We start from the raw sequence: 108,229 nt of genomic DNA, 5'->3' as shown, positions 1-108,229 counted from the left end.
GCGCCGATCGCGCGCGGCATATGCCAGGCGGACGTCACCAGCAGCCAGCGCTCGCCGGGCTTCGGCGACACCAGACCTGCGGTGAAGGCGGCATTTTCGTCGGTGGTGCGGGAAGCGGTTTCGAGCGTGACGCGTTCCGGGGCCACGCCGAAACGCTGCAGCAGCTCGCCAGCAACGGGCGCTTCGGACAGCGACTTTTCAATCAGGCTGCCGGCGCCGCCCGTGAAGACGATACGCGCCTGCGGATAGCGGCGCGCCAGCTCCAGCATCGCCGTTATCCGCTCGCCGGCCGAATTGATCTCCAGCGAGCCGCGGGCCGCGGACGAGTCCGAATCGATAGCGCCACCGAGCACGATAATGCCGTCGGGTGCACGGCCATCGTCCTGCCATTTCGGAAAACGCTCGGTCAGCGACAGCATCAGCACATTGCCAACAGGCGAATAGCCGAACAGCAGCAGCAACAGGATGCCAAAGGTCACCAGCAATGTTCCGACACGCTGGCGCTGCAGCAGCACCAGCACAATGCCGATCACGCAGATGATGGCGATCGCATTAGACGGCTCCGTGAAGAAGCCGAGCATCTTGGAGAACGTGAAAAACATGAGGCCCTTGGCTTGCCGGACGGTGTCACTGCATGAGCCATCCCGTCCACAAGATCAATGCGGCAAATGCCGGCTAGCTTGATGGATCAATCCCATTTCGGCGCGAAGCCGTAGTCAGTCAGCCGCCCCTTCGGATGCGCCAGATGCGAAATCCGCGTCATCTCAGTTTCGGACAGCATGAAATCGAACACATCGATATTCTCCGACAGACGCTCGACCTTGGAGGTGCGCGGGATCGCCACCGCGCCCTGCTGGACCAGCCAGCGCAGGCACACCTGCGCTGCGCTCTTTCCATGCGCCTTGCCGATGTCGGAAAGCGTTTCATCGCCGCGGACATTGCCCTGGGCGATGGGGCTGTAGGCGACCATGGCCAGACCATTCTGCCGGCAGGCGCCCTGCACCTTCGCCTGGTCGAGATAGGGATGATACTCGACCTGATCGCAGACCAGCGGTTCGGGACATGCGGCCACCGCCTGTTCGATCAGCGCCACGGTGAAATTCGACAGGCCGATATGTCTGGTCAGGCCCATCTGCCTGGCATGCGCCAGTGCGCCGAGCGTTTCCTCCAGCGGCACCTGCGGGTTCGGCCAGTGCAGCAAGAGCAGATCGACCTCGGTCATGCGCAGCCGCGTCAGGCTTTCCTTCACGGAGCGTTCGAGATTGTGAGGCGCGAAATGCGTAGTCCAGACCTTGGTCGTCACGAACATCTCGTCACGGCGAATGTGCGCGGCATGAATGCCCTCGCCGACATCGCGCTCGTTCTCATAGACCTGTGCGGTGTCGATGTGGCGATAGCCGAGCCGGATCGCCTGTTCGACGACACGCGCACAAATGCGGCCGCGCAGTTCCCATGTCCCGAGGCCAATGGCCGGGATGCGGGCGCCGTTTGCTTCCACGAACTGCATCATCTTCTCCTCGGACGGAGCAACGATACGAACGCCGACAGGCTTTTCCAGGACATGGCCGGCGCGTCAGCGCAGGCGATGATCCACAGTGATCGTTCAGGCGTCCGCGGCAACCGGCGCGAGCGCCGCGAACACCGTGTCCGGTGCATGTGCGATCACCGCCAGCAAGGCACGGGCTGGGCCGCGCGGCATGCGCTTGCCCTGCTCCCAATTGCGGATCGTCTCGACGGGAACGCCAAGCCGCGCGGCAAATTCCATCTGGGTCAGCTGCGCACGGCGGCGCAGATCGCGCACTTCGGCTTCGCCGGGTCGCACCGCGACCGGCTCCGGCACGACAGGCATATCGGGAACCAGCGGCACCTCGTGCCCGTCCCGCAATTCGACGATCCGTCCGTCAGCCTTCAACCGCAAGCGCATGTTCGACCTCATTGCGCGTGATGGTCGTCGATTGCAGTTAAGGAGCCGTGAAGACAAGTGAGCCGGCGATCCCGGTGTTGGCGATCGTCGGCCCCAAGAGATGCGGGATGGCCGGGCACCCTTGTTGCTGAGACCGCGTGAGACATGCTTCGGCGAGCGAGGCCGCTTTGAACCATGAGCCGCCATCCGGGCATCGATAGGCATTCGGCTCGGATATGTGATGCAGGTCGTGCGGGAGCGGGCATGGCTCGCTCCCATCCGTCGCAAAGCGCGAACGCTGCTCGCAGCCACTTCAATTCGTTGTGGTCTTGCCGCCGCGCATGGACACAAGCTTGTTTTCACGAAATCGGAGAATGAGCCAAGCGGTCTCATCGAAACCGTCTGCGAGCTTTCCCTCGTGCGAATACACGATCTGAGCAGCTTCCGACTTCGACGGCGGTCCCAACGCCGTGATTACCTCCTGACGCGACATACCTAAATGCAGCTTGCCGTCGAAGATGACGGGCGAGAATTTTTCCGGGATAATGCCGCAATCGGTCGAAGCCCCGGCGTCTTTCTCGGTGAGCTCTTCAACGATTTCCGTGACGAGATGATCCGGGCCGCCTATCTCCCCGCCGGACACGACCCACAATCGATGCTGCGCGCGCCGATAACACAGCCAATAGATACTATCTCCAGCGTCGCCTCGGTGTTGGATGGTCCCTTCGCCCAGGGCTTCGCGAACCGCGTCGAGCCGCGTCTCCTCGAAGCGGCCCGCAAATGAGCCTAGCGAAAAGCGGGTCGCCAACCTCGTTACGACTGTCGGCGGCACGCGCTCGAACGCACGTTCGTTGATTGGGGGCGGCGGTGTCTGCGCGGAGCAGTCATCCGAGGGGATCGCAAATAAAAGCAGGAGCAAGAAGAGCGACTTTCGACCATCAACTCTGTATTGGCTTACATTAGAAATTGAGCGCATCTGCAATAGCTTCTCTCGTTTAACAACGATGGTCGAACCAAATAAAATCGTGACGAAAGAGGAATACTTCAGGTTTTGTTCGAAGGGCTGTCACGTCGCTTGCAAAAACAGCGAAAGCTCTCGCGCTCTGCCCCCACATCGACGATACGCCTATGCGAGAGACAATTGAGAGTGGGACTAAGAGGTCTCAGTGCTCGTTGACCGCAGCGCCGAGCTTGATCAAGCTCAGCGCGCGGTTCGCGGTCTCGCGCAGGCGGCAGTAGTTCGCGTCGCCCCGGTACATGCCGGGCTCGACTTTGTCGAAGACCGCGCAGAAGCGATCACGCGACGCGGCGAAGGTTTTTTGCGAGTCCTTGACCGCCTTGATCTTGTCGGCGAACCCGCCGGCCTCAACCTTCTTTAGCGCCTCATTGGTTTTCTGCGTCCAAATGGCGAGTTCGCGCGCCGCGCAGGCTTTCCATTTGGCGACATCGTCATTCACGCCTTCCGCCTTTTTAATGCAGGGGTCGGCGACGAGCCCGACACACGCGCCACCGAAACCGCCGGTTTCCTCCGCGGTCTTCAGGCAAGCATTGATCACTGTAACGTCGGCGGGCGCGGTGCCCTGGGCGAAAGCTATCGATGAGAGCGGGAGGCTTGCGGCGAGCAGCGCGGCGGAAAGTTTGAGCTTCATTTGAGATCTCCGTTCGGCGCATCGAAAATATGGAACGCAATGCCACTGTAAGCAAATGAAGCCCCGCGAGCCGGTACACCGGCGGGTGGGGCGGAAGGGCCGGACGTCGAGTGGGAAAGCGAAACGAGCGGGTACGCGGCTTTCGCTACGCTCTCTTCAATCGATGCCTTTGAATATGCCTTGACCTGGCTCACGAGATTTTCAGACAATAAGTGACGCATGCAACTTTGGTCATCGAAGGCCCAGCATTGGTTCATCTGAATGTGGAATAGGAGCGCCGACATGGCGACTCTGAAGATCGCAATTCAAGTTGTACGGACGATATCTGTAGTTGGAGCGGCCACATTTTCAGTGCTCCTTATGGCTGGCAGCAGCACGGATTTGTTGGCGCTCTCGCCCTAGGCTCTGTCTGCTTCGCTTTGAGTGCCGTTGTCGCCGCAAGCCCGACCTTAGTGCTGCAATTGTTGCGTTGAGTACGCTGCTACGTTGACGGATAACGACGGCAGGACCGGTTTGGGGCACCCACCGGCTACGCCGCTGGCAACACTATGAGACTTCAAAATTGAACAAGATCGCCACGAAGACTGACGAAGGTGGCATGAAACGCTTTCTGATTTTCCCGGCTCTCTTTCCGCCTCTTGCGTTGGTCGTATTCACGGCGCCTGATGGGTTTAAGAATCTTCTCGATTGGATGGTTGAGTCCTACGCAATCGCAGTTATCCCGGCCTTGCTGCTGGCTTGGGTCGATTGGATGCTTTCTGCAAAGCCACTCCGAGTTATGGGAACGGCGGTGACGGCAGCCCTCCCTGCAGTCTTGATCATGCTTTTCATGTGGGGAGGATCAAGCGACTTATGGCCAATCTTGATGGTTGGGCTCGTCAGAGGACTACCAGCCGCGGTGTGTTCGTGGCTATCCGATGGCCGAACGTTAAGCATGAATGCGCGAGCGAACAGCTAAAGTTTAATTGGCTCTCCGACCGACTTGCGGTCGGTCGGAGATGAGAGCGAATACAGGTGTGACGCCATCGATCGCCTGCCCCGACCGGCCTAGACGATGCCCTTCGTCCTCAGCGCGGCGATCCGTTCGCCGTCGTAGCCGATGGTGGACAGGATTTCGTCCGTGTTGGAGCCGAGAAGTGGCGGCGCGTGATATTCGGTGATCGGCGTGCCCGAAAACATCAGCGGATTTCGTACGAGCGAAAGCGCCGGCTCGAAGGGATGGTTCGAGCTCACGCGCATACCGCGGGACTTCACATGAGGGTCCGCGAAAACCTGATCGAAGTCGTTGATCGGGCCGGACGGTACGCCGACCGCCTCCAGACGCTCCAGCCAGTAGGCGACGGGCTGCTTCAGGAAAAGACCGGCGAAGATGGCCATGATCTCCTTCCCATGAACGACACGGTCGTTGTTCTTCAGGAAGCGCGGATCCTTGGCCAGGTCCGGCTCTCCGAGCACTTCGCAGGTCCGCTGGAACTGGCCGTCATTGCCATTCACGAGCATCAACTCGCCATCGGTGCAACGGAAGACACCGGCAGGCATGCCGCCATTGCCCCAGGTTCCGCGCCGCGGCGGGACTTTTCCGCTGATGAGATAGGGTTGGAGCCAATGTGAAAGGGAGGCGATCACCGTATCGAACAGACACGCATCGATTTGCTGTCCCTCGCCGCCGCCGGCATCGCGATGATAGAGCGCCGACATCACGCCGATGGTGGCATTCAAGCCGGTCATATAGTCCACGATCGAGGGACCGACCTTCATGGGGCCCTCGCCCGGCTCGCCATCGAGATGGCCCGTCACGCTCATGAGACCACCCATCGCCTGCAGGATCGCATCATAGCCGGCGCGTGTGGCGTAGGGACCGGTTTGTCCGAAGCCCGTCACCGAGCAGTAGACGATGCGCGGGTTGATGGCTTTGATCGCGTCGTAGTCGAGGCCATAACGCTTGAGGTCGCCGACCTTGTAGTTTTCCAACAACACGTCGGCGGTCTTGACGAGTTCGCGAATGATCTCCTGGCCTTCAGGCTTGGCCACATTGACGGTGACCGATTTCTTGTTGCGATTGGCGCAAAGATAGAAGGAGTTGTCTCGCCTGCTACCGTCCGGATCGTTCAGATAAGGAGGGCCGAACGCGCGGGAATCGTCGCCAGTTCCAGGGCGTTCGATCTTGATGACTTCGGCGCCGAAATCGCCAAGCATCTGACCCGCGATCGGGCCGGCAAGCACCCGCGTCATATCGATAACCTTGATGCCCGAGAGCGGCAGAGCCGGCATGTATTCCTCCTGTATGTTGGTTCGTCACGTCGGCAACGGAGAACGTGTGAAGCGAGCGCTTACAGGAAAATCACCCCGAGTGCACCGCTTTGTGAGCATGAGGGCTATCCCATTCAAGAGGGCACAGCTCGTGAAGCAGATAGAGGCTTATTTGGACATCGGGCTTGCGCAGCCCGATGTCACGGCAAAGGGCAATTGAGCATAAGATGGATCAAGACGGCTGAAACGTCGCGAATGATCCCTACTTCAGCCCGAACCACAGCGTCGCGATCCCCAAGAAAGCGAAGAAGCCGACTACGTCGGTCACCGTGGTCACGAAGGTACCGGAGGCGACGGCCGGGTCGGCCTTGACGCGTTCGAGCACCATCGGGATCAGGATGCCACCGAGTGCGCCGGCGATCAGATTGCAGATCATTGCAAGGCCGATGACGATGCCGAGGCCGGGCGTCCTGAACCAGGCATAGGCGGCGATGCCGGTGATCACGGCAAAGGCCAGTCCGTTGATCAGGCCGACAAGGCCTTCGCGGATCACGATACGCATGGCGTTGTTGGGGTTGAGCTGCCGCGTCGCCAATGCGCGCACCGCGACGGTCATGGTCTGGGTTGCGGCATTGCCGCCCTGGCTGGCGACGATGGGCGCCAGCACCGCCAGCGCCACCATCTGCTGCAGCTGGTCCTCGAACAGGCCCAGCACCGACGACGCAATGAAGGCGGTGGCGAGATTGATCAACAGCCAAGTAAAGCGGCCCTTGGCGATGGTCCAGAAATTGTCCGACAGTTCTTCGTCCGACGTGACGCCGCCGAGCGCCTTGAGGTCCTCGTCGGCCTCCTCCTCGATGACGTCGACGACGTCGTCGATGGTGATGACGCCGACCAGCCGGTCATCGGTATCGACCACAGGCGCCGCGACAAGATTGTACTTGCCGAACATCCGCGCCACTTCCTCCTGATCGTCCAACACCGAGACGCGGCGGCGGTCCTCATCGATCAGATCAGCCAGCAGCACCGGACGGCGCGCGCGCAGCAGTGCGTCCAGCGACACTGCGCCCTGCCAGCGCTGATCGGCGCCGACGGAATAGATCTCGTAGAACCGATCCGGCAGGTCCGGCGTTTCGCGCATATAGTCGATGACCTGACCGACATTCCAGTCCGGCGGGACCGCAATGAATTCGGTCTGCATCCGCCGGCCGGCGGAGTTTTCCGGGTAAGTGAGGCTCCGCTCCAGCGCCACGCGCTCGGACAGCGGCAGCTTCTCGAGAATCTCGTCCTGGACCTCCTCGTCGACGCCTTCGAGCAGTTCGACGGCATCGTCGGAATCGAGTTCGCGTACACCCTCGGCGACAGTTTCCGGCTCCAGTTCCTCGAGCAGTTCCTCGCGGACGGTGTCGTCGACCTCGTTGAGCGCCGAGAAGTCGAAATCGGCGCCGGTCAGCTCGATCAGTGGCGCGCGCTCGTCGGCATCGAGGGCTTCGATCAGGTCGCCAAGATCGGCCTCATGGAGCTCGCCGACGATCTCCTTGAGGAATGCGGTATCGGCTACCTGAACCGCGTGCGAGATCGCCTCGACAAATTCGGGGCGAATGTCGCCGTCATCGTCGCGCATCGGCATCTTGTCGAGCGCCGACAATTCCTCGGGAGCGACCGATTGGGCGAGATCGACGTCATCGGCCATGCCGCACCTCGCCTGCTTGTTTGGGGGGTGACGGAGCTAGCGCTATCCTGTCGGAAATGCGCTAATCCATCTGTGAACGGAAGCTCGCATCAGGCATTACCCAATGCGCAATGCCTGATGCAATCGGAAAAATGCGGTGCGCGAAATCAGCGGCCGGGAAAGTGTCGTGATCGTGTTGAAGGCCGCCATCTTTGCCTTGATTGCATCGACCGTCGTCGCACATGCCGAAGACTGCCCGCGCAAGGATACACTCGGCACCGCGCGCGTTCTCACGGTGGATCCGAAGACCACTCCGCGGGTCGGAACGCAGAGCTTTCCGGATACGCTGCCGCTGGAAGACCGCGAGGTCGTGCTGACCTTCGACGATGGCCCGAATGCGCCGACCACGACGAAAATTCTCACGGCGCTGTCGCGCGAATGTGTTCGCGCGACCTTCTTCCTGATCGGCAACAGCGCGATGGCCAATGCGGCGCTGGTGAAGCGCATGGCAGCCGAGGGCCATACCATCGGCCATCACACCCTCGCCCATGCCGACCTCAAGAAGATCAGCAATGCGGCTGCCGTCGAACAGATCGACCGGGGCATCAGCGCCGACGAAATGGCGCTGAATGGCAAGGCCACCACCGTGCCGACCACGCCGTTCTTTCGCTTCCCCTATTTCGAATCGACACCGGCCCTGCTGGACATGCTGCAATCCCGCCGGATCGCGGTGTTCGGCGCGGATTTCTGGGCCAGCGACTGGAATCCCATGACCCCGCAGCAGCAACTGGAGCTGATTACCGGCCGGCTCAAGGCCGCCGGGCGGGGAATCATCCTGTTTCACGACACCAAGGCGCAGACTGCCGCGATGCTGCCCGATTTCCTGCGCTATCTCCGGGAGAACCGCTACCGGGTCGTGCATATCGTGCCGCCGGCCGCAGGGTCCGCCCGCTCCAGTTCCCAGTAGAACGCGCGATCATCAGGATGCGGAAAATACCGTCGGCGGGCCGACATGATTAACATTGCGTTCACAGCCGCCCCGGTAACTTCACAGCCGACATCAAAGCGAGTGACGGATCGACCAATGAACAAGGTGACGACTGACCGGGCACGACGCCTTCTGTGCCTGAGCCTGCTCACCGGCTTGACCCTGTTCACCGCCGCCGCAGCCTCCACCACCAGCGCTCTGTCGGCCGAGGCGTGCCCGGGCAATCCCGGCGCGCTCGGCACCTCGCGCACCATCGTGGTCGATCCCCGCGAACACCCCAAGATCGGCACCATGCAATATGCCGAGACGCTGCCGCTCCAGGACAAGGAGGTCGTGCTGACCTTCGACGACGGTCCGATCCCGAAACACTCGAACGCGATCCTCGATATCCTGGCTTCCGAATGCGTGAAGGCGACGTTCTTCATTATCGGCCGGATGGCGAAGGAGCATCCCGAAGGCGTGCGCAAGCTGATCGCGCTCGGCCACACCGTCGGCACCCACAGCCAGAACCATCCGCTCAGCATGAACCGCATGCCGATCGAGAAGGCGCAGCAGGAAATCGAGGACGGCATCGCCAACACCACCGCGGCGCTCGGCGATCCCGCGCTGCTGTCGCCATTCTTCCGGATTCCCGGCCTGCTGCGCGCCAGCGTCGTCGAGGACTATCTCGCCTCGCGCGGCATCCAGACCTGGAGCGCCGATTTCCCCGCCGACGACTGGCGCCATGTGTCGTCGCAGAAGGTCCATGACCTCGCGATCTCGCGCATCGCCGCCAAGGGCAAGGGCATCCTGTTGCTGCACGATATCCAGCCGCGCACCGTCGCCGCCCTGCCTGGCATCCTGCGCGACCTCAAGGCCGGCGGCTATCGCATCGTCCATGTCGAGGCGGCAACGCCCGACAAGCCGAAGACGCCCACGGAGCCGCAGCAGTGGCAGTTGCATCCGGTGTCGGAGACCGTGGCTGTCACGCGCTGGCACAAGGTGCCGACATTCGCCTTCGCCCATGATGACATGCTGCCCGCGCCGGCGATCTCGGCCTCCGACCAGATGCTGTCGCTGACCGAGAATTTCGATCGCATGCGCCGGCCGCGCAATGCCGTGCCATTGCCCGAACAGGCGCCATGGCCGCGCGCCGCGACGCCGCATGCGATGACCAGCAGTGCCGCGCTGCCGGTGCCGGCACAGGACCTGTTCGAGCTCGCGGAACGTCACGGCAAGCCGATCAAGGCACTCGTACAGCTACCACATCATGCACAACAGACGGCGCCTGCCCGCGGCAGCGATTCAGATGCGATTGCGAAACTGATCTCGATCGACGCCAGCGCCGCCAGACGCACCATCCCCGGCGCCATTCCGCCGGGACTGCATCCGACGGCAGTTGCCGCCCCGCACTGAGCGCGACGATATGGTTTCACGTTCCGATTACGATGCGCTGATCGGCCAATCGATATATCCCTTCGCACCGCCACCATAATATGCGTCTCGCGGCGCTTGAGCGAGCGCCACATCATATTGCAGCCGCGCAACCAGATCGGGATTGGCGATGAAGGGACGGCCGAAGGCGACTGCGTCGACCTTGCCCGCCCTGCGGCGATCGATCGCGAGATCGAGATCGTAGCCGTTGTTACCGATATACGGCCCTTCGAACTGAGCCCGCAACGCATCGAGATCGATGCCCGCCGGAATTTCGCGCGTACCGCCGGTCGCGCCTTCGACGAAGTGAAGATAAGCGAGATTGAAGCGATTGAGCGAGCGGATCAAATGGCCGTAGGTCGCCATCACGTCGCTATCCATCGGCGTGTTGCCGGCGTCTGGTGTGGTCGGTGACAGGCGTATCCCGACGCGGCCCGCGCCCCATGCGGGCAGCACGGCCTCCACCACCTCCTGGGTCAGGCGTGTCCGGTTCTCGATCGAGCCGCCATAGCGATCGGTCCGCTTGTTGGTGCTGTCGCGGATAAACTGATCCAGTAGATAACTGTTGGCCGAATGGACTTCGATCCCGTCGAATCCGGCGCGCTTGGCGTTATCTGCAGCACGAACATAGTCGGCGATCAGGCCGGGGATTTCGTCAGTCTCCAGCGCGCGCGGCATCGACACATCGACCATGCCGTCATTCGTGTAGGTCTGCCCCTCCGCCTTCACCGCGGAAGGCGCGACAGGCGCCTGCCCGTCCGGCTGGAGATCGACATGGCTGAAGCGGCCGACATGCCAGAGCTGCGAGACGATCTTGCCGCCGGCAGCATGGACGGCATCGGTCGCCTTCTTCCAGCCCGCGACCTGTTCGTCGCTCCAGATGCCGGGCGTCAGTGCATAGCCGCGCCCCTGCGGCGAGATGTTCGTCGCCTCGGCGATGATGAGGCCGGCGGTGGCGCGTTGCGCATAATAGGTGGCGTGCAGTTCGGTCGGTACGCCATCGTCACCCGCGCGGCTGCGGGTCAGCGGCGCCATGACGATGCGATTGGCAAGGTTGATGTCGCCCAGACTGACGGGCGAAAAAAGGTCGGTGCAGATCGAATTGTCGGTCATCGGTTTCATTTTCAAAATCTGGTTCAAGGCGGGTCAGGACATCAGTCAGCGTATGCGGCCACCGGCCGCGAATGATCTCAAGCTGTTCAGATCAATCGTGGCCGAGCCGGACGTCGAACGTGCAGTTCAGCGCATCAAGCTTCGCGGCGTGCCGGTGATCGGCACGAGGCTCACGGTGGGGTGACAATCGTCAATCGGCAGCGACGCCGCATCGATGATCAGCCCTCGTACTGGTGATAGACCTTCGCGACGATCTTCCAGCCGCCTGCATCCTTCAGCAGTGTATGGAAGTCGGTATAGTCGGCGCCGATCGCGTCCTTCTCCATGTCGACCCGGACGACCGCCGTAGTGGGCGTGATCGCCAGCACGTCGATCCGCGTCTTGATGTCTGGTGCTTTGCCGCTCTTGTCCACGAACTCGTAGAGATTGCGGATCGTGCCGGCCATCGGCGAACCATTGGTGAAGCCGTACATCACGGCATCTTCGTGAAACGCGCCACCGACATCCTTGGCGCTGCCGACGCGAAGACCGTCCACATAACTTTGCGCGACCGCAACAACGGCGTCGAAGTCGGCGGTTGGGACGGTCTTGATATTCCTGGTCATGACTGATCTCCTTTGAAAGCATTGATCTGCCGCGTAAAAATCACGTGACACTTACGGCAGACATATTGTAGTGATCGATACAAAACATATATGTAGCGATCGCTACGGAAAGTCAACCCGGATTCCGAAAAGATGCCTGCTTCCGATCCAGCTCCGAAAATCTCGCCGCACCGTACCAAGGGACGGCCGCGCAGCTTCGATCGCGAAGCCGCGCTGGAACAAGCGTTGAAAGTGTTCTGGGAAAAGGGTTTCGCACCAGCGTCGATCGCTGAGCTTTGTACGGCAATGGGGATCAACCCTCCCAGTCTGTACGCCGCTTTCGGTAACAAGGCCCAGCTCTTCCTGGAAGCTGTCGGCCATTACGAGCGGGTGTTCTGGGACGAGACGTGGGACGCGATGGACGGCGAACCCGACGTACGCCGGGCGATTACCACCTTCTTCGCAGAGGCCACCGCCATTCTAACCAAACCCGAGGCGCCGTGTGGCTGTATCGTGGTGCTGGGTGCAATCAACGTGCCGGCCGAGGCGCGTGACGTAGCCGACGCACTTAAGGCATTGCGGGATGAAGGGCGCCGGCTGTTCCTCGAGCGCCTGCGCCGCGGCGTCGTTGATGGTCAGTTGCCGGCAGACACCAACGTCGAAGCGGTTGCCAACACGCTCAACACGCTGTTGCAGGGCATGTCGATCGAGGCCAGCGACGGTGCTTCACGCGCGCAGCTCGATCAGGTAGCGGACTGCGCTACGGCCCTGCTGGCGAAGCGTTAGGTCGCCGTCACGGAAAAAGATCGCGTTAGTTCGCCACGATCTTGGCGATGCACAGCACCACGATGATGCCGAGGAACAGCAGGTCGATATAGGACTTCATCTCGCCGGCCTGGCGCTGCTCGACCACGTCCTTCACGACAGCCTTGCGCGACGACACGGCAGAAGGGCCTTCACCGGCCAATCCACCAAGCCGGCGTGCTTCGAGTTCGAGCTTCTCGATCGCCTTGAAGAAGACGAAGGAGCGCAGCGCCGAGATCGCCCGCATGCCGGCATAGGCCAGCACCAGCGCCGCCACGATGGCGCGCTGCTGATAGGCGCCGACGAAGTTCAGGCTGAAATAGACCAGCGCCAGAAAGGCAAAGTTGGAGATGAAACGGTAGGCATAGCTCAGATATTTCATGTCCGCTCCGGAAGATCGACGCTACCGGCCATGTCTAGCTGCCGGACGGCGGCGTTGCTACTGGCAAGTCGTTACCCGAGCGCTAAAGGATGATGACAACTGCAATGCATCTGGAGATTTATCCGCAACGCGCCAACGGACTTTTGTCAACGACGGCGCGTGACAGTCAGCGCGCTGCGGCCGGCCGAGGAGCGGCTGGCATGCTCGGCCCGGCGCGATGATGTCTACGGCGGCTCCGGTAGCAAGATCACGACGTCATGTTCGGGCACCGTGCCATAAGCGCGACCGTGCGGCAGCGCTTCCCGCCCTATACAACCTTGACAGAGGAACCTGCTTCGCCGTAACCAGCCGTCATTGCAGGGTGCCTCCCCGCCGTAAGCGTTAACGTCACTCAACGTGCTCAGCTCCGGACAGCCCCAATGTGGCTGGCCGCCTCGAAAGCACGTCGACATGAATCAGAACGCTCCTCCAAAATTCAAAGCTGCGTCCAAGCCTGCACCGCTCAGCCGTGACGACCGCAAGAGCCTGATCAAGCAGGTGCTGATCGTCTTTTTCGGCTTCCTCTCGGTCGGCCTGCCGCTGCCGCCGATCTCGCTCTACATACACGACCAGCTCGGCTTCTCGGCCGGCGTGATCGGCTTCGCCATCGGCATCCAATCGGTGGTGACCGTGCTCACCCGCCACCGCGCCGGCACGCTGAGCGACCATCACGGCGCGCGCTACGCGATCCGGCTCGGCCTGCCGCTCTCGGCGCTGGCCGGCCTGTTCTATCTGCTGGCTGCCACCCTGCCGCTGCCGGCCGAAGGCAAGCTCACGCTGCTGCTGATCGGCCGCGTCGCGCTCGGCTTCGGCGAAAGCCTGTTCATCACCGGCGCCATGAGCTGGTGCATCGGACGGCTCGGCCCACACCGCACCGGTCTCGTGATGTCGTGGCAGGGCATCGCCATGTATTCGGCGATTGGATTGGGCGCACCGATCGGGCTCGCGGTCTACGCTTCGATCGGCTTTGCCGGCGTCGGCGTGCTTGCGGCCATCTCGCCGCTGATCGCGCTGGGGATCGCCTACGCCATCCCTGATGTGCCTGTGTCGGGCAGCACCGAACGCACGCCGTTCTACAAGGTGATCGGACTGATCTGGCGTTCCGGCACGGTGCTGTTCCTCGCCACCATTCCCTTCGCGGGGATCACCGGCTTTCTGGCGCTGACCTATGTCGAACGCGGCTGGTCCGGCGCAGGCATCGCGCTCGCCGCCTTCTCGACCGGATTCATCTTCGTGCGCCTGGTCGGCAGCCACCTGCCCGACCAGTTCGGCGGCGCGCGCGTCGCGATGACATCGCTGGCCATCGAGGCGCTGGGCCAGGCGCTGATCTGGCTATCCACGAGTCCGATGCTCGCACTGCTCGGCGCGCTGGTCACCGGCATCGGATTCTCGCTGATCTTTCCCTCGATGGGTGTCGAAGCCACGCGCCGCGTGCCCATCGAACAGCGCGGCCGCGCGGTGGCGAATTTCATCGCCTTCTTCGACCTGGCGATCGGGCTGACTGCGCCGGTAGTTGGATATGCGGCGGGCGTTTTCGGCTATGGCGCGACATTCGTGATCGGGGCTGTCGCAGCGATCTGCGCGCTGGTGCTGGCGATGTCAGGCTGAGAGCTCGCGACGGCATTTGCGCATCACCCCTCCCTCAAGATCGACAGCCGCACTTGCCCTCTCCTTCTGGTTGATATTGGATGGAGAGGTACACTTTTAAGCGACAATCTTTTGGAGGACGGAAATGCTGGAATTGCCCATTGCAGCTTCGGGACTTTCAATACTTGCATCGCTGCTCAGCATCGGGCGTTCAGTGAAAGACCTGATGGCCACCCAGAACCTCAGCACAGATCAGGCACTGGACAAATTTAAGGGAAACGCATCCGGGACCAACGCAGAGGTGCTGGCGATGAAGGGAAGCGACAGCGCAATCAAATCGATTGTCATCATCCCAGGCCAACTCCTTGATCAACTCGTGTCCGAGATCAATGGCTGCGTGGACCGACAGGTCGAAGCACGCAAGAAAGCCAAGAATCAGGCTGGCAAGGACAAGGCCGACCGTGCCGCGGCAGTATGTGTGTGTAGCGGCTTGGGCAGCATCAAGCTGCACAATAGCGGGAAGCTACCAGAGGGCACGCTTCGCGACTTGTGGAAGGCCTATGGCTGCAACTAGCCTTTGGCGACTAGCTCAAGCAGACCTTCATTGCACAAGCCATTCATCCGGATCACGAGCAGTACGATACTGACTGACCATTTCTTCAAGATGCAAGGAAAGCAGGTCTTTCACCGATAGCCGTTCAACCTCTCGGGTCAATGAGGCGCTCGGCCACATCACGCGGCACATGCCATTTCCCAAAAAAGCCACTTCGACCGCTTTCATCTCATCATGCATTTGGACGAGCCACGTCAGAACCAATATTTGTTCTTGTGACGCTGCCGTCGCCCCTGAAATCAACGGGCGATAGAAATTGTCGGGAAGGCTATCGAGATAGTACTCGGCGTCCCTGATCGCGCTTTCGATATTCGGATCATGAGATTTGCGACTGGCGGCCGGGCGACCAGCGATGAAATAGGCTCGGTCTCGAATCATTTTGTGCGGAAGTTGCATTCGACCTGCCTCAGAGCCACAACCCTAGATTAAAGCAAGAATCCGTCCAGTCTTGTCACTTTCTTGCAACAGCACACGTTCAAAGTGTTTGCAGAACAAATCACCACAACGGCGATTTTAAGGATTTCCGATTACGAAACTCCCAATCGTCAACCTATACGATTCCGTCCGAAAAAACTATCGCTAGTAGTTACAGCGACGTCACACCACCACCGAATGTTGGCTCCTGCTCCGACGGCGCGAGGTTCTGGCCGTCGCCCGGACGGAGCTGTCAGGGGCGCAATACAAATCTCAGCCTATCATCCTACGATGAGAAAAGCCGGCTCGTTTACCCGATATGGCAGCAGTCTTTTGATGTGTGTGAGGTGTGGTGCGCTCGGAGGGTGTGGGATAAAGGTTTGAAATCAACTAGTTGCGGCAATAGTGAGGGGATTAGAGCCCTTTGAGCCACAAAGGTTATTTTGAACACACCCCTCACCTTTGGGCCGCCGTCTCCCTAACCGGGAGAAGCAAATGACCGAAGCTACCGCCACCCGCTCCGAACTGCTCAAGATCCGCCGCCGGCAGGACAAGTCGCTCGTCCAGGTGCGCCGCGACCTTCATCACTTCCGCACCAAGATTGGCGCCCGAACCCCGTTCGGTATGCGGATCAGCCACGCCATCGAGACCTCCGGCAATTGCCTGAAGGCGTCGGAGGATTACCGACCGATCCTGCTGCAGTCGCTCGCCGCCCAGCTCAGCGGCATTGAGCAGCACCGGGCCGGCGTGCCCCTGCTCAACACCCGCGCGCGGATTCCGCATCCCGGCCGCCAGGTCAATTTTGACCTACCCGCACATCAGTAAGGCAGGAAACAGCCATGCGCCCGGAGTATTGCCCTGACCTCGATGCCGACGATCTGGTCTTCCCCGTGGGCCCGCACCGACCGTGCCCGGCCTGTGACGCGACCGTCGAAGGCAAGGATCCTGTGCGCGGCGTCTGTCAGGCGCGCCACAACGGACCAAAGCCGCGACCGCTTATCCGCCTTGTCCTAGTCGACAAACAAACTGGCGAAATCATCTAGTCACCCACCAACACGGAAGAAGCCCCATGACCTATCAGGCCGAAGTCGCGAAAGAATACCTGCGCAACGCGTTCCAAAGCGGAGCCCTCGACGTTACCGGCAGCTTCGAGGCGGTCAAGGGCTTCGTCCAGATATTTGCCGGCGAGATGGATGCGCTGATCGCAATCAGCCATTGCCTGTATCTGGAGGATGACGAGCGGAAGGCCTTGCTTGTCATCGCCAAGCCGACCGACGAATCCGTGCGCCACTACAAGGCCTGGCTTGAACGAGCGACCGCCTAGCACTGCCCCCAGAGCCGCCACACCCACTACCGCACTCACGGAGATTCCAGATGCCGACCGGATACACCCACCAAGTTTGCGACGGAAAGATTACCGAGTTCCCGGACTTCGCTATGACATGCGCCCGTGCTTTCGGCGCACTGATCATGATGCGCGATGATCCGGCGGACAAACCAATTCCCGACGAGATCGCGCCAGAGACGGCCTACTATGACATGCGGATCGCCGAGAACATGGCCCGAATGGGCGACGTGCAGGCGATGACAAATTCAGAGGCCGATGCGGCTGCGGCGGCAGAACATGCCAAAGCCATGGAAAGCCGAGCCAAGTATCTGCTCGAAAAGGACGCTGAAGCTGCGCGCCTCAATGCCATGCTCCTGAAGGTCCATCAGTGGCAGCCGCCCACACCCGACCACGTTGAGATGAAGAAATTCATGATAGACCAGCTCACGATCTCAATGCCTGGCAACTACACGCCATCCATTCCAGTTGCTATGGGCGGTGTCTCTTGGCGTAAGAAAACGATCGACGATCTGTCCGCCGAAATCGTTCGCAACCAAAAGGAGCGGGAAAAGGAGATCGAGCGCGCAGCCGGGCGGACAAAGTGGGTTCAGGACCTCCGGTCGTCCCTCGCCGCTTGACGGCCCTTTTGTTCATGGCAGTGAGAGCAGCACACCGATGTCCCACAAGACGTTCAATGATCCGCATGGTACGAGCGACGAAGCCCGACAGGGGTTGCTCGATAACCACTGCGAGCATCGGCCCAAACGGCACCGCACAAAAGGCCGCCGCGTGCGCCTATCAATCGCAAAACGGCAGCGCATAAAGCACCATCTGGCGATGCAGAAGGCCGCGCGCGCAAAACACTTTGCTGCCGTTCGAGCTTATTGGTCTGGCGCCGGAGACCATCCATAACACTTGCTACCAAAGGAGATCGAGATGAAGAAGCGCGTGCGCATGTTCCCAGACGAACCGCTAGGCAAGCCTGTTAAGCGATTTGAGGATACTTTCAGCGCCGAGACGGTGATGATGGAAACGTTTTTCCCAGAGGCGAAAGCCGAGCAAATTCAGGCCATCGACGATGTGGTTGCGCCCGAATTTGCATCTGGAGGTTGGGTAACTGTCGAAGACGAAAACACCGCGGCACCCGCTGTGCCCATCATGGAGTGACAATGGAGATGCCAATGGAAGTCACCCCAAAGCGCGGAGATCCTGGTTGGGAGCAATATCGCGCGTGCACAAGAAAGGCCCGGTATGCCGAAGCCCCGACAGGTCACGCGGGATGGTTTCGCTCGTATCGGTGCAAGTTTTGCGATGGTTGGCATCTGACGAGCAAGCCTAGGACGGGCAGCCTGAAGCATGAACTGACCGCTCGCGATACGCTACGCCGCACTACCCCAACGGTCATGGAATAGGAGGGCTGGGCTGATGTTTGGGATACCGCCGGAATCCGACTTGACCGTGAGACGAGCGGCGCCCTCGGAGGCCGCCTACAAAGCCGTGTCTGCATGGTTCGAGGACGATATAACAACCGAACTATTCCTGCGAGAACTGGCTGAAGCTGGGTTCAAGGTCATGCCTTTGTCGCAGCCCCGCACTCCCGAATAAGGAACACGACCATGGATGAGATTTTATCGTCAGAGGTCCGCGACGGATGCGTTTATGTCACCACGAAGCTCTGGATCTACCAGATTTCGATCGATCACAAAGGATACCCGATCACGATCAGGGTCGGCCCGGTACCGCACACATGACCAATCTCCGTGACGCCCTCCCCGCCATCGGGTAAAATGACAGAAAGAACACAATGCAGAAGCTTACAATCGATGACCAATGGAACTTAGTTTTCTTGTTAGATAGTCTGCTCCAGCACGATCTTGGCGACCTCCCTGAGCTAAACCAAGGGAACTGGTCAAGGCGGAATATAGAAGCCCTGTGGCGCGACCTTAAGAAAGGCCCATTACCTGATTTGCGCTCGTCCTAACCGCCCTTCCTCCACTCCCACCATTCCTGAATAGCGGCGCCTACCATCAGGAGGGCTATCACGATCAGGTAGGCGAGAATAAACTTGAGATGTGGTGTCACCGCATTTTCGTCGGGAAAGGCTCTTTACGGAGGATGGATTTGATCTCGCTTATCCCATCCTGAACAGCCTCCAAGCGCGTCTCCACCTTGGTTAGCCGGTCTCCCTGTGGAGCCGTTGCTGTGGTCTGCTGCTCTAGGCGCTCGATCCGGGAATCGGCCTTGGATGCCCACCAGATCGCGATGGATGTCTGGCTTCCGATTGTCAGGAAGAATCCGACCAGGAGCGCGACAGGAATTTTGCGGTCAACGTGCCACCGCTCGTCACTCTTATCGATCACTGCGGCTGGTACTTTCTTCGTCATTTCTTGATAATCCGGGCCACGTTTTCAAAGGTACGCTTACCGAAATAGAAACTGACAACAGCCGTCGCGACGGTGCCAGACCAACCAATCAAAGGGTCCGTCGTTCCCCAACCAAGGCACTTGTCGTAGATCAAGAGCTTGGCGAAGTAGAAGGCCACGGTATAGCCCATGATCTTCTCAGGCTCCCACCAGTACCCGAGCGAAGCTATCCGATACTGAGTGATTGCCTGTGTCTCGGCAGTCTGCGCCGCTATCTCACCGGCAGCCAAATCGGCGGCAATCCGGCTTTCGACGTTGCCGGCTTTCAGCTTGGCGTTATAGGCGTCGATCAGGCCCTTGATTACCGGGCCGCCAAGGAAGCTAATTATGGCCATCCACACGTTAGGCCGCCTTCGCGTCGTTCACCGCGGCAACCGCCACATCCTTCGACACCTCGGCATTGACCAGCGCCTGAGCGACGGCCGGCGTAACATCCTTGGACGACACCGCCACGACCTCCAGCGGCTTCGTGGTGCGCCTGCGAAGGAAGCCCATGACGCGGGCCAGACCGAAGACAAAGCCAGCCATAGCGACCCCCCTAAGGTCCGGAGCTACATGAAGGAAGTCGAACAGTCGGGTCGTAATCGGTGTCATGTCGTAGCTGGTGGCAAAGATCGCAATAGAATCGTAGGAGCCGACAATCAGGCTGCCGAGTTCGAGCAGCCGGGACACCAGCATCGTTTCAGACTTCTTGAAAACCTTCACTTCGAACGGCTCAATCCAGGTAAAGAAGCCCTGGGCCCAACCCTTGGTTTTGAGCCACGCCCGCAGCCACATTGCATAGACGAGCAACAACGCGCCGATCAGGGCCAGCGCCAGAAGAAAATAAGTCACGGTTAGGCCTTTCCGAAGATGGATGTGAAGCGAGCCCAGAAACTGGGCGGCTCGGGAGGTGGCGGGGCGACAATCAGTGGCGCCGGCTGCTTGGTCGGGATGGAATTGATCACCGGCACGATGTCAGCCACGATCGATAGCTTCTTAATGATGGGATCGTTGCCGGCCATCATGGCGCGTCGATCCGCCATGCCGTTCGTGCCGCCGTTCCAGAGCTTCACGCAGCCCTCGAAATCGCCCGCGTCGGCCTTGATGTTGAGGTTCTTCCAATCCCAGAACGCGGCGCAAATCTCGGGCTGATACTGCGCCTCGCAGGCCAGTTCAGGATTGCCGACCAGATCCAGCCCGGCGCGCTTGCCGACCTGTGTATAACCGTCCCTTCCCGTCACCTGGGGACCGCCGCGGCCGATAAATAGCGAGCCGTCCGAGGTGTTGGGCCGATTGCCCATGCGGCTGCCATAAATGTCGTCGAAGGCCTTCTTCTGCCAGCCTGGCGCAGTGCCATAGGCATAGCGCACGTCTGAGGCTGACTTGAACCGATTGGGCCACACCGCAGCCATCCGTTCAGCGGTGTAATTGATGTTTTCGGTGAGGTTGCGGATCGTGAACCCGCCGCACTCGTGCTCGATATTCGCGAAGAAATAGGCCAGCCGATTGCGGGTCTTGTTGATCCCTGCCCTGGTCAGCACGTCCTGTTTCGAGACAAAAGCATCCAGCACCGCCTGAGGCGCGTTCGGAAACATCTGCCGCATTGCTGCGCCAGTCAGTTCGATCATGGGATCGCTCCGATGTTATGGAATCAAAAAGCCGCCTCTGAGGGCGGCAGAAGCGGCGGGATGTGAAGGAGGATCAGGCGTCGAGCAGTTCGCCAGACATGGCCCAGCCATAAATCCATGCGTCGCCCGGCCCCGGATTGGCTCCAGCAGCAAGGCGAAGGTTCAGCTTCTTGCCGGCCGGGATGAAGTAGTCGCAATCCCAATTAATCGACGGCAGCAAATTCTCGACGCTCAAAGTGGTTGAGCGAGTGCCGCCTGACGAATAGGTCTTGAGGCAGATCGTGGTCGGAACCGCTTCTGTCGTTGATGTGCTGTCACCGATGTATGGGATCATTGCGGCGCCCCACAGAGGCTCGATGCCCAGCCTTTTCAGGCGCAGCACTTTCCCGGCTGGCACGGTATAGGGCAGCGTTACCTCACCCACGAGCCCGGTCGAATGTGTGTCCGGGTTGAGTTTTACGCTGTTTGCGGCCAGTTTCGTCTGCGCATAGGCAATCCATGGGTCGCTCATTTGATCTCCTCGTTCCGTGGTTGTAGGCTCCCGGCCCTTCAGGGAGACAAAAATGCAGCGCGTAAGCCGCGATAACGACGTTTCGTTCGATGACCTCAGGCAAAAGTGGCAGGAAGTCCCAATTGGCAACGACCGCGGCCGAACGAATGAAATCTCCCAAACCAGCGGCGCCGATCTGCTCGCGCTCCTGGAGAAGCACCGTTCTATCCGTGGCGAAGGCTCTGACTTCGGCTGGTACTTTCCGCTTTACAAAGATGCCTTTCGAGGAAAGCGCATTCTTGATGTAGGCTCTGGCCTTGGCATCGACGGGATGACGTTTCTAAAGTACGGCGCACATTGGACGTTCTCAGATATCGTCCGATCGAATCTCGATCTCGTGAAGCGCGCTATCAAACTGATTGGCCTCCCCGAAGACCATGCCGAATTTTTCTATATCGACACGCCAACATCGTTTCTAAATCTGGCCGCCGACTTCGATTTCATCTGGGCAGATGGCTCGCTTCTGCACATTCCGTTCGATGCCGCCCGCGACGAGTGCCACGCGATCATCTCTCGCCTAAAGGCTGGTGGCCGCTGGATCGAATTGACCTACCCAAAGAAACGCTGGCTTCGTGAAGGAAGCCCGCATTTCTCGAAGTGGGGTGAGGTCACTGACGGCGCGGGCACACAATGGGCCGAATGGTACGATATTGAGAAGATAAAGCGCCGCCTTTCACCAGCGAAGCTGCAAACGATCTTCTCTCACGATTTCTACAATGACTCCTGCAACTGGCACGATCTCCAGCTTTTGGAGAAGTTCGAATACGCCGGCCGCATTCCATTGCTGGAGCCAACCAACCTTTCGCTCAGCGCACTGTCGTCGTGCAACGGCTGCAAGATATCGGTTTCTCCTACGGGCGTGGAGATCACCACTGGATCTAGCAACTGGTCCTATGCTGCGATGCTGCCATTGAGAACACCAGTTGAAAAGATCGAGGTTGATTGCACTGTGACATCTGGCTCCATCGGCATCTCTTTCACCGACAAGGACAATCAACTCGTGAGCGTTGAGAAGATCGTTGACGCTGGCGACGTGTTGCCCGCGATTGTCGAATGCCGAACGCCGGAACTTGCCCGCAATATCCTGTTTCGGAATACATACGGCGCCGGGCCATCAAGAGCTACCATCAAGAAAATCATCACTGAATTCTAAACGCAGAAACGGTGCCGTCCTTTGAATTGCCGGTTCCGTTAAACAGCATTATACCGCCTGTCGTGGAAACGTCGCGGCAAGACATTCTAATGTTGCCAGCAGGCGAAGTGATAACGCCAGACAACGAGACTGAACCAACGACTGAGGTGGCGAGACCATAACCGCCGCTTGCGATAACAGTGGTTCCGTCCCAAAGCTTACAGTAGATGGCAGCAGGCCCAGTAGTATCTTGCACAAGCACACTCCCGCTTGCTACCCATGTTCCTGACGTGCCCTGCGCGACCGATGGTCCATCAAAGTAATTTGCCGTGTTATTCAAAGGAACATTAGCACCGATCGAGTTTGTCAAAGACGAAATTGACACCCGAATATCGTTGACGCTGTTCGTCAGACCCGTGCCGAGCGTGAACGCGCCAGTGTTGCCTGCGATGGATGAAACCGATCCGGCGGATGCGATTGACCCAACCGTAGCTTTCTTAAGCTGGCCGGCAGCGGCCGAATCTTCGATTACCACTAGATCCCCGGTGACGGGAGACGCCTTGCTAGTCAAGCTGGTGATGGTGAAAGCGGATTCATTTGCCAGCGACGTTGTCGCATTGCCGCTAAAGCTATTCGCCGCCACCTGAGCGAGATTGGCTCGCGTAATGCCATTGGTGGTCGACTGAAACGCGTATGTGCCTGCGCCGGTACGCGTCAGGAATCCCGTACTCGCAAATCCCGAGATGTTGTCGACGCAGGTGCCCGATGCGACAGCACAATTCGTGCCGCCGTTTGCTACAGGAAGTGTGCCGCTGACATGCGTCGTCAGACCGACCTTGCCCCAGCTTGAGACGACGCCGACGCCACCAGAGATCAGGACATTGCCCGTGGCCACAGCAGCGAGGCGAGCGAGCGTGCTGGTCGCATTGGCCTGCAGTAGATCACCGATGACAAATACGGACTGTCCAGTTCCGCCCTGCGCTGCCGTCGCCGTGCCGGAAATATCCGTGAACGCAGGTTGGGTGCTTGTCGGGACGCCCGATGTCGAGATCGAGTTGAGCCACTGGCTCGCAACTGAAGTCTTCGACTGAACCCCGCCAAGCGTCGACGCGGATGGATTTGGGAGATCTGCACCCACAAGTGCCCTGAATGTGGGGTTAGCTGCGCCGCCCGACGTGGGGCCGGAAAAGACCGTGTTCGCAGTCTGCGTACCGAAAGCAGGCCCCGCGATTGTCTGGAAGGTAGGATCAGACGAGGCGCCATTGCTGACCAGCGACTGACCAGCCACACCAGGCGCAGCGAATTTGAACCCCGTGCCGGACCCGCGACCGATCGGGACGGAGTGATCAGGCGTCTGCCACTGCGCAGAGACAGGATTGCAGGCAATAAAAAAGGCCGCCGAAGCGACCGCAAAAGACCGAAGGATTTTCATTTTAGACATACCACCCGTTCAGTGTCGTGGAGGGATAGAGCGTGACCGAACCGAGCTGAGCTGAGTTCGAGTAAACCGTGAATGTCGCTGCCTGCATGATTGTCTCGGCACCGGCAGGTGTGAGCGTGATCGTGTGAGCCGTGACGCCTGTTGACCAATCGACTATTGTCAGCGGAATTCCGTTCTGCAGCGTCACAGAGGGGAGTGTGAACGCAGACGCGCTTGGCGCTGCTTTCTGAATTACTGCCGCCGGGGTGCCTGCCGAGATTGCACCGTCCACCGTCAAAACTGTCGGCTCTTTCGGCATCGCATTGGTCAGCCCGTTATCGATGTCAGCGTAATATGCTGCTGCATCGTTGGGATCGATGACCGTCCCTGAAATAGGATCAGAGAACGAATTCGAGACGCGCGTGAAAACGCCCGTTGTCGGGTTACGTGGCATCTATCGATCCTAGAATTTGATGATGGGGGTCATCGCCATTGTGGCTTGGGCGATGGCGAATGCCGCACTATTTCCGCCCGTAGGAGTACCGGTGAAGCCTGCACTGATTCCGGTTCCGCTTACGCCAGTTTGGAATAGGCCAGGTCCCTGCATCAAAACGCCGCCGCCACCGGGACCTGCCGTAGTGCTAGTATTTGTTGAATATTGATGAGAATGCCCAGGGTCGCTGATGGATACCGAACCCGCTGGCGTAATCGGCGGCAGGTTAGACATCGTGAGGTTTTGCGTCGGGCCACCGACCGCTTGAGCCAAAACCGCCCCATACAGCCTGCCCGAACCGCCATCGAGACCAGCGTCTACGCGCCCAAGCGTATTGGGAACGTTGAATGTGGTCGCCCCGTCTCCAGACCCGAACGCCGTTCCGATAGCAGTGAAAAGATCAGCGTATGTGGTTCGAGATACCGCCTGTCCATTACGAAGCAGCCAACCCGCAGGAGCAGTTGCACCTGCAGTAAAACCAACAAAGCCAGGAGGAAGGGGGACGATTCCGTTCTGAGTAACGGCGCCCGTAAAATCCACGCCGGTCGTGGAGAACCGCGCGATCACAGTCCCACCACACGTAATAACCTGCTCATCGGAAGCTGACCGGCTCATACCCGTGTTCGGGTCGGCAGCGTAGGTGAAGCCCGTCGAAGCAAGCGGCAGAACCGCCGTCATTGCGCCTTGGCCGTCCCTCGGCAGCGAGTTCGTCAAGCCGTCCGCGATGTCCGAGAGATCGGAATTGACCGCAGATGACGAAATCGGCGTCTGAGACTGGAAAGCAGGTTGCGCAAGGTTGAATACCCCTGCTCCGTTTCGCGGCATGCGGTCTCTCCAAACAGAAAAAGGCCCGCGTGAAGCGAGCCTTGGAAGGTCAGTGATGTTGGTGGTGTTACTGGTTGTTAAGATCGCCCATCATGGCGCGAGCAATGGCAGCTCGTTTAAGTTCTTCAGCAGATGACACAGACGGTCCCGGCCTCGATTTTGCCAATGGCGAACGAGCGCGCGTCATCTCTTCCAGAATTCTGATTTGTCGATCGGTAGACATGTTGCTGATCTTTTTCAGACCGGCGCCGACGACAGGAATTGCCAGTCCAAGAGGGTTCCCTGTGGCAGCATAGCCTCCTGCACCAGCGACATAGGCACCAAGGCCGCCTCCGCCGCCCATCAGATTGCCAGCGATCCGCGATAGGTTGCCCGTCTTCGTGCCGCGGACGACACGCTCCATCTGCGCTAATTCTTCGGGAGAATAACCGGCTGACTTCTTGTCACTCGCGAGGATGGATTTAACTCTCTGACGGGTGGCATTACCGATGTTCTGTCCAGAATTTGCGGCTGCGGCGTTGAGGTCTGCAGCTTCGGCGGCTTCTGTGATCTGCTCAGATCGCTTGGCGGCTGCATAGTTTCCGCGGGCTTCGCTGAGTATTTTGGAGGCTTCGGGGGCAGATCCGCGAATAACATCCTCAGCAGGGAGGGCAGCCAGATAATCGTCAAGATGCTCCATAGCCCGTCGAGCAGCCAACTGCTCAGTTGGGTTAGCAAAGTCCTTGGCCGCGTGACCGAGAGACCGTCGAAGCGTTTCGAGGTTGGAAACGGTCGCGACGGATTCTGTGGGCGGGTTCGCAAGTTTACCAAGGATCGAGAAGGTTTTCGGGGCGAGAGTGGCATCGACGCCTTTTTCATTCAGGACTGCCCCGATTTTCTCACCGAGGACAGACACGGATTCCGGCTTGATCTCTACCCCAAGATCGCGAGCCGCATTATAGCCGCCCTTTGACGCTTCTTTCAATTCCTGAGTGGTTGGGACTACAGCTTTCCCCGCCATTGTGGGTGAAGCTTTCGGCGCCATTGGGCTGCCCAAGGTGGCCATATCGACCACGCGGCCAATATCTTTGGTGCTTTCCCCGCCCGGCATATTCTCCGATTGAGGAACCTGGGCCTTCCCCGTCATCACGTCGCCGGGCAGCGTCACGGCAGACTTAGCGGCGTCGTAAAGTCCGGTAGCTAGCTTCGCCGGCCATGTATCTGCCAGCCCAAATTTCTTCTTTTCAGTCTGCGCTCCGTCAATCACGAAGCCGGCCGGAAGATCGGTCGGTTTTGCATCAATGACGAAACCAGACGGGAGTTCGCTCATGCGAGTGGCTTCCATTGTCCGCCTTCGAAAATCATGCGTTCGCCGGTCTTCGGATTGGTGGCTGTTGCGCCTTCGGTCACGCTGCCTGCTTTGGGCGCCTCAGACGGTTTTGCTGAGGCAGGCTTTGACTTCGTATAGGCCCGATAACCTTCCATCGGATCGGGCAGCTCACGCAACATCTTCTCAGCTTGCGGGCGCGTAATCTCGCCATTGAGTGCCTTAGACCCGATCTCGGATGCTCTGATTTTGTTTTCCTGCAGCCCCTTCATAGTGGCCGCAGCAATGGCGTTGCCTTCTGGAGTGTTTCCGAGCGTCGGAAGTGACTTCAGGAAGTTCTTCAATTCGAAGTCGGACTGAGCGCCCGAGCCTGGGACGCGCATACTGGGCGCAACTCGATTTACGATGGCTTCAAAAGCCTGAATATCGCTGAGGCCCTTGATTGGGACGCCAATCGACTCTGCCCATGGGCCGAGGCGAGCCGTAAGCTCCGCGCCCTTGCCGGTGCCGATATTCTTGCCAAGTTCGGTCAGCGTATCGATGTCGGACACCATCTGCCGGGCCTTCTGGCCCTCTCCGGCTAGTTCATCGAACCGCTTGGCCTGAACCTTTCCGGCTTCGGTAGCGAAGCTGTTTTCGCCCTTGTCTACGTTGGTTGTGACGTTCGTTGCACCGGCCTTCTTCAACTCGGTCTTGAAATCCATGAACGAGCCTTTGTAGCCCTGAGACTGAGCAAGCTTGTATTCCTTCGTCTCGTCAGTCGGGGCGTCAGACTTTGTGTAATTCCCAAGCTGCTGAACCGCGAGCGCCTTCATGGTCGGGTTCTTGCTCGTCAGACCCTGAAGAATGCCGGGGATTTTGTCTTGGGGGACGCCCGCAAAGATGCCGCTAGGCTGAGTAGGCTGCACAGGAGGTGCACCCATGGCCTGAGCGACGGCAGGAGGACCGCTCGGAGCCGCAGTCGGAGGACCAGCCACTTGATACGGAGCCTGTGGGTCCTGAGGCTTGCCGCCGAAGAAACGATGATCGCCGATATCCTGACCGGGTCCCTGCGCCCATTTCGGCATGTCGCGACCGAGCGCAACCTGCGCCTTGGGAGCGATGAAGTTCATAGCGCCATTGGTCGGATCGGCTGGAGCCTGCCCGCCTTCGCCGTAAGCCATGGCAATAGCCTGCTCGGCCGCGGCGGCCTGTTTCGGATCGGCAGCAGCGGCTGACATCTTCGACCGGCCGGCTTCCGTATTCCATGGCTCGAACTGGTTCTTAGCAGTGACCACACCGGTTGGTGTATCGCCACCAAACCCGCCATTGACGGCGCGATTGCGGATCACACTTCCGACCGCATTCATGCCTTGCGGACCCTGATTGCCGGCCTCGCCAAGAATGGTCGCGATCATGGCCTTACGATCGATGCCGGACGGCGGATCGAGCGGTGACGGTTCGTCGTTCGTGTAGACCTTGCCGGGCGCAGATGGAGCGACTGGAGGCTGGGACGCTACCTGCGGGATTGGAGCGCCCATCGGGGGGGCGGATGCCGGGGCTGCGGGAGCCACTGGAGCGGGTTCGCCGCCACTGCCCATCGCTGAGGCCATCCGAGAAAAGATTGATGGTGCGGCTTCTGGGGCCGTAGGAGCGGGCAGGCCAGCGGCCTTGTACAGTTCAGCCGTTTGCTTGAATTGCTCGGCCTTCTGATCTTCATCGGCCTGATTGGTAAGATATCCACCGATGCCAGCGCGTGCGAGCTGGGCAAGACCCTGCGTCCAATGCTCGATCTTCTGAGGCTTTACGCCATCGTTAAGCATCGCCTCAGCAACCTTGCGGCGCCGAAGGATCGTGGATTCGTCATAGGTCCCACTGTCGGCCACCATTATGCAGCCTCCGTCACGCGGCCATAGTCCACGGCCATCAGACCATCGTCTCGAACAGCCACAGCATCAGGAATTCGTTCTGCAACCTCCTGCGCCATGACGCCCATCTCCATCAAGCCACGATTGCCCTTGTAGGAATAGGTATAGATCGGGAGGCCCTTGTCGGTATGACCAACGCGCGTGATATTCTCTTTCGCGCGGGCGTCCGAAGTTTTAAAGCCGCCCTGCGCCCATCCGCCCAGACCGGCACCGCCAAGGCCGAACAAGCCGCTCATCATCGCATTGTTCTGCGATAGAGCGCCCTGATACCCGACGTTCTGCTGGTTCAAGGACTGCTGGTTCGCACCGATGACATCGGTAGGCGCGACGCCGGGAGACGGCGTGCTGGTGAAATTCGGCTGGCTGACCTGGGAATTACCCATCAGTGCCGTGATTTCGTTGATCGGCTGATTACGCTCGGTCAGCGCTTCCTGAACAGCCTGCCCGCGTCCTGTCAGCAGAAGCTGGTTGTAAGCATCGTTCTTGCCCTGATCGAACTGTGTTCGCATCGTATCGTAAGCTTTGGAGCCCGGCCGAATGCCTCGATTAATCAGGTTGGTTTCGAGTGCATCGCTTTCACGCGCAAATCGCGGATCAAGCCGCTTCGAACCAAGCTCCATGAGCCTGGATTCCGTCGCTTCATTGCTGAGATCAACCGGGCTGCCGAGCAGCGACGCAATGCGGGCGCTCTGGTCCTTCCCGATTCCGGCGACATTCTGGCGCGTCTGCAAACCAGTATCGTAAATCGACTGCTCGCCAGCGTTAAGCGCCGTCGTCGCCTCGTACCGAGGCGTTCCATCAGACCACGTTCCGATCTGCTTGTAGCTGAGCGACCCTGTCGGAGTGTTCTGATTGGTCGCATTAAGGCCGTACTGCGTAATCGCAGTGTCTTTGTTCGCGGCAGACTGAGCAGCGGCCGTTGCAGCCGGATCGGGAGCAGCCGGGGCCTGTGGGCTATCCATCTAGAGTCTCCACCGAGCGCGGAAGTCGCTCAAATCATCGACAGTCAGGGCGAAACACACGGCGTCATGCTTCCCGTAGAAGCGCTTGGCGATACCTTCAAATCCATTCGGGAAAAGCTTGCTGAGGTTCCGTTTCACCGTCTTGTTCGTCATGCTCGTGTGCATCTGGAGCCTTGAGCACTTCAATTGCTCAAACACATAGCTAAGGACGGCCCTCCAACCATCCCGATGCACAACGCCCTTCCCCGCTAAAGACAACTCGATCCCGTCGCCATTGTAACCGGTGAAAACGTACCCGCCCGTAATCACACCGTCCTCATCGACAATGCCGATTGCCGTGTAAGGCGGATGAAATGGCTTGCCGGTGATCCTCGATACAAATTCAGCGACGAACTGGTCATGCCCGATGAGGATCATACGATTGAACCGTCTTCCATGCTGAGATCAAAGCCGTTCACGCGGAGGACGACTTCTGCGCCGTCCGAATACGTCCACTTGTTGACGCCCCAAAGACCGACGCCCCACACGGCACCGCCGGCAGTAACAGGACTATCAATGTCGATCGCCATGCGGATTGAAGCGCAGTAACCAAGTCCAGTTACCGAGGTCCAGTTTGACTGCGTGACGACCTGTCCGGCCCATAGTCCGACATCCCATAGCGCAATATCCCACAGCGCAGTCTGGGACGAAGGTGTGCTTGCAACCGAGATCGGTGCGAAGTCTTGGAAATCCACATTGAACGCAAGACCTGGATTAACCTGGTTGTCGGTCGTCAATTGCGGCCGGCACATCGTCCATCGCTTCTGGTTGCCGCGCTTCCCGTAGTAATTGAACGCGGTCATCATGTTGGCGCTCAGCCGGCGACCGTAATCTGTTCCGGATCGGTCGGCTTCGTACACAACGCCGTCATTACCGCCGAAATACAGGTTGTCCTGATAGACCTCCCAGCACGAGCCGTTCATGCCCGTGAACCGGCACCACGCACCGGACAGGGTATTCATGACGTATTGCTGTTGTTCACCGTTCTCAGACACCGGGACATTAAGGATTGCCCTCGTCCCTCGTGGATAGCCGATGATCTGCCAGCCAAAATTGTTCTTATAGTCCCGTGCCGACTGGTTCATCACGCGCTGGATATTCTTTGTCAGCGTAACTTGAGATACAGCCGCGCGATCGAAGATCAGCGCTTTCGACAAGGGAACCAGCCCATCGATGCAGATGATGGCAATGTCGGCGCTTACCTTCGTGATGCACCTGCGACCGATAGGAGAACCCATCGAATAGGTGCCAACGAGCGTAAAATCCGTGTTCGGATCGGTCCCGCTATAAACGGACACCTGACCGCGAGAGGAAATGAAAGCGATATAGTCGTCTGGACCATTGCCGCCGTCGAGTGACCACGATGCGATCTGCATCAGGTATCCGCCCATCGACCAATTGCCGCCGATAGGAAACACCGTAGCCGCCCCTTGGATGCTGTCTACACCAAGATATGCCGCGTCGCTGGTGCCGTTGATGGAGAACCACAGCCGCGCCTTATGAGGCGTGACGGTGATCAGATCGCTCCCGCTGACACCCGTAATCGCTGCAACCGCCCAGGTGGTACCGTCGAAATACTGGGGATCATCCGCACCGTTGACCATGTAGAGGAAGTTGCCGCCGGTCGTGGCGAAATTCGTGAATTGAAACCTGCTGTTGGCAAGCCCGCTTACCGCGGTAGAAGCTGGCGTTGCAGTGGCGAGATATATCTTGCCGCCAGACACCGCGAAGAGATCGTCAGTAGACGCACCCTCATAGGCCGCAACAGTCTCAACCGGTGCGCCTGACATCAGGTCGACGTGACGGACAAAACCCTTGCGAAGTTCGACCCAGTCAGGCTGGGGAAACCAGTTGTCGAGCGTGACAGCCCGATCCGGAGGCATATTCGCAATTGGGGAGATTGCGTCCCAGCCGCCTACAGGCGCAGGAATGGACGCACCGCGCGCTACCTTCGGCCTTGGTACCTTACCAGCTCGAGCAGCAGCGTAACTAGCCCTCATGTCGGGCCTGGGAAGTTGCCGTCACGGACGTTCCCGTTGGAGATCAGGAACGGCCCGGAGCGCCGATTGAGATAGAGATCAGGAATACCGCCGTCAGATGCAAATTTCGCGTTCACAGCATCAAGGTATTCCTGCTGCATAGCCGCATATTCGAATCCCTTAATCTGCCACATGCGCCATTTCACACCCATGATGACGAGTTGGTCGTCAAGCAACGGCGTGTCGGTGTCGGTCGTCATCCGGTCGGATGTCGTGCCATCGACCTTCAAAACCCAGTTTTTGGAGATGTATTCCCAAACTAGGGCACCGGGCGCAGGTGCACCGCCAGCGAACGGAGGCGGCCAGATACGCCATGCGTTCGGCTTCCTGCCGACCTGCCTGAAGCGGCGCCGCGGTCCAGTCGCAAAGATCCCGGAACGGATATACTGATCCATCTGCGGGCTATCAGGCCCGATCAGGCGCCAATGGTTCGTCCGATCCCACCACGTCTGACCGATATAGCGGTCAAAATCAGTTGGGAGATCGTAGGTGTCCTTGGCGAACAGGATTTCCGTGCCGATAGCCGTAGCCGTCGAGAGCATTTCACAGCGAACCGTGGTCGCATCGACAACTTCCGCAATCCGCTGCGCCTGTGGCATACCCTCGCCTGACACCGCCCACGATGTATCGAGGCCGGCGGTTGATGGGATGTTCAGGATTAGAGCGGAGTTCAGTGCCACATCGCCCGTCGTAGCGGCCTGAGCCTCCACGTTGACGATGTGCTCTTCCTGGAGATCGGTCCAATCGTAGTCCCGGTAAAGAGACGTACAGTCGCGATTGGCCAAAGCAAGAAGCTGAATAACCTGCAAATCCGTCGAGTTCACAAGAGTCGTGGGCGATACCAGCCCAAGCTCATTCGCTGCTGTCTGGACGATCTGCAGGATATTCATTAGCCAGCAGCCCCACAAATGGCCGCCCAGGTATTCACACCGGTACGGATGCAGCGCGTGGTGCCGCGAGCCGCGAGCGGAACTGTACCAGTGGTTGCAGTGTCACCGTTGATCTGGCCACCAGTCGGCGGATAGATCAGGATCGCGTTGGCGCTGGTGTTGGCATAGACAAAGTCCATACCGACTTCAGAGTCCGCTGACAGCTTGATGCCCGACGAAGCGGCGCCGGTAACTTCAACCAGCGTTGCCGTTGCCGAACACGCTGCAGCGTCCGCGCTGGTCGTTCCGGCGCTGGTCAGCGTGCCGTACTGGTAACCAAGCCGCTTCGCAGCCTGGTCGGGAATTCCAACCTGAATAAGGTCTTTGGCAAGAGCCATCGTTATTCTCCTTGTGCTTTAGGTGGACGGCCGGGGCCGCGCTTTTCGGGTGGGGCTTCGGCCTGATTGGCCACTTTCGCTTCCAGTTCAGCAATGCGGCGCTGCATCGCGTGGAATTCGCTGCCGCCATCGGCAGAGCCGAGATATGCCTTGGCCTTATCGACAAGCTGACGGCCCATCGGGAGATTTCCGATCGCGCTGTCAGTCAGCCCGGCGAGCTGCTGGACGGTGTGAATGTTGAACGACTTGAGCGTCAGGATCGTGCCGGGCTCTGACGGGAACAGATGATCGAGCGGGGTGCCAACCGCGGTCTGCTCGATGCCGTCCTGGAATGCCTGCCACTGCTTCTGGAAGCGGCGCTTGTGCCATTCCGTAGCCAGAACCTGCACGGACTCCTTCTCGCCGGGCTGAATGACCTCGATCATGTCCACATCGACATAAACCGGCAGGCCTTTTTCCTCCGACTGAATCTTGCTGAGCATCGGATGGCGGAAAAAACGGACCATCGACTGCTCGTCCTTGCCGAACATGGCGATGCCATCCGGCGTGTATCCCTGTGGTGAGAATTCCAAATCAACCTCCATAGAAAAAGCCCGCCAGCGGGATGCTGACGGGCCGTAGTGTTTCGAACGTCTTAGTTCGTGGTGCCGATAACCGGCCAGTTCAGTTCGCCCGGTGCGTTGCCGGCCGAAGCAGCACGGGCGGTCGTAAGCACGATGCCAGTGATGTTCTTGGTCGGGGTAGCAACCGCGTCATCGATTTCGCCGGCCGTAACCGTCGAAGCCAGAACCACGTTGGCCGCGCACGAAGCGGACACGCGGATATCGTCGCAAGTACCGTAGACCTGCAGCCAACCGTACTGGTTGATGAGGGCCGCGGCGGGAGCCACGCCGAGTTTGTCGCCCAGGCCGCCGACCGAGTTGGACATCATGACCGCAAGAAAGTCCTCGTCATAAGTGCAGACATAGCCGAGCCCAGTGACCCCGCCTGTGCCGAACTTGACGAAGATCCACTTGGAGCCGTCAGTGCCCTCGGAAAGCTGGCCTACCTGGAATGGGATGTCTCCCACGTAAGGATAGAGCGAGCTGGAGGTCGAATAGACCTGAGCGTAGTTAGCGCCGAGGCCGCCGCCGTTTGCATAGGGAATCGTCATGGTTCATTTCTCCTTATGCGCCCAGCACGCCCTGAAGGCGCCGGTTCGAGATGGTCATGTTGCCGGCCCAACCCATCAGCTTCACGCTGGCGTCCTGATTGACGCTCATGCGCTTCGGCCCGATGGCGTTGAAGTTCCGATCACGATGGGGGCGATACTTCAGGTAACGCGAGTTGATGAAGTACATGGTGTTCACAGGCACGCCACCAACCGGGATCGGGTCAGTGCTGTAGCCCTGGAAACCACCATCCAGGATCACGTCGGCCGAGCGATACTTCAGATATTCGAAGCCGCTTTCGCCCGTCTTGACCTGCTCGGTGCGCTGAATGGCCTGCAACGACTGGTTATAGAGTTCCCAGTAGTTGTTATCGGCCGTGATGATGTCCGCCTTGTCGGTGCCGCGAACGAGCTGGTTCGCAACGGCGTCCATGTAGCCCTTGATGTTCGCAGCCGTAGCGGGAGCACCGCCGTCGGTCGCGGACGAGAAGGCGATGTTACGCCAGAACACCCAGGTCGCAGGGTCGATGCCGCCGACAGAGCCCGTCGCCGGGGTCTTGGAGATCAACTGCTGCAGACCGCCGATTGATTTCGGCGTGGTGCCGTCCGAGTAAATACCCGTTGCGATGAGCGATTCAAGCGAACGCTCAGCATTCGAGACACGACCGCCGATAAGGTCGATCATGCGCTCTTCACCGGAGTTCTGCAGTTCTTCCAGGCCCGAGATCGAAACGGCAACAGCCGCCTGACGGATCTGGTAGATTGCAGAGGTGAAAATCTGCTGAGGCGCGATATTCAGAGTTTCATAACCCGAATACCACATCGTGGTGCCGTTCAGCGCGTATTCGATTTCCTCCCAGATGGTGGTTCCACCATCGATCGGGGAATAGGCGCGGGTGTTGCCCTGCTTGGCCAGACGGTTCAGCAGCGCGTTGTTGCGAGTGACGTTGTCGGCGGCCTTCTTGGACCGGTTTTCAATCGTCGTTGCTACGATATCGTCGACTGATGGATTCGGAGATGCCATGTTTGGCTCCTATGTGACTCAGCCGGCCTTGAGCTGCTGGATGGCAGCACGCACGTCGTCAAACGCGGATCCATTGCTTTCAGCGCGCCGCGGAGCCGGAGCCCCTGCAGACGAGCCCTTGACGCTGACAGCCGCGCGGGTGGCCTGCGAGGATTTCTCCTGCACCTTGGCAACCTGTGTCTGTGCGGCTTTGGCGTTTTCGGCAGCCGTCACCTGCGAGCGGATATCCGGGTTGAGCCAGATAGCGCGTTCATAGGCTTTTTCGAGCAAATCAAATCCATCAAGCGTCGGGTCAAGAGTTCTGACTTCGACAATTGCCGCCGGCAGATGTTCTTCAACCATAGCGTAGTGCGGTTTTGATGCCGCGAACTGTTGCGCGATTGAATAGTTCTGTCGGAATTCGACCTGCTGTAGACGCTGGACAAGAACTGGGTCGGTCTGAGCGACCTGCGGACCACGCTCCTCAGCCCGGACCTGTTGAGGCGGGTTTGATGCGAGTTCTGCGAGATCGATACCGTTCTTCTGAGCGAGCCACAGAATTGCTTGTGCCGGCTGAGTTTCGAGGAATGTATTTCCGTCGATCAGGCGTTTGATACCGTCATCGACAGACATTCCCCGCGCCTGAGCCGCTTGGGCAACCGGTGCAAGTGCTTGCTCATAACGAGCGGTCTTCTCGGAATACTGGCGAATGCCGTTGGATGCTTCCTGTTCCCTCTTGAGGACCGCCTGTTGAACAGCGGGAGGGATGGAAGCCCAAGCCTGCTTCGCATCAGCCGCCCAACTGACCGGAGGGACTGCAGCAACCGTTGATGGCTGCTCGTTTACCTTGGCCACATCTTCCGCGGGCGGTAATTTCGGGTCAGCGGCGGCTACTGCCGGCGTCGCTTCTTTGGGTGCGAATTTGCCATCAGGACCACGAGCAAGGTCCTTCGCCTCTGGCTCTTTCGCTTCCGGGACTTCGGGCTCTCCCTTGAGGGAGGCAATTGCGTTTACAACGTCGTTGTTGATCTCATCCCGCGCCGATACCGGCTCAACAACTTCCTGTTCAATGATCTTGTCGTCTTCGATCTCGTCAGCCATTACCACTCCCTGCCGATTGTCGGGCGATAGCCCTGGTTCACCATCTGAATTGCTTGCTGGACGTCACGGCGAAGATCGGAGGGGCTTTCCGCACGTTGCGGCGCCTCACGGTCGTTGCCCTTTTCGATAAGTCCTGCTTCCTTGGTCCACCTGCGGAAGACTGACTTGCTCGCCGTCGAGCGGCCGTCCGCATATCCGTGATGTTCAAGGTCTGAACCCAGATCATCAGAGATAACGTGCACGCCGCGATGCTTCGGTGCAGCCTTGTGCTTCGGGACGATCTTGCCGTTGCGATAAACGAAGGTGCCGCGGGTCACGTCATGTCCTCGATTGCGGCCTCACGCTTGGCGCCCTCGTATTGGACCTGACGAACCTGATCCTGGTACTCAGCCCAACGCTGCATCAGTTCGATCTGCTGCGGTGAACGGTCAGCTTCGGGCACAACCATTGCCGCATTCACATCCATCTGAAACAGACGCAGCTTGCCGGCCGGCATGATAGCGGCGATATCCGCCTGCTCTTGCTGGCGCGACTTCATAATTTCGGCAGCCCTGCGTTCTTCCAATGTTGGCTCTGGCGGCGGGGGCGGCGTGTCGTCGATGATTTCGAAATCAGATACGAAGTCGTCAGCTTCCCCTTCGACCGGAACACGCTTGACGCACGCTTCTACAAGCGGGTGCGCAGTCGGGGCCGGCTCGCCTTGGGTAAAGCGATGATCCAGCATCGCCTGCCGGTACTGTTCGACGGCAGCAGCAAAGTCACTGTCACCGATCTGGGATTTGAGGATCTGCATTACTTCCCACCTCTGGGCTTGGGTTTAGGCTTCATGGCCTCTTTGGCCTTGAACTGAGCGGTCTTCTTGTTCAGTTCGAACTGCTGTTCACCGCTCTCGGCATCACGTTCCGCCGCGCGGGTGGCCAATTCATCGTCACGAAGAGCAGTGCGCTCATCGATCTCAGCGTCACGAACGGCTGCTTCGGAATCGATGGCCATGCGCTGTTGGTCGATCTGCATCTGCATCCCGGCTTTGGCGCGCTCCATCTCCATCTTTTCGCGCTCAAGTGCGAGCTTCTGCTGGTCGATCTGGAGTTGAGCTTGGGCCTTCTGTAGTTCGATCTGCGCCTTCTGCTGGGCTAGCTCCAAATCCTGCTGGCCCTTTTGCTGATCGAGTGCTGCCTTCTGCTGCATGGTCTGCGCGGTGAGTTCGGCCTTTTGCTTCTCAGCCTGAGCCTTGATCTCTTCCGGCGAAGGAGGCTTCGGCGGCGGGTTCTTCGACATCTGCGTCAGCTTGTCGATTGCCTGCTCCCAGACGCCCTCAACATCACGCCCTGCCCCGAACCTGCGAAATGCGAACAGGATGGACTGGCCAAGTGCCGGCGTAAGCTGCGGCATAACCTGACCGATCGGCAGCGCCTTCTCCAAAAATCCGCCAACTGCAGTAAACAACTCAACGACCGAATCCTTGGCGGCCTGCTTGTCCACCTCTATCGTGCTGTCCGTCTCGATATCGATCCGGAACGTGCGCATCTTGTCGTCACGCAGGAGCGAACAGATCTCCATGAACTTCTGCTGCGCCATTTCCGGTATCGGATCTGGCGGCGGAGCAGTTGGCTGCATCCCGGCGCCAGCGGGAGGGATGACGCCGGGAGCGCCAACGCCAGGCGGAGGTGAAACACCTGGGTCGACTGGCGGGCCTTGGCCCATCATGGGAGGCTGAGGCGGTTGCTCAGACCTGATATCGTCCTCAATAAACGGCAACATCCCAGTCATTTCTGACAGGATTTCCGGAGAGAATTGCTCGGATACGATCTCAGCAACAATCCGGATCGCGTCGCAGGCAAAGCGCGCCACTTCCTTCTTGCGGTCCTCCAGCCGAAGCGATGCAAACTGGCCTTTGATCTTCTGCTCGGTTGCGGTCTTCGTTCCGCCCTGTGCCTGACCGCGGACGATATCGGACAGCCCCGTAATCTCGGCCATGTCGGCTTTGGTGCGATCCCTGGCTTCGTAAAGCTTGACCAGCGCCTCAACCACGTCCTTGATCGGAACAAAGGACATTGCGGCTTCAATGCCGCCCTTGGCTGCGAATTCCGAGTAGTTCTTGACGCCGATCATCCGGTTATCGACACCCTCGGACAGGATGCGCTTCAGTTCCGGATAGGACGCGTCATATACACCATTGACCCGAATGGCATCGGTCAGCGCCTTGATACGCGCTGTCAGATTGTCCAATTCGTCGGCCTGGTCCTGATACTCGACATAATCAGGCACCGGAACGAGCGTGTCATTCGTCGTAGTCGCGTACAGCGGCTCAGGGCACGGCCAGAAACCATCAAGGCTCAATGGGTCATCTGTCCGTTCAAGCGGAGCGTTGGGATAATCCGGGGCGATGAAGATCACTTCCCGGTCGGTCTTGTTCCAGATTTCCCAGACACAGGCCCGCGGCTGCTTGCGCTTCTTCTCCTTGTCGTTCTCGCTGTCCTTGTCCCCGGTTCGAAGCGGCACGAGATCAGCGATAAGCTTGCCGGTCTCCTTGTCCTTCGCCTTGAACCGCGCCCGCAGTTCCTTGCGGGTCAACATTTCCTCTTTGGCGACCCACCACACTTCCTCCCAGATCGGAGCTGGTGAGTGCCGGAAGCGATTCCACGCTACATAGTCCGTGCAGACCTTCTCATAGGTCACAGGACGCGGCGCTTCTGCTCCTTGCTCATCGTCGCCAAGGTCAACCGGATCGCCATAGGTCGGCTCGTAGCGCTCCCAGAGCGTGCCACGACCGCACAGCAGGTAATCCAGCATGGCCTTCTTCATGGCCATGTGCATCTTGCCGACTTCGATCTGCACCTCGATCGACCGCTCCAAGGTCATCGAGGCCAGACGAGCCAGCGGGTCTTTATCGAGAAACCGTCGCTCGGCTACCGGCTTCGGCGGCTTGATGTAGATTGCCGGCTGCAGCGTCTGGATATTCGACCACAGCGCATTGAAGCGCGAGCCGCCTACCGAGCCGTCCGATTTCTCCGTTCGCTCATCACGGTAGCGCCGCACGATCTTCTTGCATCGCGATTCCCAGTCCTTGAAATCATCCCGGTAGGCGTTAAGCTCGCCCATCCAGAACGTGACAAAGGCTGCGTCGTTCTTCTGCTCCGGATTGGCGTCTGGTCCGGTCTGGGCTTCGTCTGCCACGCTTAGCAGCCGTTACCCGACGTAAACATGACGATGGGCGTGCCGGCCGAGCAGATGGCGGCAGCATGCGTCACAACAGGGCTGATCGAGACGATGATGGATTCATTCGGGCCGACCGGGAAGCCGCCCGGCGTCGCGCCTGCTGGCAACGTGGACACAACCGTTGAATCCCCGAACGCCACATATGCAATGTTCGTCGCATCCAGGTTCTTGATACGGCACTGATTGGCGCCGAGCGGCACTAATGCCACACGCGCAGTCGTCACAGCCGAAGTAATGCTGACCGTCCCAACCGTTTTGGGAGTGAAGGGATTGAGCATTTGAAATCCTCAAAGAAAAACCCGCCACAAGGGGCGGGTCAGTTAGGCCAAGATGTCGTCAGTTCAGACGGCAACCGCCGTGTTGTCATATGCGTGGGCCAGTGCCTCGTCAGCCTCGGCCTTGTTCATGCCTTCAGCCAGTTCGAAGTAACCAACCTTCGATGTCGCCATGGACGCGTCATGCACGACATAGCCGCGCTTGGCACCGTCCGCCCATACCTGGTAGACCTTCGTGCGCTCGGTGTCCTTGTGAGCGTCCTTCAGAAACACGTCAGGCGAACCGATGGCAGTCTCGTCAGCCTTTGGCACCTTGTTGGCATCAGCAGTACCGGGAGACTTCCAGTCCTGCTCCTTACGCTCGACCGTAGGCTTGATATCCTTCGGCTCGTTCTTCGCGCTAGATACCGTCATGACCATTCTCCTGTGAGGGTAGATGCCTCACAACGCGGTCACGAATCGAAAGTTCAAATTCTCTGCCGGCGCGGTTCACGTTCGGCCAAATCAGCTAGATCCGCATACGTCGGCAACTGCATGCCCGGTACAGGAACGCTGCCAACCACCAGAGCCCGATCAGGCTGACGAGGATATTCAATATCAACGCTCTTGACCGCCATGGCCAACGTCCTGAAGCCGTCCGCATAGTGGCTGGCCCAATTGTGTAGCGGCTTGTCCGAGAAGATCTTCTTCTCGTCGTCCCACTCGGTCTGATACTGCCTTAGACCCTCAACTGCGTTGTCATTGCACCGGCTTTCGTCGATGTAGCATCGCGGGAGAATCTGGCGAACGGCTGATATGCCGTCCATCAGCGCATGATCCATGATCTTCTTGGGGTTTAACCCGCATTCGATCATGACCTCGATGCGCTGCTTGGCCTCGCCATACTTCGGATCGAGCGGGTTATTGTTCCAGACTCCCATTTCACGTTGCCGGCCGTCATGGGGGACATAGTCGTCGCCCCGCTGCAGACCTAGACGGCCCGCGTATTCCTTGATGACCTCAGCATGATGCCCAATGCCATAATTAGAAGCGGCGTAGCATCCCAGAACCAGGACATGCGAATATCCCTTCGTGCCCGGCACCACCTGGAAGAACCAAATGACGTTGGAATCCCTGATACCCAGATCCCACGCCGTGTGAAGCGGATAGCCCTTAATCGGCTCAAGCGGCCTGATCCGCCCTTCCCGTGTCGCCTGTGCAAGCTCCTTGCCCCAGTAAGCGCCAAGAATGGCAGCATCGGCTGAGCAATAGTATTCCTGCTGGATCAGAGCTTCCGCAGCATCGGCACCGTACAAGGCCGTGTAGTCCACCCTCACTTCCGCGAGCTGCTCCGGGGATATCATCCCGGTATCATCGATCGTCAGTGTTTCGCAGAACCAGTTCTTGTTGATCTTGGCTGCGGTGTGCATGTCGTGGGCGTGGTTCTTGCCCCGAGGCGTGGTGATGAAATCGGCCCACCCTCCATTTTCTAGGAGCATGGGCTGGAGGTAGCCCCACGAGGAGGGATTCGAAAGCGCCCATTCAGAGAAGACGATGCCAAAAGGTGTCGCGCCCACAAGGCTATTGGGGTTGTCCGATCCAACGACACGCCAAGATGCTCCCGACTTGAACGTGATCGACATATCGTCGTTACGGGTGTTTTCCCTCAGTTCATGAGGAAACGCCTCATCAATTCTCAGCTTACCGCTATGCGGGTTGATTGCTGTCCAGATTGCCTTACGGGCCTGGGTATATTCTGGGAGCATGTGCCATACGTTGGCAATGCGGGCGTTTGGCATCGGATTGGACGGGTCGGGATGAGCCGAAACACAAGCCTTATGCAGACTCAGTTCGTCTTTGCCGGCACGCCTATGCCACCATAACGATGACCGCTTTACGCCCTTCTCCCAAGCCTTCCATGCTGGCAACTGGTAGTCACGAGGCTCCCAGCCGTTTGCTGGTATTCTTATTCGGCCCACGTTGTCGCCTGTTGCCGGCCTGTTCTTTCAGGGTAGCCCATCGACAGTTGCCCGGTGTGTAATCGCCATCATTGTCGATGCGATCCAACGTTGTTCCCGCTGGACGCTCGCCCATGTCAGCTAAGAAATTCTCGAATATGAACCATTGGTCGCAGACCTTGATTCCGCGCCCGCCATAGAACGAATAATTGTCACGCTTTTCGTTTGTGCATCGTTGCAGCATCGAATTCCACGAACTGTGCGTGGGGTTCGATGTCATGCCGTGTCGATAGCGCGAACCCGTGAATGCTTCACGGTTAGCATTCATAATTTGCCGGCTCACCTCAGCCCGGTAACAACCGCATGAGGCTGACTTGCCGAGCTTAAGGTTGCCGCTATGGACCGACTTCTCGGTGCCGCACTCACAACGGCATATCCATTTTACTGGGCGCCTGTTGATCGGGTCACGCCCTACAACAGTAAACCGTCCGAATTTCTGGCCAGTGATATCATTGATCATACTTCCTAAAGTACAATCAACTAACCGACTTTCAAGAGTCGGAGTATCTAACCACCTCAACAATTAATGAGTCGCCGTCAGCGCCCGTCAATTGCATTGGTAGCACTTTGCCCAGCAGCGCCATAAACGGACCCGGATTAGCGCTGGCCTGCTTCTCAAGATAGGCCACCAACCCATTCTTGCCGCCGCCTGCGTTCTCCGCAGCCTGGAGGATAGCATCCTTCAACAAAGCTGTGGTCTTATTCGGCGTCCCCTTCTGCCTGCCGCCAGTCTTTTGTCTATTTCCTTCTACTTTGGACATTCGGTTCAGGGCTTCTGATCGCCCTTCCCTGGTTATCGATGGAAGTACCGGGCGCCCCGCTTATGCAATTGGGCTTATGGGGGCTAAGGAAATCGCGAAAGCGGAGCGGCCCGATTGGTAGAATGCAAAAACCCGCGACTGTTTCCAGCGCGGGCGTGCAAGGTCATCTTCTATTTCGGACGGTCAGTGATTTGCATGCTCTTGTCAATGCCGAAATGCGAGACAAGCTTATCGAGTCCACATGTCAACAGATCGAGCGACAGGGCATTCGAAACAGGGTTGTCCATGATGACGAACTCCCTGAGCGCGACCTGTAGCCGCTGAGGCCCACAGGACTCGTAGGCACGATCGTAGCGCGTCTGGAGGACAAGTGCCGTCTCATCCGCCATACCGGCTCCCTTGCCCTTCCCTACGCGTCCTAGGTCCATCGCGGCAGGGTTCGGGGATGGGCAAAGTAGAGCGGAGCGATATTGGGCTGCCAACTCGGCATATCGAATACCAGCCTCGTGCTGTGCCGGCGTCACCCCGCCGCTAAGCATCAGCCGGCCAAACTCGGTACCAGCCTCCTGCGTCTCGCGATACTTCGCCAAGGCTACCACCCGATGAGGCTGATCCATTACCTGCTGCTTCGGATTGACGTAGACCCGCGCCACCTTGCCGCTTGCCTCCCGAGCCACACCGATCTTTCGCTTCCGTCCTGCCCGCGCCATGTCTGTCTTGCCCCTTGTGCTGTTGTCTGACGCTGAACGCTACTGAACTAAGCTCGGTCGGAAAACGCGCAACAATAATCGGTCTCATCGGGTGGCGCCGGGTACCCACAATTCCGGCAATAGCAGCCGTGGAGCATCTTCACCACTTCAACCCGCTGTGGTGGAGATAGCATCGCGAACTGCCTGAACACTTCCACGAATGCCTTTTCCACCACCCTCTCCTCCGCCCTTGCGTCGCCCGTGCTGGGGGTGGTCATGACCCAAAGACCTTATGCAGGTTCCACCCGAGCATTACGCCGATGCTCGCCACGGTCCATGTGTAGACATGCAGCACTAGCCATTCTCGCCTGTTCTTCGTCATTCCCATTCTCCCGGTTTGATTTGGATCTACTGCATCGAGCGGAGGGCTAGTGCTGCAGCGGCGTTCGATCCGCAATTTGTTTAGCAATGCGGCGCTCCCTAGCTTCGGCTTCTCGCCGCGGCTGCACCATCGCCTCACAAGCGCGGTACACCTCGGCAACAGTCGGCAACCAATCAGATTGCGTCGGCAAGCCAGTGGCGGGATGCGTCACGGACTTGATCACATCCTCAGGATATCTGGCCAGGGTTGCCGTGATGGCGGCCACATATGTTTCCGGATCGTTGGCATCACCCTTACGAAAGCAACCGAACAGGAGGCGCGCCCTCTCCGCTGCGTATTTGGTCAACGTCGCTGCTGCCGCGCTCGAAGCGGTCAATGACGTCGAGGAGGCTGTCACTTGCCGCAATGATGTTCCCAGTTTTTCCATTGTTGGCGCTCACATTTGCAGGCTGGTCAGTCCAGCGCTCTTGGTTGAGGAAGGTCTCGGGATTGAGCCATGCCCTGTCGGGTGGCTTCGTTTGGATGTAGCGCCGCAATCCATCCATCAGGTCTAGCCAACGAACGCCGCGCGTCATCGCGCCTTCGAGCTTCGAAAGGGCTTTCGGCTTGCCTACCTTGTTCGGGTACAAGGCCCAGAATTGCTCACGGAAGTCTTCAGGCCAATCAAGCGCGCGAGCGCGCGGTTCTTTCTTACTTTCTGCTTCTGTATTCTGTATCTGTATCTGGGGGCGTTTCTCTTCCGTTTCAGAAACGTTTCGCTTACCGTTTCTGAAACGTTTCACTCTATCGGTTGAAACGTCCGATTTATACTGGCGGCCGTTCCAGTTATGAGGCGCAAAACCCGTTTCGAGCTTGTCGATCAGCCCTGCTTTTACGAGTGCCGACAGAATCTCTGTGGCTTTGGCCGGCGTCACGCGAAGCTGGATAGCGATATCGTCGAGTGCTGGCAAAGCGCCATCATTCTTTGATGCGATGCATAGGAGAGCTACCCAGTGCCAGCGCGTGGCTTCTGGGAGCTTCAGGATCTTCGGATCATTGATTGTGTCGTCGTAGAGACGAAGCCACCTGGTCATAGCGTGCTATACCGTTCAGTGATGCGGCTTAGTATCAACCCTCGCATTCCAAATTCATCGGCATCAACCCATTCGCCCGTCATACGGTATGGCGCCATTTCGTCGAGGATAAGCCGCTCGATTACGAAGGCTTCATCGCGTGTGCCAAAGCGCCACCAATCCGCCAGCTTGAGCTTATTAGGGTTCCCGCACTGCAACTCACGGATGCGCGTAGCCGGGTTGTTCGCTACGCCCACCTTGACCGGGCCCTGTGGGGACTCTGAGATGAGATACACGCACGCCATTAGACCATCCCCAATGCGTGCATATATGTTTCAAGGATAGTCTCTTGCTCAGCGCGGTCATTAGGGTCCTGCTTGCGCAGCCGCACGATGGTACGGAGCGCCTTCACGTCGTAGCCGTTGCCTTTGGCCTCGCCATAGACGTCCTTGATGTCGTCGGAGATCGTCTTCTTCTCTGATTCCAGGTTCTCTATCCGCTCAACAATTGACTTCAGTTGATCCTTAGAGAACTGCGCTACCGGCTCGCTGTTGTGTCCAATCGCTGCTTCCATTTTCGTACCCCTGTCGTTATGCTTGTTGCTGTTCGGTGCGATATGGGCGCCGCTTGTCGTTTAGGATCATCGAAACGCTCGATTGAGAGCACCCGTAGATCTCTGCGATTTTCGACTGGCTCATGCCGGCGGCGGCCAAGCATTTCGCATCTAGGATGTCAGAATCGGTCATCTTCGCGTGATGGTGCGCTTCCCCACGATGAGCGCCGTTCGACGTGCCATGGCGCCGCCGGTCCATCTGATTAACGGACGGGGTATTCCATTCGAGGTTATCGAGCCGATTGTTCGTGCGCGTGCCGTCAAGATGACGCGCAATCTGCCCATACGGGCATGGCCCTACATGCGCCAACAGGACAAGCCGATGTGCCCTCAGCGTCTTCCAGCACATACCCTCGCCTAAACGGACATGAAGATATCCATTCCGATTATTCAGGCTCGGCTCGATAGGGTTCTTTGTGTCGCTCCTGCGGAAGTTTCCGAAGGTCGAGACCTCGTAATTTTCAAAACCCGGAACTATACGCCAGACCTCTTCGACTGTGCTCATCCTGCGCTCTTTCCAAAATCGTGATGGCCATTTCGTAGTCGCCAGAACGCAGGTACAAAGACATGGCGAGGACATATGGATTGATGTTGTGCTTGGCCCAGAAAGCTTCCTCTGAGCCTTCGTGTTGTTCTCTGTGCTCGGTGCTGCAGAGAGGGAGTGCCCAGCAGTCAGAGGGCTTCTCTGCCCCGCCAGTGGGTCGCTTGCCGTAAGCCAAGTTGCCCGATCGGATATGGGCGGCCTCAGTGCTGGTATTGTCGCCACAGCAGCAACACGGCAGCGCCCGGATGAAATCCAGGTGGGCGCTGTTCTTGATGCGTGGGCGCTTCATCAGGTTCACAGGCGCATCTCCGCACGCTTCGTCGCGTTCTCGGACTGCCATTCGCTGAACTTCATGCGAAGGTATTCAAGCTGAACCTTCAATAGGTTTGCCTGCTTCCGAGCCGCCACCATCTTCTCAACAAAGTCCGCCCATTCCGGCGATCCCTTGATCAGCATCTCTGCTTTGTTGACAGCCAGATCGGCATGCTGCTGCATCTTCTGCGACAGGAATGCTGACTTGGTGTCTTCAAGCAAAGAAGCGGCAGCATCCGCATCCACCCACTTACGGGCAACGATGCGGTACTGCTCAGACCAAGGAAGGTTCGGAATGGCGTTCATTGATCACCTAAAACGGAATTGAATCGTCCATCTCTGAGGCAGGCGCCTGTGCAGCGCCCTGCTCATCGCGCGGCTTCGGGACGAATAGCGAGATCCACGCCTGCCCTTCCGCGTTCGGCATCGGGAGCGCGTCCAGGACGATGTTGAAGCCGCCGTTATCGCCCTTGGCGGGGAAGGCAGCGCCGATCTTGGTGTAGCGGGTCTTGCCGTTCTTATCTTTGCGGGAGATAACGGCGTCGTAGCGGTCGGTCATGCTGCTGCTTTCTGTGTGAGTGCGTCACGACGATTCATGACGGCTTGCTTCAGTGCTTCAACCTGATCAGGTTCAAGCTGATGATTGCGACGTGCGCGCTTCTGATCCTCAGACGACCACCACGCCAGCAACGCTGCTGCGTCGTCGTATTCCTTGATGACAGTCCGGCATTCGATGACGTAATCCATGCGGGCGGCTAAGGCATCGGAGACGGCCTTGTCATCGCCGCCGCTGAACTCTTGCGTCATTGAGTTGACATACTTGGCGTCATCAAAGAGGCCCATGTGCACGTCGGCACCGACGCCAATCATTTTGAGCGCGTTGGTGATAGCGTCTGTGAAAGCCTTCTTGAATGCCTCGTCATCGGACCTAAGGCCGCTGCTGTTCTTGATGACGGCCTTGTCCCCGCCGACACCGAACACGACATTCTCGCGGTTGCCATGCCAGATTGATGCCGTGCAATAAACCAACATCTCTCCCTCAGGACCGGCGACAACTTGGAACGTTGGGGCGCCCGTGCCCCATCCTTCACCACAGGGCCCGAACTCTTCGGTCATACGGCGATAGGCCCACGTCGGCTTGATGGCGGTCCCCGAGAAACCGCCGGCACGTTTAAAGGGCTTCGTGTGCTTGGGGTCGGTCTTTCCAAGCTTGTCCCACAGGTCTGCTTTACTCATACTCCCATCTCCTTTTGTCCTTCGCGCCGCCGGACAAACATTGGGCAAAAGCCCCCGTTGATCCCGACGCAGCGCATGTACGGTTCAGCATCTACCCACTTGGTCGGAGCTATCGGTGACAGCCCCTCCAAACGTGGAAACTTCACGCACACCCAGCGAGAAGGACTTTGCTTGCGCGTTTCCGCGTGCACGTTGTCGCATTCCTCGCAGGGGGTGCGGCTCATCGCTTACCCTCGGCCCGATCGATGACCGCAGAGAGATGATCGCGGACCTCTTCGAGGATGCCGACATATTCCTTCACGGTCTTACGATCGGCTTCCTGAAAGGCCTTGGTGGCGGACAGGAGCCCTATGACGCGCTGGTCCAGGTTTGGGGTATTAGCCAGCATTGGATCGCTCCATGGGCTTCTGCTCGAAAGCAACCTTCGCCGCGCGGATCTTCGCCAGCGACTGCTCAAGCACCAACTCGGCCTGATCCAGATCATCCTGGGCCATGGTCCGAAAGCCAGGCCGGCGATCGAGCATGGCGACCCGACGACAGATCATGCTGGCGCCATGCTCAACGAACTGCAGGTTCTCACTTACTTCTGTGCGATACTCATCCAGAGGAAGCGGTTGAACGAACCGCTCCATGTCGGCATGTACTTGAGACATTTTCATGCTGCTTCCCTTTCATACGATTTGACGATGACCCTGCATCCGAACTCACATGCGCCCCAGGACCATGAGCCGCCATGCGCCAGCTTGTCGTTTTCAATCAGTCCGACCCGCTGGAGAAAATCGAGGACGTACTTGCCGCGGTTGTCGCCATCCATCGTCGGGCCTCGCATCTTCTCGTTCAGCGTCAGGTGATACGTGAACTCACCCGGTACAAACTTGAGCAGCTTGGCCTGCGACAGATAGAGAATGTCCGCGTCCTTCAAAAACTTGACCATGCTCTGGTTGCCGTACACGACGGGCTTGCCAGTCTTCCGGTTCTTGCCGATCTTGTTGGCGTCGTTAACCGAGGGCGGCCACGGCAGTTCAATCACGAACGTCATCCACGCCCTCCCCGGCTTCGTAGAACACTTCAATGCAAGCGATGCGCGAACGGCCAGCCCACTGCTCCGCAAGCTCACGGGTCTTATATGCAGACCCGCAAGCGCCATTGAGCGGCGGATAGATGTTGACGAACACGCGCAGCAAACCTGTGCCGATCAGTGTCTCGTCAGTCGTGGTCGTGTGGACACTCATGCTGGTTTCTTAGCCTTGCGCTCTTTGCGCTCGCCCTTCTGCAGAATGGTCGCCAGAAGCTTCGTTGCGCGCTCTTGCAAAACGATTGCTCGTGACGAGCGTGGGCTTCGCTTCATTAATTTCTGAAGCTCGTTCACAGTGTCGCTGTACTGCGATGAAAGATTCATGCCCGCCGCTCCAATGCACTGAATCCGGGCTTCGGATCTCCGAACATTGAGGCAGTAAGATCACGAGGGGCGCAATTGATGCGCCTGTCCCGATCGATGAACCTTTCCGCCGGCACGATAGTGCGATCTGCTACTAGGTTTGTGCAGACTGGCGGATCAGTGAGATCAGCATATCGACCGGCGCAGGACGAACGGGGCCTATCAAACTCGTGGGCAATGTCACCCCATCGCATCTTCTGCTCACGAAGAAGCAGGAGCTTGGCATCTTCCTCTGCGGTCCATGAACTGCAGCGGAACACCTTGACCTTGAAGCCGAGCCGCTTGGCAGCCGTGCGGACATATTCGCGGCGGCACTTGAAGTGCTCAGCCAGCTTCCCGGCATCCCACTCTGGATTGTCGGCACTCATCTGCTTGATTTCATCTGCCAGTGACATGACGCACGACTCCCTTGATCCATTCCCACGCGATCAGAATTTTAAGAACCAATTTTCTCAGTAGTAATTTCAGTGCGCGCATTCGGTCCCCTCCTTAGGGCTTGCAATCGCAGCTCGTCTTTTTCGTTCTCTTGTTCAACGCGATTACAAAATGCTTCGTAATTTGCCCTGATATTCTCGTAGACCGTTGCTTTCGGTTCTTTGGCCGCTTCGTAGTTCTTGATAAATCGTCGGAGCCAGCCAGGAGAAACCCCTACCGATCGCGCGACGACCTCATACCCTCTCATGAGAGAACCATTCTTCCGTGCAGCGTGACTGACCAACTCAGTTGCGCGCAGTCGGGTGATGTCTGTTACTTGTGCGGAGGTAATCATTGGCGATTTTCCGGCATTCTCTGTACTCACTCTGACAATCCTTTCGTCCATGTTGGGAGCATGACGAAAGTAGCTAACGATAACGACGAACTACCATTCCTGACGCTTGCGGCGGCAACCGCGAACGCTCTGAGATTTCTAAAGCTCGACGAAAAACAAGATGAAGAGCGCCGCGGTAACGGCGATCGATCCACTGACGGCAAAGACAGCAAGAGTGCCGACGAAGATTACGTCGGACAGCGAATAAAGGATCTGGCGCGCTTTGAGCGCAAAGCCAGCGGCAAATGAAGCACGGTCTAGCTTGCCCCGCGTACCGTGCGAGCGGGAGTCGGCCTTCGCCCCTTGGGGGTAAAGCGAAGGTGCAAGATCGTCATACGCTGCTGATGCGTATGTAACGGGATAGTAATCGGCCTGCGTACCGGCCGTGTGTGAGACGCTCATGACTTGGCTGTGCCCCCGGCGATTCATGAGCGTGCTTTCACTGGTGTGAGAACAGCAATCAACGTCATCACCGCAGCGGCGAACGCGCAGGCGTATCCGAGATGAAGGAGGATTTCGGGAGTGATCACGCTGCAACTCCCGGCTGACCACATGTCGAGAAAGTTGAGTGTGCCGCGCTGACACATGGCGCGTCGCGGAATCGAATCTTTTGGAATCGCTCAAAAAAGTTTCCGCAGTTCCTCCGCGCTGTGATCAGATGATGACGATCACACGACAGGGGTTGGGAATGGGAAACGAGCGCTTCGAGAGCTTTGGCGTGCCGATTTTCTTCGTAGACACTGCGATCACTGAAGATGCCGGAGATGGGATGACGCGTGTTTGGAATTGCGCCACACGAAACGGCGTCATCACTCCGCAGTGTGAAATTATCATGCGTGCGTCGCGCCTGCTGGTCGTCGCGCGGAACGTGCACGAGGCCGCTCAAGGCATGCTCACCAGGGAGATGCGGCGTGAGGGTGTTCATTGAGCAGCCGCCTCTTTCAAGAAGAGTTTCGCAAGATCAGGTCGCAGCGCACTGGCTGGCAGGCCGGTGATGCTTTCCAACGCCGGAAGCATTTCCGGCGGGATGTCCTGATCGCGCTCAATACGAGAGAGTTTGGCTTCCGAAGGCCGTGGGAGGCCGTGGTCTTTAATCAGATCGCAGACGTGCTCTAGGCTGTAACCTAGTCCGGTCCGCCAATTACGGAGTGTGGTTGTTTCTTCGCTCATGCCCGAAAGACTTACACTAGATGCAAGGCGCATACAAGCGTGATTTGCATCTAGTGAATGGAAAAGTCTTGCATGTAGTGTAAGATATTGAAATGCCTAAGCGAATTAATCTTCCGAAGAAACGCCCCCGCCGTCCGACATTCATTAAGCAATGGCGGGAGTACCGCGGCTACAGCCAAGAAAAGCTTGGCGGGATGCTCGAAACCTCCGGGAGTATGATTTCCAGGATCGAGAGTGGCGAGACGCCCTACACGCAGGATGTGCTAGAGGGGCTGGCCGACGCCCTGATGACAGACATCCCTTCATTGTTGATGCGTGACCCCACAGACCCGGAGGCGATTTGGTCGATATGGGATCAGGCCAAAGAAGGTCAGCGGGTAATGATTGAGGAAGTCGCTCGAACAATCTTAAAAACAGGTACAAGATAGGGTTTTCATGCGCGGTCTATCGCTAGCGGCCGGCATTCTACTATGGGCGTCGCCCTGTTCAGCCCAAACATCCCCTCTTCGTGAGGCGTATGACAATTGTGTTTATCGCTCGGCCGCAGCACAGTTGCGCCAGATCCCGCCCAATCAACGGAACGGCGCCGACATAAGCATGATCTCTGAACTCGCGTTTCAGGCATGCACCACAGAAGAACGGGCTCTGGGCGCCATACTCGCGTCGATCGATCCCCGCAAAGCACCGACCATGATCCTAGCGGTAAAGCTCCAGGTTAAGCGTGAGCTGCAGGCAATCATCGCGAATCCCTCCGCCTATCTCCCGAAGGTAAAATAGCCCGGCTTGTATTTTTCTTGCATCTAGTGAAAGATTTCACTTGCGGCCGATCTTGCATCTAGTGTAAGTTCTGATCACCGAACGACGGCAGCGACCGTCAGATCAGAGGGCTTTCAGATCATGGCGAACGACAAGTTCATCGCAAAGTACGAAGTCGCTGACGGCTATGTCGGCAAATCCCGCCCGCAGAGTTTGGTCATCCGGCCGGAAGATATCGACGTCTCCCCCAACATGACGGACGAGCAGCTTGAAGAAGCTCTCTACGAGATGGTTGAGGAAGACATGCAGCAGAAGATTTCGGCTGATGTCGATAATGCCGCTGAATTCGTGGCTTGGGCGCGCTCCCTCGTGGAGGAAGCATAATGCCCCGCACCATCAGCCATTCCTATTACGTCGTGATGCGAGACTTTGGCGGGCGCATTGGCTTCGGCGCCGATGTCACGCCGGAGCTGACGCGCAACAACATCATCGATCGCATCAAGTCGAAGGAACTCGACCGGATCGTCTTCATCCATCACATCGCTGACGGCTTGATGGAAGATGTCACTGCCGAGCTTATCGACGCGGCAGAAGATGAGTTGAAGGTCGAAGCTGCTCACCCCCAGTTCGCCGCATGGGATCATGCACGCGATCTGCGCAAGCACGAGGTGGCGTGATGCGCTGGCAAGCAACCATTCATTATCGCACTGATGCCGGCATCGTCGATGTTGAGCATCGCGTGTCAGAGCTTCATGAGATCCACGATCTGGTTGAACGCGGTCCCCACTGGGACACGGTTGAGAAGATCGAGGTCATCCGCATCAATCATATTGATAGCGCTGCGCTAACCGTCGAACAAGCGGAGCGCATGTGATGAGCTTGGATCGCGCAATCAAAGAAGCCGATATCGACGTTCTGTGCGCCGCGCTGCGACTGGCTCGCCACGTTCTTGAAGACGCCAGGCGCGGCGGCGACGTTTGGGAGCAAAAAGCTTCGATTGCCCTTGCAGCTATCAAACAATCAATCCTGAGCGTCGGGAGGCCTGAATGACCGCGCAAGATATCGCCAACGAACTTCTCCGTGAGTGGTGGCAGTGCGATGCGCCAGTTGCCGAACGGTTGGCTGAGATCGATTTTCAGAGGGGAATGGTGTGCGTCCTTCTGTCCTTTCAGTGCCCGTCCGAAGCCGCGACCGGGACTTATGACGACGCGCAAGGAGAGCCGCGATGAACGTGGTCCTTGGATTGGTCACAGTTATTCTTGGCGGACTGAACATTATTGGCGCCGTTGTTCGCGAGCGTAAGGGCGAACACTCACGCAGTGACCACTACGAAACGAACGCAATCTGCTGGTTCATCCTGTCAGTTTTGCTCTTTCGCTGACGCAGCAGAAACGCTGAACCCCTTATTTTACAGGAGATTTTCGATGCTCGCACAGTCTTTCATTTCCGCCGCCGAACTTGGCATTACCGAACCTCAGCGCGACGCATTGCAGAAAACGCTTGTATTGTTAGAGACTGGACACCTCCGTCATGTGGCAATCGACGCCCTTACCGAAGGCGACGAATATCGCTTCAGCGGTGAATTTAATATGGCGTCGTTCGCGTTTAGGCACACTTGCGGAACGGCATGTTGCATCGGCGGCACAGCCCAAATGGTGAGTGGAGTCAGATTCTCCGGGTGCAGTCGCCCAGATGCGCTGGAAACTCTGTTTTACCCTGATCAACACACCATTCCGATGAGTGAAATCACGGTACCTCAAGCCGCTCGCGCACTCCGCAGCTATCTCACGACCGGCGATGCGAAGTGGGCTGAAGCCGTCGCCTGACGCATCCGAGTTCTACCGTCAACACGACACCACCAGGGGCTTTTCAAATGGCAGAGCAGAAATTTGACGACGGCGGACCCGCATTCCCGCGCGCCAATGATGACTATGCGTATGGCGAAAAGGGTATGTCGATGCGCGACTGGTTCGCGGGGCAGTCGATGCCTGCCATATTGGCCGTTGATACCAAGATAATCATCGCTGCTACAGATCGCCTGAAGACTGCCGGCGCTGCCGCAACAATGGCTATGATGGCCTACGAAATGGCTGACGCCATGATCGTCGAACGCGCCAAGGCATACGCCGCGACCGCGGAGCCCACTGGCGTAGGTGCTTCCCATGACTCAAACCGTGGGGATGCGCAGTCATGACGCCGCTTCATTGGCAGATGCTGCTCCACTATTACGCGATTGCCGAGCCATACGCTGCGGACAACCCGGGCCATGCCAACTCGCTGGCTGTCAGGGCATATACACAAGAATTGCTGGACGAGGACCTGATCCGGCGCGACCAGAAAAGTGGCAGCGGATACCGAGCGACAGACCGCGGCGAAGCACTAGTTAACCACATCGTGAACCTGCCGCTTCCAGAAAAGGTCTGGAGGATGCCCGCGCTCCGCTCCCATGAGGAGAAATCCCATGGTTAAGCTCACGCCGGCTCAGATGGATTTACTTTCGAGGTCGAGCCACGAGATCGGAGCTTCCTGCACTGACCAATACGGGCCAATGCAAGCATTGCGTCAGCGCGGGCTGGTTTCAGTCGTAGTCAGCAAATATGGCCGTTGCACCGTCAAAGCAACCGACGCCGGCCGCGCCGCCCTGGCTGAGGGAGGCGCAAAGTGAGCGGGAAATGGACGCCTGAGCAATTCTGGGAGTTTATGAAGGGCTACACCGGCGAGTTTGAAGCGGGCCAGATCCGCGACATGCTGGATGATAGCGGACTCATACTCGCAGTTGCCCCATCTGCACAAGAGCCCGGCGCGGCGGTGCTACTGGCGGCCTTGCGCGATTGCACCTGTCCGCGGCCGATGAACAGCGAACCTGACGATCTAACTATCGGTCAGTGCTTCGATAAAAAACAGTGCGGTTGCCAGAATGGGCTAGCTCTAACTGTTTCCGCGATGGCGCAATCAACTGCCAGAACCGTTGATCTCCGGAGCACCAGCGTCCTTTTGGACTCGCTTGATCGGATTGCCGAGAGCTTCAAGGACGTTGAGCCCTGCAGGCACAACAACGACAATCTCATCAGCGATTTGAAGATTGAGCTTGCTGGACTTCGCGGCGCCCTTTCGCCCGCAATGATGGAATCCGGGTGGCAGGATGCTAGGGCGCATATCAATGCGCGCCTTGAAGATCTGGCGACCGCGAATGCGCTGTACGGCAAGGATAATCGCCTCAGCGCGCCAGAGAAGATCGAGCGTAACAACCGCGAAATTTCGTGGCTGAAAGACTTGAGATCGATCCTCGGACTTTCTGTAGCCCCCGTTTCGGCGCCGAACTTGGCAGAGATACAGCACGAGGCCCGGTTTCTTCTCGACCGCCTGGAAGAATTGGACGACGCGAACGATGACGAATACGTCCGGGAATTTGAGGGTCATGTGCGGCCTTCAATGAGCCGGCTGGGTCGTCTCGTGCCTCGCAATGAACACGCACCTCCCCCGCCGGACACCGACCCTCACGGTGACGGACACTGCGGTTGCACTGAGCGGTGCAAGGATCGTGATAACTGCGAATATGACGGACCTCGCCATGACCGTGGGAGGAAGAAGTCATGAAGCAGTTCGATAGCTACGCTGACCTCCCGAAAGATATCGCAGCCGCCCTCGGCACGATTGAAGGGTTCATCACGAATGCGGAAGAAGAAGGCGATCCAGACATCCAAGCGGAAATCGGTGGGTTTAACCTGATTGTTGAGATTTTACGCAAGGGCGTTGGCGCAGCGCAATCACTGACGAACCCCGATGATTGGCAAGATGCGCTTGATGCGTGGGCGCTCAAAAGTCTGCCATCGGAAAGCTCTGCATGCTTACAGAGTTGGTCTGATTATATTGGCGCGTTCATTGTGTCGCGGATCACCGAGTCCACCGCGCCCTCAGATCAGGACATTCAATCTCGTCTGACGCACCACGCGCTTGTCCGCCTTTTCAAGGCCTGCAAGACGCAAACCGATCTGCAGGCAAGCCTAGATCACGCCGAGTCGGTGTTGCGAGGCGATTGGAAAAACACCGCGCAACCCAGCCCGTCAGTGGCGGTCAATGATCGGGGCGCCTCATGACGATCCGCAAAGGATACTGTGACGGCTGCCCGTTCAACTATGGCCACCCGGCAACTGAAACGGCTTACAATCTCGGATGCCTTCCCGGCACCGGAGAAGTCAACTCAATCTGCGACGATGCTGGCACTGCATGGGCCTGCCATTCCGAGCCGAACAAGGTTTGCTGCGGTCACGCCGCTCGCCACGGAATGCCCTTACAACACGTCGAAGGCGTTCATGCGGGTGTTTTCGTCCCGGCCATGATCGGGGCGTCTCATGACTGACGCCATCATTTTCATGTGTGACGTCAGCGGCCACGCTGCCGAGCCGTGGGCTGAAGCTGGCTGGGATTGCTACTGCATCGACATCCAGCACAGCATCCGCCGCGATCGGGTAGTCCAGCACGGCGCCGGCCGCATCACCTTCGCATGGGGTGACGTGCGCTCTTGGAGCCCGCCGGCTGGTGTTCGCCCTGTCTTTGGCGTCGCCATGACGCCCTGCACCCACGTTGCCGGCAGCGGCGCGCGGGATTTTCGGAAGAAGGCTGGATATTTCCTGCGGGACTCGCTCGAATATTACGAGAGCGCCCGCCACGGCTTCGAGTGGGCTGGCATTCCATACATGATGGAGAACTCGGTCGGCGTGCTGTCGTCGATCCCGCACATCGGGAAGCCGGATCATTACTTTGATCCCAGCGATTACACGCGCTGGTGTGCTGAAGACAATTACACCAAGAAGACCTGCATTTGGGCCGGCAACGGTTTCGTCATGCCTTCAGAGGCAAAGGACGAGACGCTCGGGCCGCCAGACAACCGTATCCACTTCGCATCGCCTGGCGACGATCGGGCGGACTTCCGAAGCGCATCTCCGCGGGGCTTCTTCCGGGCAATGCATGCCGTGAACGATCCGCGTCTGGCTCAGCGGGTGGCAGCATGAGATTTCACATTCAGCGGACCAATATGGGTTGGTTTGTCCTGCGACCGCGTGTGCGCATCTATCGGCGCCCGCTGCTGATCTGGGTTCGATGGTTCGACAGGTCGTTCTTCTTCGACTGGGGTCCAACGGTGTTTGGGGACGAAGACGACTCCATCCAGGCCGCTATCGACGCTGACAATGGAGGCAAGCCATGAGCGACATCATCCTTGGATTGTTGAAGTATTATGCCAAACAGCCATGGGCAGATCAGTCGAACGAAACCATTCGCGTGAAAGCGGAGCTATTGCGCCAATCCGCTGAACTGATCGAATGCCTTATCGCCGAACGCGACGCCGCGCTTCTCGCATTGAAGCCATTCGCCGAGGTGGCTGCCGATGTTCACGAGAATGCCTTCGACGCCGACAATCTCTGGGAATCGCCCGCTGCAATGAGCCTCACTGCTGGCCACATTCGCGCGGCATCCGCGGTGTTTGCGACGGAGCGCCAGGCATGAGCAGTCTATATAAGCGCGCAAATCCATCGCAGAAACGCATCCTCCGTGTCGTTGAAGGTGCAGTCAGAAATGCAGCCCACGCGCATTCGGATATTATCGTCCCAAACAGTTTTGCCCGCTCGGTAGCGAAGCGGGCAGCAGGAACACTGACGGCTCAATGGCCTGATGTGTTGGCGGCTGGCTTTGACGAGCCGTCAGATCGTGTTGGTGCAGATATTTTCTGGACTGCCCAACCACAGGGCGCTCAACGTCTCAAGCGCGCTGGAAGGGGATCGCCTCACCCGCTAAGGCGATCCCCGCTTCCAGTTTTATGGAAGACGCTATCGGCGCAGATCCGGCCGATGCGCGAAGCCGGTCAGTCGGAACGAGCCGCGGCCTTCATCGACGTTCTCAAATTGATTGCGTCCATGCAGCGCGATGGTGTTTCCGTCCCCTCTCAGGAACACGGGGGCAGCGATAAGTGACTGTAACCATTCGACATGGCGACTGCCGCGAAGTGCTGCGCACGCTGCCGGATGAATCCGTGCATTGCTGTGTAACGTCGCCGCCCTACTTCGGACTGCGTGACTACGGCGTCGATGGACAGATTGGTCTCGAGGCTACGCCCGAAGATTTCGTTGCCGAGATGGTCGATGTGTTTCGGGAGGTTAAGCGCGTGCTGCGCGACGACGGCACGCTCTGGCTCAACCTCGGAGACAGTTATGCCGGCAGCGGTCGCGGCGGCTATGCCGGCGGCAAGGGCACGCTAGACGGATCGACTACCGGCCAGGACAATTCGCGCGTAGCTCGAGGATCGCAACTTGCCGCTGGATTGCATTCGCGCCAGGTCGCCGAAGGCGCTTTGGGCCGCGCCTGGGTGCCCCCGCCCGCTGGGCTGAAGCAGAAAGACCTGATCGGCATTCCGTGGATGGTCGCTTTTGCCCTACGCGCGGATGGTTGGTGGCTGCGCCAGTGGCATCCGTGGGTGAAGCGAAACCCCATGCCGGAGAGCACCCAGGACAGGCCGACCAGCGCCTGCGAAACCATCTTCCTGCTTTCGAAGGCCCCGACCTATTTCTACGATTACGAGGCCGTGAAGCGGACAATGGCAGAGAGCAGCGTCAAGCGCCTGGCGCAAGACGTGGAGAGCCAGGACGGCTCAACTCGAGGTAACGGGGGCGCCAAGACCAACGGCACCATGAAAGCCGTGGGCGGCGATAAGCAGCGCGGTCACTCGCGCCGGCACGCAGGGTTCAATGACCGTTGGGACGCGATGGAGAAAGACGAGCAGCGCCAGGCTCGAGCTTTCCGCAACTCAGACTTCTTCGTCCAGAGCATTGATGGCCCGGCAGGCGCAGTCGGAAATGACCGCGAGATCACTGCTTTCGACGTGGCAACGCAGCCGTTCCGGGACGCACATTTCGCGACCTTCCCGCCTTCTCTGATCGAACCAATGGTGTTGGCCGGCTGCCCTATCGGCGGGACCGTTATCGATCCATTCGGCGGCGCCGGCACAACCGGCTTGGTAGCCGATCGATTGCAGCGCGACGCCATCCTGATCGAACTTAACCCCGAATACGCAGCCATTGCCGATCGACGCATTCGCGGCGACGCCGGCATGTTTGCCCAGCTTGAGGCTACCGCGATCGTTCCGCACGACAAGGTGGCCCCATGAGCCGGACGGCTGCCCGATTCAACCAGGCTGACATCGCCCGTGCGACCCGCGCGGCGCTTCAGGCTGGCGCCAAGGCAGTCGAGTTGCGGCAGGACGGGTCCATTTTCGTGCATTTGGAGGTGCCGCGGGGTGGAAAACTCGTCCCGGCGCCCGATCCGCAGCTTGAAGATGATGAGATCGTGGTTCTGTAATGCACACCATGCCCAGACCAAGACCCCAATATCTGCATCACCAGGTCAGCCGCCATGGCAAAACGGTCTGGTATGTCCGCATGGGCAAAGGCCCGCGGATCAGGATCAACGCTACCTATGGCACGCCTGAGTTCGAGGAAGCCTATCAGGCCGCCCTCCAAGGCGAGCGTGCCCCGGCGCCCGGTAAAGCCGCCAAGGGCACGCTGGAATGGCTGTGGATGCTCTATCGCCAGTCCGACGCATGGCGCGACCTATCGCTTGCCACCCGCAAGCAGCGCGAGAACATCATGCGCCCGGTCCTGAAGGCCGCCGGAAGCCACGCACTTTCGAAGATCAACGCCGCCTCCATTCAGGCCGGCAAGGATCGGCGCGCGGGCACGCCTTCGCAGGCCAAGCACTTCGTCACCACCATGCGCAATATGTTCGCCTGGGCGATCGACACGAAGCTTGCCCGAACCGACCCGACCCAGGGCATCAAGTTCAAACGGTCGAAAAAGGAAAAGAAGGGCGGCTTCCCGGTCTGGACCGACGACGACATCGAGGCGTTCGAGCGCCGCTGGCCCCGCGGCACCCGTCAGAGGGTCATGTTCGACATCTTCCTCTACACCGGTCTGCGCCGCGGCGACGCCGCCAAGGTCGGCAAGCAGCACGTCAAGAACGGCATGATCAGCCTTGAGACCGAGAAGACCGGGACATGGGTTTACATCCCCGTGTTGCCCGAGCTTCAGGCCACCCTGGACGCCGGCCCGACCGGGGACATGGCATTCATCGGGAATGCCCTCACCGGCGGGTCGCTCAAGAAGGAAGTCTTGGGGAATTTGTTCGCTGAAGCCTGCCGAGCGGCGGGGATCAAAAAGTCAGCCCATGGCCTGCGTAAGGCTGCAGCCACCAACGTCGCGGACCGCGGCGGGACCGATTCGGAACTGGACGCGCTGTTCGGTTGGGAAGACGGGCAGACGTCGAAGATCTACACTAAGGCGTCGAACCGAAAGCGGCTGGCCACGCGTGCCGGCGCCAAGCTTTCCAGGACCGAAACAGAAACTTCTATTCCCTCACCCGACCATAAGGTGAGGGGTGAAGCGTAAATAGTACAACGATTTCAATGTGATATTTTGGAGGTGGTGCGCTCGGAGGGACTCGAACCCCCACCCTGTTACGGACTGCCACCTCAAGGCAGCGCGTCTACCAATTCCGCCACGAGCGCTAAAGAAATCCGGCGAGGGCAAATCGCCCGGCCGGATCAACCGGCGCCGATGTAACAAACCAATGATGGGGAGACAAGGCCTCTTGGCCTCTCCGGGCTACCTATCTGTGGTCAGGCGACCGGGGCAGCATCTGCTTGACCTCAACCGCAATCCGGTTGCGATCGACCATCACCACGCCTGATGCGACAGGCAGGTTGTTGGCGAGGATTTTGACCTCGTCCTGCTCTGTGGCATCCAGTTCGATGATGGCGCCGCGGCTCAGCCGCATCACCTGATGGACGGGCATAGACGTGGTGCCGAGAACCACCATGATATCGACGGTAATTTTATCGAGGGTTGGCACGTCGGCCTCAAATTCCCAGATGCAGGATCGCACAGATGCAAGATTGCGGTGCCTGCGAGATCAACATGTTATGGTTAGCCAATGGTTAATGACCGCCAAACCCTCGATTTAACGGTGTTTTCTCGCGGCCTCCCCGGCCGGCCGGTGGAATGGCGGGTATCCGATGCCCCGATTCCCTATCCGGACGCCGTCGCCGAGATGGAAGCCCGGGCGGCGGCCATTGCCGACGGCACCGCGCCGGAACTGGTCTGGCTGCTGGAACACCCCCCGCTCTACACTTCCGGCACATCAGGCAAGTCTGACGACCTGCTGGATGCCCGATATCCGGTGTTCGAGACCGGCCGCGGCGGCCAGGTGACCTATCACGGCCCCGGCCAGCGGGTGGCCTACGTGATGCTCGACCTCAAGGCGCGCCGGCCCGACGTTCGGGCCTATGTGGCGGCACTGGAAGACCTGATCATCCGGACGCTGGACGCCTTCAACGTGAAGGGCGAACGGCGCGAGGACCGCGTCGGGGTCTGGGTCGCGCGCCCCGACAAGGGCGCGGGATATGAAGACAAGATCGCCGCCATCGGCGTGCGGCTGCGGCGCTGGGTCTCGTTCCATGGCATCGCCATCAATGTCGAACCGGACCTCGCGCATTTCGACGCCATCGTGCCCTGCGGCGTGGTCGATCCGCGCTACGGCGTCACCAGCCTGGTCGATCTTGGCCTGCCCGTTAGCATGACCGATGTGGACGTGGCGCTGCGGCAGGCGTTCGGGGAAGTATTCGGCGAGAGCGAGCAGCTCGCAGCGGAAACGGCGGTCTGAGCGACCCAATCCGAATTACAGCGTCGGCAGTTGCGAGAAAACCTCGCCGTTGACGCGTAGGGCAAGCATGTCGGACGTGGCATCGCTTGTCACGACGCTATCGACGCGCGCGGCCGTTGGACCACGGTGACACGCCTCGATCATGTCAGTGACAGTATCGGCCGGCCCCGCAAACACCGCTTCCACACTGCCATCGCGGCGGTTGCGCACCCAGCCTTCGAGGCCGAGCAACGAGGCTTGTTGGCCGGCCCAGTAGCGATAGCCAACGCCCTGCACGCGGCCGAGGATCATCACGTGACGGATCACGCCACTCATCTATTTCTTGAGTCCCAGGAAATCGATGCCGCGCTGTTTCACGACGGCACCACGGGTGACGCTGTCCATCAACTCGCTTGAGGCAAGATTCTTCAGATCCTTCGGCCCCGCACCTTCGCGTACCGCTTTAAGAGTCGCATGGACGGCGGCCGTCGCCGCCGAGATCGGCGCGTGCCCTTGAATGGCGATGCGGACGCGCTGGGCGCTGAGGAAATCCCAATCCATGTCATCGGTGGGACTGCCCAGCACGATGGGCAGCGTGGTCGCGGCTGACGCCGCCTGCAGCTCGGCGCGGCTCTTGAGGCCGGTGAACATCACTGCATCGACGCCGGCGGCCTCATAGGATTTGGCTCGCGCAATCGCGTCATCCACGGAGGTGATCGATGCAGCACCAGTACGCCCCACAATCACCAGCGCCGGATCCTGTCGCGCATTCAGTGCAGCCTTGACCTTGCCGAGCCCCTCTTCGGGAGAGATCAGCTGCGCCTTCGCTTCGCCAAAGGCGGCGGGCAGCAGCGTGTCCTCGATGGTCAGGCCGGCGGCGCCGGCGGCTTCCAGCTCTTCCACCGTACGGCGGACATTGAGCGCATTGCCATAGCCGTGATCGGCATCGACCAGCACCGGCAGCGAGCCGGCGCGCGACATCCGCCGCATCTGCTCGGTGAGTTCGGACAGCGTGATCAGCGCGATGTCGGGATCGCCGAGAATGGCGAGCGACGCCGCCGAGCCGCCGAACATGCCGACCTCGAAGCCGAGGTCTTCGGCGATACGCACCGAGATCGCGTCATAGACCGATCCCGGACGCATGCAGCGATCGCCGGACAGAAGCGCCCGGAGGCCGTAACGGCGTTGCCGGAACGTCGTCACGCGAATTCAAGAATGAGCGCATCCACCGCCAGCGTTGCGCCAGCAGCGGCATGGATTTTCTTGACGGTGCCGTCGCGTTCGGCGCGGAGCACGTTCTGCATCTTCATCGCCTCCACAACGGCGAGGGTCTCGCCGGCCTTGACGTCCTGACCTTCGGTCACGGCAATCGAGACCACGAGGCCCGGCATCGGGCACAGCAGCTTCTTGCCGGTGTCGGCCTTGACGCCCACCGGCATCAGGCGCGCAGCGGTAGCCTCCGCCTCGGTGAAGACATTGACCGCGACTTCATAACCCTGATGCGCGATGCGGATGCCCGACGTCTGAGGGCGCACCTGCATGGCCACGTTGTGTCCGTCGATGGTGCCTTCCCAGACCGGCACGCCCGGCTTCCAGGACGACGAGAGCTTATGCGGCACACCCGTCTTGCCGTCAGCACCGACGAAGGCCACCGTCACGACATCGCCGTCACGGGCCACGTCGAGCGCGATCTCCTCGCGCTCCAGCCACACGGCGCGGCGACCCGCACGGGTCACCGGACGGCCGATCAACTGGCCGGAAATCTGCCGCTTGCGTTCGCCGTAGATGGAGTCGACGGCCGCGGCCACCGCGGCGATACGGCGGGCGACTTCGCCCTCCGGCGCCCTGGCGGCGAAGCCCTTTGGGAATTCCTCGGCGATGAAGCCGGTGGAGAGATTGCCCTCGCGCCAGCGCGGATGGCTCATCAGCGCCGACAGGAACGGAATGTTGTGGCGGATACCGTCGATATAGAAGGCGTCGAGCGCATGAGACTGCGCCTCGATGGCGGCGGCGCGCGACGGGGCGTGGGTGACAAGCTTGGCGATCATCGGATCGTAATAGATCGAGATCTCGCCGCCCTCCTGCACGCCGGTGTCGTTGCGCACGGTGATGTTGTCGGACTTGCTCTCGGCCGGCGGACGATACTTCACAAGGCGGCCGATGGACGGCAGAAAGTTGCGGAACGGGTCTTCCGCATAGACGCGGGACTCCACAGCCCAGCCGGTCAGGGTGACGTCCTTCTGCGCAAGCTGCAGCTTCTCGCCGGCAGCGACACGGATCATCTGCTCGACGAGATCGACGCCGGTGACGAGCTCAGTCACTGGATGTTCGACCTGCAGACGGGTATTCATTTCGAGGAAGTAGAAGCTCTTGTCCTGACCGGCGACGAATTCCACGGTGCCGGCAGAGTCGTAATTCACGGCCTTGGCCAGCGCGACGGCCTGCTCGCCCATCTTGCGGCGGGTGGTCTCGTCGAGTAGCGGCGACGGGGCCTCCTCGATGACCTTCTGATTGCGGCGCTGGATCGAGCATTCGCGCTCGCCGAGATAGATCACGTTGCCGTGCTTGTCGCCGAGCACCTGGATTTCAATGTGGCGGGGATCGACGATGAACTTCTCGATGAAGACACGGTCGTCGCCGAACGACGACTTCGCCTCGGCCTTGGCGAGGTTGAAACCCTCGACCACTTCCGAAGTCGAATGCGCGATGCGCATGCCCTTGCCGCCGCCGCCAGCGGACGCCTTGATCATCACGGGATAGCCGATCTCGTCGGCGATCTTCACGGCGTGCTTGTCGTCCTCGATGACGCCGAGATAGCCCGGCACTGTGGAGACGTTGGCCTTGGCTGCCGCCTTCTTGGATTCGATCTTGTCGCCCATGGCGGCGATGGCGCCGGGATTGGGGCCGATGAACACGATACCGGCGGCCTCCAGCGCGCGCGGGAAGGCCTCGCGCTCGGACAGGAAGCCGTAGCCGGGATGCACCGCTTCGGCGCCGGTCTTCTTGCAGGCCTCGACGATTTTCTCGATCAGGAGATAGCTCTCGGCCGCGGCCGGAGGTCCGATGAACACGGCCTCGTCGGCCATCTCGACATGCAGCGCATCGCGATCGGCTTCGGAATAGACGGCGACGGTCTTGATACCCATCTTGCGGGCGGACTTGATGACCCGGCAGGCAATCTCGCCGCGATTGGCGATCAGAATTTTTTTGAACATGAGCTGTCTTACTTGCAACCTTGAGGCGGGATCGGAAAGATGGGGTCGACGGTACAATGTGGCATGGCGCCGCAGTCGTAACAATTCTGTCGCGGACAAAAACTAGAGAAGACGTCTGGACCGGATCGGCCGAGTTCTTTCGAAGCGAGGTTTTTCATGCGCTGCGCCACCATCCTCTCCCTCAGTCTTACTTTTGTATCCGCAACAACGGCTTTCGCCCAAAACAGCCCTCCCCGCAACCTCATTTTGTTCGTACCTGATGGGCTCCGGGCGCTGAAAGTGACGCCGGAAACGGCGCCCGCGATGTCCGCAGTGCGGGATAAAGGCGTCAATTTCCGGAACTCTCATTCGCTGTTTCCGACCTTCACCATGGCCAATGCGTCGGGCATGGCGTCCGGCCATTATCTCGGCGATACTGGCGTGTTCTCGAACTCAATCTATACCGGCCATCCGACCCCGGTGCAGAACAACAGCCCGATCCCCTTCATCGAACACGACCAGGTGCTGGGCGACCTCGACGAGCAATTCAACGGCGACTACCTCAATGAGGAAACGCTGCTGAAGGCCGCGCGCAAGGCCGGCTATTCCACGGCCGCGATCGGCAAGGTCGGCCCGACGCTGATGTTCGATCACACCGAACGCACCGGCAAGGAGACGATCACCATCGACGACCAGACCGGCAGCATCGACAAAGCAGGCAAGCTGCTCGGCATTCCCCTGTCTGACGAGATGAAGGACGCCTTGGCCAAGGCAGGCCTGGCGGTGGAAACACCCGGCCGCGGCGACAATGGCAAGGCGGGCGACGCCAAGACGCCCGGCACCACGGAAGCCAATATCAAGCAGCAGGCCTATATGGCCGATGTCGCGAGCAAAGTGGTGCTGCCGATGTTCAAGGCACGCAACAAGCCGTTCGTGCTCATCTTCTGGTCGCGCGATCCCGACGGCACCCAGCACAACCAGGGCGACAGCCTCAACAAGGTGACGCCCGGCATCAACGGCCCCTCCTCGCTGGCCTCGATCAAGAATGCCGACGACAATCTCGCGCAACTGCGCAAGACGCTCGACGATCTCGGGCTCAGTGCCAATACCAACATCATGATCTCGGCGGATCACGGCTTCTCGACGATCTCCAAGGAGAGCAAGACCTCGGCGACCATCAAGGGCACCTATGCGGATACGCCGGAAGGCTTCCTGCCGCTGGGCTTCCTGGCCATCGATCTCGCCAAGTCGCTCGACCTGCCGCTGTTCGACCCCAACGACAAATTCGCCGCCGTTGCCGACAATGCGTATCCGAAGGCCGGCAACGCCTATATCGGCAAGGACAAGGATAAGCCCGAGCTGATCATCGCCACCAATGGCGGCTCTGACCTGATCTATCTGCCGACCGGCGACAAGGACCTCGCCGGCCGCACCGTAAAGGCGCTGCTGAAACAGGATTACATCAGCGGCATCTTCGTGGAGGACTCGCTGGGCTCCTTCCCCGGCGCGCTGCCACTGTCGTCGATCAACCTGTCCGGCAAGGCTGTCACGCCGCATCCCGCGATCGTCGTCTCATTCCGCTCCTATTCGGAGGGCTGCGAAGAGCCGGCGGCGTGCCAGGTCGAGGTCGCCGACACCGTGCTGCGTCAGGGCCAGGGCATGCATGGTTCGTTCGGGCGCGGCGATACCCACAACTTCATGGCGGCGATCGGTCCGGACTTCAAAGCCGGCTTCGTCGATCCCCTGCCGGTCAGCAATGCCGATACCGGCATGACCGCCGCGCATCTGCTCGGTCTCAAGCGCGATGCCAAAGGCAGCCTGATCGGCCGTGTGATGAGCGAAGCGACGGTGACGGGCGAGACGCCAACGGCAACGACCGACGTGATGCGTTCGGCGCCCGACGATCAGGGTCTGGTCACGGTGCTGCAATTGCAGAAGGTCGGCGAGCACAAGTATTTCGATGTCGCCGGCTTCCCGGGCCGGACTGTCGGACTCGACGCGAAGTAAGCGACAGCCCGAACAAAAAACGGCGGAGTCACGCTCCGCCGTTTTCGTATTCTGATGGTCTGCGACCGGCTTACATGCCGATGTCGAACACGTTCGGCAGTTGCAGCGTCGCGGCGCCGACCACGGTCGTGACCAGCGTCATGATGGCGGCATTGCTGACGCGCTTGGCGCGCATCTGCGAAGCGATCCATTCGAGCACTTCGATATTCACGCCAACGGCCTTGGTCGGCGCCCAGGTCTCGATGGCAACATCGGGCGACAGCGCTACTGCGCGCGGCGGCACCGGCAGGCCCGACGCGGACGCCGCGTGATGCACGACCGCCTTGGCGAACAGGTCGTCGAAACGTCCGTCATCGCTGCGCTCGGCCGCAGCTTCGTTGATCGCAAACAGTGCCTCGGCCTCATCGCGGCTGACCGGCTGGCTGGCCAGTGCAGACGCACCCAGGATGCGCTCGCACCAGGCGGCGTCATCGGCATCGAGTGCACGGGAGAAATGGATACGGCCACGGGTGGTCGGGCCTTCGCCGGTGATGACGCCGTCGCGCACGATGGCGAGGGCGTGCGCCGCAGCGCGATGATCGTTGATGGAGGACGTTTCGATGGCGCCGAATACGTCGGCAGCGGCAGCGGATGACATTTCAAGCTCTTCTGTTTGCAGCATATTTCTCAACATAGCCCAGCAATTCCATGGGCGACTTAACGCTCGGTTAAGAGATCGACAGGAGTTCTTCTTATCCCTAACCGTTGCAGTTCAGTCGCGCCGAGACGCTGCTGGGTTCGATCAGGTGTGGCGATGCGGTCAGGCGGGATTGCGCCGCGCGGGAGGCAACATCACGGCATCCGATAACATCATGTTGCGTGGGTATTTTGCCGCAGCCGCCTTGCGTGAAACTGAATGCCAGTGCGCGCTGAATTTGAAGAAAGTTCTTGTCCTTTTTGCCGGACAGTTCCATTTACCAACGTGCGCCTTTATAATGGCCCACGAAATTCATCTGTAATCAGAATGACATGAGGTCCATCATGACGCTCCAGATCAACGCCGTCGCCCCCGATTTCGAGGCCGAAACCACGGCTGGCCGCATCAAGTTCCACGACTGGATCGGCGATAGCTGGGCTCTTTTGTTCTCGCATCCGAAGGACTTCACCCCGGTCTGCACCACCGAGCTCGGCGCGCTTGCCAAGCTGCAGCCGGAGTTCGACAAGCGCGGCGTCAAGCTGATCGGCCTCAGCGTCGACCCCGTGCACAAGCACGCGCTGTGGGTCGACGATATTAACGAAACCCAGGGCGCCCGCCCGACCTTCCCGATGATCGGCGACACCGACCTCAAGGTCTCGAAGCTCTACAACATGCTTCCCGCCGACGTGGCGGGCGATGCCGACAGCCGCACCGCCGCGGACAACGCCACCGTGCGCAACGTCTTCATCATCGGGCCGGACAAGAAGATCAAACTGGTGCTGGTCTATCCGATGACCACCGGCCGCAACTTCCAGGAAATCCTGCGCGTGATCGATTCACTGCAGATGACCGCCAAGCATCGCGTCGCCACGCCGGCAGACTGGAAGCATGGCGAGGACGTCATCATCGCCGGCTCCGTCACCAACGACGAAGCCAAGACGATCTATCCGAATGGCTGGAAAGAACCGAAGCCCTATATCCGCATCGTGCCGCAGCCGAAGTAACGCTGCGACTGATTTGCAAGAACGAAAGAGGCGCCGCGAGAGATCGCGGCGCCTCTTTTCTTTGACTCGTCCAATCGATGCTGCAGGCACTCTCCGTCGTCATGGGTCCCTTCTCCACGTCCTTGCGAGGAGTTCTCGCAACGATGCCGAGGAAGAGCAGATCCAGCGGCAGCATGGCGGCGAACGTCGTCGCGTAGCGAATCGCGTACCGTTTCAAAACCGCTTCCAGTACCAATTCGGTAATAAATATCCTGATACTAGGCGCTCATGAGCGCAGGGTTGCAAAGCCTCTCGCGGTATTCGCGGCCGGATCAATCACCCGACATCCGCGTTGGATGAGTGATGACCGATCAATCTTCGACCTCAACACCGACGCAGGCACCTATCGTCGTCTGGTTTCGCGACGACCTTCGTCTGTCCGATCACCCTGCCCTTCATGCCGCAGCCAGGCGCAATGCGCCGGTGATCTGTCTCTACATCCTCGATGAACAGAGCAAGGCATTGAAGCCACCGCAAGCGCGGCCGATGGGCGGCGCGACGAGGTGGTGGTTGGCGCAGTCGCTGCGCGCACTCAGCACAAGCCTCGACGCCATCGGCGGCACGCTGGTGCTGCGCAAGGGCGCTGCCGCCGACGTCATTGTCGATGTGGCGCGCGCAGTCGACGCCAGCCACGTCTTCTGGAACGAGATCGCGCAGGCGCCGCATCTCGCGGTCGCCGATGGCGTCACCGAAGCGCTCGCCGATCTCGATGTCGGTACGCAGAGCTTTCCGGGCGACCTGCTGGCGCATCCTGCGACAATCCGCGCCAAGGAGACCGGCACGAAGGAGAGCCGCGGCCTGCGCGTGTTCACACCGTTCTGGCGGCGCGTTCAGACGATGGGCGAACCGGCGAAGCCGCTTCCGGCGCCGAAGAAACTAATGCCCGCGCCGAAGGTGAAGAGCGACAGGCTTGCCGACTGGGCGCTAGAGCCATCGAAGCCCGACTGGGCCGGCGGTCTGCGCGAGACGTGGAGGCCCGGCGAAGCTGCGGCGCAGAAACATCTCAAGCGTTTCCTCAAGGAGATCGCGGGCTATAGCAGCGATCGCGATCGGCCTGACCGCGAGATCACATCGCACCTCTCGCCGCATCTACGCTTTGGCGAGATCAGTCCGCGGCAGATCTGGACTGCCGCGCATTTCGCAGCTGCAGAACATCCGAAGCACAGCAGCGACATCGCAAAGTTCATGAGCGAAGTCGGCTGGCGCGAGTTCTGCCGCCATCTGCTATTCGATGTTCCCGATTTGGCCACGCGCAATCTGCAATCGTCCTTCGATGAGTTCCCATGGAAGACCAATCGGACGGCGTTGCGCGCGTGGCAACGCGGTCTGACCGGCTATCCGATCGTCGATGCGGGCATGCGCGAGCTCTGGCACACCGGTGTGATGCACAATCGCGTACGCATGGTGGTCGCATCTTTCCTCGTCAAACATCTGCTCATCGACTGGCGCGAGGGCGAGAAGTGGTTCTGGGATACGCTTGTCGACGCGGATGCGGGCAACAATCCCGCCAACTGGCAGTGGGTCGCAGGCTCCGGCGCGGATGCAGCACCCTACTTCCGCGTCTTCAATCCGATCCTGCAGGGTGAGAAGTTCGATCCCGGTGGTGTCTATGTCAGGCGCTGGATACCCGAACTGACAGAACTATCCACAAAACATATTCATCAGCCTTGGACAGCTTCACCGCTCGAACTCAAAAACGCGGGAATCACTTTAGGCAAAGACTATCCGTCGCCGATCGTCGATCACAAAGTCGGTCGCGAGCGCGCATTGAAGGCGTACACAACGATACGAAATAGTTGACTGTCGATAACACACTCTTCAACACGCGCCCGAATCGGACTAACGTGAAAAAGTCGACAATGTTGGGGGATGCTATGAACGACGACACTCCAGTCCTGGAGCAAGTGACGGACGCGCTTAGCAGCGCAGCCGACGCGACTAAGGAAGTCGCCACCTCGGTGGCGAAGAAGGTCAAGAAGGCCGCAAAGAAAGTCGCAAAGAAAGTGACCCCGGCTAAGAAGACGAAGAAGTCCACCAAGAAAACTTCTGCGAAGAAATCTTCAAAGAAGAAAACCCAGAAAGCGAGACCAATGGCTAAGAAAGCAGTGAAGAAGACCGTCAAGAAGGCCGCCAAGAAGACCGTGAAGAAGGCTGCCAAGAAGACCGTGAAGAAGGCCGCCAAGAAGGCCGCTCCGAAGAAGGCCAAGAAGGCCAAGAAGGCTGCCAAGAAGAAGTAAGCTTCTTCGCAGATGTGAAAGCCTCCGGGTCCAAGCCCGGAGGCTTTTTCATGTCCGGGGTCTGGATTGACGCAGGATGGCGTCAGGCCCTGGCGCGGTTGACCAGCAATACCGCAGCGCCGCAGGCAATCATGCCGATGATGGCAACGACATCGAGCTTTTCACCAAACAGAACGAACGCCATCAGCGCCGTCACGGCCGGCACCAGATAGAACAGACTCGCCACCTGGCTCGAGGCCTGACGCCGCAGCAGCCAGTAGAGCAGCCCGACGGTGCCGATCGACAGCACCACCGCGAGCCACACCACCGACAGCACGAACTCCGCCGACCAGTGGATCACATTGGTCTCAAGGGCCCACGCGCCGATGCCGAGCATGACCATTGCTGCGAGTTGCTGAATGAAGCTGCCCGTGCGCCAGTCGATGCCGCCGCAATAGCGCTTCTGATAGAGCGTGCCGACGGTGATCGTGATCAGCGAAATGGCGGACGCGAACCAGCCCCAGCCCGCCTCGCCCGTCATCGGCCGACCGTGCAGGATCAGCAACACGCCGGCGAGACCGAGCGCCACCCCGCCCCATTGCAGCGGCGTGACGCGCTCACCGAGAAACCGACTGGCGAGGATCGAGGTGAGGATCGGCTGCAGACCCGGGATCAGTGCCGACAGACCGACCGGGACCTCATGCGCGACCGCAAACACGGTACCGGCGAGATAAAGCCCCTGCACCAGCAGCCCGGCGACGATGCTGTGGCCGATGCCCGCGCGATCCGGCCACGCCGGTCGCACCCATGCGACGATCACCGCCATGATCGCGATCACCAGCATCATGCGCACGGTCAGATAGGTCAGAGGTTCAGCGCCGTTCAGCACATATTTGGTGCCGATGAAACCGGTGCTCCACAGCAGCACGAAGACGATGGGTGCGGCGCGTCCGATCAGGATTTCAAGATCGCTTTTCTGAACCTGTTTCATGGGCTGCTCACTGCCCCATCATGTGCTAAGCGGCAATGGCTGTTTGCGCGGACCTGCCGCCTGACATCACGACACCAAGACCATTATCGAAGGAATTTGCCATGGACGTTCGCGCCGCCGTTGCCATCAGTGCCGGAAAGCCGCTGGAGATCACCACCGTTCAGCTCGAAGGTCCGCGCGACGGCGAAGTGCTGATCGAGATCAAGGCCACCGGCATCTGCCACACCGACGAGTTCACTTTGTCGGGCGCCGATCCCGAAGGTCTGTTTCCGGCGATCCTCGGCCATGAAGGCGCCGGCGTCGTCGTCGATGTCGGCCGCGGCGTCACCTCGGTGAAGAAGGGCGACCATGTCATCCCGCTCTACACGCCAGAATGTCGCCAGTGCCCGTCATGTCTGTCGCGCAAGACCAATCTCTGCACCTCGATCCGCGCGACGCAGGGTCAGGGCCTGATGCCCGATGGCACCTCGCGCTTCTCGCTCGAGGGCAAGCCTGTTCACCACTATATGGGGACCTCGACCTTCGCCAATTACACCGTGCTGCCTGAGATCGCGGTGGCGAAGATCCGCGAGGACGCGCCGTTCGACAAAGTCTGCTATATCGGCTGCGGCGTCACCACCGGCATCGGCGCGGTGTTCAACACCGCCAAGGTGGAGCAAGGCGCCAAGGCCATCGTGTTCGGTCTCGGCGGCATCGGCCTCAACGTGCTGCAGGGTCTTCGTCTCGCCGGCGCCGACATGATCATCGGCGTCGACATCAATAATGACCGCAAGGCCTGGGGCGAGCGCTTCGGCATGACCCACTTCGTCAATCCGAAGGAGCTAGGCAAGGATCTGGTCCCGCATCTCATCGACATGACCAAACGCGGTGCAGACCAGATCGGCGGCGCCGATTACACCTTCGACTGCACCGGCAATGTCACGGTCATGCGTCAGGCGCTGGAAGCCTGCCACCGCGGCTGGGGCGAATCCATCGTCATCGGCGTGGCGCCTGCCGGCGCGGAGATTTCGACGCGTCCGTTCCAGCTGGTGACCGGCCGCGTCTGGCGCGGCTCGGCCTTCGGCGGCGCCCGCGGCCGTACCGATGTGCCGAAGATCGTCGACTGGTACATGCAGGGCAAGATCCAGATCGACCCGATGATCACCCACGTGATGCCGCTGGCGGATATCAACAAGGGCTTCGATCTGATGAAGCGCGGGGAGAGTATCCGCGGTGTGGTGACGTTTTAGACGCATCCGCGGTCTGAAGAAGGATGGCACGCGAAGCCAACGAGCTTCGCGCGCCATCATCAACCCAACGAGCGATGCCTCACGTCGGCAGCATCGCGGCCTCGCCTTCGATATCCTGCTCAGCCCGGCACCTCGCATAGCGCCGCGCAAGGATCGCGCAGACGAACAATTGAGCCTGGTGAAACAACATGATCGGCAGCACGATCAGGCCGAGGGCATGACCCGGAAACAGGATCGCAGCCATCGGAATGCCACTGGCCATGCTCTTCTTTGATCCGCAGAAGACAATGGCGATCTCGTCCTCGGTCGAGAAACCCATCCAGCGGCTAGCCAGCATGGTCGAGACGATCACAACTGCGAGCACCGCCAGATCGGTGGCGAGAACCGCTGCGAGAGTGCCGACCGAGAGCTGGCCCCAGATTCCCTCGACCATGCCGGCGCTGAAGGCAGCGTAGACGATGAGCAGCACGGAGCCGCGATCGACCGCCGAGGTGAGACGCGAATGGGAGAGCAACCACGCACCGACCCAAGGGCGGATCAACTGCCCGATCACGAAGGGCGCGACGATCTGCGCGGCAATCTCCTCAAACGCCACGATGGAGAATCCGCTGCCTGCCGAAGACAGCAACAGCGCAACCAGGATCGGCGTGAGCACGACGCCGAGAAGATTGGAGACCGATGCGCTGCACAGCGCCGCCGGGACATTCCCGCGCGCGATCGCGGTGAAGGCGATAGATGATTGTACGGTGGACGGCAGCAGACACATGAAGAGAAGACCGGTGGCGAGGTCGGCCGGCAAATACGGACGCAGCGCGAGACTCGCCGCGACGCCGACGAGTGGAAACAGAAGATAGGTGCTGGAGAACACCATCGACTGCAGCCGCCAATGCAGCAGGCCCTCCTTCACGGCTGTCGGCGACAGGCGCGCGCCATAGAGCAGGAAGAGGAGCGCCACAGCAGCGGTGACGGTGTGATCGACATAGACAGCGGCATCGCCGCGCGCGGGCAGGACGGCAGCCAGCGCGACTGTTGCTGTCAGCCACAACAGGAATTGATCGATCGGCAATTTGATATGGCGGCGTGCTGGAGTGATCATAGCGATGAGCCTCTGTTTGATGGCCCAGATCTAATTTCTTCCGCCTTGATGCAAAATCCCCATAACAACGATATCAATCATCATGTATCGTGATGACTATGGATTACGTGCCAGTCGACCTGTTGCAAAGCTTCGTCGCGGTTACCGATGCCGGAAGCTTCACCGGTGCGGCCCGTTTGCTGGGCCTGCAACAATCGACCGTCAGCCAGCACATCCGGCGCCTGGAAGAGCAGACCGGCCGTCGGTTGTTCGACCGCAGCACCCACCGGGTGGGCCTCACTCCGGATGGCGATGTTCTGCTCGATTATGCGCGCTCGATCCTGGAACGCTATGCCCATCTGCAGCAGTATCTGTCGGCTGCGCCGCTGCGCGGCCGGTTGCGGTTCGGCGCATCGGAAGATTTCGTGTTGTCGGCGTTGCCGAACGTGCTAGCCGCTTTCGCGCGCCGGCATCCGGAGCTTGATATCGAACTGCATTCGGGACTGAGCGAGGATCTGCGCACGTCATTCGATGCGGGTCGACTGGATCTCGCACTGGTGAAGCGGCGAGACGGCGACAGCCGGGGCAGGATTGCCTGGAAAGAGCCGATCGAATGGATGGCGCATCCCGAATTCCGGCTCGATCCCGACAGTCCCTTGCCGCTCATCCTCTACCCGCCGCCCAGCATCACGCGCGTCGGCGTGCTGGAAACTCTCGAAGCGGCGGGGCGACGATGGCGCATCGCATTCACGAGCGCCAACGTCTCCGGCCTGAGCGCTGCGGCGCGTGCCGGCATCGGCCTGTTGCCGCATTCAGTCCGTTTAATGCCGCCCGGTTTGACGATCCTGCCGTCTCGCGAAGGCCTTCCGAAACTGCCCGACATTCAGTTCGCGGTGATCTTACCGGACCACCCGCCACCTGCCGTCGAAGCGCTCGCTGCGACCATCATGAACTGGGCCGGTCCGCACGATCGGCAGAGCTAACGGGACGGCCAAGACGTGGATGGCCGCGACAAGCCCGGCCATGACGGCGCTCTTGTTACTCCCCCTTGAACACCACGGCGTCCACCACGACGCAGCCGTCCGAGTTCAGCATCACCGGATTGAGGTCGATGCTCATCACCCTGGCGGTCGTATCTGCCATCAGCTCGCCGATCCGAATCATCGCATCGACCAGCGCATCGACATCCATCGGCGGCTCACCGCGCACGCCTTCGAACAGCGGCGCGATGCGCAGCTTCGCCAGCGCACGCTTGGCATCGTCCCTGGTGAATGGCGGCAGCAACAGTGTGGTGTCCTTGAACACTTCGACATATTTGCCGCCGTCGCCCACCATCACCACCGGGCCAAAGACGGGATCGCGATGCGCGCCGATCACGATCTCGCGGCGACCGCCGGTCATGGCGGCGACGATGACGCCGTCGAAGCGCGAGCCGTGCTTGCGGATGATCTCTTCCATCTCGGCATAGACCTCACCAACCGCCTCGCGCGAGGCGACGCCGAGCTTGACCAGTCCAAGTTCCGACTTGTGGGCGATGTCGGCCGAGCAGCCCTTCACCACCACTTTGCCGCCTATGGCATCGAATGCCGCCTCGGCTTCGGCGCGGGAATGCACGAGCCGATATGGCACCACCGGGATGCCGCGCGATGCCAGCAGAGCGAGGCTGTCGGCTTCATTCAGCATCACGGTCTTGTCGGCCGAGATCAATGCGGACGACGGACCACGCTTGCGCGCCTTCACGCGCGCCATCAGCTCATGATGCGACACATATTGATTCAGCGCGGTGACCGCCTCGACCTCGGTCGGGAATACCGAGACGCCCTGCGCCTGGAACTCCTTGGCGACGCTGGGCTGCGTCGCGGCGACCACCAGCGGCTTGCCGGTCTGCTCAGCGAAAGCGGCGCTGTCGCGCGCGAAGGCCGGGACGTCGTAGCCCGGGCCCGCCACGGGCACGCCAATGACAAAAGCATCGGCCGCAGGATCTTCGGCGATCACCGGCAGGATGTCGCCGAACAGCCGGCTGTTCGACAGCAGCGCCGCGGTGAGATCGATCGGGTTGGTCGTGGTCGCGAAGCTCGGCAGCATGCCCTTCAGCTTCGTGTCGGTCTCGGGTGCCAGCTTCGCCATCGGCATGCCGACGGTCGAAGCAGCATCCGCGGTCATGACGCAGACCGCGCCGGAATTGCTGATCGCAACGAGCCGGCGGCCCTGCGGCTTCCAGCCTTTTAGGTAGAGCTCAGTGGCCTCGACGAGACCGCGCATATCCGGCGCACGCCAGATGCCGTGATGTTCGAGGAAGGCGTCGACGACGCGGTCTTCATTGGCGAGCGCGCCGGTATGCGACTGCGCCGCCGCCTTGCCGGCATCGGTGCGACCGGATTTCAGCGCGATAATCGGCAGGTTGCGATGGAGCGCGACTTCGGAGAGTTCCTCCAGATACTTCTTCTCCGGAATGCCCTCGAGATAGAGCAGCATCAGCTTCACTTCCGGATCCTCGGCCACCGCGATGGCGAGTTCGCCGACGGTGATGTCCGAGTCATTGCCGGTGGCGTGGCTGTGGCGGACGCCGATGCCGCGCGGATTGAGGAAGCCGACCGGCACCGTGGACAGCGCGCCGCTCTGGCTGAGCATGGCGACATGGCCTTCAACGCGCTCGAATTCCATGAACATGGTGGAGAAGGACGCGATGGCGCCGGTGCCGAAATTGGCGAGGCCCTGTGTATTCGGGCCAACGATACGCATGCCGTGCTTATGCGCGATCTCGACCATGCGGCGCTCACTCGCCTTGCCGGCGATCGCATCGACCTCGCCGAAGCCCGAGGCCATCACCAGTGCGATCTTGACGCCGGCCTTGGCGCAATCCTCGACGGCACCGATGGCATTGTCGCCGGCGACGGCGACAATCACCATCTCCGGCGCTTCCGGCAGATCGGCGAGGCTCTTGTAGCACTTCTCGCCCTGGATCTCGGTGCGCGACGGATTGATCGGGTAGATCTTGCCCTTGAAGCCGAACTTCTGGAGATAGTGGACCGGACGGCCGCCGACTTTGTTGGGATTTTCCGAGGCGCCGATGATGGCCACGGATTTCGGATCGAGGGCGAAGCGCAGACGGCTCATTGAGGAGTCTTTTCGAAGAACGGTACGAGGCGGCCGGTGAACCGCCGATAGCCGGCTTTTACCTTGTCGCCGATCACGAGATCGTTGGCGCCGTGGGCCATCATGCGAAAGCCTTCGGCGGTGTCGATGAGCAGGATATTATAGGGCACATGCTCGCGCGCTTCCGGCGTCCCGGCGCGCAGTACGAGCGATGTCGCATAGACGGTGCCCTCGCCGCTCGCTTGCTTGTCGTCGAGATCGGGCGACCCGCAGGCGGCGCAAAAACTGCGACGGAAATACTGGATCGACTGGCAGGCGCGGCAGGACTGATAGCCGATAGCTTCAGTCCCGGTGGTCCAGTCGGCGGCAGGCTTGAGCTCGCTCATGATACGCGCTCCAAGAACATGCTGACGTGAGAAGAGAGCACGCCGCCGTCGCCATGCAGCAGCGCGACGGAGGCATCCTTGACCTGGCGTTTCTCGGCCCTGCCCGTCATCTGCAGATGTGTTTCGACGAGATGCGCCATGGCGCCACCGACGCCGCAATGACCGTAGCTCAGAAGACCGCCATGGGTGTTGAGTGGCATCGCGCCGTGCTGGCTGAAATGGCCAGCACGCACTTGCGCCGCGGCCTCGCCGCGGCCGGCGAGACCGAGATCTTCCAGCAGCATCGCCAGTGTGATGGTGAAGCTGTCATAGACCGCGGCATAGCGGACGTCAGAGATTTCGATGCCCGTCGCCTTCTTCGCGCGCGCGATGGCGATCTCGGCGCCGAGTTCGGACAGCGCCGGCGCGGCGGTGATGTGCTGGTGGGTATGCGCCTGCGCAGCGCCGCGCACGCGGATTTTCGTTGGGCTGGTCGGCTCATAGCTGACAACGAAGGCCGCGCCGCCATCGGACACCGGGCAGCAGTCGAGCAGCTTCAGCGGTGTCGCGATGGTCTTCGAGGCCATCACGTCGGCAACGTTGATCGGGTCGTGAAACTGCGCGCCGGGATGGGTCATCGCGTGCTGGCGCATCAGCACGGCGAATTCGGCAAGGTCTTCCTGCGTCACGCCGTATTCATGCATGTAGCGGTTGGCGACGAGGCCGTAATAGGCCGGGATGGTCGGGCCGAGCGGCACTTCATAGGTGGGATGACCGACCTGCGCCAGCGCCTGGATCGAGGCGTCGCGGCTCTGGCCGGTGAGCCGGTTCTCGCCGCCGACCACGAGCACATGTCTGGCGACGCCGCCCTCGACGAGCTGATGCGCCAGCATGGCCATCGCCATGCCGGTGGCGCCGCCGACCTGGATCGCATGGGCATAGGACGGCGTGATGCCGAAATGCTCGGCAAACACGGTGGCGAGCATGATATGCGGCATGGTGGTGGAATAGCCGCACAGGAAGCCGTCGATGTCGGCACGCTTGAGGCCGGCATCGGCGAGCGCGAGCTCGGCAGCGCGGCTCATCAGGTCAATGGTCGATGAGCCCTCGTGCTTGCCGTAGGGAAGCAGACCGACGCCGGTGATGTAGCTCATGACAAACACTCCGGCAGCAGTGCGCCCCTCCCCCCAAGCGAAGCGAAGCTTCGCAAGGCGGCGACGGGTCGGGGGCGGGGGTAGCCGCGGATGACGTCGCCTGTGGTTACCCCCCTGCCTGACCCTCCCCCGCAAGGGGGGAGGGAATCGAGAGGCCGGTATTGCGACGCGACCACTATCGTCATCATCAATACGACTTCGGCAAACCGAGCGCCTTTTCGGCGATGAAGCTCAGGATCAGTTCGCGGCTGATCGGGGCGATGCGTGGGATCAGCGACTCCCTGAGATAACGCTCGACATGATATTCCTTGGCGTAGCCAAAGCCGCCATGGGTCATGACCGCCTGTTCGCAGGCGTGATAGCCAGCCTCGCCCGCGAGATACTTCGCCGAATTCGCGGCGGGGCCACAGGGCAGTCCCTGGTCATATTGCCAGCCGGCCGACAGCACCATCAGCCAGGCGGCTTCAAGCTCCATCCAGTTCTTGGCGAGGGGATGCTGGATCGCCTGGTTCTGGCCGATCGGGCGGTTGAACACGTTGCGCACCTTGGCGTAGTCGGCCGCCTTCCTCAGTGCAGCCTTGCCGAGCCCGACGGCTTCCGCCGCGATCAGGATGCGCTCGGGGTTCATGCCGTGCAGGATATACTCGAAACCGTGGCCCTCCTCGCCGATGCGATCCTCCAGCGGAATCTCGAAATCGGCAATGAACAGCTCGTTGGAGTCGACGGCCTTGCGGCCGAGCTTTTCGATCTCGTGCACGGCGATCTTGGAGCGGTCGAGATCCGTATAGAACAGGCTGAGCCCATGCGTGGGACTCTTCACGTCTTCCAGCGGCGTGGTGCGCGCCAGCAGCAGGATCTTCTCGGCGACCTGCGCGGTGGAGATCCAGACCTTCTGACCATTGACGATGTAGCGATCGCCCTTGCGCACGGCGCGGGTCTTGAGCTGCGTGGTGTTGAGGCCGGTATTGGGCTCGGTCACCGCGAAGCAGGATTTCTCGGTGCCGTCCACGATGGGCGGGAGCATGCGCGCGCACTGTTCGGGCGTGCCAAACACCACCACCGGATTGAGGCCGAACACATTCATATGCACGGCTGACGCACCCGACATGCCGGCGCCGGATTCCGAAATCGCCCGCATCATGATCGCAGCCTCGGTGATCCCCAAGCCCGAGCCGCCATATTCCTCGGGAATACAGATGCCGAGCCAGCCGGCATCTGCCATCGCCTTGTGGAAGTCGATGGGGAAACCGCCCTCCTTGTCCTTCTTCAGCCAGTAGGCATCGTCGAAACGCGCACAGATCTTCTCGATGGCGTCGCGGATGGATTCCTGGTTGGCGTCGAGGGCGAAATCCATGCGTTACAGCTCCGACGTATCTGGGATAGCGGCCTGTCGGAGCACGCCATCCTTGTGCATTTTCTCGATCTGCTCGGCCGTATAGCCGACCTCGGCCAGCACCTCGGCATTCTGCTCGCCCAGATGCGAGGCAAGGCGCGTCGGATTGACCGGAGTCTTCGACCAGGTCGCCGACACCTTCATGCTGCGGATCGCGCCTTCGGTCGGATGCTCGACCTGCTGGAAGAAGTCGGTCGCCAGCATATGCGGATCCTGCATCATGCTTTCGAGCGTGTGCATCGGGGTCGACGGCACGTCGGCGTCATCGAGCAGCTTCGCCCATTCCGCCGTCGTCCTGGTCTTGAAGATGCGCGACAGTTCGGCATTCACCGTATCGATATGCTGGATGCGCTGCGGGAAGGTCGCGAAGCGCGGATCGTCGAACAGTTCCTCGCGGCCGACATGCTTGAGAAAGCTCTTCCACTGCTTGTCGTTATAGACCATCGCACAGATATAGCCGTCCGACGTCTGATACGGCCGGCGATCCGGCGACAGGTGACGGCCGTAGCCGCCCTTGTCGAGCGGCGGATCGTAAGTGAGGCCGCCCATGTGGTCGCCCATCATGAAGCTCGCCATGGTCTCGAACATCGGGATGTCGACGCGCTGGCCCTCGCCGGTCTTGTCGCGATGCACGACGCTGGCGAGAATGGCGCCAAGCGCCGTGAGCCCGACGATACGGTCGACCAGCGCATTGGGCACATAGCGCGGCACGCCGTCGCTGCTGATGCGCGCATTCAATGCGGGTAGCGCGGTGGCGCCCTGGATCAGGTCGTCATAAGCGGGTTTCGCAGCATAGGGCCCGGCCTGACTGAAGCCGAACACACCGGCATAGATCAGGCGCGGATTGATCTTGGCCATGACGTCATAGCCGAGATTGAGCCGCGCCATCGCCGCTGGGCGGACATTGTAGACCAGCACGTCGGCGGTCTCGACCAGCTTGAGCAGCGCCGCGCGGCCCTCTTCCTTCTTGAGGTCGATGCAGACGCAGCGCTTGCTGCGATTGGTATTCAGGAAAATCGGGCCCATGCCGGGATTGCGCATCGGTCCGATTGACCGAACCACGTCGCCATCGGGCGACTCCACCTTGATCACATCGGCGCCGTAGTCACCCAGCGTCTGGGTGCAATAAGGCCCCATCATCACCGAAGTCATATCGATGATCCTGATCCCGTGAAGTGGTCCCGTCAAAGCCGTTTGCTCCCGAAAAGCGTGTGGTCAGGCGCTGATCCGCGCCGCTATTGCCTTCGTCTTAGCGGGAGGCGTTCGGCGGGCGCAAGGGCGCCAGACGCGGGGCCGTATGCGTGGGATGCCGGTACGCGTCAAAGTGGTAACGACTAGCCGGCCCCCGCCGGTGCCGAAGCGCGCATCATCTCCCGCAGCTCGGTCTTGAGCACCTTGCCGTAATTGTTCTTCGGCAGCGCATCCAGATAGACGTAGCGCTTGGGGCGCTTGAAACGGGCGATATTGGCGAGGCAATGCGCGTCGAGTGCCGCATCGTCGGCCGACACGCCGGGCTCCAGCACCACACAGGCGACGACAACCTCGCCCCAGTCCGGCTCGGGCACGCCGATCGCCGACACTTCCCGCACGGCGGGATGCGTCAGCAGCGCCTCCTCGACCTCGCGCGGATAGATATTGGTACCGCCGGAAATGATGACGTCCTTGGAGCGGTCGGACAGCGTGAGAAAACCGTCGTCGTCGAGTCGGCCGACATCGCCTGTGCGCAGCCATCCGTCCTTCAATGTCTCGGCATTGGCCTTGTCGTTGTTCCAGTAGCCGAGCATCACAGCCGGCCCCTTGGCCTCGACCTCGCCGGTCTCGCCTGTAGGCAAAGGCTTGCCATCGGCATCGGTGATCCGCACCGACATTACGCTCTGCGCCGGGCCGACAGAAGCGAGGCGTTCGAGATAGCGCGGGTGGTCGGTATCGGCGTGGAAGGCGCGCGGCAGCGAAGTGATCGTCATCGGCGATTCACCCTGGCCGTAGATCTGCACGAAGCGCTGCCCCATGGTCGCGATGGCGTCGCGAATGTCGGCCAGATACATCGGCCCTCCGCCATAGACGATGGTGCGGATGCCCTCGCCGCTCTCGCCACGCTTCTTCGCCGCATCGACCAGACGGCGCACCATGGTGGGCGCCGTGAACATCGCGACATCGCCGAGTTGCTTGCCGAGATCGAGCACTTCGTCGGGCTCGAAGCCCTGGCTCTCCGGCACGACGTGGCGCGCGGCCATGCGGACATGGATAAAATTATAGAGCCCAGCGCCATGCGAGATCGGCGCGGCATAGAGGATCGCGTCTTCCTGATGGACCTGATCCACATCGGCGAGATAGCACATGGACATGGCCACCAGATTGCCGTGACTGAGCATCACACCTTTGGGCCGGCCGGTGGTGCCGGAGGTGTAGAACAGCCAGGCGAGATCGTTGTCTTCACGGGACAGCGGTACCATCCGGGCCGGCTCGCCATGCTGCAATTCGCGATAGGTCTCGCTGTCGATGGACAGCATCTGCATCGAGGTCGGCAGGTCTTCCTCGACCTGAACAAGCACGCCACGGCTGTCGTCGTCGACGAAGGCCAGCCTCGCGCCAGCATTGTCGCAGATCCATGCCGCCTCGCGGCCATGCAGCTTGGCATTGATGGGGATCACGACAGCGCCGATCCACCACACCGCATACATGCATTCGAGATATTGCGTGGCATTCGACATGAACAGCGCGACGCGGTCGCCGGGCTGAATGCCGTAATCGCGTACGAGGCCAGCACCGATGGCCGCGGCGCGGCGCGCAAAGGTTTTGTAGTCAGCCTGGACCGTGGTGCCGGTCAGCAGCGCCGGCGCCTGCGGATGCAGACGCGCCGACGACGCCAGCCATTGTGCGACATTCATTGTACGTTTTTCTCGGCGTCGCCCGCGCGTTACTTTGCGGGCTCGAGGATCGAGACATAGTTCGCCACTGCGGCGCCGCCCATATTGAAGATGCCGGCCAGCTTGGCATTCTTGATCTGCATGCCCTCGGGTGCCTGACCCAGCAATTGCATCGCGCTCAGCACATGCATCGACACGCCGGTGGCGCCGATGGGGTGACCCTTGGCCTTGAGACCACCGGACGGATTGATCGGCAGCTTGCCGTCCTTCTGGGTCCAGCCTTCCTTGATGGCGCGCGCACCCTGCCCGCGCGGCGTCAGGCCCATGGCTTCGTATTCGATCAGCTCGGCGACGGTGAAGCAGTCATGGGTTTCGACGAAAGAGAGATCGCCGATCTCGACGCCGGCGGTCTTCAGCGCCTGCTGCCAGGCCACGGTGCAGCCCTCGAATTGAAGGATGTCGCGCTTCGACATCGGCAGGAAATCCTGCGCATGGCCGGTGGCCTTGATGTTGACCGCCTTGCCCATGGCCTTGGCGGTCTCGGAATCCGTCAGCACCAAGGCCGCGGCGCCGTCAGACACCAGCGAGCAGTCTGTGCGCTTCAAGGGGCCGGCGACGAACGGGTTCTTGTCGCTTTCGGAGCGACAAAATTCGAAGCCGACATCCTTGCGCATCTGCGCATAGGGATTGTGGACGCCATTGGCGTGGTTCTTGGCGGCGATCATCGCCAGCGCATCGGACTGGTCGCCGTATTTCTGGAAGTATTTTTGCGCGATCCCGCCGAACACGCCGGCGAAGCCTGCGGGCGTCTCGCCGTCTTCCGGCAAGTAAGAAGCACGCAGCAGGTTCTTGCCGATTTCAGGTCCGGGCGTGCGGGTCATCTGTTCGACACCGACCACGAGAACAATTTTAGCAGCGCCGGCGGCGATCGACTTGATGCCCTGATGCACGGCGGCCGAACCAGTGGCGCAAGCATTCTCGACGCGCGTGGCGGGCTTGAAGCGCAGTGCCGGATCGGCCTGCAGCACCAGCGACGCGGTAAAGTCCTGCGGCGAGAAGCCGGCGTTGAAATGACCGAGCACGATTTCATCGACGTCAGATGCGGAGATGCCCGCATCGGCCATGGCTTCGGTCGCGACGCGGACCACCATGCTCTCGACAGTCTCGGCGTCGAATTTTCCGAACGGCATATGCGCCCAACCAACAATGCTGGCAGTCATGGTCGTCTCCCTGATCGATTTCAAATATTGAGCTCGTTATAGCCCGGCTTCATGGCGCTTGCAGGGATTTCATGGTCCGCGCGCACATGGCCGTTATGCCTGCCCAATCGCCGGAACGTACCATTGACGACGGACAGATCCAGGACCCGCCCACCGCCAGAACCATCGGCTCGCTGAGCCAGCTCGCCGCATTGGCCTCGCCGATCCCGCCCGTCGGACAAAATCTGACATCCGGAAACGGTCCCGCCCAGGCGCGCAGCATCGCGATGCCACCGGCTTGTTCCGCGGGGAAGAACTTGAGCACATCAAAACCGCGTTCTCGCGCCTGCATCAGTTCCGAGGCCGAGGCGACGCCCGGCAGAAATTGCAGATCGCTGGACGCTGCGATGTCCAGCAATTCGCGCGTCGCGCCGGGACTGACCGTGAAGCGCGCTCCGATGGCATATGCCTTCTGGAAATCCGCCGGCGTGAGCACCGTGCCGATGCCGACAATGGCCTCCGGCACTTCGGCGATCACGGCCTTCGCCGCCTCCACCGCGGCATCGGTGCGCAAGGTGATCTCCAGCGTGCGGATACCGCCGGCAACCAGCGCCCGCGCAAGCGGTACGGCGTCGGCAACACGTTCGATCGTGAGCACAGGAACAACGAATGCTGCCTTCAGCAGCTTTCGCAGATGATCCTGACGCTGACCGATATCGAGAGGCTTGTTCATGCGGATGGTCCTCTCATGAGGGGGTGTCGAACACGATCATATCGGGCATCGCCGCGCGCGGGATGATCGCACCGGGATGGCAGACGACAGTGCCGGCGAGATAGTGACCTGCCTGTGCCGCGGCGACGGGCTGAGCGCCGCTCAGACGTGCATGCAGATAGGCAGCGGCAAAACTGTCGCCGGCGGCGGTGGTATCGATCACCGCACCACTGACAGGGCTGGCCTCGACACGCCGCGACTGGCCGTGATGCCGTATGATGCTCGCGGGGCTATCGAGCTTGAGCACCACTTCATCGGCTTCAATGCGCGACAGCAGCTTGTCCTCGGCCTCGCCGGGATAGAGCGGCAACAAGTCCTCGACCGAGGCCAGCACGATATCGGAGACCGCAAAAGAATCCTGAAACGCGGCGCGCGCCAGATCGAGATCGGGCCAGCCGCGGGCGCGGAAATTTGTATCAAAGGCGACGCGGACGCCTGCGCCGCGCGCTTGTTGAAGCGCCGCAATCAGGCGGCCGCGGCCGGCGATGTCGAACAGCGACAGCGTGATGGCCGAGAGATAGATCAGATCATAGTCCGCGAGTGCTGCCAGCAGCGCATCGGTTTCCGGCAGGCTCATCAAGCCTCGCACCGCCGAGGCATCGCGCCAGTGATAGAAGCGGCGCTCGCCCGCCTCATTGGTCTCGATCATATAGAGGCCGGGTAGCTTGCCCTTAAGGCGCATCACACGCTCGGTGCCAACGCCCTCGGCCTGCCAGCCGGCAATCATCTCGTCGCTGAGCGGATCGTCACCGAGCGCTGTGACGTAATCGACCTCCGCGCCAAGCCGGGCGAAGTAGACCGCAGTGTTCAGCGTGTCGCCGCCAAAGGACCGCGTCAGGTGCCCACCCGGCATCTGACGCAGCTCGATCATGCATTCGCCGATGCTGGCGATCCGCATGGTGGCCTCAATCGACGAACTTGCCGCCGAGTTCATCCTCGATATGGATGCGGATGATGTCGTCGAAGGTTTTCTCGGCCGTGGTGAAGCCGAGCTTCAGCGCGCGCGCGGTGTCAAAATCGCGCGGCCAGCCCGACACGATGCCAGTGATGACCGGATCGGTCTCGCGCTTAATGCGCCCGACGACGTTCTTGCCGGCGACGCGCTCCAGCGCGGCGATCTGCTCGCCGACCGTCACCGACATGCCGGGCATGCTGAGATTACGCCGCGGGCCCATGGCCTGAAGATCCATGGTGCCGGCGTGGACGAGGAAGCCCACGGCAGAGCGCGGCGACGCGTGCCAGTGGCGGACATCCTCGGACACCGGCAGGACGGCGTCCTTGCCGGCCAGCGGTTCGCGGATGATGTTAGAGAAGAAACCGGAGGCGGCCTTGTTCGGTGCGCCCGGACGGACGCAGATCGTCGGCAGGCGGATGCCGATGCCGTCCAGGAAACCCTTGCGGGTGTAGTCGGCGATCAGCATTTCGCAGATCGACTTCTGGGTGCCATAGGAGGTCAGCGGCGTGTGAATGAATTCGTCACCGATCTTGTCGGGGAACGGCGCGCCGAACACCGCGATGGACGAGGTGAAGACCAGCCGCGGCTTGTAACCACCGCCGATGGCGCGGATAGCATCAATCAGGTAGCGGGTGCCGTCGAGATTGATGCGATACCCCTTGTCGAAATCGGCCTCCGCCTCCCCCGACACGATGGCGGCGAGATGGAAGATCACCTCCGGCTTGTGGGCGACCAGCGGCGCAGCCGTCTTGGGGTCGGCGAAGTCCGACGTCACCAGTTCGATCGGGATCGATGCGCCTGCAGGCTTTGCCGGCGCGACTACGTCCTGCAGCGTCATGCGGGTGATGTCGCGATTGCCGAGACGGCCGTCGCGAACCAGTTTCTCTGTGAGCTTGCGGCCAACCATGCCGGCGGCGCCGAGGATGAGGATGTGCAAGGGAAAACTCCTTCTTGTTGTTCTTGGGTTCAACTCTGGCCCTCATGGTGAGGAGGCGCCTCTTTGGCGCCGTCTCGAACCATGAATGAGACTACACGACCATGCTTCGAGACGCGGTCGAAGACGACCGCCCCTCAGGATGAGGGCGGTACATTGGGTAAGCCGCCTACTCCTTCACCGCGCCTGTCATCGCCGATACGTAGTGCTCGACGAAGAACGCATACAGGATCACCAGTGGCAACGAGCCAACCAGCGCGCCGGCCATCAGCGAGCCCCATTTGTAGATGTCGCCATCGACGAATTCATTGACGATGGCCACCGGCACAGTCTTGTTCTGGGTCGATTGCAGGAAGGTCAGCGCATAGATGAACTCGTTCCAGCACAGCGTGAACGAGAAGATGAAGGCCGAGATCAGGCCGGGCACCGCCAGCGGAATGATGATCTTCACCAGGATCTGCCAGCGCGAGGCGCCGTCGATGAGGGCGCATTCCTCGAGCTCGAACGGGATGGTCTTGAAATAGCCCATCAGCAGCCAGGTCGAGAACGGGATCAGCAGCGTCGGATAGACCAGGATCAGCGACAGCGGCGAGTCGAACAGGCCATAGGCCTGGATGACCGAGGCCAGCGGGATGAACAGGATCGACGGCGGCACCAGATAGGCCATGAAGATCAGCGCCCCGACCGTCTCGGCACCACGGAAGCGCAGCCGCACGATGGCATAGGCGGCGAGCACACTGGCAACGATCGACAAAAATGTCGAAGCCGCTGCCACATACATCGTATTCCACAGCCACTGCGGATAGTTGGTTTCGAACAGCAGCTTTTGAATGTGCTTGAAGGTCGGCTTGATCACCCAGAACGGATTGAACCGCTCCATGTCGATCAGTTGCTCGTCGGGTTTGATCGAGGTCAGCGCCATCCAGTAGAACGGGAACAGCAGGATCACCACGATGATGAACAACGGAATGTAGAGCGTGACGATGCGCCTCGGCAGCGACTCCAGATAGGCCATGCCCTCACTGTGATCGTCTTTCTCGACGGTCGGCGCGACGGCAGTACGGTGATCGACGGCGTGATCAGTCATTGTCAGTGCCTTGCTGCCACTTGCGGCGTTGCATGCCGAACCAGGAAATGGCGATGGCTGCCAGGAGGAACGGGATCATGGCGGTGGCGATGGCTGCGCCCTCGCCGAGCCGACCCGAAAGAATGCCGCGCTGATAGCTCAGCGTCGCCATCAGATGCGTTGCATTCACCGGACCGCCGCGAGTCAGCGCCCAGATCAGCTGGAAGTCGGTAAACGTAAACAGCACCGAGAAGGTCATGACCACGGCGATGATCGGCGTCAGCAGCGGATAGGTGATGAAGCGGAAGCGCTGCCACGACGTGGCGCCATCCAGCGTCGCCGCTTCATAGAGCGACGGCGACACGGTCTGCAGACCAGCCAGTAGCGTGATCGCCACGAACGGCACGCCGCGCCAGATATTGGCGAAGATCACGCTGGCGCGGGCCCAGGAGCTGTCACCCAGGAAATTGATGTTGTGGTCGATCAGGCCCATTTTGATCAGCGACCACGAGATGATCGAAAACTGCGAGTCGTAGATCCACCAGAAAGCGATGGCCGAGAGCACCGTTGGCACGATGAACGGGATCAGCACCGCCGCGCGGATCAGCGCCTTGAACGGCATGTGGCGGTTGAGCAGCAGCGCCAGATAGAGGCCGACGGCGAATTTGATGGCGCTGGCGACGATCGTATAGAGCAGCGTATTAAACACCGAGAGCCAGAAGATGCTGTCGTCCTTCAGCCACTCGTAGTTCTCTAGTCCGACAAACACGCCGCCGCGGCCGATGCGATCATCGGTGAAGCTCATCCAGACGCCGAGGAACAGCGGATAAGCGAGAAACAGCAGCAGGAATGCCGCGGCCGGCAACATGAACCACAGTGCGAGCCAGTTGCGGTTGATCCGCAGCCGGTCCCAGGCCGAGGATCTGGGGATCACTTTCCCTGCCCCCGGCATCGATGTCTGGATCGTGGTCATTGCAAGATAGCTCCAGTCGGATGTCGGCTTCGGTCTGATGTCGTGCAGTCAGTCATGCGTCATGATCCGGTTACGGCAGGATCGCTTCGCCCTCGATCTCGACACGTGCGTGCGGATCGATCAGGGCGGAAACCTGAACCAGTGTCATTGCTGGAAAATGCTTGCCGAGCGTCGCGCCCCAGGCTTCGCCAATGGCGGCGCCGGACGTCTTGAATGCGTTGATGTCGGTGACATAGGCGCGCAGCATCACGAGTTGCTTGGGTTCGCCGCCCGCCGCCTTCAGCACGGTGACGAGATTCTCCATTGCGTAGCGCCACTGCGTCCCGAAGTCGGATCCCTCGGCGACCTCGCCCTGCCCGTTCTGCTTGCCGAGCTGTCCGGAGATGCGGACGCTCCGCGTACCGCCGGCCACCACTGCATGCGCGAAACCGCGCGGCCGCGCCCAGCCTTCCGGGAGAACTGTCTTGTAGTCGGTCTCTGGCATTCCCATTCCCATCGTTCAGGCAGCCTTTTGTGAAACGAGATTCACGGCTGTTCCGGAGAGTTGCCGGCGCGGGTCGCTCCGCGCCGGCAAGGTCGTCCTTAGGCGCGGAAGATGCGCTTCGCCGCGCGCTCGGCAGACGACATCGCGGTCTTCACGTCCTCACGGCCCGTGCAGTAATTGGCGTACATGTCGACGACCACGAAGTCGGCGATCGCCGCCGCCGCATTCTCGCTCATCTGCGCTTCGCCCGCCGGGGTCGTTGCCGTCGAAGCCACGTCGCGATATGGCGTGTTCTTCGGATCGGCGGTCCAGATCGGATTCTTCTCGAAAGCAAGCTGGAACGGCGACAGATAGCCCTGGGCTGACTCGACCCACGGATTGAACTGCTCGGGCTCCATCATGAAGGCGGTGAACGCCTTGCAAGCCTGCGGGAACTTGGTGAAGGAGAAGATCAGGATCGGGAAACCGAGATGGAGCTCACGCCGCTTGCCGTCCAGACCGACGGGCAAATGCGCGTGGTTCATGTCTTCGGCAATCGCCGGGGCTTCCTTCTTCGCGGTCACATAGACCGAGATGCCATTGGTGGTCAGATGCAGCTGGCCGGCCAGGAATGCCTTGTTGTTCGACGAGTCGTTCCAGGATGCGGTGCCGGGAATGAAGTTATCGTAGAGCGACTTGACGTATTCCAGTGACTTCGCGGTCTCCGGAGAATTGATCGTGACCTTGTTGTCCTTGTCGATCAGCTTGCCGCCATGGGCCCACAGCGCCCAGTGCACCCAGCCATTGGCATCGCCCGAAGCGTGGCCCAGCGCCATGCCGCCTGGGGTGCCGTTCTTGTTCATGCCCTTGAACAGATCCTGGAAGCCGCCGAGATCATTCGGGAACGTCTTGTGCCCGGCCTTTTCCGCAGCAGCGACGCGGTAGTTCACCAGACCGCCGGTCGCAGCGACCGGAACGCCGATCCACTTGCCGTTATGCATGCCGTACTGCTTGCCGGACTCGGCCCAGCCGCCGTTCTTCTTGCCGAGATAGTCGGCGACGTCGGAGACGTCCATGCACTTGGTCGGGAACAGGAACGGCAGGGAGTACAGGCCCCAGACCATGTCGAGGCCCTGCCCGGTATTCGCCGCGACCGAAGCCTTTGGCTGAATGTCGTCATAGGATTCGTTGGAGACGGTGATGGTGACGCCGGTCGCCTTCTGGAAGGCGTCGACGATCTTCATGAAGGCCACGTCTTCGGCTTCGACGAAGCGCTTCCAGCGCAGCAGGTTGATCTTGGCGCCGGCTTCCGGCTTCCACTGCGAGGCCTGCGCCCAGGCTTTTGCGTAGCCCAGCAATTGATCCGCGGACATGGTCGCCGCAGCAGCAAGCGTGATCGCGCCGCCCTTGAGCAGAGATCGGCGATCCGGTGTAAATCCAGTCATCTTTCGTCTTCTCCCTGTAATATTGGTTCGTTGATCGACCAATGTTTTAAAGTTGATGTTGTGCAAAAGCGCGTCAGTTCACGCGCTTGCCAGTCTCCTTGTCGAACAGATGCGCCGAATTCGCGCGCGGCCTGAGATGGATCTTGTCGCCCGGCGCGACCGGACGGCGATCACGGAAGATCGCGATAATGTCCTGGGTGCCGATGCGTGCGACCACTTGGGTCTCCGACCCCATCGGCTCGACCACCACAACCTCGGCCTCGATACCGTCATCGGCGAATTCGAGATGCTCGGGACGAATGCCGTAAGTCACCGACTTGTCGTTGGCTGCAGCCGGCGCCGCCGTGATCGGCAGCTTCGCGCCATTGGCGGTCTCGACCCAGGGCTGGCCACCGTTCACCTTCAGCGTGCCTTCGAGAAAATTCATCGCAGGCGAACCGATGAAGCCGGCAACGAACTTGTTCTCGGGATGATCGTAGAGTTCCAACGGTGCGCCCATCTGCTCGACGATACCGTCCTGCATCACCACGATCTTGTCCGCCATGGTCATGGCTTCGATCTGGTCATGGGTCACATAGACCGTCGTCGTCTTCAGGCGCTGATGCAGCTCCTTGATCTCGGCACGCATGGCGACACGCAGCTTGGCATCGAGATTCGACAGCGGCTCATCGAACAGGAAGACCTGCGGATCGCGCACGATGGCGCGGCCCATGGCAACGCGCTGGCGCTGACCGCCCGACAACTGTCGGGGAAAGCGATCGAGCAAGCGCCTCAAATCGAGAATATCGGCGGCGCGATTGACCTTCTGATCAATCTCGCTCTTGTCGGCACCGCGCAGCTTGAGCGAAAAGCCCATATTCTGGGCAACCGTCATATGCGGATAAAGCGCATAGTTCTGGAACACCATGGCGATGTCGCGCTCTTTCGGCTGGACATCATTGACCACGCGGTCGCCGATCGAAATCGTGCCGGACGTGATCTTCTCCAAGCCTGCCAACATGCGCAGCAATGTGGATTTTCCGCAGCCGGATGGCCCAACCAGAACCACGAATTGGCCATCCTCGATGGGGACCGATACGCCGTGGAGAACCTCAAAACCACCAAAAGACTTACGCACGTCGTGAATCTGCACGGACGCCATACATTTCCCTCCCAAATGTCCCATTTCCGAGACAGCGCCCTCCGATTGCCGGGGCCGCCTGTTCTTACTTGTCTGACATCCTACCAGCTTTTTCGGCGGTGTGTCGTTGGATCATAGTCGTAGAAAAACTTCGCAGATGCAAACGTTGCGAAGCGGCCCAAATATTGCGAAGCAGGCTTGGGCATGCAAACATTCGCGACCAATCAAAAGAGACGACGCACCAGGATATAAAGTGTGCGCTGCGGGAGAAATGATGACCAAGCCGACTTCGTCCACGCCAAACGCGGGGACCTCGCCTGCAAAGGCAGCCAAGCGCAAACTTCGTTCGAGCGAATGGTTCAACGATCCCCACAATCCCGGAATGACTGCACTCTATCTTGAGCGCTATCTGAACTACGGCCTGACACGTCACGAATTGCAGTCCGGCAAGCCGATCATCGGCATTGCGCAGACCGGCAACGACCTGTCGCCCTGCAATCGCCATCATCTCGAACTTGCCAAGCGCGTGCGCGAAGGCATTACCGCCGCCGGTGGGCTGGTGATGGAATTCCCGGTACATCCGATTCAGGAGACCGGGAAGCGGCCGACTGCGGCGCTTGATCGCAACCTGGCTTATCTCGGCCTTGTGGAAATCCTGTTCGGTTATCCGCTCGATGGCGTCGTCCTGACCACCGGTTGCGACAAGACAACGCCGGCCTGCCTGATGGCAGCGGCTACCGTGAATTTGCCCGCCATTGTCCTGTCGGGCGGACCGATGCTGAATGGCTGGCACGAAGGCCAGCGCACCGGCTCCGGCACCGTGGTGTGGAAATCGCGTGAGCGGCTGGCAGCAGGCGAGATCGACTACGAAGAATTCATGACGCTGGTGGCGTCCTCCGCGCCATCGGTCGGCCATTGCAACACGATGGGTACGGCCTCGACGATGAATTCGTTGGCTGAGGCATTGGGCATGTCACTGCCCGGCTGCGCTGCCATCCCTGCTCCCTATCGCGAGCGCGGCCAGATTGCCTATGAAACAGGCCAGCGCATCGTCGACATGGTGTGGGAAGACCTCAAGCCGTCGGACATCCTGACTCGCAAGGCATTCGAGAACTGCATCGTGGTCAATTCGGCCATCGGCGGCTCGACCAATGCGCCGATCCATATCAACGCACTCGCACGCCATATCGGCGTCGAACTCGATATCGACGACTGGCAGAAGTTCGGCCACGACGTACCGCTGCTGGTCAATATGCAGCCGGCCGGCTTCTATCTCGGCGAGGAATATCACCGCGCCGGTGGTGTGCCCTCGGTGGTGCGCGAGCTGATAAAGCACAAGCGCATCCACGAGGACGTCATCACCGTGAACGGCAAGACTATGGGCGAGAACTGCGCCGCCTCGCCCAAGCCGGACAACGACGTCATCTGGTCCTATGACAAGCCGCTGGTCGCCGATGCCGGCTTCCTTGTGCTGCGCGGCAATCTGTTCGATTCCGCGATCATGAAGACCTCGGTGATCTCCAAGGAATTCCGTGATCGCTATCTGATCAATCCGAAGGATCCCAACGCGTTCGAAGGCCGCGCCATCGTGTTCGAGGGGCCGGAGGACTATCACGACCGCATCGACGATGCCTCGCTCGATATCGATGAGCACTGCATCCTGTTCGTGCGCGGCACCGGGCCGATCGGCTATCCCGGCGGCGCGGAAGTCGTGAACATGCAGCCGCCGGCGGCGCTGATCAAACGCGGCATTCTATCGCTACCCTGCATCGGCGATGGCCGGCAGTCGGGCACATCCGGCTCGCCCTCGATCCTCAATGCTACGCCTGAAGCGGCAGCCAATGGCGGGCTTGCGATCCTCCGGACCGGCGACAAGGTGCGCATCGATCTCAACAAGGGCAGCGCGAATATCCTGATCTCCGACGAGGAGTTCAGCAAGCGACGCACTGAACTGATGGCCAGTGGCGGCTTCAAATATCCGGCCAACCAGACACCATGGCAGGAGCTCTATCGCAACACCGTCGGCCAGCAGGCCACCGGCGCATGCCTCGAACTGGCAACGCGCTATCGCGATATCGCGGGCACGGTCGGGACGGCACGGCATAATCACTGACGTTTCGACGGCAACGAAGCTCGCATGAAATGTCCCCTCTCCCGCTTGCGGGAGAGGGTCAGGGAGAGGGACTTTCTTGGGCTCCGAGCCTGCGGATGCCCCCCTCTCCCCAACCCTCTCCCCGCACGTGCGGGGCGAGGGGGCGGACCATTCGCGCTTAAACGAACAAGCAAGAACATAACGACCTCAGGGAGAATTCACATGTCTGACCGCCTGAAAGGCAAGCGCGCCTTCGTCACCGCCGGTGCCGTCGGCATCGGCCGGGCCTGCGCACTGGCCTTCGCCCGCGAAGGCGCCACCGTCATCGCCACCGATATCGACGACAAGGGCGTCGCGCTGCTGACCAAGGACGGCGTGGCGGAGACCGCGCGGCTCGACGTGCGCGACACCGCTGCGGTCGAAGCGATGGCCAAGAAAGTCGGCGATGTCGATATCCTGCTCAATGCCGCCGGCTTCGTGCATCACGGCGCAGCACTGGAATGCTCCGATTCCGACTGGGATTTCTCGTTCGACCTCAACGTCAAATCGATGCACCGGACCATCCGCGCGTTCCTGCCCGGCATGCTCGCGCGCGGCAGCGGGTCGATCGTCAACATTTCCTCCGCCGCCGGCGTCTTCAAGGCAGCGCCGAACCGCTACGTCTATGGCGCAACCAAAGCCGCCGTCGCCGCCCTCACCCGTGCCGTGGCCGTCGACTACATCACCAAAGGCATTCGCTGCAACGCGATCTGCCCTGGCACGATCGAAACGCCATCGATGCTCGACCGCGCAGCAGCCGCAGGCCCGAATGGCCGCGAGCTGTTCGTGAGCCGGCAGCCGATGGGCCGCCTCGGGACCGCCGAGGAAATCGCATCCCTCGCTGTCTATCTCGCCAGCGACGAGAGCGCCTTCACCACGGGCGTCGCACACATCATCGACGGCGGCTGGACGCTGTAACCGAGGACATTGCATCATGAACAAGATCGATCTGAACGGCCGCTGCGCCGTGGTCACGGGCGGCGCCCAGGGCTTTGGCCGCGCGATTACTGAACGCTTCGTGGCGTCAGGCGCCAAGGTGGCGATCTGGGATCAGGATATTGACCTGGGTGTAAAAACGGCGAGCGAAATCGGCGACGAAGTGATTGCCCTCAAAGTCGACGTCACTGACATGGCTTCAATTGACGAAGCGCGCGATGCAACGCTTCAAGAATTCGGCAAGATCGATATCCTGGTCAACAATGCGGGCATCACCGGATTCAACAAGCCGGTGTGGGAGATCGATTACGACGACTGGCGCAAGGTGATGCGCATCAATCTCGACGGCCCGTTCCTGTGCTGCAAGGCTGTCGTGCCGGTGATGCTGAAGCAGAACTACGGCCGCATCGTCAACATCGCGTCGATCGCCGGCAAGGAAGGCAATCCGAACGCCTCGCACTATTCGGCATCGAAGGCCGGCCTGATCGCGCTGACCAAGTCGCTCGGCAAGGAACTCGCCGGCCACGAGATCAACGTCAACGCCATCACGCCTGCTGCCGCAAAGACGGCGATCTTCGACCAGATGACGGAACAGCACATCAACTTCATGCTGTCGAAGATTCCGAAAGGACGTTTCGTGCTGGTGCAGGAGCTGGCCGCGATGGCTGCCTGGTTGGCCTCGGAAGACTGCGCCTTCTCGACCGGCGCGGTGTTCGATATTTCGGGCGGGCGGGCGACTTACTAGTCGCCCTTCCCGTCAGCCCTTGCCCTTGACGCGGAAGATCACGGGCACGGTGAAACTGAGGCCGTCATCGGCAATCAATGGCGGCGGCGCCGGCAGCGGGTCTGAGCGGCGGACCATGGCAACCGCAGCTTCGTCAAACGCGGCGTCGCCAGAGCCCTTCACGACGCGCACAGCAAGGACCTTGCCGACGCGGTCGATCTCGAAATTCACCGTCACTTCCGCCGTCTTCTGCTGGCGCTCCTGCGGATAACGCTTGTTCTTCTCGAGATAGGCGCTGAGCTGCTTGGACCAAATGGTCGACAGGCGCTTCTTGTCGGTGCCGATGCCGCCCTGCTGCGCCTGCGCTTTCTCGCCCGTCTTGGAATCATCAAGCTTCTGCTGGGCGGCGGCTTCCGACGCGACGGATTCCTGGGACGCCTGCTGCTGCTTCTGTGCTTTTTCGGGTGTCTCTTCTTCCGGCTTGGTCGCCTTGCTCTCGGTCACGACCTGATCGGGTTCTTCGCTCTCGTGCGGCGTCTCCTTGGGGAGATCACTCTGCTTCTCGACAGCTTTCTGCTCCTGAACGGCCGGAGATGCAGTCGAGGCCTCCGAATCCGGCCCCTGCGGAAGATCGGTGGGCTCGACATCGGGCGACACCATTTCCATCCCAACTTCGATGGCATTGGCGCCGAGGCCGTCGTCGTCCTCTTCCTGCTGCATCTCGAACACAGCCGCAGCAATGCCGCCGACATGCAGCAGCACCGCGACAAGCGCCGCGATCAGCCACAATCGCCAGGACGACTTTCCATCAAGCTCGGACATAGCGTTTCCGTAACGTCAGGGCTTCGGTGCGTCAGGTGCAGCGGTCGGCGTCGGCGATACCGCGGCGGCATCCGGAACACCTTCCAGTGCAACAAGCTTGGTCTTTTGATAGCCACCGGCGCGCAGCCGTTCCATCACATCGAAAAATTCGCCGTAGGGCACGCCGCGATCGACGCGCAGGAAAATCGGACGATCCTTGTTGCCGTCGCCCATCGCATCGAGCTGACGCACCAGATCGACGCGCTTGACCATGTTCTCGCCGATCGCGACCGCGAGATCCGGCTTGATGCTCACATAAGTCGGCTTGTCCGGCTTCTTCTGCGGCGTCACCGTGGAGGATGGCAGATTGATCGGCAGATCCACCGTCGATAGCGGCGCAGCCACCATGAAGATGATCAGCAGAACCAGAATGACGTCGATGAAGGGCGTGACGTTGATTTCGTGATTTTCACCGAAATCATCATCGTCATCGGAGCCTTCGGAAAGCGACATGCCCATGGTTATTCGGCCGCTGCGCGTGCGTGAGAACTCGAATGCGTGCGATCGAGATCGCGTGACAGCAGACGACCGGCGGCGCCCTGCGCACGGCCGACGATTTCCATGTAGGCCTTCGTCACACGTGAGAAGTGATTGTAGATGATGACCGCCGGGATCGCCGCGACAAGGCCGATGGCGGTCGCGAGCAATGCCTCGGCGATACCGGGCGCGACAACGGCGAGATTCGTGGTCTGCGATTTCGAGATGCCGATGAAGCTGTTCATGATGCCCCACACGGTGCCGAACAGTCCGACGAACGGCGACGTTGCGCCGATGGTCGCGAGGATGCCCATGCCGGTGCGCACCTTGCGGCCCTCAGCGCGCACGATTTCGCCGAAGCTCGACGCGGCGCGCTCCTTGATGCCTTCATCGCTGGAAATGCCCGCAGACATCCGCCCTTCCCGCATGGCCGCCGCCAATAGGCGCGACAGGATCGTCCCACGCTCGCCGAGCGCCATCTGCGCTTCGGACAGCGAACGCGCTTCACCGATCTTGCGGAGCGCGCCCTTCAGGCGACGCATGGCCCAGCTCAGCTCCATCATCTTGAAGATGCCGACTGTCCAGGTGACGAGCGATGCGAAAGCCAGACCCACCATCACCGCCTTGACGATGATGTCGGCACCCATGAACATTTTCCAGGGCGACAGATCGTGCTCACCGGTCGCGACCATCGGCCGGGGCGCGGCCTCTGCCACCGGGCTGGCAAGAGCTGTCGAAGCGGCCGGGCTCGCCGCTGGGCTGCTCGGCTGAGCAGTGACCGGGGCCGGCGTCGCAACGGGAGCAGCCTGAGTAACCACTGGGGCCGCGGGCTTTGCAGCCTGCTGCGCAATGATGGGCGAAGCAAACGCGACCACTGCCAGCACAGCCAGCGACTTAAGAACAGTTCTAAACAAGCTTATACCTCGGCCCAATAGCGGATGAGATTATGATAGATGCCCGTCAATTTGACCGTTTCTGGGTCGTCTCTTCCGAGACGTTCAACTAGGCTCTGAATCGCGCTGTCGAGATCGAAGATCATGCTGCGCGCATGAGCATCACGTATCATGCTCTGTAGCCAGAAAAAAGACGCTACGCGCATACCTGCCCTTAGAGGCGTTACAAGGTGCAAACTGGAAGCAGGATAAAGTACGAGGTGGCCGGCCGGCAGCTTCACCTCGTGTGAGCCGTAATTGTCTTCAATGACAAGCTCACCGCCCTCATATTCCTCGGGCTCGGAGAGGAACAATGTCACTGACAGATCAGTGCGGATACGCATGCCGGTGAGATGATCACCGCGCACCGCATTGTCGACGTGCACGCCGAAGTGATGTCCATCCGACGAGACGTAACGATTGAACAGCGGCGGGAAGATATGCAGCGGAATTGCTGCGGATAAGAACCGCGGATTCGACGTCAGTGCCGAGATAATGCGATTGCCGAGCGCGCGGGCCACATCGCTGTCCGGCGGCAGTTGCTCGTTCCTCTTGACCAGAGCCGATTGCGCACCGGCCGTCGAGCGACCGTCCTCCCAACCGGCCGCATCCATGATGCGGCGGAACTCCGCCACATCACTTTTGCTCAAGACATCAGGGATGCAGATCAGCATCCCCTAGAACTTCCCACTGAGAACAAGTGTTCCCGACCGCCCTGGCGCCACGAGCACGAACGGTGCCGCGCTGTTGTAGAAGCCGTCATAGTAGAGCTTGTTGGTCAGGTTGTTGACGAACAGCTTGAGCGTGATGTTCTGATCGATCTTCTTCTCGACGAACATGTCGAAGCGCCAGAATTCCGGCAGGACCGTCGTGGTCGTCGTGTACAGGATGCCACCGGTACGCTGCGACTGATAGGTCGCCTGCCCGCCCAGCTCCCAACCATAGTCGAACTTGTACTTGGTCATCAGGTTGAACGACTGATGCGCGATATTGGCGAGATCGCGCCCGATGAAAGCAGGCGTTGCCGAATTCAACACCTTGGATTCCATCAGAACCAGACCACCGAATACGCTCCAGCGATCGGTGATCTTGCCGGCGACACCGAGATCGATGCCGCGGATTCGGTATGACGCGCCAGCCACGACCTGCGTGGTACCGGCAACGGTCAACTGCTCACGCGCGTTGCTCTTGGTGGTCTCGAACAGGGCACCGGTTAGCAACAGATGGCGATCGAACAGTTCCCACTTGGTACCGACTTCCGCCGACTTGTTCTTTTCCGGCGCGAACACCTGATTATAGGCGCCCGTGAGGTTGAAGCCGCCGTAGCGTGCGTCGGTGCCGTCCAGTTCCGCACCGACCGGGTTGGTCGACGTCGCATAGGCTGCATAGACGCTGCCATAGGGTAGCGGCTTCAACGTCAGGCCGACATTCCAGTTTACATTTCCGCTATCTGCCTTTTGCGGGAACGTCGTGGTCGTCGCGAACGGCTTGCCTGCGCTGACGCTGTAGTCGTCATAGCGGATGCCGGTGTTCAGATAGACGATGTCGTTGTAGTTCGCCGTGTTGATGGCGTAGCCCGCATTGGTGTCGACCTTGATCACCGTTGGGTTGTTGGCACGTGTGGGCTGCGCAAAAGCCGAATAGGTCAGATACGGATTGTTGATCGGAACGATCACCGAACCGATGCTCGTGCTTCCACCTGGCAGCGACTCCGTCGTCAGACCCGTAAAGGTGTCGATATCGACCTTTTCGCGCGAGATTTCGGCGCCGACGATGGTCGTGTGCCTGATCGGACCGGTGTCGAACTTGAACTTGAAGTCCGACTGGTTGGCGATCGTGTCCGTGGTCTGATAGCGGCTGACGGCGTTGAGCTGCACCAGGCCGAAGCCGCCGGCAGCGTCGGAGACGTAGCCGGGAATGCCGACGCGGGGCGCTTCCGGCAAGGTGCCGACATAGGCCAGAGTCGAGCGTTCCAGCCGCATCTTGTTCGAGAAAGTGACGTCGGGCGTCAGTGCGACTTCGGTGTTCAGCGAGCCGATATCCTGACGGGCATGCTGGAAGTCGCGATTGGCGAAACCATAGTAGTTGTTGCGGTTGGCGATGCCGGTTTCCGTTGATGGCTTGTTGGCCGCGCGGTCCCATGGAATACCGAAATCCGGGATCGAATTGAGGTCGGTGTGAATGTAGTTCGCCGTCACCTTCACGGCATCGACCGGCGTCCACTTGATGGCCGCGAAGCCTCCCCAGCGATCGTCAGTCGTGGTGTTGCGGCCAGCAACATTGGCGTCCTGGAACAGGCCGCCGGCGCGCACCGACACCGTCGGGCTCAGCACCTGATTGGCGTCGATGGTTACGCGCTTGGTGGCATCGGTGCCGAAGATGGTGTCGACATTGGTGAAGTTCTTGTCGCCGGCCTGTTTGGTGACAATGTTGATCGCACCGCCCGCGGTGCCGCGTCCGGCGAATGACGATGCCGGACCGCGCAGGATCTCGACCTGTTCGGTGAAGAAGTTTTCACGAATGCTGACGGCCGGATCGCGGATACCGTCGACGAACACGTCATTGCGGGCATCGAAGCCGCGGATGAAGAAGCGATCGCCGAAAGCGTTGCCGCCCTCACCGGTTCCAAGCGTCACGCCGGCTGTCGAACGGACAGCATCGCGCAGCGACGTCGCGTTCTTGTCCTCGAGAACTTCCCTGGTGAGCACCGTGACGGTGCGCGGCGTATCCAGCAGCTTCTCGGTGAATTTTCCGCCCGCAAGCCGATCACCTTTATAGGGCGCGGCGGGATCAGCAAAAGGATCAGCGGCTAGTCCGCCGGCATTCGGAAACGGCACCGGCGCGACCGGCACCGGTTGAGCCCGGCGGGCGGCGCGGCGGAGCGCGGTGCGCGCGCGAATCTGGTCCGGAGTTGGCTTCGACGCCGCCGGCCGGGGCCGGGCAACCGGGGCATCCACTGTGACCGGCGGAAGGGTGGATTGCTGCGCTTCGGCACCGCTGAACGACGCAACCGCGATAAGACCCGCAACCGCCGTTACTTTTCGGCCAGAATGGGGATCGGCGCCCTCGCCGACACGAACCTCAGAAACAGCACGCAAAGATCGCGGCATTTTCGCCGTACCCATCGAATCCCCCCAAAACTGCGACGCTAGGACGCATCAAGTGCGATAATTTGTCCCATGGACGTAGTCGGCAGGAGAACGGGTGGTCAACGCAATTGGGCGAGAATGCAGGGTTCTTATGTTTGAATATGTCTAGATTGGTCGCGGCAGCTACCTAGAGGTAATATGAAACGGTCACCCTATTCACTGCTGGGCGGCTTCATCAGCGAGAACATCTCGTCGACGGTCTGAAGCGCCGACTGCCTCACCCGATCCGTATTCTCCATGCCGGCGATGTTGATGCCACGCACGACGGCTTTGATCTCGTCCCGATAGTCGGTCAGGAAGCGCAGCGGATCCGGCGAGTCATTGGCGACCCGCGCGATCAATCCGGTAATCAAAATCTGACAGGCGATCATCCGCCCATTCAACTCGTCCATGTCCCGCTCCGGATCGATTACATTTACAAGCCGCAATGTCGGCTTCGACGAGGCTATGGCGGATACGACGCGCAGTTACAACACTAGGCGCTTCTCACTGCGCCGATGGATTGTCCAAGACGCCGCATAAAACGAGGCGCAGTGTCCTGTTGGAACGATGCGAGAAATCACGCGTAAATCATAGTGAACATGAAGATTTGGCAATGAAGCACGCGTTCAAGCGGTCGTGTGTTTACAGCATTTGAGTCGCCACCTAGCTGATCAGGAGCCGCCCAAGCGGGCGCGCATTGGACGCGCATGTCTGCGTCAGTGGCTGCCAAGAGATTGATGAGATCACCATGACAACGCTTACCCGTTTTCGATGGACTGGGCTGATTGTTCTGGCGCTGCTTGCGGCCGGCGGAACTATCGCATGGCAGCATTACGGAGCTACCGGAGCACAGCAGGCGAATGCCGACAAACCGCGCGGCCCTGCCCCCGTCCCGGTGAAAATTGCATCTGTCGAAAAAGCTGATTTCCCCGTTTATCTCGGCGGTCTGGGCACCGTGCAGGGTTTTAATACCGTGGTCGTGCGGACCCGTGTCGATGGTCAGATCGACACGATCGCTTTCACCGAAGGACAGATCGTCAAGGAGGGTGACCTGCTCGCACAGATCGATCCGCGCCCGTTCCAGGCAGCGCTCGATCAGGCCAAGGCCAAGAAAGCGCAGGACGAAGCCAATCTCGCCAATGCCAATCTGGATTTGCAGCGCTTCACCAAACTTGGCGAATTCGCGACACGGCAACAGACAGACACACAACGCTCGACCGTGCAGCAGCTGAGCGCGCAGATCGCTGCCGACGATGCCGCGATCTCGAATGCACAGACCCAACTCGCTTACACCACGATCAAGGCGCCGATCTCCGGCCGCGTCGGCTTTCGTCAGGTCGACCAAGGCAACATTGTCAATGCTGCGACCCAGACCGGCATCGTCACCATTGCGCAGATCGAGCCGATCGCCGTAATCTTCACCGCGCCTGAACAGAACCTCATCGACATCAGCCAGTCGCTCGCGGAACATCCGCTCAAGGTGATCGCGCTGACCACCGACGGAAAGCGGACGCTCTCGGAAGGCACGCTCGCGGTCATCAACAATCAGGTGGATACGACCAGTGGCACGATCCGGCTCAAGGCGGTGTTCGATAACAAGGACCACGTGCTGTGGCCCGGCCTTTCCGTCTCGACACGGTTGCTGGTAACCACCCTGAAGGATGCGACTGTCATTCCCGACGATGCCGTTCAGCATGGGGCCGACGGGCTCTATGCCTTTGCGGTCGGGGCCGACAACAAAGCCGAGCTGAAGAAAATCAAGGTCGGCCGTTCCATCGATGGCCGCACGGTGGTCGAGGACGGGTTGAGCGCCGGCGAGCGCGTTATCGTCGCCGGGCAATATAAAGTGCAGCCGGGCGCGCTGGTGGCGACGTCAGTCGCAACATCCGCAGCAACTCCGGCGAAAGGCGAATAGCCATGAACGGAGGAATTTCCGCACCGTTCATTCGCTATCCGATCGCAACATCATTGCTGATGGCCGGCATCCTGTTCGTCGGCCTGGTCTCCTATCCCCAGCTTCCCGTCGCGCCTTTGCCGCAGGTCGACTTCCCGACCATCCAGGTCGCCGCCACCCTGCCCGGCGCCAGCCCCGAGACCATGGCGTCCTCGGTGGCGCAGCCGCTGGAGCGACAGCTCGCGCAGATCCCCGGCGTGGCGCAGATGACCTCGACGAGTTCGCTCGGCACATCTGCAGTCACGATCCAGTTCGATCTCAACCGCTCGATCGACGGCGCCGCCAATGACGTGCAAGCCGCGATCAATGCCGCCGGCGGACAATTGCCGAAGACGCTTCCGAGCCCGCCCACCTATCGCAAGGTCAACCCGGCGGACTCGCCGATCATGCTGCTGTCGGCGACATCGGACACGCTGCCCATTACAACGGTCAGCGACAGTGTCGATGCGCAACTGGCGCAGCAGATCAGCCAGATCTCCGGTGTCGCCCAGGTTACGATCGGCGGCCAGCAAAAGCCGGCGATCCGCATCCAGATTGATCCTGCCAAGCTGGTGGCCAAGGGGCTGCAGCTCGAAGACATCCGCAGCCAGATCGCGATCACCACTGTCGACAGCCCGAAAGGCAATATCGACGGCGCGACCCGCAGTTACACGATCTACGCCAACGACCAGTTGCCGGAGTCGAAAGACTGGAACGACGTCATCATCGCCTATCGCAATGGTGGTCCGCTGCGAGTCAGGGATATCGGCACGGCGGTGACAGGCCCGGAAGACGCCAAGCAGGCGGCTTGGGCTAATGGCAAGCGCGGCGTGTTTCTGGTGATCTTCAAGCAGCCCGGCGCCAACGTCATCGACACCGTCGACAAGATCAAGGCCGAGCTGCCGCGTCTGGTGGCCGCGATCCCGCCGACCGTGAAGATCGAGGTCCTCAGCGATCGCACGCAGACCATCCGCGCCGCCGTGCAGGATGTCCAGTTCACCCTGCTGCTGACCATCGCCCTCGTCGTAATGGTGATCTTCGTCTTCCTGCGCAGCGTCTGGGCCACCGTCATTCCCAGCGTGACCGTACCGCTCGCATTGCTCGGCGCCTGCGCGCTGATGTGGGTGTTCGGCTATACGCTCGACAACCTGTCGCTGATGGCGCTGACCATCTCGGTCGGCTTCGTGGTCGACGACGCCATCGTGATGCTGGAAAACATCACTAGGTATATCGAGGAAGGCGAAACACCGATGGCTGCCGCGCTGAAAGGCGCCGGTGAAATCGGCTTCACCATCGTCTCGATATCAGTCTCGCTGGTCGCGGTGCTGATCCCGCTGCTGCTGATGGGCGGCATTATCGGCCGCCTGTTCCGCGAATTCGCCGTGACACTGACCATGACGATTTTCGTCTCGCTGGTGGTGTCGCTAACGCTCACCCCGATGATGGCCTCGCGCTTCCTGCGTGAGGAGAAACACGCCAAGCATGGCCGGCTCTATCAGCTCAGCGAGAACGCCTTCGACGCTCTGCTGCGCGCCTATGAGCGCGGCCTCGACCTCGTGCTGCGCTGGCGCCTGACGACGCTGATGGTGTTCTTCGCCACGCTCGTCCTGTCGGTCTATCTATTCATGATTATCCCGAAGGGCTTCTTCCCGCAGCAGGACACCGGCCTGATCACCGCTTCCTCCGAAGCGTCGCAGGATATTTCCTTCGCCGACATGAAGATCCACCAGGAAGAACTCGGCAAGATCGTGCAGGCCGATCCCGACGTCGCCAGCGTCGCCATGTCGATCGGCGGCAGCGGCGGCGCGCTCAATACCGGGCGCATGTTCATTACCTTGAAACCGCGGGACGAACGTTCCGCCAATGCGCAACAGATCATCACACGGCTGCGACCGAAGCTGGAGAAGGTTCAGGGCGCACGCCTGTTCATGCAGGCGGCACAGGATATCCGGCTCGGTGGCCGGGCTACCCGCACCCAGTTTGAATACACGCTGCAGGACGCGAACCTGTCCGAACTGAACGAATGGGCCCCGAAGATTCTGGCCAAGATGCAGACGCTGCCGGGTCTACGCGACGTCGCCACCGACCAGCAGACCAAGGGCACGACGCTGACGCTGACCATCGATCGCGACAACGCTTCGCGCTACGGCATCCAGCCGCAACTGATCGACGATACGCTGTATGACGCGTTCGGCCAGCGTCAGGTCGCGCAGTATTTCACGCAGTTGAACAGCTATCACGTCATTCTCGAGATATTGCCGGAGATGCAGGGCAAGCTGGATTCACTCGACAAGATCTACATCAAGTCGCCGACGACAAGCGACATGGTGCCACTGTCGGCCTTTGCCAAATGGACGACGGTGCCCGTGCGGCCGCTGTCGATCAGCCATCAGGGCCAATTCCCGGCAATCACCATCAGCTTCAATCTGGCGCAGGGCGTTGCGCTTGGACAGGCGACCGATGCCGTACAGGCTGCCATGCAGGATATCGGCGCGCCTTCGACACTGCGCGGCACCTTCCAGGGCACGGCGCAAGCGTTCCAGCAATCGCTCTCGACGGTGCCGCTCCTGATCCTCGCCGCACTGGTGGTGGTCTATCTGATCCTCGGCATTCTCTATGAGAGCTACATCCACCCGCTGACGATCCTGTCCACCCTGCCCTCTGCCGGCGTCGGTGCGCTCGCGATCCTGATGGCGTTCGGTTTCGATTTCAGTCTGATCGCACTGATCGGCATCGTGCTGCTGATTGGCATCGTCAAGAAGAACGGCATCATGCTGGTGGACTTTGCGATTGCTGCTGAGCGCGACGAACATCTCGAGCCGGAGGAAGCCATCCGCAAGGCCGCTCTCCTGCGTTTCCGCCCGATCATGATGACAACCATGGCGGCGCTGCTCGGCGGCGTGCCGTTGATGCTCGGCACTGGCACCGGTTCGGAAATCCGCCAGCCGCTCGGCTATGCGATGGTCGGCGGCCTGATCGTCAGCCAGGCACTGACGCTGTTCACCACGCCAGTGGTCTATGTCTATCTCGACAAGCTTTCCAATATCATGTCGGGCTGGGGACTATCGAAGCGCGACGACGATAACCGGTCGGACGAGCAGATGCTGGCGAAACAGGCCGCCGAATAGCGCAACGGCGCGCTATGCGGCCTCCTCGATCCTGGTGCCGACATAGACGGTATTTGACACTTCCTCGTCAGCATTCAGATTGTCGAAGGCCACGACATGCGCGGTGACGGCGCCAAAGACACTCTCCATCACGGCCGTGAATGAAGCTTCTGGTGGATCGTTCGACCACAGCGCAAACACGCCGCCGGGCTTGAGATGCTCGGATAGACGCTGCAGCCCTGCCGCCGTATAGAGCACGGCATGGCTCGGATGCAGCAGGTTGTCCGGCGCATGGTCGATATCGACCAGTATCGCATCGAAGCGACGACCGGGTTCGTCGGGATCGAGATGACCACCCGTCGAGGTCGCCATCTTGAAGAAATCGCCATGAACGAGACGGCAGCGCCCGTCCGCCGACAATTCGCGGCCGATCGGGATCAGGCCGGCCTGATGCCATTCGATCACTTCGGGCAGTGCATCAATGACGACCAGCGAACCGACCTTCTCATGCGCGAGAACTGCCTGCGCAGTGTAGCCCAGACCGAGACCGCCAACGACGACATCCAGCCCGCTGCCGGTTAGTGACGCCAGACCGATATCCGCCAGCGCGATCTCGGCAGCCGTGAATGCGCTCGACATCAGAAATTCGTCGCCGAGCTTGATCTCAAAGATATCGATGTCCGTGCCCGGCTTCCGCCGACGTCGCAGGGTCAGGACACCCATCGGCGTCGGGCGATAATCCAGTTCTTCGAACATCATGCTCATATCCAACCATGTACATGGCGCGTGCAACCCGGCAACAACGAAATGCCCCAAGTGTGCAAATCTGGACAGACACCTCCGGCGAAATGACTAAACACTTGGCGTCGTCGGCGATTCGTCGCGTCATGGTTGCGTGTTGCGTGGAGAGTGACTGCAGGCTCACTCCAGCGCGCGGGGGCGCCGCCATGAAACGCATTCTGGTCGTCGACGACGACCCACTCGTGTCCGTGTCCATTAGGCTGACGCTGGAACGCGAGGGCTTCGAAACCGTCTCGGCCGATGGTGGCGAGATCGGTCTATTCGTGTTGGAAGATACAAGCTTCGATGTGATGATCATCGATATCTTGATGCCGCATGATCAGGCGTCAGCCATATCGCCGTGATCGCTCTTCGCCGGCGATTTCTTCTTGCTACCTTTGGTGTTCAGGAAGCGAATATCGATCTGCGCACCGTTCACCTTGACCAGCTCGCAGCGGCGATAGGCAAGTCCGGTCGATGACAGCAGCAGGAAGAACTCTTTCAGATTGAGGCCCTCGATGGAGGTCTCGAGTATCAACTCGGCGTCGTGACTCGACACAGCCTTCAACACACAACTGCGCCGCCATGTGCCGTCGATGGCCATGATCCAGACATTGTAGCCACGCCCGAAAATGACGCGCCCGTTGGTTGCAACTTCTTCTGCCATGACCGCTCCTACGCCCGCATACTGGCGGGAGACGTCTTCAGTCCGGCACCCATGTCGGGCATGATCGATGGCGACGCCTGCGCGCTCACCGGCAGATACACACCGCGACGATTGGGGCAAACCCGATAGCGGTCGGTGAGACCGACCACGGTCTCGGCTGCGCCCAGAAACAGATAGCCGTCAGCCTCGCTGGCTTTTGCAAGCCTGCCGAAGATGTCGGTCTTGGCGGCCTGATCGAAATAGATCAGCACGTTGCGGCAGAAGATGACGTCGAACTTGCCAAGATGCGCGTAGTCCTGCAGCAGGTTGAACTGCTTGAACTGAACCATCGCGCGGATGTCGGCATTGAGCTGCCACGTCGTGCCGGTCTGCTTGAAGTGTTTCACCAGCAACTGGATCGGCAGGCCGCGCTGCACCTCGAACTGGGTGTAGACGCCAGTGCGTGATTTTTCGAGCACTTCGGGCGAGAGATCCGTGGCCACGATCTCGACGCGCCACCCCGTCAGCGCGGCGCCGAGTTCCTTCATGATCATGGCGAGCGAATATGGTTCCTGCCCGGTCGAGCCAGCCGCGCACCAGATCCGCAGACAGCGCTTGCCAGCGCGCGCCTTGATCAGGTCGGGAATGACCGTGTTCTGAAAATGTTCGAACGGTGTCTTGTCGCGAAAGAAGAAGGTCTCGTTGGTGGTCATGGCTTCGACCACATCCGAGATCATCGGCTCGGAACCGGCTTTCATCTTCTGAACGAGTTCGCTGATCCCGGCGACACCGGCCTTGCGCGCCAGCGGCATCAATCTGCTTTCGAGCAGGTACTTCTTGTCGGCCGATAGCACCAATCCGGAACGATCTTTCAGAATCTTCTGCAAATACTCATAATCGATAGGGGTCATGGTCTCTTTCTAAGACGCAACGCCGGTCCAAATAACTTGCAGCGACGACGGTATGCCGCTGCGTGCAAAAAGCGCGTAGCACACGATTGCAGCAAATGACTAAGAGATCGCCAAGACGCCGCAGGACGTTGCGCAGCGCCGGGCACAAAGTTGAGAAGCGCGACCACATAACCGTTGCACGCGGTAGCCCATAACCTGCGCAAACAGAACAGCGCACCAAGCGAATGGGTGGAAGCGGCGTCAATTGACAATGAAAAAAGCCGGCGCTTTCGCGCCGGCTTCGAAGACTTGATATTTGTAAGCGTCAGGCTGCGCGTACGGCGTTCAGGAACTTGCTGACCTCGACCTTCAGACGCGTGCTGTCCGAGGACAGCGACTGCGCTGCGGAGAGCACCTGCGAGGATGCCGAGCCGGTCTCGCTGGCGCCACGCTGCACGTCGGTGATGTTCGACGAGACTTGCATCGTGCCCTGCGCTGCCTGCTGGACGTTGCGGGAGATTTCCTGGGTCGCAGCGCCCTGCTC

The 108,229-nt window shown here is 60.1% G+C and carries 134 protein-coding genes and 1 tRNA gene (2 of these 135 running past the window's edge); 45 read left to right on the top strand and 90 right to left on the bottom strand.

The features are described from left to right. From AB8A50_RS03950 to mgtE, 7 genes are all read right to left on the bottom strand, one after another. On the bottom strand, positions 1 to 602 hold the 5' portion of the coding sequence (locus AB8A50_RS03950) for a YdcF family protein (protein ID WP_439076951.1). 202 nt of this gene lie to the left of the window's left edge; 602 of the gene's 804 nt are visible here — the first part of the coding sequence; its start codon is at positions 600 to 602; the stop codon falls past the left edge of the window. An 86-nt stretch (positions 603 to 688) separates the two neighbouring features. Further along, positions 689 to 1,507, bottom strand: coding sequence for an aldo/keto reductase (locus AB8A50_RS03945; RefSeq protein ID WP_439076950.1), 819 nt, complete (start codon positions 1,505 to 1,507; stop codon positions 689 to 691). Positions 1,508 to 1,603: 96 nt separating this feature from the next. Beyond that, positions 1,604 to 1,936: a helix-turn-helix domain-containing protein gene (locus AB8A50_RS03940; protein ID WP_089267244.1), complete on the bottom strand. Its 333-nt coding sequence runs from the start codon at positions 1,934 to 1,936 to the stop codon at positions 1,604 to 1,606. 280 nt (positions 1,937 to 2,216) lie between these two features. After that, complete coding sequence (locus AB8A50_RS03935; protein WP_439076949.1) at positions 2,217 to 2,879, bottom strand: hypothetical protein; 663 nt, start codon at positions 2,877 to 2,879, stop codon at positions 2,217 to 2,219. A gap of 187 nt (positions 2,880 to 3,066) precedes the next feature. Further along, positions 3,067 to 3,552, bottom strand: coding sequence for a lysozyme inhibitor LprI family protein (locus tag AB8A50_RS03930; protein ID WP_089267242.1), 486 nt, complete (start codon positions 3,550 to 3,552; stop codon positions 3,067 to 3,069). A gap of 1,047 nt (positions 3,553 to 4,599) precedes the next feature. Next, positions 4,600 to 5,823 carry a CaiB/BaiF CoA transferase family protein gene (locus AB8A50_RS03925; RefSeq protein ID WP_184515922.1) on the bottom strand — a complete coding sequence of 408 codons (1,224 nt, stop codon included), beginning with the start codon at positions 5,821 to 5,823 and terminating at the stop codon, positions 4,600 to 4,602. Between the two features lie 241 nt (positions 5,824 to 6,064). Then, on the bottom strand, positions 6,065 to 7,495 hold the full coding sequence (gene mgtE / locus AB8A50_RS03920; protein WP_439076948.1) for a magnesium transporter: 1,431 nt from the start codon (positions 7,493 to 7,495) through the stop codon (positions 6,065 to 6,067). 136 nt (positions 7,496 to 7,631) lie between these two features. On the opposite strand from mgtE, the gene AB8A50_RS03915 reads away from it, so the two are divergent. Further along, positions 7,632 to 8,441: a polysaccharide deacetylase family protein gene (locus AB8A50_RS03915; protein WP_439076947.1), complete on the top strand. Its 810-nt coding sequence runs from the start codon at positions 7,632 to 7,634 to the stop codon at positions 8,439 to 8,441. Positions 8,442 to 8,558: 117 nt separating this feature from the next. After that, positions 8,559 to 9,857, top strand: a complete 1,299-nt coding sequence (locus AB8A50_RS03910) for a polysaccharide deacetylase family protein (RefSeq protein WP_439076946.1) — start codon at positions 8,559 to 8,561, stop codon at positions 9,855 to 9,857. A 27-nt stretch (positions 9,858 to 9,884) separates the two neighbouring features. Here the strand turns inward: AB8A50_RS03910 and AB8A50_RS03905 are convergent, their stop codons facing one another. Next, positions 9,885 to 10,988: an alkene reductase gene (locus AB8A50_RS03905; RefSeq protein ID WP_439079915.1), complete on the bottom strand. Its 1,104-nt coding sequence runs from the start codon at positions 10,986 to 10,988 to the stop codon at positions 9,885 to 9,887. Positions 10,989 to 11,040: 52 nt separating this feature from the next. On the opposite strand from AB8A50_RS03905, the gene AB8A50_RS03900 reads away from it, so the two are divergent. Beyond that, positions 11,041 to 11,172, top strand: coding sequence for a hypothetical protein (locus tag AB8A50_RS03900; protein ID WP_439063657.1), 132 nt, complete (start codon positions 11,041 to 11,043; stop codon positions 11,170 to 11,172). Positions 11,173 to 11,206: 34 nt separating this feature from the next. On the opposite strand, the gene AB8A50_RS03895 is transcribed toward AB8A50_RS03900, so the two are convergent. Continuing rightward, a complete protein-coding gene (locus tag AB8A50_RS03895; protein WP_175367321.1) occupies positions 11,207 to 11,593 on the bottom strand; it encodes a nuclear transport factor 2 family protein in 387 nt (128 codons plus the stop codon). Between the two features lie 132 nt (positions 11,594 to 11,725). Here AB8A50_RS03895 and AB8A50_RS03890 point away from each other — a divergent pair, with 132 nt between their 5' ends. After that, positions 11,726 to 12,358, top strand: a complete 633-nt coding sequence (locus tag AB8A50_RS03890; protein WP_175367322.1) for a TetR/AcrR family transcriptional regulator — start codon at positions 11,726 to 11,728, stop codon at positions 12,356 to 12,358. A 25-nt stretch (positions 12,359 to 12,383) separates the two neighbouring features. Here AB8A50_RS03890 and AB8A50_RS03885 read toward each other — a convergent pair whose 3' ends face one another. After that, positions 12,384 to 12,758, bottom strand: coding sequence for a hypothetical protein (locus tag AB8A50_RS03885; RefSeq protein WP_175367323.1), 375 nt, complete (start codon positions 12,756 to 12,758; stop codon positions 12,384 to 12,386). A 450-nt stretch (positions 12,759 to 13,208) separates the two neighbouring features. Between AB8A50_RS03885 and AB8A50_RS03880 the strand changes: the two genes are divergently transcribed. Continuing rightward, entirely contained in the window at positions 13,209 to 14,405 is a 1,197-nt protein-coding gene (locus AB8A50_RS03880; RefSeq protein WP_439076945.1) for an MFS transporter, read from the top strand. A gap of 124 nt (positions 14,406 to 14,529) precedes the next feature. Next, complete coding sequence (locus tag AB8A50_RS03875) at positions 14,530 to 14,958, top strand: hypothetical protein (protein WP_184515913.1); 429 nt, start codon at positions 14,530 to 14,532, stop codon at positions 14,956 to 14,958. Positions 14,959 to 14,985: 27 nt separating this feature from the next. On the opposite strand, the gene AB8A50_RS03870 is transcribed toward AB8A50_RS03875, so the two are convergent. Then, the gene (locus tag AB8A50_RS03870) at positions 14,986 to 15,393 is read right to left on the bottom strand and encodes a hypothetical protein (protein ID WP_139285848.1); all 408 of its coding nucleotides are present in this window, start codon (positions 15,391 to 15,393) and stop codon (positions 14,986 to 14,988) included. A gap of 513 nt (positions 15,394 to 15,906) precedes the next feature. On the opposite strand from AB8A50_RS03870, the gene AB8A50_RS03865 reads away from it, so the two are divergent. From AB8A50_RS03865 to AB8A50_RS03845, 5 genes are all read left to right on the top strand, one after another. After that, on the top strand, positions 15,907 to 16,236 hold the full coding sequence (locus AB8A50_RS03865; protein ID WP_439076944.1) for a hypothetical protein: 330 nt from the start codon (positions 15,907 to 15,909) through the stop codon (positions 16,234 to 16,236). 244 nt (positions 16,237 to 16,480) lie between these two features. Then, positions 16,481 to 16,735, top strand: coding sequence for a hypothetical protein (locus AB8A50_RS03860; protein ID WP_439076943.1), 255 nt, complete (start codon positions 16,481 to 16,483; stop codon positions 16,733 to 16,735). A 50-nt stretch (positions 16,736 to 16,785) separates the two neighbouring features. Further along, positions 16,786 to 17,376, top strand: coding sequence for a hypothetical protein (locus AB8A50_RS03855; RefSeq protein WP_439076942.1), 591 nt, complete (start codon positions 16,786 to 16,788; stop codon positions 17,374 to 17,376). Between the two features lie 298 nt (positions 17,377 to 17,674). Beyond that, positions 17,675 to 17,905, top strand: coding sequence for a hypothetical protein (locus AB8A50_RS03850; RefSeq protein ID WP_439076941.1), 231 nt, complete (start codon positions 17,675 to 17,677; stop codon positions 17,903 to 17,905). Positions 17,906 to 18,354: 449 nt separating this feature from the next. Then, positions 18,355 to 18,489 (top strand): hypothetical protein, encoded by a 135-nt coding sequence (locus AB8A50_RS03845; protein WP_439076940.1) that lies wholly within the window; start codon positions 18,355 to 18,357, stop codon positions 18,487 to 18,489. A 327-nt stretch (positions 18,490 to 18,816) separates the two neighbouring features. Here the strand turns inward: AB8A50_RS03845 and AB8A50_RS03840 are convergent, their stop codons facing one another. From AB8A50_RS03840 to AB8A50_RS03820, 5 genes are all read right to left on the bottom strand, one after another. Next, positions 18,817 to 19,122 (bottom strand): hypothetical protein, encoded by a 306-nt coding sequence (locus AB8A50_RS03840; protein WP_439076939.1) that lies wholly within the window; start codon positions 19,120 to 19,122, stop codon positions 18,817 to 18,819. Next, positions 19,119 to 19,496, bottom strand: coding sequence for a hypothetical protein (locus AB8A50_RS03835; RefSeq protein ID WP_439079914.1), 378 nt, complete (start codon positions 19,494 to 19,496; stop codon positions 19,119 to 19,121). Before AB8A50_RS03835 ends, AB8A50_RS03840 begins: the two co-directional genes overlap by 4 nt. 7 nt (positions 19,497 to 19,503) lie before the next feature. Beyond that, complete coding sequence (locus AB8A50_RS03830) at positions 19,504 to 19,995, bottom strand: hypothetical protein (protein ID WP_439076938.1); 492 nt, start codon at positions 19,993 to 19,995, stop codon at positions 19,504 to 19,506. A gap of 2 nt (positions 19,996 to 19,997) precedes the next feature. After that, entirely contained in the window at positions 19,998 to 20,771 is a 774-nt protein-coding gene (locus AB8A50_RS03825; protein ID WP_439076937.1) for a glycoside hydrolase family 19 protein, read from the bottom strand. A 73-nt stretch (positions 20,772 to 20,844) separates the two neighbouring features. Then, positions 20,845 to 21,282, bottom strand: coding sequence for a hypothetical protein (locus AB8A50_RS03820; RefSeq protein WP_439076936.1), 438 nt, complete (start codon positions 21,280 to 21,282; stop codon positions 20,845 to 20,847). A 52-nt stretch (positions 21,283 to 21,334) separates the two neighbouring features. Here AB8A50_RS03820 and AB8A50_RS03815 point away from each other — a divergent pair, with 52 nt between their 5' ends. After that, the gene (locus AB8A50_RS03815; protein ID WP_439076935.1) at positions 21,335 to 22,474 is read left to right on the top strand and encodes a class I SAM-dependent methyltransferase; all 1,140 of its coding nucleotides are present in this window, start codon (positions 21,335 to 21,337) and stop codon (positions 22,472 to 22,474) included. Here AB8A50_RS03815 and AB8A50_RS03810 read toward each other — a convergent pair. The 39 genes from AB8A50_RS03810 to AB8A50_RS03620 all read right to left on the bottom strand — a co-directional run bounded on the left by AB8A50_RS03810 (position 22,461) and on the right by AB8A50_RS03620 (position 49,282). Beyond that, positions 22,461 to 23,894: a hypothetical protein gene (locus AB8A50_RS03810; RefSeq protein ID WP_439076934.1), complete on the bottom strand. Its 1,434-nt coding sequence runs from the start codon at positions 23,892 to 23,894 to the stop codon at positions 22,461 to 22,463. The two genes, AB8A50_RS03815 and AB8A50_RS03810, sit on opposite strands and share 14 nt — an antisense overlap. Beyond that, a complete protein-coding gene (locus AB8A50_RS03805) occupies positions 23,887 to 24,327 on the bottom strand; it encodes a hypothetical protein (RefSeq protein ID WP_439076933.1) in 441 nt (146 codons plus the stop codon). Before AB8A50_RS03805 ends, AB8A50_RS03810 begins: the two co-directional genes overlap by 8 nt. Positions 24,328 to 24,336: 9 nt before the next feature. Then, positions 24,337 to 25,191 carry a phage tail protein gene (locus AB8A50_RS03800; RefSeq protein WP_439076932.1) on the bottom strand — a complete coding sequence of 285 codons (855 nt, stop codon included), beginning with the start codon at positions 25,189 to 25,191 and terminating at the stop codon, positions 24,337 to 24,339. A 67-nt stretch (positions 25,192 to 25,258) separates the two neighbouring features. Next, positions 25,259 to 26,500, bottom strand: coding sequence for a hypothetical protein (locus tag AB8A50_RS03795; protein ID WP_439076931.1), 1,242 nt, complete (start codon positions 26,498 to 26,500; stop codon positions 25,259 to 25,261). After that, positions 26,497 to 28,365: a cell wall hydrolase gene (locus AB8A50_RS03790; protein ID WP_439076930.1), complete on the bottom strand. Its 1,869-nt coding sequence runs from the start codon at positions 28,363 to 28,365 to the stop codon at positions 26,497 to 26,499. Before AB8A50_RS03790 ends, AB8A50_RS03795 begins: the two co-directional genes overlap by 4 nt. Continuing rightward, a complete protein-coding gene (locus tag AB8A50_RS03785) occupies positions 28,365 to 29,366 on the bottom strand; it encodes a tail fiber domain-containing protein (RefSeq protein WP_439076929.1) in 1,002 nt (333 codons plus the stop codon). The genes AB8A50_RS03790 and AB8A50_RS03785 overlap by 1 nt, the downstream gene beginning before the upstream one ends. Beyond that, a complete protein-coding gene (locus tag AB8A50_RS03780; protein ID WP_439076928.1) occupies positions 29,367 to 29,783 on the bottom strand; it encodes a hypothetical protein in 417 nt (138 codons plus the stop codon). It abuts the gene before it with no gap. Next, positions 29,780 to 31,288 carry a hypothetical protein gene (locus AB8A50_RS03775; RefSeq protein WP_439076927.1) on the bottom strand — a complete coding sequence of 503 codons (1,509 nt, stop codon included), beginning with the start codon at positions 31,286 to 31,288 and terminating at the stop codon, positions 29,780 to 29,782. Before AB8A50_RS03775 ends, AB8A50_RS03780 begins: the two co-directional genes overlap by 4 nt. A gap of 113 nt (positions 31,289 to 31,401) precedes the next feature. Continuing rightward, positions 31,402 to 32,334: a hypothetical protein gene (locus tag AB8A50_RS03770; RefSeq protein WP_439076926.1), complete on the bottom strand. Its 933-nt coding sequence runs from the start codon at positions 32,332 to 32,334 to the stop codon at positions 31,402 to 31,404. Then, complete coding sequence (locus tag AB8A50_RS03765; RefSeq protein WP_439076925.1) at positions 32,334 to 32,711, bottom strand: hypothetical protein; 378 nt, start codon at positions 32,709 to 32,711, stop codon at positions 32,334 to 32,336. The genes AB8A50_RS03770 and AB8A50_RS03765 overlap by 1 nt, the downstream gene beginning before the upstream one ends. A 2-nt stretch (positions 32,712 to 32,713) precedes the next feature. Continuing rightward, positions 32,714 to 33,283, bottom strand: a complete 570-nt coding sequence (locus AB8A50_RS03760; protein ID WP_439076924.1) for a hypothetical protein — start codon at positions 33,281 to 33,283, stop codon at positions 32,714 to 32,716. A 62-nt stretch (positions 33,284 to 33,345) separates the two neighbouring features. Next, positions 33,346 to 33,864: a hypothetical protein gene (locus AB8A50_RS03755; RefSeq protein ID WP_439076923.1), complete on the bottom strand. Its 519-nt coding sequence runs from the start codon at positions 33,862 to 33,864 to the stop codon at positions 33,346 to 33,348. A gap of 13 nt (positions 33,865 to 33,877) precedes the next feature. Then, entirely contained in the window at positions 33,878 to 34,885 is a 1,008-nt protein-coding gene (locus tag AB8A50_RS03750) for a phage major capsid protein (RefSeq protein WP_439076922.1), read from the bottom strand. A gap of 18 nt (positions 34,886 to 34,903) precedes the next feature. Continuing rightward, complete coding sequence (locus AB8A50_RS03745; RefSeq protein WP_439076921.1) at positions 34,904 to 35,965, bottom strand: hypothetical protein; 1,062 nt, start codon at positions 35,963 to 35,965, stop codon at positions 34,904 to 34,906. Beyond that, positions 35,965 to 36,282, bottom strand: coding sequence for a hypothetical protein (locus tag AB8A50_RS03740; RefSeq protein ID WP_439076920.1), 318 nt, complete (start codon positions 36,280 to 36,282; stop codon positions 35,965 to 35,967). The genes AB8A50_RS03745 and AB8A50_RS03740 overlap by 1 nt, the downstream gene beginning before the upstream one ends. Beyond that, entirely contained in the window at positions 36,279 to 36,758 is a 480-nt protein-coding gene (locus tag AB8A50_RS03735; protein WP_439076919.1) for a hypothetical protein, read from the bottom strand. The genes AB8A50_RS03740 and AB8A50_RS03735 overlap by 4 nt, the downstream gene beginning before the upstream one ends. Further along, positions 36,758 to 38,770 (bottom strand): hypothetical protein, encoded by a 2,013-nt coding sequence (locus AB8A50_RS03730; protein WP_439076918.1) that lies wholly within the window; start codon positions 38,768 to 38,770, stop codon positions 36,758 to 36,760. Before AB8A50_RS03730 ends, AB8A50_RS03735 begins: the two co-directional genes overlap by 1 nt. Positions 38,771 to 39,144: 374 nt before the next feature. Next, positions 39,145 to 39,462: a hypothetical protein gene (locus AB8A50_RS03725; protein WP_439076917.1), complete on the bottom strand. Its 318-nt coding sequence runs from the start codon at positions 39,460 to 39,462 to the stop codon at positions 39,145 to 39,147. A gap of 63 nt (positions 39,463 to 39,525) precedes the next feature. Further along, on the bottom strand, positions 39,526 to 39,873 hold the full coding sequence (locus AB8A50_RS03720; RefSeq protein ID WP_439076916.1) for a hypothetical protein: 348 nt from the start codon (positions 39,871 to 39,873) through the stop codon (positions 39,526 to 39,528). A 53-nt stretch (positions 39,874 to 39,926) separates the two neighbouring features. Further along, positions 39,927 to 41,237, bottom strand: coding sequence for a hypothetical protein (locus AB8A50_RS03715; RefSeq protein WP_439076915.1), 1,311 nt, complete (start codon positions 41,235 to 41,237; stop codon positions 39,927 to 39,929). A gap of 136 nt (positions 41,238 to 41,373) precedes the next feature. Continuing rightward, positions 41,374 to 41,916 (bottom strand): hypothetical protein, encoded by a 543-nt coding sequence (locus AB8A50_RS03710; RefSeq protein WP_439076914.1) that lies wholly within the window; start codon positions 41,914 to 41,916, stop codon positions 41,374 to 41,376. A 31-nt stretch (positions 41,917 to 41,947) separates the two neighbouring features. Further along, a complete protein-coding gene (locus AB8A50_RS03705) occupies positions 41,948 to 42,217 on the bottom strand; it encodes a hypothetical protein (protein WP_439076913.1) in 270 nt (89 codons plus the stop codon). A 170-nt stretch (positions 42,218 to 42,387) separates the two neighbouring features. Further along, on the bottom strand, positions 42,388 to 42,870 hold the full coding sequence (locus tag AB8A50_RS03700) for a hypothetical protein (RefSeq protein ID WP_439076912.1): 483 nt from the start codon (positions 42,868 to 42,870) through the stop codon (positions 42,388 to 42,390). 464 nt (positions 42,871 to 43,334) lie between these two features. Next, complete coding sequence (locus tag AB8A50_RS03695) at positions 43,335 to 43,553, bottom strand: hypothetical protein (protein ID WP_439076911.1); 219 nt, start codon at positions 43,551 to 43,553, stop codon at positions 43,335 to 43,337. 28 nt (positions 43,554 to 43,581) lie between these two features. Next, positions 43,582 to 44,361: a hypothetical protein gene (locus AB8A50_RS03690; protein WP_439076910.1), complete on the bottom strand. Its 780-nt coding sequence runs from the start codon at positions 44,359 to 44,361 to the stop codon at positions 43,582 to 43,584. Further along, entirely contained in the window at positions 44,358 to 44,645 is a 288-nt protein-coding gene (locus AB8A50_RS03685; RefSeq protein WP_439076909.1) for a GIY-YIG nuclease family protein, read from the bottom strand. Before AB8A50_RS03685 ends, AB8A50_RS03690 begins: the two co-directional genes overlap by 4 nt. Then, entirely contained in the window at positions 44,645 to 44,914 is a 270-nt protein-coding gene (locus tag AB8A50_RS03680; RefSeq protein WP_439076908.1) for a DUF2312 domain-containing protein, read from the bottom strand. Before AB8A50_RS03680 ends, AB8A50_RS03685 begins: the two co-directional genes overlap by 1 nt. A gap of 16 nt (positions 44,915 to 44,930) precedes the next feature. Then, entirely contained in the window at positions 44,931 to 45,458 is a 528-nt protein-coding gene (locus AB8A50_RS03675; protein ID WP_439076907.1) for an HNH endonuclease, read from the bottom strand. Beyond that, positions 45,415 to 45,786 (bottom strand): DUF968 domain-containing protein, encoded by a 372-nt coding sequence (locus tag AB8A50_RS03670; protein ID WP_439079913.1) that lies wholly within the window; start codon positions 45,784 to 45,786, stop codon positions 45,415 to 45,417. Before AB8A50_RS03670 ends, AB8A50_RS03675 begins: the two co-directional genes overlap by 44 nt. Before the next feature lie 5 nt (positions 45,787 to 45,791). Then, positions 45,792 to 46,115 (bottom strand): hypothetical protein, encoded by a 324-nt coding sequence (locus AB8A50_RS03665; RefSeq protein WP_439076906.1) that lies wholly within the window; start codon positions 46,113 to 46,115, stop codon positions 45,792 to 45,794. Positions 46,116 to 46,122: 7 nt separating this feature from the next. After that, on the bottom strand, positions 46,123 to 46,368 hold the full coding sequence (locus AB8A50_RS03660; RefSeq protein WP_439076905.1) for a hypothetical protein: 246 nt from the start codon (positions 46,366 to 46,368) through the stop codon (positions 46,123 to 46,125). After that, the gene (locus AB8A50_RS03655) at positions 46,365 to 47,045 is read right to left on the bottom strand and encodes a hypothetical protein (protein WP_439076904.1); all 681 of its coding nucleotides are present in this window, start codon (positions 47,043 to 47,045) and stop codon (positions 46,365 to 46,367) included. Before AB8A50_RS03655 ends, AB8A50_RS03660 begins: the two co-directional genes overlap by 4 nt. A gap of 220 nt (positions 47,046 to 47,265) precedes the next feature. After that, a complete protein-coding gene (locus AB8A50_RS03650) occupies positions 47,266 to 47,433 on the bottom strand; it encodes a hypothetical protein (protein ID WP_439076903.1) in 168 nt (55 codons plus the stop codon). Continuing rightward, a complete protein-coding gene (locus AB8A50_RS03645; RefSeq protein ID WP_439076902.1) occupies positions 47,423 to 47,704 on the bottom strand; it encodes a hypothetical protein in 282 nt (93 codons plus the stop codon). Before AB8A50_RS03645 ends, AB8A50_RS03650 begins: the two co-directional genes overlap by 11 nt. Further along, a complete protein-coding gene (locus AB8A50_RS03640; protein WP_439076901.1) occupies positions 47,701 to 48,084 on the bottom strand; it encodes a hypothetical protein in 384 nt (127 codons plus the stop codon). Before AB8A50_RS03640 ends, AB8A50_RS03645 begins: the two co-directional genes overlap by 4 nt. After that, positions 48,068 to 48,277 (bottom strand): hypothetical protein, encoded by a 210-nt coding sequence (locus tag AB8A50_RS03635; protein ID WP_439076900.1) that lies wholly within the window; start codon positions 48,275 to 48,277, stop codon positions 48,068 to 48,070. The genes AB8A50_RS03640 and AB8A50_RS03635 overlap by 17 nt, the downstream gene beginning before the upstream one ends. After that, positions 48,274 to 48,444, bottom strand: a complete 171-nt coding sequence (locus tag AB8A50_RS03630) for a hypothetical protein (protein ID WP_439076899.1) — start codon at positions 48,442 to 48,444, stop codon at positions 48,274 to 48,276. Before AB8A50_RS03630 ends, AB8A50_RS03635 begins: the two co-directional genes overlap by 4 nt. Beyond that, on the bottom strand, positions 48,441 to 48,878 hold the full coding sequence (locus tag AB8A50_RS03625; RefSeq protein ID WP_439076898.1) for a hypothetical protein: 438 nt from the start codon (positions 48,876 to 48,878) through the stop codon (positions 48,441 to 48,443). The genes AB8A50_RS03630 and AB8A50_RS03625 overlap by 4 nt, the downstream gene beginning before the upstream one ends. Before the next feature lie 41 nt (positions 48,879 to 48,919). Next, positions 48,920 to 49,282, bottom strand: a complete 363-nt coding sequence (locus AB8A50_RS03620) for a hypothetical protein (RefSeq protein ID WP_439076897.1) — start codon at positions 49,280 to 49,282, stop codon at positions 48,920 to 48,922. 30 nt (positions 49,283 to 49,312) lie between these two features. Between AB8A50_RS03620 and AB8A50_RS03615 the strand changes: the two genes are divergently transcribed. Both AB8A50_RS03615 and AB8A50_RS03610 read left to right on the top strand, forming a co-directional pair. Then, the gene (locus AB8A50_RS03615; protein ID WP_439076896.1) at positions 49,313 to 49,540 is read left to right on the top strand and encodes a hypothetical protein; all 228 of its coding nucleotides are present in this window, start codon (positions 49,313 to 49,315) and stop codon (positions 49,538 to 49,540) included. 361 nt (positions 49,541 to 49,901) lie between these two features. Further along, entirely contained in the window at positions 49,902 to 50,219 is a 318-nt protein-coding gene (locus AB8A50_RS03610) for a hypothetical protein (protein ID WP_439076895.1), read from the top strand. Here AB8A50_RS03610 and AB8A50_RS03605 read toward each other — a convergent pair. After that, entirely contained in the window at positions 50,213 to 50,461 is a 249-nt protein-coding gene (locus AB8A50_RS03605; protein ID WP_439076894.1) for a hypothetical protein, read from the bottom strand. The two genes, AB8A50_RS03610 and AB8A50_RS03605, sit on opposite strands and share 7 nt — an antisense overlap. Positions 50,462 to 50,553: 92 nt before the next feature. Between AB8A50_RS03605 and AB8A50_RS03600 the strand changes: the two genes are divergently transcribed. From AB8A50_RS03600 to AB8A50_RS03515, 18 genes are all read left to right on the top strand, one after another. After that, positions 50,554 to 50,889, top strand: a complete 336-nt coding sequence (locus AB8A50_RS03600) for a helix-turn-helix domain-containing protein (protein WP_439076893.1) — start codon at positions 50,554 to 50,556, stop codon at positions 50,887 to 50,889. Positions 50,890 to 51,058: 169 nt separating this feature from the next. Then, positions 51,059 to 51,238 (top strand): hypothetical protein, encoded by a 180-nt coding sequence (locus AB8A50_RS03595; protein WP_439076892.1) that lies wholly within the window; start codon positions 51,059 to 51,061, stop codon positions 51,236 to 51,238. A 120-nt stretch (positions 51,239 to 51,358) separates the two neighbouring features. Then, positions 51,359 to 51,601 carry a hypothetical protein gene (locus AB8A50_RS03590; RefSeq protein ID WP_439076891.1) on the top strand — a complete coding sequence of 81 codons (243 nt, stop codon included), beginning with the start codon at positions 51,359 to 51,361 and terminating at the stop codon, positions 51,599 to 51,601. Next, positions 51,601 to 51,894, top strand: a complete 294-nt coding sequence (locus tag AB8A50_RS03585) for a hypothetical protein (protein ID WP_439076890.1) — start codon at positions 51,601 to 51,603, stop codon at positions 51,892 to 51,894. The genes AB8A50_RS03590 and AB8A50_RS03585 overlap by 1 nt, the downstream gene beginning before the upstream one ends. Further along, positions 51,894 to 52,091, top strand: a complete 198-nt coding sequence (locus tag AB8A50_RS03580) for a hypothetical protein (protein ID WP_439076889.1) — start codon at positions 51,894 to 51,896, stop codon at positions 52,089 to 52,091. Before AB8A50_RS03585 ends, AB8A50_RS03580 begins: the two co-directional genes overlap by 1 nt. Beyond that, the gene (locus AB8A50_RS03575; protein ID WP_439076888.1) at positions 52,091 to 52,267 is read left to right on the top strand and encodes a hypothetical protein; all 177 of its coding nucleotides are present in this window, start codon (positions 52,091 to 52,093) and stop codon (positions 52,265 to 52,267) included. The genes AB8A50_RS03580 and AB8A50_RS03575 overlap by 1 nt, the downstream gene beginning before the upstream one ends. Continuing rightward, a complete protein-coding gene (locus tag AB8A50_RS03570) occupies positions 52,264 to 52,446 on the top strand; it encodes a hypothetical protein (RefSeq protein WP_439076887.1) in 183 nt (60 codons plus the stop codon). Before AB8A50_RS03575 ends, AB8A50_RS03570 begins: the two co-directional genes overlap by 4 nt. Before the next feature lie 195 nt (positions 52,447 to 52,641). Beyond that, positions 52,642 to 53,043: a hypothetical protein gene (locus AB8A50_RS03565; protein WP_439076886.1), complete on the top strand. Its 402-nt coding sequence runs from the start codon at positions 52,642 to 52,644 to the stop codon at positions 53,041 to 53,043. A 47-nt stretch (positions 53,044 to 53,090) separates the two neighbouring features. Next, positions 53,091 to 53,411, top strand: coding sequence for a hypothetical protein (locus AB8A50_RS03560; protein ID WP_439076885.1), 321 nt, complete (start codon positions 53,091 to 53,093; stop codon positions 53,409 to 53,411). Further along, positions 53,408 to 53,686 (top strand): hypothetical protein, encoded by a 279-nt coding sequence (locus AB8A50_RS03555; protein WP_439076884.1) that lies wholly within the window; start codon positions 53,408 to 53,410, stop codon positions 53,684 to 53,686. The genes AB8A50_RS03560 and AB8A50_RS03555 overlap by 4 nt, the downstream gene beginning before the upstream one ends. A gap of 192 nt (positions 53,687 to 53,878) precedes the next feature. Continuing rightward, positions 53,879 to 54,814: a hypothetical protein gene (locus AB8A50_RS03550; RefSeq protein ID WP_439076882.1), complete on the top strand. Its 936-nt coding sequence runs from the start codon at positions 53,879 to 53,881 to the stop codon at positions 54,812 to 54,814. Next, positions 54,811 to 55,314, top strand: coding sequence for a hypothetical protein (locus AB8A50_RS03545; RefSeq protein ID WP_439076880.1), 504 nt, complete (start codon positions 54,811 to 54,813; stop codon positions 55,312 to 55,314). Before AB8A50_RS03550 ends, AB8A50_RS03545 begins: the two co-directional genes overlap by 4 nt. Positions 55,315 to 55,569: 255 nt before the next feature. Beyond that, positions 55,570 to 56,229: a hypothetical protein gene (locus tag AB8A50_RS03540; RefSeq protein WP_439076879.1), complete on the top strand. Its 660-nt coding sequence runs from the start codon at positions 55,570 to 55,572 to the stop codon at positions 56,227 to 56,229. A gap of 190 nt (positions 56,230 to 56,419) precedes the next feature. Next, positions 56,420 to 56,722: a hypothetical protein gene (locus AB8A50_RS03535; RefSeq protein ID WP_439076877.1), complete on the top strand. Its 303-nt coding sequence runs from the start codon at positions 56,420 to 56,422 to the stop codon at positions 56,720 to 56,722. Then, complete coding sequence (locus AB8A50_RS03530; protein WP_439076875.1) at positions 56,719 to 57,186, top strand: hypothetical protein; 468 nt, start codon at positions 56,719 to 56,721, stop codon at positions 57,184 to 57,186. The genes AB8A50_RS03535 and AB8A50_RS03530 overlap by 4 nt, the downstream gene beginning before the upstream one ends. 32 nt (positions 57,187 to 57,218) lie before the next feature. Next, the gene (locus tag AB8A50_RS03525; protein ID WP_439076873.1) at positions 57,219 to 58,376 is read left to right on the top strand and encodes a DNA-methyltransferase; all 1,158 of its coding nucleotides are present in this window, start codon (positions 57,219 to 57,221) and stop codon (positions 58,374 to 58,376) included. After that, positions 58,373 to 58,567 (top strand): hypothetical protein, encoded by a 195-nt coding sequence (locus AB8A50_RS03520; protein ID WP_439076871.1) that lies wholly within the window; start codon positions 58,373 to 58,375, stop codon positions 58,565 to 58,567. Before AB8A50_RS03525 ends, AB8A50_RS03520 begins: the two co-directional genes overlap by 4 nt. Further along, positions 58,567 to 59,652, top strand: a complete 1,086-nt coding sequence (locus AB8A50_RS03515) for a tyrosine-type recombinase/integrase (protein ID WP_439076869.1) — start codon at positions 58,567 to 58,569, stop codon at positions 59,650 to 59,652. Before AB8A50_RS03520 ends, AB8A50_RS03515 begins: the two co-directional genes overlap by 1 nt. 34 nt (positions 59,653 to 59,686) lie before the next feature. Here the strand turns inward: AB8A50_RS03515 and AB8A50_RS03510 are convergent. Together AB8A50_RS03510 and AB8A50_RS03505 are read right to left on the bottom strand one after the other, a co-directional pair. Beyond that, positions 59,687 to 59,771: transfer RNA gene (locus tag AB8A50_RS03510), tRNA-Leu, on the bottom strand. 101 nt (positions 59,772 to 59,872) lie between these two features. Next, complete coding sequence (locus AB8A50_RS03505; protein WP_068730739.1) at positions 59,873 to 60,115, bottom strand: FliM/FliN family flagellar motor switch protein; 243 nt, start codon at positions 60,113 to 60,115, stop codon at positions 59,873 to 59,875. A gap of 81 nt (positions 60,116 to 60,196) precedes the next feature. On the opposite strand from AB8A50_RS03505, the gene lipB reads away from it, so the two are divergent. Next, positions 60,197 to 60,925, top strand: a complete 729-nt coding sequence (gene lipB / locus AB8A50_RS03500) for a lipoyl(octanoyl) transferase LipB (RefSeq protein ID WP_439076867.1) — start codon at positions 60,197 to 60,199, stop codon at positions 60,923 to 60,925. A gap of 15 nt (positions 60,926 to 60,940) precedes the next feature. On the opposite strand, the gene AB8A50_RS03495 is transcribed toward lipB, so the two are convergent. From AB8A50_RS03495 to AB8A50_RS03485, 3 genes are read right to left on the bottom strand one after another with little or no spacing between them, the layout of a single operon-like run. Continuing rightward, on the bottom strand, positions 60,941 to 61,240 hold the full coding sequence (locus tag AB8A50_RS03495) for an acylphosphatase (protein ID WP_439076865.1): 300 nt from the start codon (positions 61,238 to 61,240) through the stop codon (positions 60,941 to 60,943). Beyond that, positions 61,241 to 62,107, bottom strand: a complete 867-nt coding sequence (locus tag AB8A50_RS03490; RefSeq protein ID WP_320443900.1) for an isocitrate lyase/PEP mutase family protein — start codon at positions 62,105 to 62,107, stop codon at positions 61,241 to 61,243. It abuts the gene before it with no gap. Then, positions 62,104 to 64,119, bottom strand: coding sequence for an acetyl-CoA carboxylase biotin carboxylase subunit (locus AB8A50_RS03485; protein WP_231080892.1), 2,016 nt, complete (start codon positions 64,117 to 64,119; stop codon positions 62,104 to 62,106). Before AB8A50_RS03485 ends, AB8A50_RS03490 begins: the two co-directional genes overlap by 4 nt. Before the next feature lie 156 nt (positions 64,120 to 64,275). Here AB8A50_RS03485 and AB8A50_RS03480 point away from each other — a divergent pair, with 156 nt between their 5' ends. Further along, a complete protein-coding gene (locus AB8A50_RS03480) occupies positions 64,276 to 66,105 on the top strand; it encodes an alkaline phosphatase family protein (protein WP_439076862.1) in 1,830 nt (609 codons plus the stop codon). Positions 66,106 to 66,175: 70 nt separating this feature from the next. Here the strand turns inward: AB8A50_RS03480 and AB8A50_RS03475 are convergent, their stop codons facing one another. Further along, positions 66,176 to 66,742 (bottom strand): hypothetical protein, encoded by a 567-nt coding sequence (locus AB8A50_RS03475; protein ID WP_175367330.1) that lies wholly within the window; start codon positions 66,740 to 66,742, stop codon positions 66,176 to 66,178. A gap of 100 nt (positions 66,743 to 66,842) precedes the next feature. Next, positions 66,843 to 67,058 (bottom strand): hypothetical protein, encoded by a 216-nt coding sequence (locus AB8A50_RS03470; protein WP_439076860.1) that lies wholly within the window; start codon positions 67,056 to 67,058, stop codon positions 66,843 to 66,845. 67 nt (positions 67,059 to 67,125) lie between these two features. Here AB8A50_RS03470 and AB8A50_RS03465 point away from each other — a divergent pair, with 67 nt between their 5' ends. From AB8A50_RS03465 to AB8A50_RS03455, 3 genes are all read left to right on the top strand, one after another. Further along, entirely contained in the window at positions 67,126 to 67,785 is a 660-nt protein-coding gene (locus AB8A50_RS03465; RefSeq protein WP_089267220.1) for a peroxiredoxin, read from the top strand. Positions 67,786 to 68,127: 342 nt separating this feature from the next. Continuing rightward, positions 68,128 to 69,624, top strand: coding sequence for a cryptochrome/photolyase family protein (locus AB8A50_RS03460; protein WP_439076859.1), 1,497 nt, complete (start codon positions 68,128 to 68,130; stop codon positions 69,622 to 69,624). 74 nt (positions 69,625 to 69,698) lie between these two features. Further along, positions 69,699 to 70,061: a hypothetical protein gene (locus AB8A50_RS03455; protein WP_068730647.1), complete on the top strand. Its 363-nt coding sequence runs from the start codon at positions 69,699 to 69,701 to the stop codon at positions 70,059 to 70,061. Positions 70,062 to 70,143: 82 nt separating this feature from the next. Here the strand turns inward: AB8A50_RS03455 and AB8A50_RS03450 are convergent, their stop codons facing one another. Further along, positions 70,144 to 71,031 (bottom strand): DMT family transporter, encoded by an 888-nt coding sequence (locus AB8A50_RS03450; protein WP_439076858.1) that lies wholly within the window; start codon positions 71,029 to 71,031, stop codon positions 70,144 to 70,146. A 101-nt stretch (positions 71,032 to 71,132) separates the two neighbouring features. Between AB8A50_RS03450 and AB8A50_RS03445 the strand changes: the two genes are divergently transcribed. Next, positions 71,133 to 72,260 (top strand): S-(hydroxymethyl)glutathione dehydrogenase/class III alcohol dehydrogenase, encoded by a 1,128-nt coding sequence (locus AB8A50_RS03445; RefSeq protein WP_089267214.1) that lies wholly within the window; start codon positions 71,133 to 71,135, stop codon positions 72,258 to 72,260. Between the two features lie 79 nt (positions 72,261 to 72,339). Here AB8A50_RS03445 and AB8A50_RS03440 read toward each other — a convergent pair whose 3' ends face one another. Continuing rightward, a complete protein-coding gene (locus tag AB8A50_RS03440) occupies positions 72,340 to 73,356 on the bottom strand; it encodes a bile acid:sodium symporter family protein (RefSeq protein ID WP_439076856.1) in 1,017 nt (338 codons plus the stop codon). Between the two features lie 98 nt (positions 73,357 to 73,454). On the opposite strand from AB8A50_RS03440, the gene AB8A50_RS03435 reads away from it, so the two are divergent. Beyond that, positions 73,455 to 74,318, top strand: a complete 864-nt coding sequence (locus tag AB8A50_RS03435) for a LysR substrate-binding domain-containing protein (protein ID WP_439076854.1) — start codon at positions 73,455 to 73,457, stop codon at positions 74,316 to 74,318. Positions 74,319 to 74,373: 55 nt separating this feature from the next. Here the strand turns inward: AB8A50_RS03435 and AB8A50_RS03430 are convergent, their stop codons facing one another. The 15 genes from AB8A50_RS03430 to AB8A50_RS03360 all read right to left on the bottom strand — a co-directional run bounded on the left by AB8A50_RS03430 (position 74,374) and on the right by AB8A50_RS03360 (position 91,158). Further along, positions 74,374 to 76,452 (bottom strand): acetate--CoA ligase family protein, encoded by a 2,079-nt coding sequence (locus AB8A50_RS03430; RefSeq protein WP_439076852.1) that lies wholly within the window; start codon positions 76,450 to 76,452, stop codon positions 74,374 to 74,376. Then, positions 76,449 to 76,817, bottom strand: coding sequence for a Zn-ribbon domain-containing OB-fold protein (locus AB8A50_RS03425; RefSeq protein WP_439076850.1), 369 nt, complete (start codon positions 76,815 to 76,817; stop codon positions 76,449 to 76,451). The genes AB8A50_RS03430 and AB8A50_RS03425 overlap by 4 nt, the downstream gene beginning before the upstream one ends. After that, positions 76,814 to 77,950 carry a thiolase family protein gene (locus AB8A50_RS03420; RefSeq protein WP_439076848.1) on the bottom strand — a complete coding sequence of 379 codons (1,137 nt, stop codon included), beginning with the start codon at positions 77,948 to 77,950 and terminating at the stop codon, positions 76,814 to 76,816. The genes AB8A50_RS03425 and AB8A50_RS03420 overlap by 4 nt, the downstream gene beginning before the upstream one ends. A gap of 187 nt (positions 77,951 to 78,137) precedes the next feature. Next, a complete protein-coding gene (locus AB8A50_RS03415) occupies positions 78,138 to 79,304 on the bottom strand; it encodes an acyl-CoA dehydrogenase family protein (protein ID WP_120291106.1) in 1,167 nt (388 codons plus the stop codon). 3 nt (positions 79,305 to 79,307) lie between these two features. Beyond that, a complete protein-coding gene (locus AB8A50_RS03410) occupies positions 79,308 to 80,531 on the bottom strand; it encodes a CaiB/BaiF CoA transferase family protein (protein WP_439058132.1) in 1,224 nt (407 codons plus the stop codon). Positions 80,532 to 80,677: 146 nt separating this feature from the next. Further along, positions 80,678 to 82,231: a class I adenylate-forming enzyme family protein gene (locus tag AB8A50_RS03405; RefSeq protein WP_439076846.1), complete on the bottom strand. Its 1,554-nt coding sequence runs from the start codon at positions 82,229 to 82,231 to the stop codon at positions 80,678 to 80,680. 29 nt (positions 82,232 to 82,260) lie between these two features. Continuing rightward, positions 82,261 to 83,430, bottom strand: a complete 1,170-nt coding sequence (locus tag AB8A50_RS03400; RefSeq protein ID WP_439076844.1) for an acetyl-CoA acetyltransferase — start codon at positions 83,428 to 83,430, stop codon at positions 82,261 to 82,263. A 49-nt stretch (positions 83,431 to 83,479) separates the two neighbouring features. After that, positions 83,480 to 84,142: a bifunctional 4-hydroxy-2-oxoglutarate aldolase/2-dehydro-3-deoxy-phosphogluconate aldolase gene (gene eda, locus AB8A50_RS03395; RefSeq protein WP_089267206.1), complete on the bottom strand. Its 663-nt coding sequence runs from the start codon at positions 84,140 to 84,142 to the stop codon at positions 83,480 to 83,482. A 13-nt stretch (positions 84,143 to 84,155) separates the two neighbouring features. After that, complete coding sequence (locus AB8A50_RS03390; RefSeq protein ID WP_439076842.1) at positions 84,156 to 85,079, bottom strand: sugar kinase; 924 nt, start codon at positions 85,077 to 85,079, stop codon at positions 84,156 to 84,158. Between the two features lie 7 nt (positions 85,080 to 85,086). Then, the gene (gene denD / locus AB8A50_RS03385; protein ID WP_439076840.1) at positions 85,087 to 86,073 is read right to left on the bottom strand and encodes a D-erythronate dehydrogenase; all 987 of its coding nucleotides are present in this window, start codon (positions 86,071 to 86,073) and stop codon (positions 85,087 to 85,089) included. A 166-nt stretch (positions 86,074 to 86,239) separates the two neighbouring features. Then, positions 86,240 to 87,157, bottom strand: a complete 918-nt coding sequence (locus AB8A50_RS03380; RefSeq protein WP_089267203.1) for a carbohydrate ABC transporter permease — start codon at positions 87,155 to 87,157, stop codon at positions 86,240 to 86,242. Then, positions 87,150 to 88,109: a carbohydrate ABC transporter permease gene (locus AB8A50_RS03375; protein ID WP_184515799.1), complete on the bottom strand. Its 960-nt coding sequence runs from the start codon at positions 88,107 to 88,109 to the stop codon at positions 87,150 to 87,152. Before AB8A50_RS03375 ends, AB8A50_RS03380 begins: the two co-directional genes overlap by 8 nt. Positions 88,110 to 88,179: 70 nt before the next feature. Beyond that, entirely contained in the window at positions 88,180 to 88,593 is a 414-nt protein-coding gene (locus AB8A50_RS03370; protein WP_439076838.1) for a RidA family protein, read from the bottom strand. Between the two features lie 98 nt (positions 88,594 to 88,691). Next, on the bottom strand, positions 88,692 to 90,017 hold the full coding sequence (locus tag AB8A50_RS03365; RefSeq protein ID WP_175367345.1) for an ABC transporter substrate-binding protein: 1,326 nt from the start codon (positions 90,015 to 90,017) through the stop codon (positions 88,692 to 88,694). A gap of 73 nt (positions 90,018 to 90,090) precedes the next feature. After that, positions 90,091 to 91,158: an ABC transporter ATP-binding protein gene (locus AB8A50_RS03360; protein WP_092151322.1), complete on the bottom strand. Its 1,068-nt coding sequence runs from the start codon at positions 91,156 to 91,158 to the stop codon at positions 90,091 to 90,093. A gap of 250 nt (positions 91,159 to 91,408) precedes the next feature. Here AB8A50_RS03360 and AB8A50_RS03355 point away from each other — a divergent pair, with 250 nt between their 5' ends. The 3 genes from AB8A50_RS03355 to AB8A50_RS03345 all read left to right on the top strand — a co-directional run bounded on the left by AB8A50_RS03355 (position 91,409) and on the right by AB8A50_RS03345 (position 94,949). Then, positions 91,409 to 93,250 carry an IlvD/Edd family dehydratase gene (locus tag AB8A50_RS03355; protein ID WP_439079912.1) on the top strand — a complete coding sequence of 614 codons (1,842 nt, stop codon included), beginning with the start codon at positions 91,409 to 91,411 and terminating at the stop codon, positions 93,248 to 93,250. 201 nt (positions 93,251 to 93,451) lie between these two features. Then, a complete protein-coding gene (locus AB8A50_RS03350; protein WP_092151326.1) occupies positions 93,452 to 94,186 on the top strand; it encodes an SDR family oxidoreductase in 735 nt (244 codons plus the stop codon). A 16-nt stretch (positions 94,187 to 94,202) separates the two neighbouring features. Beyond that, positions 94,203 to 94,949 (top strand): SDR family NAD(P)-dependent oxidoreductase, encoded by a 747-nt coding sequence (locus tag AB8A50_RS03345; protein WP_092151328.1) that lies wholly within the window; start codon positions 94,203 to 94,205, stop codon positions 94,947 to 94,949. 12 nt (positions 94,950 to 94,961) lie between these two features. On the opposite strand, the gene AB8A50_RS03340 is transcribed toward AB8A50_RS03345, so the two are convergent. The 6 genes from AB8A50_RS03340 to AB8A50_RS03315 form a co-directional block, all read right to left on the bottom strand. Further along, positions 94,962 to 95,750, bottom strand: a complete 789-nt coding sequence (locus tag AB8A50_RS03340; RefSeq protein WP_092151330.1) for an energy transducer TonB family protein — start codon at positions 95,748 to 95,750, stop codon at positions 94,962 to 94,964. A 15-nt stretch (positions 95,751 to 95,765) separates the two neighbouring features. After that, positions 95,766 to 96,248 (bottom strand): TonB system transport protein ExbD, encoded by a 483-nt coding sequence (gene exbD / locus AB8A50_RS03335; protein WP_092151332.1) that lies wholly within the window; start codon positions 96,246 to 96,248, stop codon positions 95,766 to 95,768. A 2-nt stretch (positions 96,249 to 96,250) separates the two neighbouring features. Beyond that, positions 96,251 to 97,180: a tonB-system energizer ExbB gene (gene exbB, locus AB8A50_RS03330; protein WP_092151334.1), complete on the bottom strand. Its 930-nt coding sequence runs from the start codon at positions 97,178 to 97,180 to the stop codon at positions 96,251 to 96,253. A 2-nt stretch (positions 97,181 to 97,182) separates the two neighbouring features. Next, a complete protein-coding gene (locus AB8A50_RS03325) occupies positions 97,183 to 97,872 on the bottom strand; it encodes a Fe2+-dependent dioxygenase (RefSeq protein ID WP_093758881.1) in 690 nt (229 codons plus the stop codon). Positions 97,873 to 97,875: 3 nt separating this feature from the next. Further along, positions 97,876 to 100,323, bottom strand: a complete 2,448-nt coding sequence (locus AB8A50_RS03320) for a TonB-dependent receptor (protein WP_439076834.1) — start codon at positions 100,321 to 100,323, stop codon at positions 97,876 to 97,878. 176 nt (positions 100,324 to 100,499) lie between these two features. Continuing rightward, positions 100,500 to 100,739 (bottom strand): hypothetical protein, encoded by a 240-nt coding sequence (locus tag AB8A50_RS03315; protein WP_089267192.1) that lies wholly within the window; start codon positions 100,737 to 100,739, stop codon positions 100,500 to 100,502. 338 nt (positions 100,740 to 101,077) lie between these two features. On the opposite strand from AB8A50_RS03315, the gene AB8A50_RS03310 reads away from it, so the two are divergent. Together AB8A50_RS03310 and AB8A50_RS03305 are read left to right on the top strand one after the other, a co-directional pair. Next, positions 101,078 to 102,244, top strand: coding sequence for an efflux RND transporter periplasmic adaptor subunit (locus AB8A50_RS03310; RefSeq protein WP_120291076.1), 1,167 nt, complete (start codon positions 101,078 to 101,080; stop codon positions 102,242 to 102,244). A 2-nt stretch (positions 102,245 to 102,246) separates the two neighbouring features. Next, entirely contained in the window at positions 102,247 to 105,390 is a 3,144-nt protein-coding gene (locus tag AB8A50_RS03305; RefSeq protein WP_439076833.1) for a multidrug efflux RND transporter permease subunit, read from the top strand. A 12-nt stretch (positions 105,391 to 105,402) separates the two neighbouring features. Here the strand turns inward: AB8A50_RS03305 and AB8A50_RS03300 are convergent, their stop codons facing one another. Further along, positions 105,403 to 106,128: a spermidine synthase gene (locus tag AB8A50_RS03300; RefSeq protein WP_439076831.1), complete on the bottom strand. Its 726-nt coding sequence runs from the start codon at positions 106,126 to 106,128 to the stop codon at positions 105,403 to 105,405. 188 nt (positions 106,129 to 106,316) lie between these two features. Here AB8A50_RS03300 and AB8A50_RS03295 point away from each other — a divergent pair, with 188 nt between their 5' ends. Then, positions 106,317 to 106,514: a response regulator gene (locus AB8A50_RS03295; protein WP_439076830.1), complete on the top strand. Its 198-nt coding sequence runs from the start codon at positions 106,317 to 106,319 to the stop codon at positions 106,512 to 106,514. Here the strand turns inward: AB8A50_RS03295 and AB8A50_RS03290 are convergent. The 3 genes from AB8A50_RS03290 to AB8A50_RS03280 all read right to left on the bottom strand — a co-directional run. Beyond that, positions 106,490 to 106,816, bottom strand: coding sequence for a pilus assembly protein PilZ (locus tag AB8A50_RS03290; RefSeq protein ID WP_068730616.1), 327 nt, complete (start codon positions 106,814 to 106,816; stop codon positions 106,490 to 106,492). The two genes, AB8A50_RS03295 and AB8A50_RS03290, sit on opposite strands and share 25 nt — an antisense overlap. An 8-nt stretch (positions 106,817 to 106,824) precedes the next feature. Continuing rightward, complete coding sequence (locus AB8A50_RS03285) at positions 106,825 to 107,706, bottom strand: CheR family methyltransferase (RefSeq protein WP_439076828.1); 882 nt, start codon at positions 107,704 to 107,706, stop codon at positions 106,825 to 106,827. A gap of 304 nt (positions 107,707 to 108,010) precedes the next feature. Next, positions 108,011 to 108,229, bottom strand: the 3' portion of a protein-coding gene (locus tag AB8A50_RS03280; protein WP_439063628.1) for a methyl-accepting chemotaxis protein. It continues 1,473 nt past the right edge of the window; only the last 219 of its 1,692 coding nucleotides appear in the window; its start codon lies off the right edge, out of view; it ends in the stop codon at positions 108,011 to 108,013.

The sequence above is a fragment of the Tardiphaga sp. 841_E9_N1_2 genome (genome assembly GCF_051811065.1).
Taxonomy (GTDB): domain Bacteria; phylum Pseudomonadota; class Alphaproteobacteria; order Rhizobiales; family Xanthobacteraceae; genus Tardiphaga; species Tardiphaga robiniae.
This window is presented reverse-complemented; position numbering and strand designations above follow the sequence as displayed.

Bases quoted from the DNA above. Each gene is read 5' to 3' on its own strand.
- AB8A50_RS03945 (WP_439076950.1), bottom strand. From the start codon at position 1,507: ATGCAGTTCGTGGAAGCAAACGGCGCCCGCATCCCGGCCATTGGCCTC.
- AB8A50_RS03940 (WP_089267244.1), bottom strand. From the start codon at position 1,936: ATGAGGTCGAACATGCGCTTGCGGTTGAAGGCTGACGGACGGATCGTC.
- AB8A50_RS03935 (WP_439076949.1), bottom strand. From the start codon at position 2,879: ATGCGCTCAATTTCTAATGTAAGCCAATACAGAGTTGATGGTCGAAAG.
- AB8A50_RS03930 (WP_089267242.1), bottom strand. From the start codon at position 3,552: ATGAAGCTCAAACTTTCCGCCGCGCTGCTCGCCGCAAGCCTCCCGCTC.
- AB8A50_RS03925 (WP_184515922.1), bottom strand. From the start codon at position 5,823: ATGCCGGCTCTGCCGCTCTCGGGCATCAAGGTTATCGATATGACGCGG.
- mgtE (WP_439076948.1), bottom strand. From the start codon at position 7,495: ATGGCCGATGACGTCGATCTCGCCCAATCGGTCGCTCCCGAGGAATTG.
- AB8A50_RS03910 (WP_439076946.1), top strand. From the start codon at position 8,559: ATGAACAAGGTGACGACTGACCGGGCACGACGCCTTCTGTGCCTGAGC.
- AB8A50_RS03905 (WP_439079915.1), bottom strand. From the start codon at position 10,988: ATGACCGACAATTCGATCTGCACCGACCTTTTTTCGCCCGTCAGTCTG.
- AB8A50_RS03900 (WP_439063657.1), top strand. From the start codon at position 11,041: ATGCGGCCACCGGCCGCGAATGATCTCAAGCTGTTCAGATCAATCGTG.
- AB8A50_RS03895 (WP_175367321.1), bottom strand. From the start codon at position 11,593: ATGACCAGGAATATCAAGACCGTCCCAACCGCCGACTTCGACGCCGTT.
- AB8A50_RS03890 (WP_175367322.1), top strand. From the start codon at position 11,726: ATGCCTGCTTCCGATCCAGCTCCGAAAATCTCGCCGCACCGTACCAAG.
- AB8A50_RS03885 (WP_175367323.1), bottom strand. From the start codon at position 12,758: ATGAAATATCTGAGCTATGCCTACCGTTTCATCTCCAACTTTGCCTTT.
- AB8A50_RS03880 (WP_439076945.1), top strand. From the start codon at position 13,209: ATGAATCAGAACGCTCCTCCAAAATTCAAAGCTGCGTCCAAGCCTGCA.
- AB8A50_RS03875 (WP_184515913.1), top strand. From the start codon at position 14,530: ATGCTGGAATTGCCCATTGCAGCTTCGGGACTTTCAATACTTGCATCG.
- AB8A50_RS03870 (WP_139285848.1), bottom strand. From the start codon at position 15,393: ATGCAACTTCCGCACAAAATGATTCGAGACCGAGCCTATTTCATCGCT.
- AB8A50_RS03865 (WP_439076944.1), top strand. From the start codon at position 15,907: ATGACCGAAGCTACCGCCACCCGCTCCGAACTGCTCAAGATCCGCCGC.
- AB8A50_RS03860 (WP_439076943.1), top strand. From the start codon at position 16,481: ATGACCTATCAGGCCGAAGTCGCGAAAGAATACCTGCGCAACGCGTTC.
- AB8A50_RS03855 (WP_439076942.1), top strand. From the start codon at position 16,786: ATGCCGACCGGATACACCCACCAAGTTTGCGACGGAAAGATTACCGAG.
- AB8A50_RS03850 (WP_439076941.1), top strand. From the start codon at position 17,675: ATGAAGAAGCGCGTGCGCATGTTCCCAGACGAACCGCTAGGCAAGCCT.
- AB8A50_RS03845 (WP_439076940.1), top strand. From the start codon at position 18,355: ATGGATGAGATTTTATCGTCAGAGGTCCGCGACGGATGCGTTTATGTC.
- AB8A50_RS03840 (WP_439076939.1), bottom strand. From the start codon at position 19,122: ATGACGAAGAAAGTACCAGCCGCAGTGATCGATAAGAGTGACGAGCGG.
- AB8A50_RS03835 (WP_439079914.1), bottom strand. From the start codon at position 19,496: ATGGCCATAATTAGCTTCCTTGGCGGCCCGGTAATCAAGGGCCTGATC.
- AB8A50_RS03825 (WP_439076937.1), bottom strand. From the start codon at position 20,771: ATGATCGAACTGACTGGCGCAGCAATGCGGCAGATGTTTCCGAACGCG.
- AB8A50_RS03820 (WP_439076936.1), bottom strand. From the start codon at position 21,282: ATGAGCGACCCATGGATTGCCTATGCGCAGACGAAACTGGCCGCAAAC.
- AB8A50_RS03815 (WP_439076935.1), top strand. From the start codon at position 21,335: ATGCAGCGCGTAAGCCGCGATAACGACGTTTCGTTCGATGACCTCAGG.
- AB8A50_RS03810 (WP_439076934.1), bottom strand. From the start codon at position 23,894: ATGTCTAAAATGAAAATCCTTCGGTCTTTTGCGGTCGCTTCGGCGGCC.
- AB8A50_RS03805 (WP_439076933.1), bottom strand. From the start codon at position 24,327: ATGCCACGTAACCCGACAACGGGCGTTTTCACGCGCGTCTCGAATTCG.
- AB8A50_RS03800 (WP_439076932.1), bottom strand. From the start codon at position 25,191: ATGCCGCGAAACGGAGCAGGGGTATTCAACCTTGCGCAACCTGCTTTC.
- AB8A50_RS03795 (WP_439076931.1), bottom strand. From the start codon at position 26,500: ATGAGCGAACTCCCGTCTGGTTTCGTCATTGATGCAAAACCGACCGAT.
- AB8A50_RS03790 (WP_439076930.1), bottom strand. From the start codon at position 28,365: ATGGTGGCCGACAGTGGGACCTATGACGAATCCACGATCCTTCGGCGC.
- AB8A50_RS03785 (WP_439076929.1), bottom strand. From the start codon at position 29,366: ATGGATAGCCCACAGGCCCCGGCTGCTCCCGATCCGGCTGCAACGGCC.
- AB8A50_RS03780 (WP_439076928.1), bottom strand. From the start codon at position 29,783: ATGATCCTCATCGGGCATGACCAGTTCGTCGCTGAATTTGTATCGAGG.
- AB8A50_RS03775 (WP_439076927.1), bottom strand. From the start codon at position 31,288: ATGCCTCCGGATCGGGCTGTCACGCTCGACAACTGGTTTCCCCAGCCT.
- AB8A50_RS03770 (WP_439076926.1), bottom strand. From the start codon at position 32,334: ATGAATATCCTGCAGATCGTCCAGACAGCAGCGAATGAGCTTGGGCTG.
- AB8A50_RS03765 (WP_439076925.1), bottom strand. From the start codon at position 32,711: ATGGCTCTTGCCAAAGACCTTATTCAGGTTGGAATTCCCGACCAGGCT.
- AB8A50_RS03755 (WP_439076923.1), bottom strand. From the start codon at position 33,864: ATGACGATTCCCTATGCAAACGGCGGCGGCCTCGGCGCTAACTACGCT.
- AB8A50_RS03750 (WP_439076922.1), bottom strand. From the start codon at position 34,885: ATGGCATCTCCGAATCCATCAGTCGACGATATCGTAGCAACGACGATT.
- AB8A50_RS03745 (WP_439076921.1), bottom strand. From the start codon at position 35,965: ATGGCTGACGAGATCGAAGACGACAAGATCATTGAACAGGAAGTTGTT.
- AB8A50_RS03735 (WP_439076919.1), bottom strand. From the start codon at position 36,758: ATGCAGATCCTCAAATCCCAGATCGGTGACAGTGACTTTGCTGCTGCC.
- AB8A50_RS03730 (WP_439076918.1), bottom strand. From the start codon at position 38,770: ATGAAGAAGGCCATGCTGGATTACCTGCTGTGCGGTCGTGGCACGCTC.
- AB8A50_RS03725 (WP_439076917.1), bottom strand. From the start codon at position 39,462: ATGCTCAATCCCTTCACTCCCAAAACGGTTGGGACGGTCAGCATTACT.
- AB8A50_RS03720 (WP_439076916.1), bottom strand. From the start codon at position 39,873: ATGACGGTATCTAGCGCGAAGAACGAGCCGAAGGATATCAAGCCTACG.
- AB8A50_RS03715 (WP_439076915.1), bottom strand. From the start codon at position 41,237: ATGCCAAACGCCCGCATTGCCAACGTATGGCACATGCTCCCAGAATAT.
- AB8A50_RS03710 (WP_439076914.1), bottom strand. From the start codon at position 41,916: ATGATCAATGATATCACTGGCCAGAAATTCGGACGGTTTACTGTTGTA.
- AB8A50_RS03705 (WP_439076913.1), bottom strand. From the start codon at position 42,217: ATGTCCAAAGTAGAAGGAAATAGACAAAAGACTGGCGGCAGGCAGAAG.
- AB8A50_RS03690 (WP_439076910.1), bottom strand. From the start codon at position 44,361: ATGACCAGGTGGCTTCGTCTCTACGACGACACAATCAATGATCCGAAG.
- AB8A50_RS03685 (WP_439076909.1), bottom strand. From the start codon at position 44,645: ATGGCGTGCGTGTATCTCATCTCAGAGTCCCCACAGGGCCCGGTCAAG.
- AB8A50_RS03680 (WP_439076908.1), bottom strand. From the start codon at position 44,914: ATGGAAGCAGCGATTGGACACAACAGCGAGCCGGTAGCGCAGTTCTCT.
- AB8A50_RS03675 (WP_439076907.1), bottom strand. From the start codon at position 45,458: ATGAGCACAGTCGAAGAGGTCTGGCGTATAGTTCCGGGTTTTGAAAAT.
- AB8A50_RS03670 (WP_439079913.1), bottom strand. From the start codon at position 45,786: ATGAAGCGCCCACGCATCAAGAACAGCGCCCACCTGGATTTCATCCGG.
- AB8A50_RS03665 (WP_439076906.1), bottom strand. From the start codon at position 46,115: ATGAACGCCATTCCGAACCTTCCTTGGTCTGAGCAGTACCGCATCGTT.
- AB8A50_RS03660 (WP_439076905.1), bottom strand. From the start codon at position 46,368: ATGACCGACCGCTACGACGCCGTTATCTCCCGCAAAGATAAGAACGGC.
- AB8A50_RS03655 (WP_439076904.1), bottom strand. From the start codon at position 47,045: ATGAGTAAAGCAGACCTGTGGGACAAGCTTGGAAAGACCGACCCCAAG.
- AB8A50_RS03650 (WP_439076903.1), bottom strand. From the start codon at position 47,433: ATGCTGGCTAATACCCCAAACCTGGACCAGCGCGTCATAGGGCTCCTG.
- AB8A50_RS03645 (WP_439076902.1), bottom strand. From the start codon at position 47,704: ATGAAAATGTCTCAAGTACATGCCGACATGGAGCGGTTCGTTCAACCG.
- AB8A50_RS03640 (WP_439076901.1), bottom strand. From the start codon at position 48,084: ATGACGTTCGTGATTGAACTGCCGTGGCCGCCCTCGGTTAACGACGCC.
- AB8A50_RS03635 (WP_439076900.1), bottom strand. From the start codon at position 48,277: ATGAGTGTCCACACGACCACGACTGACGAGACACTGATCGGCACAGGT.
- AB8A50_RS03630 (WP_439076899.1), bottom strand. From the start codon at position 48,444: ATGAATCTTTCATCGCAGTACAGCGACACTGTGAACGAGCTTCAGAAA.
- AB8A50_RS03625 (WP_439076898.1), bottom strand. From the start codon at position 48,878: ATGTCACTGGCAGATGAAATCAAGCAGATGAGTGCCGACAATCCAGAG.
- AB8A50_RS03615 (WP_439076896.1), top strand. From the start codon at position 49,313: ATGACGAAAGTAGCTAACGATAACGACGAACTACCATTCCTGACGCTT.
- AB8A50_RS03605 (WP_439076894.1), bottom strand. From the start codon at position 50,461: ATGAGCGAAGAAACAACCACACTCCGTAATTGGCGGACCGGACTAGGT.
- AB8A50_RS03600 (WP_439076893.1), top strand. From the start codon at position 50,554: ATGCCTAAGCGAATTAATCTTCCGAAGAAACGCCCCCGCCGTCCGACA.
- AB8A50_RS03595 (WP_439076892.1), top strand. From the start codon at position 51,059: ATGATCTCTGAACTCGCGTTTCAGGCATGCACCACAGAAGAACGGGCT.
- AB8A50_RS03590 (WP_439076891.1), top strand. From the start codon at position 51,359: ATGGCGAACGACAAGTTCATCGCAAAGTACGAAGTCGCTGACGGCTAT.
- AB8A50_RS03585 (WP_439076890.1), top strand. From the start codon at position 51,601: ATGCCCCGCACCATCAGCCATTCCTATTACGTCGTGATGCGAGACTTT.
- AB8A50_RS03580 (WP_439076889.1), top strand. From the start codon at position 51,894: ATGCGCTGGCAAGCAACCATTCATTATCGCACTGATGCCGGCATCGTC.
- AB8A50_RS03575 (WP_439076888.1), top strand. From the start codon at position 52,091: ATGAGCTTGGATCGCGCAATCAAAGAAGCCGATATCGACGTTCTGTGC.
- AB8A50_RS03570 (WP_439076887.1), top strand. From the start codon at position 52,264: ATGACCGCGCAAGATATCGCCAACGAACTTCTCCGTGAGTGGTGGCAG.
- AB8A50_RS03565 (WP_439076886.1), top strand. From the start codon at position 52,642: ATGCTCGCACAGTCTTTCATTTCCGCCGCCGAACTTGGCATTACCGAA.
- AB8A50_RS03560 (WP_439076885.1), top strand. From the start codon at position 53,091: ATGGCAGAGCAGAAATTTGACGACGGCGGACCCGCATTCCCGCGCGCC.
- AB8A50_RS03555 (WP_439076884.1), top strand. From the start codon at position 53,408: ATGACGCCGCTTCATTGGCAGATGCTGCTCCACTATTACGCGATTGCC.
- AB8A50_RS03545 (WP_439076880.1), top strand. From the start codon at position 54,811: ATGAAGCAGTTCGATAGCTACGCTGACCTCCCGAAAGATATCGCAGCC.
- AB8A50_RS03540 (WP_439076879.1), top strand. From the start codon at position 55,570: ATGACTGACGCCATCATTTTCATGTGTGACGTCAGCGGCCACGCTGCC.
- AB8A50_RS03535 (WP_439076877.1), top strand. From the start codon at position 56,420: ATGAGCGACATCATCCTTGGATTGTTGAAGTATTATGCCAAACAGCCA.
- AB8A50_RS03530 (WP_439076875.1), top strand. From the start codon at position 56,719: ATGAGCAGTCTATATAAGCGCGCAAATCCATCGCAGAAACGCATCCTC.
- AB8A50_RS03520 (WP_439076871.1), top strand. From the start codon at position 58,373: ATGAGCCGGACGGCTGCCCGATTCAACCAGGCTGACATCGCCCGTGCG.
- AB8A50_RS03515 (WP_439076869.1), top strand. From the start codon at position 58,567: ATGCACACCATGCCCAGACCAAGACCCCAATATCTGCATCACCAGGTC.
- lipB (WP_439076867.1), top strand. From the start codon at position 60,197: ATGGTTAATGACCGCCAAACCCTCGATTTAACGGTGTTTTCTCGCGGC.
- AB8A50_RS03495 (WP_439076865.1), bottom strand. From the start codon at position 61,240: ATGAGTGGCGTGATCCGTCACGTGATGATCCTCGGCCGCGTGCAGGGC.
- AB8A50_RS03485 (WP_231080892.1), bottom strand. From the start codon at position 64,119: ATGTTCAAAAAAATTCTGATCGCCAATCGCGGCGAGATTGCCTGCCGG.
- AB8A50_RS03480 (WP_439076862.1), top strand. From the start codon at position 64,276: ATGCGCTGCGCCACCATCCTCTCCCTCAGTCTTACTTTTGTATCCGCA.
- AB8A50_RS03475 (WP_175367330.1), bottom strand. From the start codon at position 66,742: ATGTCATCCGCTGCCGCTGCCGACGTATTCGGCGCCATCGAAACGTCC.
- AB8A50_RS03470 (WP_439076860.1), bottom strand. From the start codon at position 67,058: ATGGAACTGTCCGGCAAAAAGGACAAGAACTTTCTTCAAATTCAGCGC.
- AB8A50_RS03465 (WP_089267220.1), top strand. From the start codon at position 67,126: ATGACGCTCCAGATCAACGCCGTCGCCCCCGATTTCGAGGCCGAAACC.
- AB8A50_RS03460 (WP_439076859.1), top strand. From the start codon at position 68,128: ATGACCGATCAATCTTCGACCTCAACACCGACGCAGGCACCTATCGTC.
- AB8A50_RS03455 (WP_068730647.1), top strand. From the start codon at position 69,699: ATGAACGACGACACTCCAGTCCTGGAGCAAGTGACGGACGCGCTTAGC.
- AB8A50_RS03450 (WP_439076858.1), bottom strand. From the start codon at position 71,031: ATGAAACAGGTTCAGAAAAGCGATCTTGAAATCCTGATCGGACGCGCC.
- AB8A50_RS03445 (WP_089267214.1), top strand. From the start codon at position 71,133: ATGGACGTTCGCGCCGCCGTTGCCATCAGTGCCGGAAAGCCGCTGGAG.
- AB8A50_RS03440 (WP_439076856.1), bottom strand. From the start codon at position 73,356: ATGATCACTCCAGCACGCCGCCATATCAAATTGCCGATCGATCAATTC.
- AB8A50_RS03435 (WP_439076854.1), top strand. From the start codon at position 73,455: ATGGATTACGTGCCAGTCGACCTGTTGCAAAGCTTCGTCGCGGTTACC.
- AB8A50_RS03430 (WP_439076852.1), bottom strand. From the start codon at position 76,452: ATGAGCCGTCTGCGCTTCGCCCTCGATCCGAAATCCGTGGCCATCATC.
- AB8A50_RS03425 (WP_439076850.1), bottom strand. From the start codon at position 76,817: ATGAGCGAGCTCAAGCCTGCCGCCGACTGGACCACCGGGACTGAAGCT.
- AB8A50_RS03420 (WP_439076848.1), bottom strand. From the start codon at position 77,950: ATGAGCTACATCACCGGCGTCGGTCTGCTTCCCTACGGCAAGCACGAG.
- AB8A50_RS03415 (WP_120291106.1), bottom strand. From the start codon at position 79,304: ATGGATTTCGCCCTCGACGCCAACCAGGAATCCATCCGCGACGCCATC.
- AB8A50_RS03405 (WP_439076846.1), bottom strand. From the start codon at position 82,231: ATGAATGTCGCACAATGGCTGGCGTCGTCGGCGCGTCTGCATCCGCAG.
- AB8A50_RS03400 (WP_439076844.1), bottom strand. From the start codon at position 83,430: ATGACTGCCAGCATTGTTGGTTGGGCGCATATGCCGTTCGGAAAATTC.
- eda (WP_089267206.1), bottom strand. From the start codon at position 84,142: ATGAACAAGCCTCTCGATATCGGTCAGCGTCAGGATCATCTGCGAAAG.
- AB8A50_RS03390 (WP_439076842.1), bottom strand. From the start codon at position 85,079: ATGCGGATCGCCAGCATCGGCGAATGCATGATCGAGCTGCGTCAGATG.
- AB8A50_RS03380 (WP_089267203.1), bottom strand. From the start codon at position 87,157: ATGACTGATCACGCCGTCGATCACCGTACTGCCGTCGCGCCGACCGTC.
- AB8A50_RS03375 (WP_184515799.1), bottom strand. From the start codon at position 88,109: ATGACCACGATCCAGACATCGATGCCGGGGGCAGGGAAAGTGATCCCC.
- AB8A50_RS03370 (WP_439076838.1), bottom strand. From the start codon at position 88,593: ATGCCAGAGACCGACTACAAGACAGTTCTCCCGGAAGGCTGGGCGCGG.
- AB8A50_RS03365 (WP_175367345.1), bottom strand. From the start codon at position 90,017: ATGACTGGATTTACACCGGATCGCCGATCTCTGCTCAAGGGCGGCGCG.
- AB8A50_RS03360 (WP_092151322.1), bottom strand. From the start codon at position 91,158: ATGGCGTCCGTGCAGATTCACGACGTGCGTAAGTCTTTTGGTGGTTTT.
- AB8A50_RS03355 (WP_439079912.1), top strand. From the start codon at position 91,409: ATGATGACCAAGCCGACTTCGTCCACGCCAAACGCGGGGACCTCGCCT.
- AB8A50_RS03350 (WP_092151326.1), top strand. From the start codon at position 93,452: ATGTCTGACCGCCTGAAAGGCAAGCGCGCCTTCGTCACCGCCGGTGCC.
- AB8A50_RS03345 (WP_092151328.1), top strand. From the start codon at position 94,203: ATGAACAAGATCGATCTGAACGGCCGCTGCGCCGTGGTCACGGGCGGC.
- AB8A50_RS03340 (WP_092151330.1), bottom strand. From the start codon at position 95,750: ATGTCCGAGCTTGATGGAAAGTCGTCCTGGCGATTGTGGCTGATCGCG.
- exbD (WP_092151332.1), bottom strand. From the start codon at position 96,248: ATGGGCATGTCGCTTTCCGAAGGCTCCGATGACGATGATGATTTCGGT.
- AB8A50_RS03325 (WP_093758881.1), bottom strand. From the start codon at position 97,872: ATGCTGATCTGCATCCCTGATGTCTTGAGCAAAAGTGATGTGGCGGAG.
- AB8A50_RS03320 (WP_439076834.1), bottom strand. From the start codon at position 100,323: ATGGGTACGGCGAAAATGCCGCGATCTTTGCGTGCTGTTTCTGAGGTT.
- AB8A50_RS03315 (WP_089267192.1), bottom strand. From the start codon at position 100,739: ATGGACGAGTTGAATGGGCGGATGATCGCCTGTCAGATTTTGATTACC.
- AB8A50_RS03310 (WP_120291076.1), top strand. From the start codon at position 101,078: ATGACAACGCTTACCCGTTTTCGATGGACTGGGCTGATTGTTCTGGCG.
- AB8A50_RS03305 (WP_439076833.1), top strand. From the start codon at position 102,247: ATGAACGGAGGAATTTCCGCACCGTTCATTCGCTATCCGATCGCAACA.
- AB8A50_RS03300 (WP_439076831.1), bottom strand. From the start codon at position 106,128: ATGATGTTCGAAGAACTGGATTATCGCCCGACGCCGATGGGTGTCCTG.
- AB8A50_RS03295 (WP_439076830.1), top strand. From the start codon at position 106,317: ATGAAACGCATTCTGGTCGTCGACGACGACCCACTCGTGTCCGTGTCC.
- AB8A50_RS03290 (WP_068730616.1), bottom strand. From the start codon at position 106,816: ATGGCAGAAGAAGTTGCAACCAACGGGCGCGTCATTTTCGGGCGTGGC.
- AB8A50_RS03285 (WP_439076828.1), bottom strand. From the start codon at position 107,706: ATGACCCCTATCGATTATGAGTATTTGCAGAAGATTCTGAAAGATCGT.